The 106672-nt window shown below is 63.8% G+C and carries 90 protein-coding genes, 1 pseudogene and 3 riboswitches (1 of these 94 running past the window's edge); of the genes and pseudogenes, 58 read left to right on the forward strand and 33 right to left on the reverse strand.

Going from position 1 to position 106672, the window contains the following annotated elements:
• The 7 genes from ACSVIK_RS07085 to ACSVIK_RS07115 all read right to left on the reverse strand — a co-directional run.
• Positions 1-201, reverse strand: the 5' end (the start) of a protein-coding gene (locus tag ACSVIK_RS07085; protein ID WP_442443648.1) for a C40 family peptidase. 312 nt of this gene lie to the left of the window's left edge; the window shows 201 of its 513 coding nt (coding positions 1-201); it begins with the start codon at positions 199-201; the stop codon falls past the left edge of the window.
• Between the two features lie 177 nt (positions 202-378).
• On the reverse strand, positions 379-1632 hold the full coding sequence (locus tag ACSVIK_RS07090; protein ID WP_442443649.1) for a virulence factor family protein: 1254 nt from the start codon (positions 1630-1632) through the stop codon (positions 379-381).
• Between the two features lies 1 nt (position 1633).
• On the reverse strand, positions 1634-4270 hold the full coding sequence (gene mprF, locus ACSVIK_RS07095) for a bifunctional lysylphosphatidylglycerol flippase/synthetase MprF (RefSeq protein WP_442443650.1): 2637 nt from the start codon (positions 4268-4270) through the stop codon (positions 1634-1636).
• A gap of 119 nt (positions 4271-4389) precedes the next feature.
• The gene (locus tag ACSVIK_RS07100; protein WP_442443651.1) at positions 4390-4656 is read right to left on the reverse strand and encodes a PilZ domain-containing protein; all 267 of its coding nucleotides are present in this window, start codon (positions 4654-4656) and stop codon (positions 4390-4392) included.
• Between the two features lie 130 nt (positions 4657-4786).
• The gene (locus ACSVIK_RS07105) at positions 4787-5674 is read right to left on the reverse strand and encodes a lysophospholipid acyltransferase (RefSeq protein WP_442443652.1); all 888 of its coding nucleotides are present in this window, start codon (positions 5672-5674) and stop codon (positions 4787-4789) included.
• Between the two features lie 329 nt (positions 5675-6003).
• Complete coding sequence (locus tag ACSVIK_RS07110) at positions 6004-6612, reverse strand: pyridoxamine 5'-phosphate oxidase family protein (protein ID WP_442443653.1); 609 nt, start codon at positions 6610-6612, stop codon at positions 6004-6006.
• Positions 6609-7163, reverse strand: a complete 555-nt coding sequence (locus ACSVIK_RS07115) for a DNA-3-methyladenine glycosylase I (protein WP_442443654.1) — start codon at positions 7161-7163, stop codon at positions 6609-6611. The genes ACSVIK_RS07110 and ACSVIK_RS07115 overlap by 4 nt, the downstream gene beginning before the upstream one ends.
• Before the next feature lie 173 nt (positions 7164-7336).
• Between ACSVIK_RS07115 and glyQ the strand changes: the two genes are divergently transcribed.
• The 8 genes from glyQ (at position 7337) to ACSVIK_RS07155 (ending at position 16271) form a co-directional block, all read left to right on the forward strand.
• Positions 7337-8329 (forward strand): glycine--tRNA ligase subunit alpha, encoded by a 993-nt coding sequence (glyQ, locus tag ACSVIK_RS07120; protein ID WP_442443655.1) that lies wholly within the window; start codon positions 7337-7339, stop codon positions 8327-8329.
• The gene (gene glyS / locus ACSVIK_RS07125) at positions 8326-10380 is read left to right on the forward strand and encodes a glycine--tRNA ligase subunit beta (protein WP_442443656.1); all 2055 of its coding nucleotides are present in this window, start codon (positions 8326-8328) and stop codon (positions 10378-10380) included. Before glyQ ends, glyS begins: the two co-directional genes overlap by 4 nt.
• An 81-nt stretch (positions 10381-10461) precedes the next feature.
• Positions 10462-10992, forward strand: coding sequence for a D-glycero-beta-D-manno-heptose 1,7-bisphosphate 7-phosphatase (gmhB, locus tag ACSVIK_RS07130; protein ID WP_442443657.1), 531 nt, complete (start codon positions 10462-10464; stop codon positions 10990-10992).
• Positions 10993-11005: 13 nt separating this feature from the next.
• Entirely contained in the window at positions 11006-11773 is a 768-nt protein-coding gene (locus ACSVIK_RS07135; RefSeq protein WP_442443658.1) for a lysophospholipid acyltransferase family protein, read from the forward strand.
• 191 nt (positions 11774-11964) lie between these two features.
• Positions 11965-12570: a CDP-alcohol phosphatidyltransferase family protein gene (locus ACSVIK_RS07140; RefSeq protein WP_442443659.1), complete on the forward strand. Its 606-nt coding sequence runs from the start codon at positions 11965-11967 to the stop codon at positions 12568-12570.
• Positions 12571-12659: 89 nt separating this feature from the next.
• Positions 12660-13283, forward strand: a complete 624-nt coding sequence (locus ACSVIK_RS07145; RefSeq protein ID WP_442443660.1) for a lysophospholipid acyltransferase family protein — start codon at positions 12660-12662, stop codon at positions 13281-13283.
• 1 nt (position 13284) lies between these two features.
• Positions 13285-14217 (forward strand): phosphatidate cytidylyltransferase, encoded by a 933-nt coding sequence (locus ACSVIK_RS07150; RefSeq protein WP_442443661.1) that lies wholly within the window; start codon positions 13285-13287, stop codon positions 14215-14217.
• Between the two features lie 413 nt (positions 14218-14630).
• Positions 14631-16271 (forward strand): phosphoethanolamine transferase, encoded by a 1641-nt coding sequence (locus tag ACSVIK_RS07155; protein ID WP_442443662.1) that lies wholly within the window; start codon positions 14631-14633, stop codon positions 16269-16271.
• Positions 16272-16710: 439 nt separating this feature from the next.
• Here the strand turns inward: ACSVIK_RS07155 and ACSVIK_RS07160 are convergent, their stop codons facing one another.
• From ACSVIK_RS07160 to dnaA, 7 genes are all read right to left on the reverse strand, one after another.
• On the reverse strand, positions 16711-19098 hold the full coding sequence (locus ACSVIK_RS07160; protein WP_442443663.1) for a TOTE conflict system archaeo-eukaryotic primase domain-containing protein: 2388 nt from the start codon (positions 19096-19098) through the stop codon (positions 16711-16713).
• Between the two features lie 38 nt (positions 19099-19136).
• Positions 19137-19424, reverse strand: coding sequence for a type II toxin-antitoxin system RelE family toxin (locus tag ACSVIK_RS07165; protein WP_125897923.1), 288 nt, complete (start codon positions 19422-19424; stop codon positions 19137-19139).
• Positions 19414-19653, reverse strand: a complete 240-nt coding sequence (locus ACSVIK_RS07170; RefSeq protein ID WP_442443664.1) for a type II toxin-antitoxin system RelB/DinJ family antitoxin — start codon at positions 19651-19653, stop codon at positions 19414-19416. Before ACSVIK_RS07170 ends, ACSVIK_RS07165 begins: the two co-directional genes overlap by 11 nt.
• Positions 19654-19844: 191 nt before the next feature.
• On the reverse strand, positions 19845-22265 hold the full coding sequence (gyrB, locus tag ACSVIK_RS07175; RefSeq protein WP_442443665.1) for a DNA topoisomerase (ATP-hydrolyzing) subunit B: 2421 nt from the start codon (positions 22263-22265) through the stop codon (positions 19845-19847).
• A 4-nt stretch (positions 22266-22269) separates the two neighbouring features.
• Positions 22270-23373: a DNA replication/repair protein RecF gene (gene recF / locus ACSVIK_RS07180; RefSeq protein WP_442443666.1), complete on the reverse strand. Its 1104-nt coding sequence runs from the start codon at positions 23371-23373 to the stop codon at positions 22270-22272.
• Positions 23373-24476 carry a DNA polymerase III subunit beta gene (gene dnaN, locus ACSVIK_RS07185; RefSeq protein WP_442443667.1) on the reverse strand — a complete coding sequence of 368 codons (1104 nt, stop codon included), beginning with the start codon at positions 24474-24476 and terminating at the stop codon, positions 23373-23375. The genes recF and dnaN overlap by 1 nt, the downstream gene beginning before the upstream one ends.
• Positions 24477-24507: 31 nt before the next feature.
• Complete coding sequence (gene dnaA / locus ACSVIK_RS07190; protein ID WP_442443668.1) at positions 24508-25995, reverse strand: chromosomal replication initiator protein DnaA; 1488 nt, start codon at positions 25993-25995, stop codon at positions 24508-24510.
• 508 nt (positions 25996-26503) lie between these two features.
• Here dnaA and rpmH point away from each other — a divergent pair.
• The 23 genes from rpmH (at position 26504) to ACSVIK_RS07305 (ending at position 48192) form a co-directional block, all read left to right on the forward strand.
• Complete coding sequence (gene rpmH / locus ACSVIK_RS07195) at positions 26504-26638, forward strand: 50S ribosomal protein L34 (protein WP_003246698.1); 135 nt, start codon at positions 26504-26506, stop codon at positions 26636-26638.
• A 13-nt stretch (positions 26639-26651) separates the two neighbouring features.
• Complete coding sequence (gene rnpA / locus ACSVIK_RS07200) at positions 26652-27056, forward strand: ribonuclease P protein component (RefSeq protein WP_442443669.1); 405 nt, start codon at positions 26652-26654, stop codon at positions 27054-27056.
• The gene (gene yidD / locus ACSVIK_RS07205) at positions 27049-27294 is read left to right on the forward strand and encodes a membrane protein insertion efficiency factor YidD (protein WP_268180134.1); all 246 of its coding nucleotides are present in this window, start codon (positions 27049-27051) and stop codon (positions 27292-27294) included. Before rnpA ends, yidD begins: the two co-directional genes overlap by 8 nt.
• Before the next feature lie 2 nt (positions 27295-27296).
• The gene (gene yidC / locus ACSVIK_RS07210; protein WP_442443670.1) at positions 27297-29051 is read left to right on the forward strand and encodes a membrane protein insertase YidC; all 1755 of its coding nucleotides are present in this window, start codon (positions 27297-27299) and stop codon (positions 29049-29051) included.
• A gap of 157 nt (positions 29052-29208) precedes the next feature.
• Positions 29209-30576 carry a tRNA uridine-5-carboxymethylaminomethyl(34) synthesis GTPase MnmE gene (gene mnmE, locus ACSVIK_RS07215; RefSeq protein WP_442443671.1) on the forward strand — a complete coding sequence of 456 codons (1368 nt, stop codon included), beginning with the start codon at positions 29209-29211 and terminating at the stop codon, positions 30574-30576.
• 806 nt (positions 30577-31382) lie between these two features.
• Positions 31383-33275 carry a tRNA uridine-5-carboxymethylaminomethyl(34) synthesis enzyme MnmG gene (gene mnmG, locus ACSVIK_RS07220; RefSeq protein ID WP_442443672.1) on the forward strand — a complete coding sequence of 631 codons (1893 nt, stop codon included), beginning with the start codon at positions 31383-31385 and terminating at the stop codon, positions 33273-33275.
• On the forward strand, positions 33275-33919 hold the full coding sequence (gene rsmG, locus ACSVIK_RS07225) for a 16S rRNA (guanine(527)-N(7))-methyltransferase RsmG (protein ID WP_442443673.1): 645 nt from the start codon (positions 33275-33277) through the stop codon (positions 33917-33919). Before mnmG ends, rsmG begins: the two co-directional genes overlap by 1 nt.
• 11 nt (positions 33920-33930) lie before the next feature.
• Positions 33931-34719 carry a ParA family protein gene (locus ACSVIK_RS07230; RefSeq protein WP_442443674.1) on the forward strand — a complete coding sequence of 263 codons (789 nt, stop codon included), beginning with the start codon at positions 33931-33933 and terminating at the stop codon, positions 34717-34719.
• 11 nt (positions 34720-34730) lie between these two features.
• Entirely contained in the window at positions 34731-35600 is an 870-nt protein-coding gene (locus ACSVIK_RS07235; RefSeq protein ID WP_442443675.1) for a ParB/RepB/Spo0J family partition protein, read from the forward strand.
• A gap of 159 nt (positions 35601-35759) precedes the next feature.
• Positions 35760-36164, forward strand: coding sequence for a F0F1 ATP synthase subunit I (locus ACSVIK_RS07240; protein WP_442443676.1), 405 nt, complete (start codon positions 35760-35762; stop codon positions 36162-36164).
• A gap of 17 nt (positions 36165-36181) precedes the next feature.
• Complete coding sequence (gene atpB, locus ACSVIK_RS07245) at positions 36182-37048, forward strand: F0F1 ATP synthase subunit A (protein WP_442443677.1); 867 nt, start codon at positions 36182-36184, stop codon at positions 37046-37048.
• A 192-nt stretch (positions 37049-37240) separates the two neighbouring features.
• Positions 37241-37498 (forward strand): F0F1 ATP synthase subunit C, encoded by a 258-nt coding sequence (gene atpE, locus ACSVIK_RS07250; protein ID WP_003097235.1) that lies wholly within the window; start codon positions 37241-37243, stop codon positions 37496-37498.
• A gap of 56 nt (positions 37499-37554) precedes the next feature.
• Positions 37555-38025, forward strand: a complete 471-nt coding sequence (locus ACSVIK_RS07255; RefSeq protein ID WP_442443678.1) for a F0F1 ATP synthase subunit B — start codon at positions 37555-37557, stop codon at positions 38023-38025.
• A 14-nt stretch (positions 38026-38039) separates the two neighbouring features.
• A complete protein-coding gene (locus ACSVIK_RS07260) occupies positions 38040-38576 on the forward strand; it encodes a F0F1 ATP synthase subunit delta (protein ID WP_013717980.1) in 537 nt (178 codons plus the stop codon).
• 21 nt (positions 38577-38597) lie between these two features.
• On the forward strand, positions 38598-40142 hold the full coding sequence (gene atpA, locus ACSVIK_RS07265) for a F0F1 ATP synthase subunit alpha (RefSeq protein ID WP_442443679.1): 1545 nt from the start codon (positions 38598-38600) through the stop codon (positions 40140-40142).
• A 50-nt stretch (positions 40143-40192) separates the two neighbouring features.
• The gene (gene atpG, locus ACSVIK_RS07270) at positions 40193-41053 is read left to right on the forward strand and encodes a F0F1 ATP synthase subunit gamma (protein ID WP_268180116.1); all 861 of its coding nucleotides are present in this window, start codon (positions 40193-40195) and stop codon (positions 41051-41053) included.
• A 30-nt stretch (positions 41054-41083) separates the two neighbouring features.
• Positions 41084-42460 carry a F0F1 ATP synthase subunit beta gene (gene atpD / locus ACSVIK_RS07275; RefSeq protein ID WP_442443680.1) on the forward strand — a complete coding sequence of 459 codons (1377 nt, stop codon included), beginning with the start codon at positions 41084-41086 and terminating at the stop codon, positions 42458-42460.
• Positions 42461-42540: 80 nt separating this feature from the next.
• Positions 42541-42966: a F0F1 ATP synthase subunit epsilon gene (locus ACSVIK_RS07280; RefSeq protein WP_037000971.1), complete on the forward strand. Its 426-nt coding sequence runs from the start codon at positions 42541-42543 to the stop codon at positions 42964-42966.
• 118 nt (positions 42967-43084) lie between these two features.
• Entirely contained in the window at positions 43085-44461 is a 1377-nt protein-coding gene (glmU, locus tag ACSVIK_RS07285; RefSeq protein ID WP_442443681.1) for a bifunctional UDP-N-acetylglucosamine diphosphorylase/glucosamine-1-phosphate N-acetyltransferase GlmU, read from the forward strand.
• A gap of 92 nt (positions 44462-44553) precedes the next feature.
• On the forward strand, positions 44554-45165 hold the full coding sequence (locus tag ACSVIK_RS07290) for a LysE family transporter (RefSeq protein WP_442443682.1): 612 nt from the start codon (positions 44554-44556) through the stop codon (positions 45163-45165).
• 166 nt (positions 45166-45331) lie between these two features.
• Positions 45332-46102, forward strand: coding sequence for a DeoR/GlpR family DNA-binding transcription regulator (locus ACSVIK_RS07295; protein ID WP_442443683.1), 771 nt, complete (start codon positions 45332-45334; stop codon positions 46100-46102).
• A 12-nt stretch (positions 46103-46114) separates the two neighbouring features.
• Positions 46115-47965, forward strand: a complete 1851-nt coding sequence (gene glmS / locus ACSVIK_RS07300) for a glutamine--fructose-6-phosphate transaminase (isomerizing) (RefSeq protein WP_442443684.1) — start codon at positions 46115-46117, stop codon at positions 47963-47965.
• The gene (locus ACSVIK_RS07305; protein WP_442443685.1) at positions 47962-48192 is read left to right on the forward strand and encodes a hypothetical protein; all 231 of its coding nucleotides are present in this window, start codon (positions 47962-47964) and stop codon (positions 48190-48192) included. Before glmS ends, ACSVIK_RS07305 begins: the two co-directional genes overlap by 4 nt.
• Positions 48193-48415: 223 nt before the next feature.
• On the opposite strand, the gene cobM is transcribed toward ACSVIK_RS07305, so the two are convergent.
• Positions 48416-49171, reverse strand: a complete 756-nt coding sequence (gene cobM, locus ACSVIK_RS07310) for a precorrin-4 C(11)-methyltransferase (protein WP_442443686.1) — start codon at positions 49169-49171, stop codon at positions 48416-48418.
• Positions 49168-49605 carry a cobalamin biosynthesis protein gene (locus tag ACSVIK_RS07315; RefSeq protein ID WP_442443687.1) on the reverse strand — a complete coding sequence of 146 codons (438 nt, stop codon included), beginning with the start codon at positions 49603-49605 and terminating at the stop codon, positions 49168-49170. Before ACSVIK_RS07315 ends, cobM begins: the two co-directional genes overlap by 4 nt.
• An 86-nt stretch (positions 49606-49691) precedes the next feature.
• Positions 49692-49886: riboswitch (cobalamin riboswitch) on the forward strand.
• Between the two features lie 94 nt (positions 49887-49980).
• Here ACSVIK_RS07315 and cobW point away from each other — a divergent pair.
• The 6 genes from cobW (at position 49981) to cobF (ending at position 59415) form a co-directional block, all read left to right on the forward strand.
• A complete protein-coding gene (gene cobW, locus ACSVIK_RS07320) occupies positions 49981-51027 on the forward strand; it encodes a cobalamin biosynthesis protein CobW (RefSeq protein WP_442443688.1) in 1047 nt (348 codons plus the stop codon).
• Between the two features lie 101 nt (positions 51028-51128).
• The gene (gene cobN, locus ACSVIK_RS07325; protein WP_442443689.1) at positions 51129-54875 is read left to right on the forward strand and encodes a cobaltochelatase subunit CobN; all 3747 of its coding nucleotides are present in this window, start codon (positions 51129-51131) and stop codon (positions 54873-54875) included.
• Between the two features lie 416 nt (positions 54876-55291).
• A complete protein-coding gene (locus ACSVIK_RS07330; RefSeq protein ID WP_442443690.1) occupies positions 55292-56902 on the forward strand; it encodes an ATP-binding cassette domain-containing protein in 1611 nt (536 codons plus the stop codon).
• Positions 56903-56957: 55 nt separating this feature from the next.
• Positions 56958-57959 (forward strand): ATP-binding protein, encoded by a 1002-nt coding sequence (locus tag ACSVIK_RS07335; protein ID WP_442443691.1) that lies wholly within the window; start codon positions 56958-56960, stop codon positions 57957-57959.
• The gene (locus tag ACSVIK_RS07340) at positions 57884-58651 is read left to right on the forward strand and encodes a vWA domain-containing protein (RefSeq protein ID WP_442443692.1); all 768 of its coding nucleotides are present in this window, start codon (positions 57884-57886) and stop codon (positions 58649-58651) included. The genes ACSVIK_RS07335 and ACSVIK_RS07340 overlap by 76 nt, the downstream gene beginning before the upstream one ends.
• On the forward strand, positions 58648-59415 hold the full coding sequence (cobF, locus tag ACSVIK_RS07345; RefSeq protein WP_442443693.1) for a precorrin-6A synthase (deacetylating): 768 nt from the start codon (positions 58648-58650) through the stop codon (positions 59413-59415). The genes ACSVIK_RS07340 and cobF overlap by 4 nt, the downstream gene beginning before the upstream one ends.
• A 125-nt stretch (positions 59416-59540) precedes the next feature.
• Here the strand turns inward: cobF and ACSVIK_RS07350 are convergent, their stop codons facing one another.
• Positions 59541-59903, reverse strand: coding sequence for a UPF0158 family protein (locus ACSVIK_RS07350; RefSeq protein ID WP_442443694.1), 363 nt, complete (start codon positions 59901-59903; stop codon positions 59541-59543).
• A 172-nt stretch (positions 59904-60075) separates the two neighbouring features.
• On the opposite strand from ACSVIK_RS07350, the pseudogene ACSVIK_RS07355 reads away from it, so the two are divergent.
• Positions 60076-60401: pseudogene (locus ACSVIK_RS07355) on the forward strand (precorrin-6A synthase (deacetylating)); the annotation flags it as partial.
• Positions 60402-60444: 43 nt separating this feature from the next.
• On the opposite strand, the gene ACSVIK_RS07360 reads toward ACSVIK_RS07355, so the two are convergent.
• The 4 genes from ACSVIK_RS07360 to ACSVIK_RS07375 form a co-directional block, all read right to left on the reverse strand.
• The gene (locus tag ACSVIK_RS07360; protein ID WP_442443695.1) at positions 60445-61026 is read right to left on the reverse strand and encodes a hypothetical protein; all 582 of its coding nucleotides are present in this window, start codon (positions 61024-61026) and stop codon (positions 60445-60447) included.
• Positions 61027-61042: 16 nt separating this feature from the next.
• Positions 61043-63187 (reverse strand): TonB-dependent receptor family protein, encoded by a 2145-nt coding sequence (locus ACSVIK_RS07365; protein ID WP_442443696.1) that lies wholly within the window; start codon positions 63185-63187, stop codon positions 61043-61045.
• Positions 63188-63271: 84 nt separating this feature from the next.
• On the reverse strand, positions 63272-65047 hold the full coding sequence (locus ACSVIK_RS07370; protein WP_442443697.1) for a bifunctional diguanylate cyclase/phosphodiesterase: 1776 nt from the start codon (positions 65045-65047) through the stop codon (positions 63272-63274).
• Between the two features lie 243 nt (positions 65048-65290).
• Complete coding sequence (locus tag ACSVIK_RS07375; protein WP_442443698.1) at positions 65291-66532, reverse strand: MFS transporter; 1242 nt, start codon at positions 66530-66532, stop codon at positions 65291-65293.
• 69 nt (positions 66533-66601) lie between these two features.
• Here ACSVIK_RS07375 and ACSVIK_RS07380 point away from each other — a divergent pair, with 69 nt between their 5' ends.
• A complete protein-coding gene (locus ACSVIK_RS07380) occupies positions 66602-67042 on the forward strand; it encodes a helix-turn-helix domain-containing protein (RefSeq protein ID WP_442443699.1) in 441 nt (146 codons plus the stop codon).
• Positions 67043-67045: 3 nt separating this feature from the next.
• On the opposite strand, the gene ACSVIK_RS07385 is transcribed toward ACSVIK_RS07380, so the two are convergent.
• Positions 67046-68353 carry an MFS transporter gene (locus ACSVIK_RS07385; protein ID WP_442443700.1) on the reverse strand — a complete coding sequence of 436 codons (1308 nt, stop codon included), beginning with the start codon at positions 68351-68353 and terminating at the stop codon, positions 67046-67048.
• A 242-nt stretch (positions 68354-68595) separates the two neighbouring features.
• Between ACSVIK_RS07385 and ACSVIK_RS07390 the strand changes: the two genes are divergently transcribed.
• Complete coding sequence (locus ACSVIK_RS07390; protein WP_442443701.1) at positions 68596-68988, forward strand: VOC family protein; 393 nt, start codon at positions 68596-68598, stop codon at positions 68986-68988.
• Between the two features lie 12 nt (positions 68989-69000).
• On the opposite strand, the gene ACSVIK_RS07395 is transcribed toward ACSVIK_RS07390, so the two are convergent.
• A complete protein-coding gene (locus tag ACSVIK_RS07395) occupies positions 69001-70167 on the reverse strand; it encodes an MFS transporter (RefSeq protein WP_442443702.1) in 1167 nt (388 codons plus the stop codon).
• A gap of 10 nt (positions 70168-70177) precedes the next feature.
• Positions 70178-71035, reverse strand: a complete 858-nt coding sequence (locus ACSVIK_RS07400; protein WP_442443703.1) for an NmrA family NAD(P)-binding protein — start codon at positions 71033-71035, stop codon at positions 70178-70180.
• Between the two features lie 115 nt (positions 71036-71150).
• Between ACSVIK_RS07400 and ACSVIK_RS07405 the strand changes: the two genes are divergently transcribed.
• Entirely contained in the window at positions 71151-72053 is a 903-nt protein-coding gene (locus tag ACSVIK_RS07405; RefSeq protein WP_442443704.1) for a LysR substrate-binding domain-containing protein, read from the forward strand.
• Between the two features lie 28 nt (positions 72054-72081).
• Here the strand turns inward: ACSVIK_RS07405 and ACSVIK_RS07410 are convergent, their stop codons facing one another.
• From ACSVIK_RS07410 to cobG, 7 genes are all read right to left on the reverse strand, one after another.
• The gene (locus tag ACSVIK_RS07410; RefSeq protein WP_442443705.1) at positions 72082-72693 is read right to left on the reverse strand and encodes a LysE family translocator; all 612 of its coding nucleotides are present in this window, start codon (positions 72691-72693) and stop codon (positions 72082-72084) included.
• 67 nt (positions 72694-72760) lie between these two features.
• On the reverse strand, positions 72761-73360 hold the full coding sequence (locus ACSVIK_RS07415) for a LysE family translocator (RefSeq protein WP_442443706.1): 600 nt from the start codon (positions 73358-73360) through the stop codon (positions 72761-72763).
• A gap of 79 nt (positions 73361-73439) precedes the next feature.
• A complete protein-coding gene (locus ACSVIK_RS07420; RefSeq protein WP_442443707.1) occupies positions 73440-74279 on the reverse strand; it encodes an AraC family transcriptional regulator in 840 nt (279 codons plus the stop codon).
• 191 nt (positions 74280-74470) lie between these two features.
• Positions 74471-76126, reverse strand: coding sequence for a precorrin-3B C(17)-methyltransferase (cobJ, locus tag ACSVIK_RS07425; RefSeq protein ID WP_442443708.1), 1656 nt, complete (start codon positions 76124-76126; stop codon positions 74471-74473).
• Positions 76127-76364: 238 nt separating this feature from the next.
• On the reverse strand, positions 76365-77105 hold the full coding sequence (locus tag ACSVIK_RS07430; RefSeq protein WP_442443709.1) for a precorrin-2 C(20)-methyltransferase: 741 nt from the start codon (positions 77103-77105) through the stop codon (positions 76365-76367).
• The gene (locus tag ACSVIK_RS07435; protein WP_442443710.1) at positions 77105-77731 is read right to left on the reverse strand and encodes a precorrin-8X methylmutase; all 627 of its coding nucleotides are present in this window, start codon (positions 77729-77731) and stop codon (positions 77105-77107) included. Before ACSVIK_RS07435 ends, ACSVIK_RS07430 begins: the two co-directional genes overlap by 1 nt.
• Positions 77724-79037 carry a precorrin-3B synthase gene (gene cobG, locus ACSVIK_RS07440; protein ID WP_442443711.1) on the reverse strand — a complete coding sequence of 438 codons (1314 nt, stop codon included), beginning with the start codon at positions 79035-79037 and terminating at the stop codon, positions 77724-77726. The genes ACSVIK_RS07435 and cobG overlap by 8 nt, the downstream gene beginning before the upstream one ends.
• 309 nt (positions 79038-79346) lie before the next feature.
• A riboswitch (cobalamin riboswitch) is annotated at positions 79347-79541 on the reverse strand.
• A gap of 56 nt (positions 79542-79597) precedes the next feature.
• On the opposite strand from cobG, the gene cbiE reads away from it, so the two are divergent.
• The 15 genes from cbiE to ACSVIK_RS07515 all read left to right on the forward strand — a co-directional run bounded on the left by cbiE (position 79598) and on the right by ACSVIK_RS07515 (position 100290).
• Complete coding sequence (gene cbiE / locus ACSVIK_RS07445; RefSeq protein WP_442443712.1) at positions 79598-80800, forward strand: precorrin-6y C5,15-methyltransferase (decarboxylating) subunit CbiE; 1203 nt, start codon at positions 79598-79600, stop codon at positions 80798-80800.
• The gene (locus tag ACSVIK_RS07450) at positions 80797-81525 is read left to right on the forward strand and encodes a cobalt-precorrin-6A reductase (protein ID WP_442443713.1); all 729 of its coding nucleotides are present in this window, start codon (positions 80797-80799) and stop codon (positions 81523-81525) included. The genes cbiE and ACSVIK_RS07450 overlap by 4 nt, the downstream gene beginning before the upstream one ends.
• 98 nt (positions 81526-81623) lie before the next feature.
• The gene (locus tag ACSVIK_RS07455) at positions 81624-82322 is read left to right on the forward strand and encodes a (2Fe-2S) ferredoxin domain-containing protein (protein ID WP_442443714.1); all 699 of its coding nucleotides are present in this window, start codon (positions 81624-81626) and stop codon (positions 82320-82322) included.
• 92 nt (positions 82323-82414) lie between these two features.
• Positions 82415-82608, forward strand: a riboswitch (cobalamin riboswitch).
• A 263-nt stretch (positions 82609-82871) separates the two neighbouring features.
• Positions 82872-84971, forward strand: a complete 2100-nt coding sequence (locus tag ACSVIK_RS07460; protein ID WP_442443715.1) for a TonB-dependent receptor — start codon at positions 82872-82874, stop codon at positions 84969-84971.
• Positions 84972-85029: 58 nt separating this feature from the next.
• Positions 85030-85836, forward strand: coding sequence for an ABC transporter ATP-binding protein (locus tag ACSVIK_RS07465; RefSeq protein WP_442443731.1), 807 nt, complete (start codon positions 85030-85032; stop codon positions 85834-85836).
• Positions 85836-86864: an ABC transporter substrate-binding protein gene (locus ACSVIK_RS07470; protein WP_442443716.1), complete on the forward strand. Its 1029-nt coding sequence runs from the start codon at positions 85836-85838 to the stop codon at positions 86862-86864. Before ACSVIK_RS07465 ends, ACSVIK_RS07470 begins: the two co-directional genes overlap by 1 nt.
• Positions 86861-87868, forward strand: coding sequence for a FecCD family ABC transporter permease (locus ACSVIK_RS07475; protein WP_442443717.1), 1008 nt, complete (start codon positions 86861-86863; stop codon positions 87866-87868). Before ACSVIK_RS07470 ends, ACSVIK_RS07475 begins: the two co-directional genes overlap by 4 nt.
• Positions 87869-88089: 221 nt before the next feature.
• Positions 88090-89274, forward strand: coding sequence for a C17 cyclopropane fatty acid synthase CfaB (gene cfaB, locus ACSVIK_RS07480; RefSeq protein WP_442443718.1), 1185 nt, complete (start codon positions 88090-88092; stop codon positions 89272-89274).
• 41 nt (positions 89275-89315) lie between these two features.
• Positions 89316-91067, forward strand: coding sequence for a sensor histidine kinase (locus tag ACSVIK_RS07485; protein ID WP_442443719.1), 1752 nt, complete (start codon positions 89316-89318; stop codon positions 91065-91067).
• A gap of 188 nt (positions 91068-91255) precedes the next feature.
• Positions 91256-92596 carry a sigma-54-dependent transcriptional regulator gene (locus tag ACSVIK_RS07490; RefSeq protein ID WP_442443720.1) on the forward strand — a complete coding sequence of 447 codons (1341 nt, stop codon included), beginning with the start codon at positions 91256-91258 and terminating at the stop codon, positions 92594-92596.
• 481 nt (positions 92597-93077) lie between these two features.
• Positions 93078-94031: a TAXI family TRAP transporter solute-binding subunit gene (locus ACSVIK_RS07495; protein ID WP_442443721.1), complete on the forward strand. Its 954-nt coding sequence runs from the start codon at positions 93078-93080 to the stop codon at positions 94029-94031.
• Between the two features lie 184 nt (positions 94032-94215).
• Positions 94216-96243 (forward strand): TRAP transporter permease, encoded by a 2028-nt coding sequence (locus ACSVIK_RS07500; protein ID WP_442443722.1) that lies wholly within the window; start codon positions 94216-94218, stop codon positions 96241-96243.
• A complete protein-coding gene (locus ACSVIK_RS07505; RefSeq protein ID WP_442443723.1) occupies positions 96240-96647 on the forward strand; it encodes a DUF1850 domain-containing protein in 408 nt (135 codons plus the stop codon). Before ACSVIK_RS07500 ends, ACSVIK_RS07505 begins: the two co-directional genes overlap by 4 nt.
• A gap of 291 nt (positions 96648-96938) precedes the next feature.
• Complete coding sequence (locus ACSVIK_RS07510) at positions 96939-99029, forward strand: TonB-dependent siderophore receptor (protein WP_442443724.1); 2091 nt, start codon at positions 96939-96941, stop codon at positions 99027-99029.
• Positions 99030-99078: 49 nt separating this feature from the next.
• Positions 99079-100290: a PepSY-associated TM helix domain-containing protein gene (locus tag ACSVIK_RS07515; RefSeq protein ID WP_442443725.1), complete on the forward strand. Its 1212-nt coding sequence runs from the start codon at positions 99079-99081 to the stop codon at positions 100288-100290.
• A 6-nt stretch (positions 100291-100296) separates the two neighbouring features.
• Here ACSVIK_RS07515 and cls read toward each other — a convergent pair whose 3' ends face one another.
• Positions 100297-101742: a cardiolipin synthase gene (cls, locus tag ACSVIK_RS07520; protein WP_442443726.1), complete on the reverse strand. Its 1446-nt coding sequence runs from the start codon at positions 101740-101742 to the stop codon at positions 100297-100299.
• A 319-nt stretch (positions 101743-102061) separates the two neighbouring features.
• On the opposite strand from cls, the gene ACSVIK_RS07525 reads away from it, so the two are divergent.
• Complete coding sequence (locus ACSVIK_RS07525; protein ID WP_442443727.1) at positions 102062-103729, forward strand: BCCT family transporter; 1668 nt, start codon at positions 102062-102064, stop codon at positions 103727-103729.
• A gap of 210 nt (positions 103730-103939) precedes the next feature.
• Here the strand turns inward: ACSVIK_RS07525 and ACSVIK_RS07530 are convergent, their stop codons facing one another.
• Entirely contained in the window at positions 103940-104398 is a 459-nt protein-coding gene (locus tag ACSVIK_RS07530) for a hypothetical protein (protein WP_442443728.1), read from the reverse strand.
• 352 nt (positions 104399-104750) lie between these two features.
• Here ACSVIK_RS07530 and ACSVIK_RS07535 point away from each other — a divergent pair, with 352 nt between their 5' ends.
• Positions 104751-106406, forward strand: a complete 1656-nt coding sequence (locus tag ACSVIK_RS07535) for a BCCT family transporter (protein WP_442443729.1) — start codon at positions 104751-104753, stop codon at positions 106404-106406.
• Positions 106407-106672: the final 266 nt, after the last annotated feature.

Genomic DNA, 106672 nt, shown 5'->3' on the forward strand with positions numbered 1-106672 from the left:
GGGGCTGGCACCGCCCCAGCGGTAGGGCTTGCCCAGCACAGCGAGGGCACGGTCGAGCACCTCGCGCGTCGGGGTCGGCTCGACCTGCTTGCTGGCCGCAGAAGCGGGAATGACTTGAATGCGAAAGGTGGCGGAGGCTTCGGCACAAATCCCGAATAGAAGAGCGCCTCCAAGACAAAGTGACATGACGATCTTGTTCAAACCCAGTAACCCTGGTCAGCGGCCTATGTTTGGATTTCCTTCCAAATCATGGCGTTGCATCGAAAAAGGCATCCAGTCCATCCGGAGGACGGACTGTCGATGCCTGCTCAGGGTTCATTTTTGATCACAGCTAGCCGACGAACGGTCACCTGCGCGGGTGACCGCTCGTCGCTTCATTCAGAGCTGCTGGCGCGCCTTGATCGCCGCCAGCATCTTCTGCGCCAGCGCGGCGTAGTCTTCATCGAAGTGGTGACCGCCGGTGATTTCCAGGCGCTCGCCCACGGCGCCCGGTGCCGTGCAGCCGCTGTCTGGTGCCTCTTCGCTGCCGTAGATGCACAGCACCTTGGCCGGCGGCAGGCGCTGCATTTCCGGGCCGGTGGGGGCCTCCGCGCCGTCCTTGCCGAGCCAGCCGCTGACGGCGATCTCGAAGCTGCCGCTGCGGGCGAAGGCCAGCAGCAGGATGGCGTCCACCTGCTGTTGGTCGCTGGCCGGCAGGCGGTTATAGATGGCCGGTAGCACATCGGCGCCGAAGGAGTAGCCCGCCAGGACGAAGCGCTTGATGTGCCATTTTTCCCGATACTGCTGCATCAGCCGCGACAGGTCGGCAGCGCTCTGTTCCGGACTCTTGTGCTGCCAGTAGTAACGCAGGGTGTCGATGCCCACCACCGGGTAGCCAGCAGCGGCCATGTGCTCGGCCGAGGCGCGGTCGAGGTCGCGCCAGCCACCATCGCCGGAATAGAACAGGGTCAGGGTATCGGCCGGCTGCGCCGAAGGGTGTTCGATCACCGGCATCGCCGCGCCCTGACCGGCCAGCATGTGCTGCAACTGATCGGCCAGCAGGGCCGGCAAGGGCGCGCCCAGGCTGCCGATACGCGGCTCGCCGTTGGCCTGCTCGCGCAGGAAGCGGGCGTTGTCGTCACCCGGATTGTCGTTCCACAGGGCCACCCAGTGGCCGTGCGCCGCCTTTTGTGGCAGCGGCTCGGCGCAATCGGGCTTTGCCAGATCGAAGCCCACCGACAGCGCCTGAGCTCGGTCGTCATTTTGTGCGGCCAGCCAGCGCCAGGCCGTGGCCGCTGCCGGGCCGATGCCGGCCACCAGGGTCGGCGTGCCGCCGAGCATCTCGCTCGCCTGCTCGATCAGGTGTTGCTGAGCGGCGCAATCGCCACCCGAGAAAGGCAGTTGCAGCAAGCGCAGATCGCCTACCTCGGCGAGGCGGCGCAGCGTCGCGTCATCCAGTGTCTGATCCGCCGGCGCGATCAGCAGCACACGCTGCTGGGCCGAGCCCTGACTGACCAATTGGGCGGGTGTGCCTTGCACCTGTACCGTCTGCAGGTGCGGCACGGCATGCATCGACCACCACCAGATGAATGCCCCAGCAGCCAATGCCGCGATCAGCAACAGCCCGCCCAGCGTCCTTGTCGTCTTGCTCATGTCAACGCCTCACCAGTCCACCCAGGCCACCCGCGATCAAGGTCGCGGTATCGGCCAACGCCACCCAGGGATCGAGCCCGGCCGGTACGGCCAGGTAACGCGGTTCCCACTGCGGCAGGAACTTGTCCTTGAAGCGGCGCAGGCCCTGGAAGTTATAGAAGTTTTCGCCACGGTCGAACACCAAGGCACCCAGACGCAAGGGCAACGGCGCGCCCTTGCGCGTCTGCAGGCCGGCCAGCGGCACCATGCCCAGGCTGAAGCGCGCATAGCCCTCGCCCTGGAACTGCTGGATCAGGCCGAGCATGAGAAATTCCATGGTCGACTTCGGCGCATCCGGCAGCACCCGCATCAGATCGAGGCTGGCCACGGCGCGGGTCTGGCATTCCAGCAGGTTGGCAAAGGCTACCGCACGGCCCTCGAAGCGCACCACCACGACGCGGAAATGGGCCAGGTACTCGGGGCTGAAACGCCCCAGGGAGAAGCCTTTCTCGCGCACGCTCTTGCCTTGTAGCCAGGCATCGGAGATGGCTTGCAGCTCATCCATCGGCACCTCACCAGGGGCATGGAATTCCAGGCTCAGGCCATCGCGCTGGCCGCGGTTCCAGGTGTAGCGCAGGGCCTTCATCTCCTTGCCGTTGCTGGCCAGGTCGAAGGTCTTCAGATCCACCAGCGCCTCTTCGCCGAGCTTGAGCGCAGTGAGGCCGATATCGATATAGCCGGGCAGGTTCTCCGCACGCACTTGGTAGAACACCGGGCGAGCGTGGTGGCGGTCGCACAGGTCGCGGAACTGCCAGATCAGTTCGGCGCGCGCGGCTGCCGGGCCGATGGGGTCGAACAGCGCCACCAGGCTGCGCCCACGGCGCGCGTACATGAGGAAGGCGTCACCATCGGGGTGGAACAGCAGCGCCTTGTCGCCACTCAGCGCCAGGCCGCCTTCCGGCTGACGCGAGGCCTGAACGATGGTGCGGGCGCGCAGCAGCGCTTCGCTGTCCGGCAGGCTGATGCTCGGCGGTGTGGCGCGCAGCAGCCAGGTCAGGCCAACGGCCAGCAGCACCAGGGCGCTGCCTAGCGCTGCACGCAGGCCGCGCGGGGCATTGGCATCGAGCTCGAATTGCCACCAGAGCTGGTGGCTGTAGGCGACATCCTGATAAGCGAACAGCAACAACCAGACCGAGGCGGCGATCACGCCGATGGCCGCCGCCAGTCCCAGTCCGGAAGCCGGCACGTCCATCAGCCGGCTACGCCGGTAGAACTCGCGGCGAAACAGCGCCAGCAACCCGGCGACGGACGCCAGCGCCAGCGCTTCCAGCCAATCGAAGCCCTTGAGCAACGACAGCACCACGCCCAGACAGAGCAGCACCAGGGTCAATACCCAGGCAGCCGACAGGCGCCGCCGCAGGCCCTGGGCCAACAGCAGGCATAGCGTGCCGACCAGGCTGGCTGCCAGGTGCGAGGCCGCGATCATCTGTGGCGGCATGAGAAAGCCCAGAGCTTCCAGATGCTCATCCACGGCAGGCGTTACCCCGGAGAACAGCAGTACCGCGCCCGCGCAGAACACCAGCAAGGCCAGTAGCGGCACCGCCATGCCGCTGGCGACCCGCACCACCTGGCGCGGGAACCACAGGCGCCGGGCCTCGGCCGCCAGCAGCAGCAGGCCGGCCACCAGCAGCGGCAGCAGCACGTACAGCAGGCGGTAGAGCAGCATCGCCGCCACCAGCCCTGCCGAGTCGATGCTCGACGAGAACGCCGCCAGCAGCACGGCCTCGAATACCCCGACCCCACCCGGCACATGGCTGAGCACACCCGCCGCCAGTGCCAGCATGTACACCAGAATGAAACTGGAGAAAGAGGGTGCCTGCGGCAGCAGCAGGTAGAGCACGCTGCCGGCGATCAGCACGTCCAGGCTGCTGATCAGCAACTGGATCAGGCTCATACGCAAGCCCGGCAGACGCAGGCTGAAACGACCGAGATCCACCTGCCAGCAGCCAGGCGCAGGGCGCTCGGGCAGACGCTTGCGGTTGATCAGCAACACTGCGGCCAGCGCTGCCGCCAACACGGCCAACGCCAGTACCACCAGCACGGGTTGCGGCAAACGCAGCGCCGCCGAGGCGTCCTCGGGATCGAAGAGCACGGCCAAGGCCGCCAGGATCGGCAGGCTGGCGCCCAGCGACAGACTGGCGAACAGGCTCATCCGCGCGACATCGCCGGCACCCAGACCATTGCGCCCGTACAGGCGGTAACGCACCGAACCGCCGGACAAGGCCGACAACCCCACCGCATTACCGATGGCGAAGGCGCAGAAACCGCCCATCGCCAAAACCGACGGCGGCAGACGGACATTGGCGTAACGGCTGGCCGACCACTCATAGGCCAGCATCACCACAAAGCCCAGCACGGTCGCCAGCAGAGCGCCGAACACCGCCTGCGGCGGTACGGCAGCCAGCGAGTCGTGCACCTGATCGGGGTTGACGTCACGCACCAGGTGCCAGCAGGCCACCAGCGCCAGGCCGAACAACAGCAGCGACAGGCAAAGGCCGAGCAGGTGGCGGTTGCGTTGTAGCCAGCTAGGGGAAGAAGGGGGGAGAAGGTTGGGTGCTTGCACACCGTCCAGGGGAACTTCAGGTACCGCTCGACTCATGTCGAAACGCCTCGAATGGACGCAGCCTCGGATTGAGGTGTTGGTCAGAGTGCAAATGTAACCAAATGTTCCAGGGAACCGAAAATTTAGTCCATGCCACCCTGTAAAGCCTGTTCCCGTCAAGCTTCGCCGAGAAAGCGCAGCCCCGCACCTTCGCTATCCACTCGCATCACTTCCATTTTCAGCACAGGCGCGGGGAAGGGCAGATCCTGAACCTGGCCGGTGACTTCGGTGCCCACGGTGAGAACGCTCATGTCAGGGTGTTTGACGTAGACGCCACTGTCGGACAGGTCACGGGTCTGCGCCAGCAGCTCGCCGAAGCTCGGGTGGCTGATCTTGATCCGGCACTTCATCGGGGTTCGTACCTGCTGACGCTGATTCGACATGACGGCTCCAAGAGTGGGCGAGCGGTGACCTTGCCTTTAATAGCTCATTCGTATGGCAACGCCCAGTAGGTGGCGGAAAAAAGGCGCCATCGAGACGCCTTCCTTCATCATCGCGTGCCTTGGCAGTACGTCAGTACCACTTGGCCTCGCCATCCGGGCGCTTCTTGAAGCGCTTCATGCTCCACATGTACTGGCTCGGATAGGTGCGCACGTAGCGCGATACCACTTCGCTCATGGCCGCCACGCCTTCTTCCACGTTGTCGCTATACATACCCTCGGGCGCAGCTTCGAGAATCACCTTGTAGCCGCTGCCGTCCGGCAGGCGCAGTGCATGGAGGAATACGCCGAGCGCCTTGCCGCCAGCGAGCATGCCGGGCACGAACTTGCTGGTGAGCGCCGTGGTGCCGAGAAAAGGCACGAAAACACCGGAGGAACGGCTCGGCTCCGGGTCGGCCGGAATGCCCACGGCGCCGCCCTTGCGCACTTCCTTGATGACGCTGAGGATGCCTTCCTTGGTCGAGGGCGCGACGCGGTTGCCCATCTGCACGCGCTGCTTCTGCAGCAACTCGTCGACCGCCTTGAGCTTGGGCGGACGGTAGAAAATGATGGGTTTGCACTGGTTGCAGTAGAAGTGGTTGAGCACTTCCCAGTTGCCCAGGTGGCTGGTGATGCCGACCACGCCCTTGCCCGAAGCCAGCGCCTGTTGCAGCACCTCCAGGCCTTCCACCTCGCGCACCAGCCCGAGGGATTTGTGCGCCGGCCAGATCCAGGCACAGGCGCTTTCGGTCAATGTCTTGCCGATGTCCTTGAGGCTCTGCCCAACCAGCTTCTCGCGCTCGGCCTCGCTCAGCTCGGGGAAGCACTTGGCCAGGTTGATGCGCACCACCTCGCGCGAGCCGTTCGGCAGCTTCCACATCAACCAGCCGATGGCATTGCCCACGGCCTGCACGGCGCGCCAGGGCAGCAGCGCGAAGAGGCGCAGAAAGCCGACCACCAGGGCGCCCTTGAGTTTTTCCACGACAGACTCCAACCGCTCAGAAAAGCGTCAATTGTAACAGGCGCTTGGAAAACGTAGGCGAGGCAGGCAAGACAAAGCGCAACGACCAACGGGAGTAACAGCCAACGGCTGGCCCGAAGGGTGAGCGCTAGCGAATCAAACGAACGAAAAACGCTCGGAGTCGCGCTCGACTTTACGAAGTGTAAATGAGCATTTTGACCGGGCTCGCACGCGAGGGCGTTTTTAACGCAGTATTGCCAACGCACGACTGCATGGATGCAGGAGGTAGAGCGACGCAGGGAGCCAAAGCCGAGGTAGTTTTCCTAGGGCCTGTATGGGGGACAGTGCACTCAGTAAAGGCTAGTGCGAAGCCGCTGCTGGCGGTCGAGCTCGTAGGCCTCGACATCGAAGCTTTCATCGATGCAGCGGAAGATTTCCCCGGCGCTCGGCAGACTGCCCCGCTCGACCTGCTGGGCAGCGTCCCACAGGCCGGAACGCAGCGCCGCCTTGGAACACTGGAAGTAGCAACTGTCGATGTGGATGAGCAGGACGCTGCGCGGCAGCTTGCCCTGGGCCCGCCCCAGTTCCAGCAGCTCGGGATCGAGGGAGATTTCGGCGCGGCCATTGACCCGTAGGCTTTCGCCGATACCCGGAATCAGGAACAGCAGCCCCACCTGGGGGTTCTGCACGATGTTGCGCAGGCTGTCGATACGGTTGTTGCCGGGGCGATCCGGCAGCAGCAGGGTCTGCTCGTCGAGGATGTGTACGAAGCCCGGTGCATCGCCACGCGGCGAGCAGTCCAGGCCATCCGGGCCGGCACTGGCCAGTACCACGAAGGGCGAGGCCTGGATCAGCGCGCGATAGGGTTCGATCAGCCGCGGCAGTTCCTTGCGCCGCGAGCGCTCATGGCTTTCGCCGTACAGCGCCTGCAATTCATCCAGCGAGGTGATGGTGGTCATGAGCCCTTCAGTTGCGCATAACGGTCGCAGTCGGTGGTGTGATCCATCACCATACCCGTGGCCTGCATGAAGGCATAGCAGATGGTCGGCCCGACGAAGGTGAAGCCGGCCTTCTTCAGCGCCTTGCTCATGGCCTCGGCCTCGGGCGTCACTGCTGGCATCAGGCTACGGTCACTGAAGTGGTTGATCTTCGGCGCACCGCCGACGAACGACCAGAGCAGCGTCACCGGATCCTCCAGCTTCAACCAGGCCTGGGCGTTCTGCCGCACGGCCTTGAGCTTGAGGCGGTTGCGGATGATGCCCGGATCCTGCATCAGCGCCTCGATTTCCTCATCGCTGAGACGCGCCAGGCGCACGGGATCGAAGCCATGCAACACCTGCCGATAACGCTCGCGCTTCTTCAGCACGGTGATCCACGACAGCCCGGCCTGCGCCCCTTCGAGCAGCAGCATCTCGAACAGATGCTGGGCATCGCGCTGCGGCACGCCCCATTCCTCGTCGTGGTAGGCCTGGTACAGCGGATCGTCGGTACACCAGAAGCAGCGGGGCATGGTCGTGAGCCTCGGTCATGGATTGAAGCGCTGACTATAGCGGCAAAATAACTGGATATAAATACAGTCATCAAGAACGCTGGGTGATGCTGATATGCCGTACCCTGCGGCCTGCGTCGAGTTTCGATATACTCCCCGGCTTTCCCTCGCAAGCCTCCACAGGTGATTTTTTCGTGAGCCAGAACAAGCCTGCCGTGCGCACCTTCCAGGACCTGATCCTGGCCCTGCAGAACTACTGGGCCGAGCAGGGCTGCGTGGTGCTGCAACCCTACGACATGGAAGTGGGCGCCGGTACCTTCCACACCGCCACCTTCCTGCGCGCCGTCGGCCCGGAGACCTGGAACGCCGCCTACGTGCAGCCTTCGCGTCGCCCCACCGATGGCCGCTACGGCGAAAACCCCAACCGCCTGCAGCACTATTACCAGTTCCAGGTGGTTCTGAAGCCCAACCCGGAGAACTTCCAGGAGCTGTACCTCGGCTCGCTGAAAGCCATCGGCCTCGACCCGGAAGTGCATGACGTGCGCTTCGTCGAAGACAACTGGGAATCGCCCACACTCGGCGCCTGGGGCCTGGGCTGGGAAATCTGGCTCAACGGTATGGAAGTCACCCAGTTCACCTACTTCCAGCAGGCTGGTGGCATCGAGTGCTACCCGGTGACCGGCGAGATCACCTACGGTCTGGAGCGCCTGGCCATGTACCTGCAGGGCGTCGACTCGGTCTACGACCTGATCTGGACCGACGGCCCGTTCGGCACCGTGACCTATGGCGACGTGTTCCATCAGAACGAGGTGGAGCAGTCCACCTACAACTTCGAGCACGCCAACGTCGAGAAGCTGTTCGAGCTGTTCGATTTCTACGAGAGCGAGGCCAACCGCCTGATCGCCCTCGACCTGCCGCTGCCGACCTACGAAATGGTGCTCAAGGCCTCGCACACCTTCAACCTGCTCGACGCCCGCCGCGCCATCTCGGTGACCGCGCGTCAGCAGTACATCCTGCGTGTGCGCACGCTGGCCCGCGACGTGGCACAGAGCTACCTCAAGGCGCGTGCCCGCCTCGGCTTCCCGATGGCCACGCCCGAGCTGCGTGACGAAGTGCTGACCAAGCTCAAGGAGTCGGGTCTGCTGCAAGACGAAGGGCAAGGCAACAACGCGGAGGCGCAAGCATGAGTGCACAAGATTTCCTGGTCGAACTGGGCACCGAAGAGCTGCCACCGAAAGCGCTGAAAAGCCTCGGCGATGCCTTCCTCGCCGGGGTCGAGAAAGGCCTCAAGGCCGCTGGCCTGAACTATGCCAGCGCCCGCGCCTACGCCGCGCCGCGCCGCCTCGCGGTGCTGGTCGAACAGCTCGAAGCGCAACAGGCCGACCGCAGCATGAACCTCGACGGCCCGCCCATCCAGGCCGCCTTCGACGCCGACGGAAACCCGACCCAGGCCGCCCTGGGCTTCGCCCGCAAGTGCGGTGTGGATATCTCCGAGATCGACCGTAGCGGGCCGAAACTGCGCTTCGCTCAGCACATCCCTGGCCAGCCGGCAGTGAACCTGCTGCCGACCATCGTGGCCGACTCGCTGAACGACCTGCCGATTCCCAAGCGCATGCGCTGGGCCGCCCGTCGTGACGAATTCGTGCGCCCGACCCAGTGGCTGGTGATGCTGTTCGGCGACGACGTGGTCGACTGCGAGATTCTCACCCAGAAGGCCGGTCGCATCTCCCGTGGCCACCGCTTCCACGCCAACCGCGACGTGCGCATCAGCCGCCCAGCCAACTACGCCGAAGACCTGCGCAGCGCCTTCGTGCTGGCCGACTTCGCCGAGCGCCGCGAGCTGATCACCCGCCGTGTCGACGAGCTGGCCGCCGCCGAGCAGGGCACGGCCATCGTGCCGCCGGCGCTGCTGGACGAAGTGACCGCCCTGGTGGAATGGCCAGTGCCGCTGGTCTGCTCGTTCGAGGAGCGTTTCCTCGAGGTGCCGCAGGAAGCGCTGATCACCACCATGCAGGACAACCAGAAGTATTTCTGCCTGCTGGACGCGAACGGCAAGCTGCTGCCGCGCTTCATTACCGTGGCCAACATCGAGTCCAAGGATCCGGCGCAGATCGTCTCGGGTAACGAGAAAGTGGTGCGTCCGCGCCTGACCGACGCCGAGTTTTTCTTCAAGCAGGACAAGAAGCAGAAGCTCGAAGGCTTCAACCAGCGCCTGGCCAACGTGGTGTTCCAGGCCCAGCTCGGTTCGGTGTTCGACAAGGCCCAACGGGTATCGGCGCTCGCCGGTTTTATCGCCCGCGAAGTCGGTGGCGATGCCCAGCGCGCCGCCCGTGCCGGCCTGCTGAGCAAATGCGACCTGGCCACCGAGATGGTCGGCGAATTCCCCGAGATGCAGGGCATCGCCGGTTACTACTACGCGCTCAACGACGGTGAGCCGGAAGATGTCGCCCTGGCCCTGAACGAGCAGTACATGCCGCGCGGTGCCGGTGCCGAACTGCCGAGCACCCTGACCGGTGCAGCGGTGGCCGTGGCCGACAAGCTCGACACCCTGGTGGGTATCTTCGGCATCGGCATGCTGCCCACCGGCTCCAAGGATCCCTACGCCCTGCGTCGCGCCGCCCTCGGCGTGCTGCGCATCCTGATCGAGAAGGGCCTGGATCTGGATCTGGCCGCTGCGGTCGACTTCGCGGTCGCCCAGTACGCCGGCAAGGTCAAGGCCGCAGGCTTGTCCGCCCAGGTGCTGGAGTTCATCTTCGACCGCCTGCGTGCGCGCTACGAGGACGAAGGCATCGAGGTCGCGGTCTACCAGGCGGTGCGCTCGGTGAACCCGACCTCGCCGCTGGACTTCGACCAGCGCGTGCAGGCCGTGCAGGCCTTCCGCACGCTGCCGCAGGCCGCTGCTCTGGCTGCCGCGAACAAGCGCGTATCGAACCTGCTGAGCAAGGCCGAAGGCGGCGTCGCTGCCCAGGTCGAGGCGCACTACTTCGACAACCCCAGCGAGTTCGCCCTGCACGCCGCCATCCAGCAGGCCGACCAGGCGGTACAGCCGCTGGCAGCCGCCCGCCAGTACAACGAAGCCCTGGCCAAGCTGGCCAGCCTGCGTGAGCCGGTGGACGCCTTCTTCGAGGCGGTGCTGGTCAACGCCGAGGATGCCCGTGTACGCGCCAACCGTTACGCCCTGCTGGCCCGCCTGCGCGGGCTGTTCCTCGGCGTGGCGGATATTTCGGTGCTGGGCTAAAGCCAGCAGCGGCAAGCTACAAGCTTCAAGCGGCAAGCAGGCCGCTGTTGACTTGTAGCTTGCGGCTTGGAGCTTGCAGCTATGAAGTTACTCATCCTCGACCGCGACGGTGTCATCAACCAGGACTCCGACGCCTATATCAAGACGCTCGACGAGTGGATTCCGATTCCTTCGTCGATCACGGCCATCGCACGCCTGTCGCAAGCCGGCTGGACAGTGGCGGTGGCCACCAACCAGTCCGGTATCGCCCGTGGCTATTACGATCTGGCGACCCTGGAGTCGATGCACGCACGCCTGCGCCAGTTGGTGGCGGAGCAGGGCGGTGAAGTCGGGCTGATCGTCCATTGCCCACACGGGCCGGACGATGGCTGCGAGTGCCGCAAGCCTAAAGCCGGCATGCTCAGGCAGATCGCGGCGCACTACGCCACGGAACTGACCGGTGTCTGGTTCGTTGGCGACAGCAGCGGTGACCTGCAGGCGGCGCTGACCGTCGACTGTCAACCCGTGCTGGTGAAGACCGGCAAGGGCGAACGAACCCTGGCCAAGCCGCTGCCGCCAGGAACCCTGGTATTCGATGATCTGGCGGCTGTCGCCGATCAACTGCTTTCATAAGGTGCGAAGTTCAATGGCGATCCTGCAGGCCCTCAGAGTCACGCTTTTCTACCTGCTGCTGTCGTCCAGCTCGTTCTTCTGGTGCCTGATCAGCCTGGTGGTGGCACCCTTGTTGCCGTTCCGTCAGCGCTACCGTTTCGTCGTCCAGGCTTGGTGCAACTGCGCCGTGTGGCTGGCCAAGGTGATCGTCGGCATTCGCTACGAAGTGCATGGCATGGAGAACATTCCCCAGCGCCCCTGCGTGATCCTCGCCAACCACCAGAGCACCTGGGAAACCTTCTTCCTCTCCGGCTTGCTCGAACCGCTGTCGCAGGTGGTCAAGCGCGAGCTGCTGCGTGTGCCCTTCTTTGGCTGGGGCATGGCGCTGCTCAAGCCCATCGCCATCGACCGCAGCAACCCCAAGGCCGCGCTCAAGCAGATGGCCAAGCAGGGCGACGAGCGCCTCAAGCAGGGCGCCTGGGTGTTGGTATTCCCCGAAGGCACGCGCATTCCGCCGGGCCAGATCGGCAAGTTCTCCCGTGGCGGCGCGGCCCTGGCGGTCAATGCCGGCCTGCCGGTACTGCCCATCGCCCACAACGCCGGCGAGTTCTGGCCCAAGGCCGGCTGGGGCAAACGCTCCGGCACCGTCCAGGTGATCATCGGCGCGCCCATGCATGCCGAGGGCGAAGGGCCGCGCGCCATCGCCGAGCTCAACGAACGCGCCTTTCAGTGGGTACGCCAGCAGCAGGCTGAAATGCGCGGCGAAGAGCCGGCCATCAGCCGTCTGGGCGAGACCGCCTGAAGCTGTGGATAAGCTGTGCAGAAGATGAGGGTAAGAAACCGCCATTTTCTGCATGGCGCTGATAATCCTGGCGATTCGATGCCACTAGGAAAATCCTGGAACTGGGTATAACTTGCAGGAACGCCACTGGCGTTGCACGGGCACGCGGCGACCTCTGGGGGGTCGTCGGTCGCCATGACAAGGAATGCAGCATGCCCTCTATCTACCAGCTCAAACCCGCCTTCCAGAACCTGCTGCGCCCTGGCGTGCAACGCCTGCATGCACGAGGCACCACCGCCAATCAGGTGACCCTCTGCGCGGCCATCCTCTCGGTATTGCTCGGCGCCTTGCTCGCCGCCTTCAGTGGCGTCACCTGGCTGTTCGCCCTGCTTCCCTTGTGGATGCTGCTGCGCATGGCCTTGAACGCCGTCGACGGCATGCTCGCACGCGAGTTCGGCCAACAGTCGAAGCTTGGCGCCTACCTCAACGAACTCTGCGACGTGATCGCCGACAGCGCCCTGTATCTGCCTTTCGCCCTGCTGCCCGGCGTCTCGCCGCTGCTGGTGGTAGTCGTGGTGTTGCTGGCGGTGATCAGCGAATACGCCGGCGTGCTAGGCCCCATGATCGGTGCCTCTAGGCACTATGACGGGCCGATGGGCAAGAGCGACCGCGCCTTCTGCTTCGGCGTACTCGGCGCCGGCGTCGCCAGCGGCCTGCTCACGGCACCGTGGATCAACGCCCTGTTGCTGCTGATCCTGGCGCTGCTGCTCTACACCCTCTATAACCGCGTCCGCCATGGGCTGGCCGAGACGGCGTGACTAGCGCCTGGAATCCATGCATAGCCATCACGATTCAGGTTCCTCCGTTCCCCTTGCTGCCTCATCACCCCCTTGAGTAAGGAGTCGTCATGTTCGCCGCCTTTACCGCCTTCGCCATTACCTCGGCCGCGCGTCTGCTGACCGGGGCTCGCGCCCTCTGGCTAGGCAGCACGGCACAGGCCACGCAACGCCTGTACTACGCCAACCACAGCAGCCATGGTGACTTCGTATTGCTCTGGGCCTCGCTGCCGGCGCAGATGCGCAAGCGCACCCGGCCGGTGGCCGGTTCCGACTACTGGCAGAAGCCGGGCCTGCGCAGCTTCCTGATCAACCGCGTATTCAATGGTGTGCTGGTCGATCGCGAGCGCAAGGAGCAAGGCGTCAATCCCTTGCAGCCGATGCTCGATGCGCTGGACGGCGGCGATTCACTGATCATCTTCCCCGAGGGCACCCGCAACCTTGGCGACGAGCCACTGCTGCCGTTCAAGAGCGGCCTCTACCACCTGGCGCAGGCGCGCCCGGAGGTGGAACTGGTGCCGGTATGGATCGCCAACCTCAACCGGGTGATGCCCAAGGGCAGGGCGCTGCCGCTACCGCTGCTGTGCACCCTGAGCTTCGGCGCCGCACTGCAGCGCATCGAGGGGGAGGGCAAGGAAGCCTTCCTCGAACGGGCACGCAACGCCCTGCTGGCCCTGGCACCCAAGGAGGTCTGAGATGGATCGCAATACCCTGCTGCTGTTCGCTGGTATCGGTGCCCTGCTGCTGCTTGCCAGCCTGATCGGTTTCATCCTCAAGAAGCGCAGCGGCGATGCGCCCAGCCCGGTGGTCGACAACCTCAACGCGCGCATCAACGCCTGGTGGGTGATGGTGCTGGTCATCGGCATCGCCTTCCTGTTCGGCAACAACGGCGTGATCCTGCTGTTCTACTTCGTCTCCTTCTACGCCCTGCGCGAATTCATGACCCTGGCGCCGACCCGGCGCAGCGATTATCCCGCGCTGGTGGCGGCCTTCTACTTCGCCCTGCCGATGCAGTACCTGCTGATCGCATTCGGCTGGTACGGGCTGTTCGCCATCTTCATTCCGGTCTACCTGTTCCTGCTGCTACCGATCCTCGCCTCGCTGGGCGGCGATACCACGCGTTACCTGGAACGCGCGGCCAAGGTGCAGTGGGGGCTGATGATCGCCGTGTTCTGCATCTCTGCCGTGCCGGCGCTGCTGACCCTGGATATCCCAGGTTATGAAGGCCGCAACCTGCTGCTGATCGCCTGGCTGATCATCGTCGTGCAGATCTCCGACGTGCTGCAGTACGTCTGCGGCAAGCTGTTCGGCAAGCGCAAGATCGCCCCCAACCTGTCGCCCTCCAAGACCGTGGAGGGCTTTATCGGCGGCGTGGCGCTGGCCACACTGATCGGCGCGCTGCTGTGCTGGATCACCCCGTTCGCCTTCTGGCAGGCCGCACTGTTCGCCCTGCTGGTATGCCTGCTGGGCTTTGCCGGTGGCCTGGTGATGTCGGCGATCAAGCGCGACCGTGGGGTAAAGGACTGGGGCCACATGATCGAAGGCCATGGTGGCATGCTCGACCGCCTGGACTCGGTGTGTTTCGCCGCCCCGGTGTTCTTCCACCTGGTGCGTTACTGGTGGGCCTGATGGCCCACTTTTTCGCAGGCAACAAAAAATCGTCAGGAACGATTTTTGACATCGCTTGCGATGGCCCTAAGGGTTGCCGCCAGGGATGGCAGGCAACAAAAAACCCGCCGAAGCGGGTTTTTTAAGACCTTCCGACATCCTGTCGTTTGCCATCCTAGCGCGGTCTGTCTTCCTTGACCCGGGACATCCAATTCCCGGCAGGTGTGTGTAGATTAGCCAGGGTTCGCAGGCGAGGGCAGAGGCCCGTTGCGCTTCGCCGTGTAAGCCTTTTGCCATAGAGACAGTCATCGCGCTCGGCATCGATCTGATATTTCCCATCTGCGGCTTCACGCTTTTTCGACAAACGCCCAACTATTCTGCGCCTCATGACGGCACCTCTCCGTCGTCGATCAACCAGAAAAGGCAGAGCGCAGATGTCCGGCGTACGCAGTCGCATTCATCCCGAGTTTCTGGCACCCGTGGCAGCGGCCGTACTGGTGCTGTTCTACAACCAGCCGTTGTGGCGGCACCTGAGCGATATCCTCGGCGGGGGCAACGACGCCTGGCCACTGCGCTTAGGGTTCGGTGCCATGCTCTGGGCAATCTTCTCCCTGGTGCTGTTGCTCTTCTCCAGCCGCCATCTGCTCAAGCCGCTTCTGATCACGCTCTTCATCGGCAGCGCAGCGACCCTGTACTTCATGCAGCAGTACGGCGTCCTGCTCGACCGCGACATGCTGCGTAACGTGGCGCAAACCGATGCCAACGAAGTACGCGACCTAATGTCGTGGAAGCTCGTCGGCTATCTCCTGCTGCTAGGGGTTCTGCCTTCGTTCGTGCTTTACAAACTGCCTTTGGCACAGCGCAGCAGTGCCCTGCGCGGCCTGGTGAGCCGCGTCGCTATGGCTGTCGTGGCTACCAGCATGCTGCTCGGCGTGGCTCTGACGCAGTATCAGGGATTAGCCTCGCTACTACGCAACCACCATGAACTGCGCCTGCTGGCCGTGCCCAGCAACTACCTCGCGGCGGCTTACGGTTTTGCACGCGACAGCCTGGTAAGCGATACCAAGCCCTGGCAGACGATTGGCCAAGACGCCCACCGCAGCAGCGCCTGGCAGCAGCATCGGCGCCCATCGCTGACCGTACTGGTGATCGGCGAGAGCGCCCGTGCCGACCATTTTGGCGTGCTCGGCTACCCTCGTGACACCACACCAGAATTAGCCCGAGAGACCGGCCTGCTGAGCTTTCCTCAGGTGACCTCATGCGGCACCGAAACCGCCGTATCGGTGCCCTGCATGTTCTCGCGGATGAGCCGCAGCGATTACAAAGCGGCAGTCGCTGAACATCAGGACGGCCTGCTCGACCTCCTTCAGCGGAGCGGCCTGAAGGTCGCATGGCTGGACAACCAGTCCGGCTGCAAGGGCACCTGCGACCGCGTCGAGCATCACAGTCTGCGCGAAGCGGCAGACGCCCGCTTCTGCGCTGATGGCGAATGCCATGACGCCATTCTGGTCGATGGCCTACAGCAGTACCTGAACAACCTGCAGGGTGACAACGTCCTGATCCTGCACCAGATGGGCAGCCACGGCCCCGACTACTTCAAACGCTACCCGCAGGCATTCCAACGCTTCTCGCCGATCTGTGCCAGCAATGCTCTCAATGACTGCTCGCAACAGGACATCATCAACGCCTACGACAACACCATCGGCTATACCGACCATGTGCTGGCCAGTGCCATCGACAACCTGCGCGCCCAGTCGAAGCGGATCGACACCGGCCTCATCTACCTTTCCGACCATGGCGAGTCCCTGGGCGAGTACAACCTCTATCTGCACGGCACACCCTACGCCCTGGCCCCGCCAGCGCAAACCCACATACCGATGCTGATGTGGTTCTCCGATGGCTACCGGCAGGACTTCGCACTCGACCAGAACTGCCTGCGCAATGCCAGTGGCCAGGCCTACAGCCAGGACAATCTGTTCCACTCCATGCTCGGCCTGCTGCAAGTGGAAACCCGCGAATACCAACGCAACCTCGACCTGTTCGCGGGCTGCCGGAAAGGCCACGGTGTTGGCTAAAGGGTAGGGAAGTAGGGCATAACCTCAGATACGGTAAGCCACTTGGATTGCACCTCATAAGAGGCGCTAGCTATCGGTTAGGTAAAAAAACCTAGCGAAACGCTGGATTTACCCATTCTGGCGAACTGAATGTGCGCTTAGCGTGTCGACGGGCTATAAACGTGGCATTCACCGCCCTATAAAAATAAATGAGTTACGTTAAAAATGGGCACCATTATTGGCATGATTGAGCCACATAAAGTGGCATTTTCCGTCGAAATGACCGGAATAAATGGCATTTCCCGTACGCCCTGCCTTCCGGGCACTACAAGCCTGACAAACCGCTGCCACTAAGCCACGCGGGCACTGGGCTGAACGGATTGCCAATTCGTCAATTGAACGCAGCGTAGCGGGTTCCTGGCTTAGCGGAATCCCTATCCTTCGCAGGTTTCAAGGCCTTTCATTCCTGCGGCAGAAGCTCTATCGAGCTGGATGAATCAGCGAGCTCATAGCCCATTGCCTTGTAACCAGCCTGGCGCTTGCTCCACATACGCAGCAAGGCTGGATGTCCGAAGTCGATGAAATCGATGATGCGAACATCCGCCTTATCTGAATGCTCCCGATGCAGGCGACCTGCATACTGCTGAAGAGTGCCCTTCCAGGACACCGGCATCGCCAGTACCAGGGTATCCAGCGCAGGATGATCGAATCCCTCACCGACCAGTTTCCCCGTGGCCAGGATCACCCTGGGTGCATCGGGAGACAGCGCTTCCAGCTCGCCGATTAACGCAGCACGTTGCTTCTTGGACATCCGCCCATGCAGGGTAAACAGGTTTTCGACGCGCCTAACCAGCCTCTCCTCAATGGAACTGAGGTGATCCGTTCGCTCCGTCAGCAGCAGAATCTTTCTCCCCTCCCCCAAAGCGGCTTCGACCTCAGCCACAATCTTGTCTGTCCGCTCCACATCGCTGCACACCTGCAAGAAGACATCCTGAATACCAGAGCCTTCTGGCATAAGGATCGAACGGGGCAACCACCTAGGGATCACCATCAACTCAGCAGGAGCGCTCTCAGGTCTTGATGCGGTATGCCGAATCGGCCCGCACTGCATGAAAATAATCGGCTGTTGGCCGTCGCGCCGGATGGGCGTTGCGGTCAGCCCCAGCACGTATCTCGCAGGGGCAGCCTTGAGAAGGGCCTCAAACGAAAACGCCGAAAGGTGATGGCATTCATCCACGATGATTTGCCCGTAGTTCTTTACCTGTTCGCTGACCTCACCTTGCCGCGATAGCGACTGCATGACCGCCACATCGATTATGCCGGTCGGCTTGGCCTTACCTCCACCGATGCTGCCGACAGTCTTCTTGTCTGCCCCCAGAAATGCCTGTAACCGTTCCTTCCATTGCTGGAGCAATTCCGTGCGGTGAACCAGCATCAACGTGTTCACGCCACGCTGAGCAATGAGGGCAGCCGCAGTGACAGTTTTGCCGAATGCAGTCGGCGCGCAGAGGATGCCGGTGTCGTGCCCCAGCATACCCGCCAGTGCAGCCTCCTGATCCGAACGTAGCGTTCCCACAAAGCGGACATCGATGGGCTCTCCAGCGAAGCGCTCATCATGCAGCACCAGCCCTATCTTGTTTTCACCCAACAGTGCCCGGACGTCATCCAGGCATCCTCGCGGCAGGGAAATGTGCTGCGGATAGTTTTCGGCACAGCCGATGATCCGGGGCTTATTCCATACCGGCAGGCGCATGGCCTGAGCCTTATAGAATTCGGGATTCTGAAATGCCGCCAGCCGAATGAGCTTGTTGACCAATGGCTGGGGTAGTTCGGACTTGCTGAAATAGATCTGGTTGGCCAGGGTCACGCTCACCGACGTGGGCAATGGGCAGGTTAGTTTCTGAGTCTTTTCCGACGTGCGCTGCCAGGGCTTCCCGCTTTCATCATCTTTTAGATCAGCAACATCCAGCGGATGACGACCGCCACTGGCTCGCAGAGTTGTTGGCGCAATGTCCCTCATCTGCATGGGTTGAACACTGGCCAGAAATGCCCACTGATCGGGATAGGGCACGAGCGTCTCATCGACAAAAACACTGCCGCCCAGAGCGCGGGCTCGCTTCTGCAAGGGCAAAGCAATCAAGTTTCCGAAGCCACCCTTGGGCATGCTGTCTTGGTTTGGAAACAGCCGGTCGTAAGAGCCCAGCGTCAGCTGCCGGGTACGTTCACAGGTATGGCTGATGATCGCGGAACCAAGCAGACGTGCCTCAGACGCAGGAACGCTGTGCTCGAAGAATATCCAGGCATGGGCACCGTTGCCGGAGCGGGAAACCTCCACCGCAACTGGCACACCCAACTCACGACATGACTGGGCAAACGCCGTGACATCCTCACGCCAGTCGGCTTCATCAAAATCCACCGCCAGGAAGTAGCAGGTGTCATCCGGCAGCAGTGGGTAAACACCGACGACAATTTCTCCTGCCAAATGCTTGTAAAGCACCTGGTCGGTCAGAGGCAGCAACTGCCGGTACGAGCAATCGCCACATTTAATCTTGGGCTTCTCGCACACACCTGGGCGCCATTCATTCGCACATGCGGGTGAATAGCCGGACTTGCCGGCCTTGCTTTCCCAACGCAAAGAAAAGACATCAGCTCGCCCCCGGAACAGGCGCTTGAACAGCGCCAGCTTCTCATTGGTATCCAGAACCGGGACTAGCGGTGGCAGAGCCAAGGCATGCTCAGGCTTTGGCAGCTCAGCCGGTAGCCGCCACTCAATGCCATGCGTTTCCAGCAATGCGATCAGGCGAGCATTCTCAGCCCGCAGTTGCTCAACCAGATCGTCATCACTCATCGCATCGAAACCCAATTCTGTCTGACGCAGGCAGCGCGTTATTTGAGCCGCTCAGCGGCCTTGCGATAGGCCTGCTCGCGATCACGCCGATCCACGGCCACGACAAACACCACCACCTCATGGTCGATCACCTGGTACACCAGGCGATAACCGCTGCTGCGCAGTTTGATCTTGTAGCAGTCGGGAAGTGAGTGAAGGCGATTTGCCTCAACGCGCGGATTGACCAACACCTCCGCGAGCTTTTTCTTGAGCTGCTCGCGAACGGTGTCGCCCAGCTTGTGCCACTCCTTCAGTGCCCTCGCATCGAATTCGAGGCTATAGGTCATCCAGCGAGACCTTCACCCTCTGAGGTGTTTCGAGGCGTTCGCGAACGGTGGCGATCAAAGTCTCGTCCTCCTCGGTCAACAACACCGGACGAAAGGGCAACTGGCCGCGCTCGGCGACATATTGCAAGGTTTGGCGCATCAGCTCGGAAGGTGTGACACCGAGCTTTTCCAGTTCCCGGTAAGCTCGCTCTTTCAGTTCATCGTCGATGCGGATGTTGATAGAGGCCATTTGCTGATTCCTGTAAAGACATTCGTCTTTACGATGACAGCCCTAAAAGTCGTTGGCAATCGTTCATCGATATTTCGCTTGGTGGCGAGTAGCGACCCAATGCTGGTGAAGTCACTGAGTCGCCTGAGTGCAATAAAAACCCCGGCACTCAGGCCGGGGTTTGGTACTTCATCGATGCCGCGCGGAGCGCATCAGAAGTCCAGGTTCGACACCGCCAGGGCGTTGGACTCGATAAAGTCGCGGCGCGGCTCCACGGCATCGCCCATCAGGGTGTTGAAGATCTGGTCGGCGGCGATGGCGTCCTCGATGGTGACCTTGAGCATGCGTCGCACTTCCGGATCCATGGTGGTTTCCCAGAGTTGATCCGGGTTCATCTCGCCGAGACCTTTGTAGCGCTGCACGCTGTGACGCTTGGTGCTTTCGTGCATCAGCCAATCCAGGGCTTCCTTGAAGGTGCTGACCGGCTTCTTGCGCTCACCACGCTGCACGTAGGCGCCTTCTTCCAGCAGGTTGTTCAGTTGGTCGCCCAGAGCCGTGACGGTCTTGTAGTCGTTGCTGCCGAAGAAGTCGCGGTTGAAGGTGGTGTAGTTGGACAGGCCATGGGCCTTGAACTCCACCTCCGGCAGCCAGACGTGGCGCTCGCGGTCTTCACGCAGGCTGGCGGTGTAGGTCTGGCCAGACTTCTCAGTGGCCTTCAGGCGCGCGTTGAAGCGCTCCAGCCAGGCCTGCATGCCGGCGTGGTCGGCCAGTTGTTCGAGACCGATGCTCGGCAGGTAGACGAAGTGCTCGGTGATGTCCTTGGGGTAGACGCGCGACAGGCGATCCAGGGTCTTCATCACGCGGCGGTAGTCGCCGACCAGCTTTTCCAGCGCGCCGCCGGACAGGCCCGGGGCGTTCTCGTTGACGTGCAGGCTGGCGTCTTCCAGGGCCGACTGGGTCATGTATTCGTCCATGGCCTCGTCGTCCTTGATGTACTGCTCCTGCTTGCCGCGCTTGACCTTGTACAGCGGCGGCTGAGCGATGTAGACGTAGCCACGCTCGATCAGTTCCGGCAACTGACGGAAGAAGAAGGTCAGCAGCAGGGTACGGATGTGCGAACCGTCGACGTCAGCATCGGTCATGATGATGATGTTGTGGTAACGCAGCTTGTCGATGTTGTATTCCTCACGCCCGATACCACAGCCCAGCGCGGTGATCAGGGTGCCCACCTCCTGAGAAGAGAGCATCTTGTCGAAACGTGCCTTCTCGACGTTGAGGATCTTGCCCTTGAGCGGCAGGATGGCCTGGGTCTTGCGGTTACGGCCCTGCTTGGCAGAACCGCCCGCGGAGTCACCCTCCACTATGTAGAGTTCGGACAGAGCCGGGTCTTTTTCCTGGCAGTCGGCCAGTTTGCCGGGCAAGCCGGCGATGTCCAGGGCGCCCTTGCGACGGGTCATTTCCCGAGCCTTGCGCGCGGCCTCACGGGCGCGGGCGGCGTCGATCATCTTGCCGACCACGGCCTTGGCTTCGTTGGGGTTTTCCAGCAGGAAGTCGGCGAAGTACTTGCCCATTTCCTGCTCGACAGCGGTTTTCACCTCGCTGGAAACCAGCTTGTCCTTGGTCTGCGAGCTGAATTTAGGATCCGGAACCTTGACCGAAATGATTGCGGTGAGGCCTTCACGAGCATCGTCACCGGTGGTGCTGACCTTGAACTTCTTGGCCAGGCCTTCCTGCTCGATGTAGTTGTTCAGGTGGCGGGTGAGGGCAGAGCGGAAGCCTGCCAGGTGGGTACCACCGTCACGCTGCGGGATGTTGTTGGTGAAGCAGAGGATGTTTTCGTTGAAGCTGTCGTTCCACTGCAGGGCCACTTCCACACCCACGCCGTCTTCTTCGCGCTGGATGTTGAAGTGGAATACCTGGTTGACCACGGTCTTGTTGGTGTTGAGGAACTCGACGAAAGCCTTGAGGCCGCCCTCGTACTTGAACAGCTCTTCCTTGCCGCTGCGCTCGTCACGCAGCAGGATGCCCACACCGGAGTTGAGGAAGGACAGCTCGCGCAGGCGCTTGGCCAGGATGTCCCAGCTGAAATGGATGTTGGCGAAGGTCTCTTCGGACGGTTTGAAATGAATCTGCGTGCCGGTACCCTCGGTGTCGCCGACGGCGGTCAGAGGCGCTTGCGGTACTCCATGCACGTAGGTCTGTTCCCAGATCTTGCCGCTGCGGCGAATGGTCAGCACCAGCTCCTTGGAGAGCGCGTTGACCACCGACACACCCACGCCGTGCAGGCCGCCGGATACCTTATAGCTGTTGTCGTCGAACTTACCGCCGGCGTGCAGCACGGTCATGATGACCTCGGCTGCCGAAACGCCTTCTTCCTTGTGGATGTCCACCGGAATGCCGCGGCCGTTGTCACGCACGCTGATCGATTCATCCGGGTGGATGGTGATGGTGATTTCGCTGCAATATCCGGCCAGCGCCTCATCGATCGAGTTGTCGACCACCTCGAACACCATGTGGTGCAGACCACTGCCATCGTCAGTGTCACCGATGTACATCCCGGGACGTTTGCGTACGGCATCCAGTCCTTTCAGCACCTTGATGCTGGAGGAGTCGTACGTTTGGTTCTCGCTCATGCCTTCACTCCCGATGGTCTTGGGTCTGGGTGATACGGCCATGTTCCACGTGGAACATGGCAACCGGCGTATCCGTTTGCCAGCCTTCCCTCAACAATTCATGATCCACACAGGTGATGAACACCTGGCAGTGCAAATCTTCCAGCAACCGGCACAACGCCTGACGATGCTGTTCATCCAGTTCCGACGGTAGGTCGTCCACCAGATAGATACACTGGCCGCGCTTGGCTTCGTTGACCAAGTGGCCCTGGGCAATGCGCAACGCGCACACCACCAATTTCTGTTGTCCTCGCGACAGAATTTCTGCCGCGTTATGCCCCGCCAGACGCAGACGCAAATCGGCGCGCTGAGGTCCGGCCTGGGTGTGCCCGAGCTGTTGATCACGGAGCAGGGATGAAGCGAGCACATCGCTCAGCTCTCGTTCCTTGTCCCACCCGCGGTAGTAACTCAGCGTCAAACCATCCAACTGCAGCAGCTCGCCGAGGGTGCTCTCAAATACCGGTTTCAACGCCTGGATATAGGCTCTGCGGTAAGCGTCGATTTCCTCGCTCGCACTGCACAACTCGCGATCCCACGCGGCCTGCGAAGCACCGTCTAGTGTACCATGGCGCAGCCACGAGTTCCGCTGCCTGAGGGCTTTCTGCAAGCGCTGCCAGGCACCGAGAAAGCGATGTTCCACGTGGAACACACCCCAATCGAGAAACTGTCGACGAATCTTCGGCGCGCCCTCCAGCAAGCGAAAACTGTCCGGGTTGATCAACTGCATCGGTAACAGGTCGGCAAGCTGGGCAGCGCTGCGAGCGTTCTGCCCATCAATGCGAATTTGCAGTTCGCCCTGGCGATCACGAGAAATCCCCAGGTTGCTGGAGCCACCCCCAGCCAACTGCACCTGGCCGAAAACGGTACAGGCGGGTTGTTCGTAATGAATGACAGGCTGCAGGCGTGTGCTGCGGAAGGAGCGGGCGAGGCCAAGCAGATGAATAGCTTCCAAAAGGCTGGTCTTGCCGCTGCCGTTGGCGCCGTGAAGGATGTTGATGCGGGGGGAGGGGGAGAGGGTCACCGGGTGCAGATTACGCACCGCGGTGACCATGATGCGGCTGAGGGACATTAAAGACGCATCGGCATGACAACATAAGCGGAATCGTCGTTGTCGGCTTCCTGCAGCAGGGCGCTGCTGTTGGAGTCGGAGAGGATCAGGCGCACCTGCTCAGTACCCATCACGCCCAATACATCCAGCAGGTAGCTGACGTTGAAGCCGATCTCCAGGCCGCCGCCGTTGTAGTCGACAACGATTTCTTCCTCGGCTTCTTCCTGCTCCGGGTTGTTGGCCTGGATTTTCAGCAGACCGGCCGCCAGCATCAGACGAATACCGCGGTACTTCTCATTGGAGAGAATCGCCGTGCGGCTGAAGGCCTCACGCAGGCCCTGACGATCCGCCAGTACCAGCTTGTCACCACCACGCGGCAGTACGCGCTCGTAGTCGGGGAACTTGCCGTCGACCAGCTTGGAGGTGAAGGTGAACTCGCCAGTGTTGGCGCGAATGTGATGCTGGCCCAGCACGATGGCGACTTCGGCGTCCTGCTCGGTGAGCAGACGCGCCAGTTCGAGAATACCTTTGCGCGGTACGATGACCTGGTGCTTGCCGTCCTGCTGGATGGCCGCCTCCATGGAACACATGGCCAGGCGGTGACCGTCGGTGGCCACGGCGCGCAGCATGCCGCTCTGTACTTCCAACAGCATGCCATTGAGGTAGTAACGCACGTCCTGCTGCGCCATGGCGAAGCTGGTGCGCTCGATCAGACGACGCAGCTTGGCTTGCGGCAGGTTGAAGGTCAGCGAGCCCGGGCCTTCTTCCACGGTGGGGAAATCGTTGGCCGGCAGGGTCGACAGGGTGAAGCGGCTGCGACCCGCCTTGACCAACAGCTTCTGGTCATCGACGCGAATGTCGATCACTGCATCGCTCGGCAGGCTTTTGCAGATATCCATCAGCTTGCGTGCCGGTACGGTGATTTCGCCTGGTTCGGCGGCATCTTCCAGCATCACGCGCCCCACCAGCTCGACTTCCAGGTCGGTACCGGTAAGCGAAAGCTGCTGGCCTTCGACCACCAGCAGGACGTTGGACAGAACCGGCAGCGTCTGGCGTCGTTCCACGACACCGGCGACCAGTTGCAGGGGTTTCAACAGGGCTTCGCGTTGAATGGTGAAATGCATGGTCTAGTCCCTTGCCTCGTGGAGCTGCGAATCAGGTAGTCAGGGTACGCAGCAGGTTCTTGTAGTCCTCGCGGATATCCGCGTCGGATTCCCTAAGTTCAGCAATCTTACGGCATGCGTGCAATACCGTGGTGTGATCACGACCGCCGAACGCCACACCGATCTCCGGCAGGCTATGGTTGGTCAGTTCTTTCGACAACGCCATGGCCACCTGACGCGGCCGCGCGATGGAGCGCGAGCGGCGCTTGGACAGCAGATCGGAAATCTTGATCTTGTAGTACTCGGCCGTGGTGCGCTGAATGTTGTCGATGCTCACCAGCTTGTCCTGCAGAGCCAGCAGATCCTTCAGCGACTCGCGGATCAGCTCGATGGTGATGTCGCGGCCCATGAAGTGCGAGTGGGCGATCACCCGCTTCAGCGCGCCCTCCAGCTCACGCACGTTGGAGCGAATGCGCTGGGCGATGAAGAACGCGGCATCGTGCGGCAGATCCACCTTGGCCTGATCGGCCTTCTTCATCAGGATCGCTACGCGGGTTTCCAGCTCCGGCGGTTCCACAGCCACGGTCAGGCCCCAACCGAAGCGCGATTTCAGGCGCTCTTCCAGGCCCTCGATTTCCTTGGGGTAGCGGTCGCTGGTGAGAATCACCTGCTGGCCACCTTCGAGCAACGCATTGAAGGTGTGAAAGAACTCCTCCTGGGAGCGCTCCTTCTTGGCGAAGAACTGAATGTCATCGATCAGCAGCGCGTCCACCGAACGGTAGAAACGCTTAAATTCGTTGATGGCGTTGAGCTGCAGCGCTTTCACCATGTCGGCGACGAAACGCTCGGAGTGCAGGTACACCACCTTGGCATTGGGATTCTTCGCCAGCAGGTGATTGCCCACCGCGTGCATCAGGTGAGTCTTGCCCAGACCCACGCCACCATAAAGGAACAGCGGGTTGTAGCCGTGCTTGGGATTGTCCGCCACCTGCCAGGCAGCGGCGCGCGCCAACTGGTTCGACTTGCCCTCGACGAAGTTGTCGAAGGTAAAGGTGCGGTTGAGGTAGCTGGTGTGCTTGAGCCCCCCCTCAACCTGCACGGTACGTTCGGCGCGCGGCGCCACGGCGGGTGCTGGCGGTTGCGGCGCCGAACCGGCCATGGAATCGAAGCTGGCCCGCGACGGTTCCGCCTGCACGGGCGGAGGCACCGGCTTGCTGACGGCGGCGGCCTGAACCTGAGCGGCACGGGCTGCAGCAGGCAGAGGCGCGGTCGGCGCGACGCGCGCGGTGGCTGCCCGTTTGCTGCCGATCAACAGGGAAAGCGCAGGCACCAGGCCACCAGCACGCTCACCAAGGAGCTCCAGCAGACGGCTCAGATACTTCTCGTTGACCCAATCGAGGACGAAGCGATTCGGCGCATAAACGCGCAGCTCATCGCCTTCGGCTTCTACCTGCAGAGGACGGATCCAGGTGTTGAATTGCTGAGCGGGCAATTCGTCGCGCAGAAGCTCGACGCATTGCTGCCATAGTTCCACTGACACTGACTATCCCCTACCAGAGCGGCGATGCGAAACAAGCGCCCATTGTAGCCTCCAGTGATCGAGTTATCCACACCGCCCGGCGATAATGGCCAAGTAAAATCAAAGCCTTAACAGCGTTAGAGGATGTAGCTGAACCTTGTGGATAACAGCCCGACAAGTCTTGGGACAAGGCTGCGCAAAACCCTGGGCACAACCAGGCTGTGGGTAAAACCGCCTTTTATCCTCAAGCTTTGCGCAGCACCCACACAGCCAGACCACTGCTTGTGGACAGTCTTATCATCACGCACAGCCCAGGCCCGACAGGGGCTTGCCTGGCTTGTCCACAGATAGGCACCGAGCTAATCATCATAAGAACAGAAAAGGATCTTTAAAGATTTCTTCTCTTCTTCTTTATTAGTCGGACAAAAGGTTGGTTGGAAATTGACCTGACCCACGGCTTTCTCTACAATCGCCGGTCTCTTAAAACGGGGGCCATACCGGCCCTAGTCGATCACCCAGGTAACGCACCATGAAACGCACTTTCCAACCCAGCACCATCAAGCGCGCTCGCACCCACGGTTTCCGTGCCCGTATGGCCACCAAGAACGGCCGCGCCGTCCTGTCGCGTCGTCGCGCCAAGGGCCGTAAGCGCCTGACTGTCTAATTCATCCAGACAGGTGGTGAGTCGAGGCTTCGGCCGGGAAAAGCGCCTGCTGACCCCCCGGCAATTCAAGGCAGTCTTCGACTCCCCAAGCGGCAAAGCTCCGGGCAAAAGTGTCCTGCTGCTGGCGCGCGACAACGAGCTCGATCATCCCCGTCTTGGTCTGGTGATCGGCAAGAAGAGTGTCAAGCTCGCTGTCGAGCGCAACCGCATCAAGCGTCAAATCCGCGAGTCCTTTCGTCTCAATCAGGACAACCTGACCGGCTGGGACATCGTGGTGGTCGCGCGCAAAGGGCTAGGCGATCTGGACAATGGCGAACTCGCTCAGCAGTTCGGCAAACTCTGGAAACGCCTGGCTCGTAGCCGACCCAGTCGCGACGCACAAGCGCCCTCCGGGACAAGCGACCATCCTCATGCGTAAAGTGGCTCTCGCCTGCATTCAGGTCTACCGCTACGCCATCAGCCCTCTGATGGCCAGCCATTGCCGCTTCTACCCAAGCTGTTCCTGTTACGCCTACGAAGCCATCGAGCAACATGGCCTCGTCCGTGGCGGCTGGCTGGCTGCACGCCGGCTGGGCCGCTGCCATCCCTGGAATCCCGGCGGCTTTGATCCGGTTCCACCCGCGAAAACATCCCGTTCCCCTTCGATGGCCGAATAATCATGGATATCCAACGTTCGATCCTGATCGTCGCCCTGGCAGTCGTGTCCTACCTGATGGTCCTGCAATGGAACCAGGACTACGGCCAGGCCGCCCTGCCGGCGCAAACACAGGCGCAGACGCAGTCTTCCTCCGCTGCCACGCCTGACCTGCCGGATGCACCGAACAACGCAGCCGCTGGTAGCGACGACATCCCCACTGCCGTGGCAGAACCCAGCGCCGCCGCCGTTGCGCCGACCAAGGCCAGCAGTGACGAGCTGATTCACGTCAAGACCGACGTGCTCGAACTGGCCATCGACCCGCGTGGCGGCGATATCGTGCAACTGCGCCTGCCGCAGTATCCGCGCCGCCAGGATCGCCCGGACGTACCTTTCCAGTTGTTCGACAACGGCAGCGAGCGCACCTACCTGGCGCAGAGCGGCCTGATCGGCCAGGACGCGCCGGACAAGTCCAGCGGTCGCGCCCTGTGGTCCAGCGAGAAGCACAACTACCAACTGGCCGAAGGCCAGGACAAGCTGGTGGTGGATCTGACCTACAGCGAAGACGGTGTCCACTACATCAAGCGCTTCAGCTTCAAGCGTGGCCTCAACCCGCAGTGCTCGGCGCGTGAACAGCAGTTGAAGAAGCCGGGCTGTGTCGACCCGTCCTCCTATCAAGTCGACGTGCAGTACCTGATCGACAACCAGAGCGACCAGACCTGGAGCGGCAACCTGTTCGCCCAGCTCAAGCGTGACAACAGCAAAGACCCGTCCTCCACCACTGCAACTGGCACCGCCACCTACCTGGGCGCCGCCGTGTGGACGCCGGACGAGCCGTACAAGAAGCTGTCGATGAAAGACATCGACAAGCACAGCTTCAAGGAAACCGTGCAAGGAGGCTGGGTAGCCTGGCTGCAACACTATTTCGTCACCGCCTGGGTGCCATCGAAGGACAGCACCAACCTGATCCAGACCCGCAAGGACAGCCAAGGCAACTACATCGTCGGCTTCACTGGCCCTACCGTGCAGGTCGCCCCCGGCTCCAAGGGCGAAGTGGGCGCGGTGCTCTATGCTGGCCCGAAACTGCAGGAATACCTTGGCAGCCTGTCGCCGGGCCTGGAGCTGACCGTCGACTATGGCGTGCTGTGGTTCCTCGCTCAACCGATCTTCTGGCTGCTGGAAGTGATCCATGGCCTGGTGGGTAACTGGGGTTGGTCGATCATCTTCCTGACCATCATCATCAAGGCCATCTTCTTCCCGCTGTCGGCTGCCAGCTACCGTTCCATGGCGCGCATGCGCGCCGTATCGCCGAAGCTGCAGGCGCTCAAGGAACAGTACGGTGATGATCGCCAGAAGATGTCCCAGGCGATGATGGAGCTGTACAAGAAAGAGAAGATCAACCCGCTCGGCGGCTGCCTGCCGATCCTGGTGCAGATGCCGGTATTCCTCGCGCTGTACTGGGTACTGCTGGAATCCGTGGAGATGCGTCAGGCTCCGTGGCTGCTGTGGATCACCGACCTGTCGATCAAGGATCCGTTCTTCATCCTGCCGATCATCATGGGCGCCACCATGTTCATCCAGCAGCAGCTCAACCCGACGCCACCGGATCCCATGCAGGCGCGCGTGATGAAGCTGATGCCGATCATCTTCACCTTCTTCTTCCTGTGGTTCCCGGCGGGTCTGGTGCTGTACTGGGTGGTGAACAACTGCCTGTCCATCGCCCAGCAGTGGTACATTACCCGCAAGATCACTGCGGCCACCAAGGCAGCCAACGCCTGATTGGCCAATGCTTCCAAGCATCAAGCAAACGCCCCATGATTGGGGCGTTTTGCTATCCAGGCATTTGTCGTAGGAGCGAGCTCTGCTCGCGAATCTCTACCAGATTTACCAGGCGTCCCCTCGCGCCTACAGCCCCGTACAGATCGAGTAAAACGCCATGAATCACGCCCGAGACACCATCGCCGCCGTTGCCACCGCCCAGGGTCGCGGGGGCGTGGGCATCGTGCGCGTGTCCGGGCCGCTGGCCGGGCAACTGGCTCAGGCCATCTGCAAGCGTGAGCTGAAACCCCGCTTCGCCCATCACGGCCCCTTCCATGGCGAGCAGCAGCAACCCCTGGACGAAGGCCTGGCCATCTACTTCCCAGGCCCCCACTCCTTCACCGGCGAAGACGTGCTGGAACTGCAAGGTCATGGCGGCCCGGTGGTGCTCGACCTCTTGCTGCGCCGCTGCCTGGAACTGGGCGCGCGCCTGGCTCGCCCCGGCGAGTTCAGCGAACGCGCCTTCCTCAACGACAAGCTCGACCTCGCCCAGGCCGAAGCCATCGCCGACCTGATCGAGGCCAGCTCCGAACAGGCCGCACGCAATGCATTGCGCTCGCTGCAGGGCGAGTTCTCCAAACGCGTTCATGCGCTGACCGAATCGCTGATCCAGCTGCGCATCTATGTCGAAGCCGCCATCGACTTCCCCGAGGAAGAAATCGACTTCCTCGCCGATGGCCATGTGCTGAGCCAGCTCGACGGCGTGCGCGCCGACTTATCCACAGTCTTGCGCGAAGCCGGTCAGGGTGCCCTGCTCCGTGACGGCATGACCGTGGTCATCGCCGGCCGGCCCAATGCCGGCAAATCCAGCCTGCTCAACGCCCTGGCCGGGCGTGAAGCGGCCATCGTCACCGATATCGCCGGCACTACCCGTGACGTGCTGCGCGAACATATCCACATCGACGGCATGCCGCTGCACGTGGTCGACACCGCCGGGCTGCGCGATACCCAGGATCAGGTGGAAAGAATCGGCGTGGAGCGCGCGCTCAAGGCCATCGGCGAGGCCGATCGCGTGCTGCTGGTGGTGGACTCCACCGCACCGGAAGCCGCCGACCCCTTTGCCCTGTGGCCGGAGTTCCTCGAACAGCGCCCAGATCCGGCGCGGGTCACCCTGATACGCAACAAAGCTGATCTCTCCGGCGAGACGGTCGGATTGCAGACCAGCGCCGATGGCCACGTCACCCTCAGCCTATCGGCCAAGTCCGCCGAAGGCCTGGAACTGCTGCGTGAACACCTGAAAGCCTGCATGGGTTATCAACAGACCGCCGAAAGCGGTTTCAGCGCCCGCCGTCGTCACCTGGAGGCCTTGCACCAGGCCGAGCAGTTCCTCGAGCACGGCCGCAACCAGCTCACCCTGATGGGCGCCGGCGAACTACTGGCCGAAGACCTGCGCCTCGCCCAGCAGGCCCTGGGCGAGATCACCGGCGCCTTCAGCTCCGACGATCTGCTGGGGCGCATCTTCTCCAGCTTCTGCATCGGCAAATGAAGGCAGCAGGTTCAATACCACCTGCTACAACCCACTAGGCTGCGCTTATCCACAGCTTGGGTGCCGGTAGGAGCTACTTCATTGGCGATGTCTGCTGTCTAGAGTGCACAACTCTCTCGCGGATAAATCCGCTCCTAGCGCCCGTGGGGCGTACCAGGCCCCGTACCGTTCGCGAAGCAGTACGCCGGCCTGCCAACCGAGCTGACTTATCCATTTAGCCCCCTACAACGGCTCACCCCGCTAACCGGCGTAGCCACCAGATGAGTGTGGCGATTGCCTACTCATGCAAATCCGCAGGCTTTCCAAGCATGCCCCGAACTCAGGTCGATCAGTGCCCACCAGGAGTTTCGTCGAGTTATTCAGGCCAAAATAAACCCTGTGGAAAACCGCCCCTGAACCCTGCCCATAACCCTATGACAAAGCTGGGCGTAACCACCCCTGTGGGTAACCAGCACTTCCATCCACAGTGGTTCAGCAGCTTCCTCAGTGGAACCCAGCAGGAACGACACAGGCTTATCATTGGCTGTACACCAGCAATGGCAAGGCTTATAGATGTTTATCCACAGAAAAGGCTTGCTCTATACATAAACATAAAGAACAAGCTTTATAAAAATTCTCTCTTTCTATTCTTTATAAGCCTGAGCGCATTTTCCCAGGCACAAGGTGATCAGGTAACGGTGTTCAGGAGGGCGGGAATCACTGACCGATTGGCTATTTTTTGTGCAGAAGGCTTCATTCAGCAGGCTGAAGTCCCTATACTTGCCGCCTTTCTTTCAGACCCCTTCTCAACAGGCACGAGGTGCGTGGTGGATTTCCCTTCCCGTTTTGACGTGATCGTGATCGGCGGCGGTCATGCCGGCACCGAGGCAGCCCTGGCTGCAGCACGCATGGGCGTGAAGACCCTGCTGCTTACCCACAATGTCGAGACTCTCGGGCAGATGAGCTGCAACCCGGCCATCGGCGGTATCGGCAAGAGCCACCTGGTCAAGGAAATCGATGCCCTCGGCGGTGCCATGGCCACCGCTACCGACAAGGGCGGCATTCAGTTCCGCATTCTCAACAGCCGCAAAGGCCCGGCCGTGCGCGCCACTCGCGCCCAGGCTGACCGAGTGCTGTACAAGGCCGCAGTGCGTGAAATTCTGGAAAACCAGGCCAACCTGTGGATTTTTCAACAGGCAGCCGATGACCTGATTGTGGAAAACGCCGAAGTCAAAGGCGTGGTCACTCAGATGGGCCTCAGATTCCATGCGGATTCCGTGGTGTTGACCACAGGTACCTTCCTCGGTGGACTTATCCACATCGGCATGCAGAACTACTCCGGCGGCCGTGCCGGTGACCCACCCTCGATCGCTCTGGCCCATCGCCTGCGTGAGCTGCCGCTGCGTGTCGGCCGGCTGAAGACCGGCACCCCGCCGCGTATCGATGGCCGCTCCGTGGATTTCTCGGTGATGAGCGAGCAGCCGGGTGACACCCCGACGCCGCTGATGTCCTTCCTCGGCAAGCGTGAACATCAACCACGCCAGATCAGTTGCTGGATCACCCACACCAACGCCCGCACCCACGAGATCATCGCCGCCAACCTCGACCGGTCGCCGATGTACTCGGGGATGATCGAAGGCGTCGGCCCGCGTTACTGCCCGTCGATCGAGGACAAGATCCACCGCTTCGCCGACAAGGACAGCCACCAGGTGTTCATCGAGCCGGAAGGCCTGACCACCCACGAGCTGTACCCCAACGGGATTTCCACCTCGCTACCGTTCGACGTGCAACTGCAGGTGGTGCGTAGCATCCGTGGCATGGAGAACGCGCACATCATGCGCCCAGGCTACGCCATCGAGTACGACTACTTCGACCCGCGCGACCTCAAGTACAGCCTGGAAACCAAGGTCATCGGCGGGCTGTTCTTCGCCGGTCAGATCAACGGCACCACCGGCTACGAAGAAGCCGGCGCTCAGGGCCTGCTGGCTGGCTGCAACGCCGCGCTGCGTGCACAGGGCAAGGAGGCCTGGTGCCCACGTCGCGACGAGGCCTACATCGGCGTATTGGTGGACGACCTGATCACCCTGGGCACCCAAGAGCCGTACCGCATGTTCACTTCGCGCGCCGAATACCGGCTGATCCTACGCGAGGACAATGCCGATCTGCGCCTGACCGAGAAGGGCCGCGAACTGGGCCTGGTGGACGATGAGCGCTGGGCCGCTTTCGAGGCCAAGCGCGAAGGTATCGTGCAGGAAGAACAGCGCCTGAAGAGCACTTGGGTGCGTCCGGGCACGCCGCAGGGCGATGCCATCGCCGCGCGTTTCGGCACGCCGCTGACGCATGAATACAACCTGCTCAACCTGCTGGCTCGCCCGGAGATCGACTACGCCACCCTGGCCGAAGTGACCGAGGCGCCGCCTGTGGATAACCAGGTGGCCGAGCAGGTGGAGATCAAGACCAAGTACGCTGGCTACATCGACCGTCAGCAGGACGAGATCGCCAAACTGCGTGCCAGTGAGGACACCAAACTGCCCGAGGATCTGGACTACGCGGCGATTTCCGGCCTGTCCAAGGAAATCCAGTTCAAGCTGGGCAACACCCGCCCGGCCACCCTCGGCCAGGCCGGGCGCATCCCCGGCGTCACGCCGGCGGCGATTTCCCTGTTGCTGATTCATCTGAAGAAGCGCAGTGCCGGACAGAAGCTGGAGCAGAGCGCCTGATGTCGGTCAGCCAGCGTCACGCCGAAGAACTGCTGCAGGGTGCCCGTGAACTCGGTATCGAGCTCAGCGCCCAGCAGCAGGAACAACTGCTCGCCTACCTGGGCCTGCTGATCAAGTGGAACAAGGCCTACAACCTCACCGCTGTGCGTGACCCCGATGAAATGGTGTCGCGCCATCTGCTCGACAGTCTGTCGGTGGTGCCCTTCGTCGCCGAGCGTGGGGATAACTGGCTGGACGTCGGCAGCGGTGGCGGCATGCCTGGCGTGCCGCTGGCCATCATGTTCCCCGAGCGCCATTTCACCCTGCTCGACTCCAACGGCAAGAAGACCCGGTTTCTGGTGCAGGTGAAACTGGAGCTGAAACTGGCCAACCTCGAAGTGGTTCACAGCCGGGTCGAGGCCTATCGCCCCGAGCAGCCATTCGACGGCATCAGCTCACGCGCCTTCAGCAGCCTGGAGGATTTCAGCGACTGGACGCGTCACCTCGGCAATGCCGACACCCACTGGCTGGCGATGAAGGGCGTGCACCCGGATGACGAGCTGCAGGCGCTGCCAGCGGACTTCCGTCTCAGTGCCACGCACGTGTTGCGGGTTCCCGGTTGCCAAGGTCAGCGCCATCTGTTGATACTGCGTCGCTCGGTCTAGGGGGAAAGAAGATGGCCAAGGTATTCGCGATCGCCAACCAGAAAGGTGGCGTGGGCAAAACCACGACGTGCATCAACCTGGCTGCTTCACTGGTGGCGACCAAGCGCCGTGTGCTGCTGATCGACCTCGACCCGCAGGGCAACGCCACCATGGGCAGTGGTGTGGACAAGCACGGCCTGGAGCACTCGATCTACGACGTGCTGATCGGTGAGTGCGACCTGGGCCAGGCCATGCAGTTCTCCGAGCACGGTGGCTACCAGCTGTTGCCGGCCAACCGCGACCTCACCGCCGCCGAAGTCGCCCTGCTGGAAATGAAGATGAAGGAGAGCCGCCTGCGTTATGCCCTGGCGCCGATCCGCGAGAACTACGATTACATCCTCATCGACTGCCCACCGTCGCTGAGCATGCTGACCATCAACGCCCTGGTCGCCGCCGATGGCGTGATCATCCCCATGCAGTGCGAGTACTACGCGCTCGAGGGCTTGTCCGACCTGGTCAACAGCATTCAGCGTATCGCCCAGTTGCTCAATCCCAAGCTGCAGATCGAAGGTCTGCTGCGTACCATGTACGACCCGCGCATCAGCCTGACCAACGACGTCACGGCTCAGCTCAAGGAGCACTTCGGCGACAAGCTGTACGACGCCGTGATCCCGCGCAACGTGCGCCTCGCCGAAGCCCCGAGCTTCGGCATGCCGGCGCTGGTCTATGACAAACAATCCCGTGGAGCCATCGCCTACCTGGCCTTGGCCGGCGAGCTGGTGCGCCGTCAGCGTGCCGCCGCGAAAACCGCTACCGCTTAAGGAACATCCGCATGGCTGCGAAGAAACGAGGTCTGGGTCGAGGTCTGGACGCCCTGCTCGGTGGCAACACCGTCAGTGCGCTGCAGGAAGAGGCCGCCCAGGTCGACACCCGTGAGCTGCAATACGTGCCCCTGGAGCTGATCCAGCGCGGCAAGTACCAGCCGCGTCGCGACATGGATCAGACTGCCCTGGAAGAACTCGCTGCTTCCATCCGCGCCCAGGGCGTGATGCAGCCCATCGTGCTGCGCCCCATCGGTGAAGGGCGCTTCGAGATCGTCGCCGGTGAACGGCGCTGGCGCGCCAGCCAACTGGCCGGCCAGGACAAGATCCCGGCCATGGTGCGCGAGCTGCCCGACGAAGCCGCCATCGCCATGGCGCTGATCGAGAACATCCAGCGCGAAGACCTCAACCCCATCGAGGAAGCCATCGCCCTGCAGCGCCTGCAGCAGGAGTTCGAGCTGACTCAGCAGCAGGTCGCCGATGCCGTGGGCAAGTCCCGCGTCACCATCACCAACCTGCTGCGCCTGATCGCCCTGCCGGAAGAGATCAAGACCCTGCTCGCCCATGGCGATCTGGAGATGGGTCATGCTCGTGCCCTGCTCGGTTTACCCCCCGAACAGCAGGTCGAGGCTGCGCGACATGTTGTCGCACGCGGCCTCACCGTGCGCCAGACCGAAGCCCTGGTGCGCCAGTGGCTGAGTGCCAAACCGGCACCGACCAAGGCCAAGCCCGACCCGGACATCAGCCGCCTCGAAGAGCGCCTGGCAGAGCGTCTGGGCTCGCCAGTGCAGATAAAACACGGGGCCAAGGGCAAGGGCCAGTTGGTCATCCGCTACAACTCCCTCGACGAATTGCAGGGCGTTCTCGCTCATATCCGCTGAAACAATTCGCCACATCTGGTCTTGTAGCGCACGGTCGGAAAACACTACCCGACGGTTGAATGGGGGGGATAGGCCCCCTATACTCTGCGCGCAATTTTGTTGGCACTTTTTATGCCAATTCATTGAGTTAAAGCGGTCGATAGACGAGGACACCCGTTGATGGAACGCCGCATGCCAAAGCGCCTGCCCTTCCATCGTCTGCCGGTCTTTCCGGTGTTGGTGGCCCAACTCATCGTCCTGCTGCTGGCCGCTGCGGCGTGCTGGCAATGGCGTGGTAGCGTCGCCGGATATTCGGCGTTGCTGGGCGGACTGATCGCCTGGTTGCCGAATCTGTATTTCGCCCACAAGGCGTTCCGATTCAGTGGAGCGCGGGCAGCGCGGGAAATCGTCCGATCTTTTTATGCGGGCGAGGCAGGAAAACTGATTCTGACGTTCGTGCTCTTCGCACTGGCGTTTGCGGGTGTGAAACCGCTGGAGGCACCGATGTTGTTCGGTGTCTACCTGCTGACCCTGATGGTCAGCTGGTTCGCACCGCTGCTGATAACGAAATTTTCAAGACCTTAAAGCGTTCGGGGCAAATAATGGCAGCAGATACCGCTTCGGGTTACATCCAGCACCACCTGACGAACCTGACCTATGGTCAGCATCCGGTGAATGGCTGGAGTTTCGCCCACACCGCACAGGAAGCCAAAGAAATGGGCTTCTGGGCCTTCCACGTAGACACCCTGGCGGTGTCGGTGGTTCTCGGCCTGATCTTCATCCTTCTGTTCCGTCTGGCGGCGCGCAAAGCGACTTCCGACCAGCCGGGCGGTCTGCAGAACTTCGTCGAAGTGCTGGTCGAGTTCGTCGATGGCAGCGTCAAAGACACCTTCCACGGGCGTAACCCGCTGATCGCTCCGCTGGCCCTGACCATCTTCGTCTGGGTCTTCTTGATGAACTTCATGGACCTGCTGCCGGTTGACTGGCTGCCGATGCTGGCTGCCACTATCATGGGCGATCCGCACCTGTATTTCCGCGTGGTACCGACCACCGACCCGAACGCCACCCTGGGCCTGGCCCTGTCGGTGTTCGGCCTGATCCTGTTCTACAGCATCAAGGTCAAGGGTGTTGGCGGCTTCCTCGGCGAACTGACGCTACATCCGTTCAGCAGCAAGAACATTGCCGTGAAGATCCTGCTGGTTCCGGTGAACTTCCTGCTCGAGTTCGTCACTTTGATCGCCAAGCCGGTTTCCCTGGCACTGCGACTGTTCGGCAACCTGTATGCCGGCGAACTGATCTTCATCCTGATCGCCATCATGTACAGCGGCGGCATGCTGCTGGGTGGTCTGGGCGGTGTGCTGCAGCTGGCCTGGGCCATCTTCCACATCCTGATCATTGTGCTGCAGGCGTTCATCTTCATGATGCTGACCATCGTCTACCTGTCGATGGCGCATGAAGACAACCATTAAGAGCGCGTAGCGTATCTGATGACCCTCTCCCACTCGTGGGAGAGGGTGGGAGAGGGGGCCGGTTGATGCCATGGTTCTCTCCCCCAACCCCTCTCCCCCAACCGGGCGAGGGGAGCAAGATCCAGTAACAACGATTTCGCTTTACCGCTTCAACAAAAACCTAACCAATACGACTGTAAGTCGGGAGGAAAAATGGAAACTGTAGTTGGTTTGACCGCTATCGCCGTTGCACTGCTGATCGGCCTGGGTGCCCTGGGTACCGCCATCGGTTTCGGTCTGCTGGGTGGCAAGTTCCTGGAAGGCGCTGCGCGTCAACCGGAAATGGTTCCCATGCTGCAGGTCAAGATGTTCATCGTCGCCGGTCTGCTGGACGCCGTGACCATGATCGGTGTTGGTATCGCACTGTTCTTCACCTTCGCGAACCCCTTCGTTGGTCAAATCGCAGGCTGATTCACTCGTTTTCGAGTGAATTGGTGTGACGGACAACGAACGAGCGAGGTGTTGGCGTGAACATTAATGCAACCCTGATAGGCCAGTCCGTTGCCTTCTTCATCTTCGTGCTGTTCTGCATGAAGTACGTGTGGCCTCCGGTCATTACGGCTTTGCAGGAACGTCAGAAGAAGATCGCAGACGGCTTGGACGCTGCCAACCGCGCGGCTCGTGATCTGGAGCTGGCCCACGAGAAAGTGGCCCAGCAACTGCGCGAAGCCAAAGGGCAGGCTGCCGAAATCATCGAGCAAGCCAATAAGCGTGCTGCTCAGATCGTCGACGAAGCCCGTGATCAGGCCCGTGTCGAAGCTGACCGCGTGAAGGCTCAGGCTCAGGCCGAGATCGAACAGGAAATCAACGGCATCAAAGACGCCCTGCGTGCCCAAGTGGGTAGCCTGGCAGTCAGCGGTGCGGAGAAGATCCTGGGCGCATCCATCGACCAAAACGCGCATGCGGAGCTGGTTAACAAACTGGCAGCCGAAATTTAAGCGAGGGCGCGATCATGGCAGAACTGACCACGCTGGCCCGACCTTACGCTAAGGCTGCCTTCGAGCACGCCCAGGCCCACCAGCAACTGGCCAATTGGTCAGCCATGCTCGGCCTGGCTGCGGCGGTGTCGCTCGACGACACCATGCAGCGCGTGCTCAAGGCCCCGCGTCTGACGAGTACAGAAAAGGCCACCACCTTCAACGAGGTGTGTGGTGACAAGTTCGACGCCCAGGCACAGAACTTCATCCGCGTTATCGCCGAGAACGATCGTCTGGCTTTGCTGCCGGACATCTTCGCCCTGTTCGAGCTGTACAAGGCCGAGCAGGAGAAGTCGATCGACGTGGATGTCACCAGTGCCTTCGCATTGAGCGATGAACAGCAAGACAAACTCGCCAAGGTTCTCAGTGCACGGCTCGGCCGAGAAGTGCGTCTGCACGCCGCGGAAGATGCCACCCTGATCGGTGGTGTACTGATCCGCGCCGGCGACCTGGTAATCGATGGCTCTGTTCGCGGCAAGCTCGCGAAACTGGCCGAAGCATTGAAATCTTGAGTTTGAAGGGGCAGCAGAGCTATGCAGCAACTCAATCCTTCCGAAATTAGTGAAATCATCAAGGGGCGCATCGAGAAACTCGACGTCGCCTCCCAAGCCCGCAACGAAGGCACCATCGTCTCCGTTTCCGACGGCATCGTGCGCATCTACGGTCTGGCCGACGTCATGTACGGCGAAATGATCGAGTTCCCGGACGGCGTCTACGGTATGGCGCTGAACCTGGAGCAAGACTCCGTCGGTGCGGTCGTGCTGGGTGCTTACACCAGCCTGGCCGAAGGCATGAGCGCCAAGTGCACCGGCCGCATCCTGGAAGTTCCGGTTGGTCCGGAACTGCTGGGCCGCGTGGTCGATGCCCTGGGTAACCCGATCGACGGCAAAGGCCCGATCAACGCGCAGGCTACTGACGCCGTTGAGAAGGTTGCACCGGGCGTGATCTGGCGTAAGTCGGTCGACCAGCCGGTACAGACCGGTTACAAGTCGGTCGATGCCATGATCCCGGTAGGCCGTGGCCAGCGCGAGCTGATCATCGGTGACCGTCAGATCGGTAAGACCGCTCTGGCCGTCGACGCCATCATCAACCAGAAAGACAGCGGTATTCGCTGCGTCTACGTGGCTATCGGTCAGAAGCAATCGACCATCGCCAACGTCGTGCGCAAGCTGGAAGAGACCGGCGCGCTGGCCAACACCATCGTGGTCGCCGCTTCCGCTTCCGAATCCGCCGCACTGCAGTTCCTGGCTCCGTACGCCGGTTGCACCATGGGCGAATACTTCCGCGACCGCGGTGAAGACGCCCTGATCGTGTACGACGACCTGTCCAAGCAGGCCGTGGCTTACCGCCAGATCTCCCTGCTGCTGCGCCGTCCGCCAGGCCGTGAAGCCTACCCGGGCGACGTGTTCTATCTCCACAGCCGCCTGCTGGAGCGCGCTTCCCGCGTTTCCGAGGAATACGTCGAGAAGTTCACCAATGGCGCCGTGACTGGCAAGACCGGTTCGCTGACCGCTCTGCCGATCATCGAAACCCAGGCCGGTGACGTTTCCGCGTTCGTTCCGACCAACGTGATCTCCATCACCGACGGTCAGATCTTCCTGGAATCGGCCATGTTCAACTCGGGTATCCGTCCGGCCGTCAACGCCGGTATCTCGGTATCCCGCGTAGGTGGTGCGGCCCAGACCAAGATCATCAAGAAGCTCTCCGGTGGTATCCGTACCGCTCTGGCTCAGTACCGTGAACTGGCGGCTTTCGCCCAGTTCGCTTCTGACCTGGACGAAGCCACCCGCAAGCAGCTCGAGCACGGTCAACGTGTTACCGAACTGATGAAGCAGAAGCAGTACGCGCCCATGTCGATCGCCGACATGTCCGTGTCCCTGTACGCTGCCGAGCGCGGCTTCCTGACCGACGTGGAAGTGAACAAAGTTGGCGCCTTCGAAGCAGCCCTGCTGGGCTACTTCAACCGTGAGCTGGCCGATCTGATGGCCAAGATCAACGTGAAAGGTGACTTCAACGACGAAATCGACGCTGCCATCAAGGCCGGCATCGAGAAGTTCAAAGCCACCCAAACCTGGTAAGCCGCAGCGGGCGTCGCGAGACGCCCGCCTGCTAACCCGATAGGTGTGAAATGGCAGGCGCAAAAGAGATTCGCAGCAAGATTGCGAGCATCAAAAGCACGCAGAAGATCACCAGCGCCATGGAAAAAGTGGCGGTCAGCAAGATGCGCAAGGCTCAACAGCGCATGGCAGCTAGCCGTCCCTACGCGGAGCGTATCCGCCAGGTGATTGGTCATCTGGCCAACGCCAACCCGGAGTACCGCCATCCCTTCATGATCGAGCGCGAAGTCAAGCGTGCCGGTTATGTGGTGGTGAGCAGTGACCGTGGTCTGTGCGGTGGCTTGAACACCAACCTGTTCAAGGCCCTGGTCAAGGACATGGCGAAAGATCGCGAGCAAGGCGTGGAGATCGATCTCTGCGTGATTGGCTCCAAGGGTGCGGCATTCTTCCGCAACTTTGGTGGCAATGTCGTCGCTGCGATCAGCCACCTCGGTGAAGAGCCGTCGATCAACGACCTGATCGGTAGTGTCAAGGTCATGCTCGACGCTTACCTCGAGGGGCGTATCGACCGTCTGTCCGTGGTCTCGAACAAGTTCATCAATACCATGACGCAGAAGCCTACAGTGGAGCAGTTGGTTCCCCTGGTGGCCGATCCGGATCAAGACCTCAAGCATCACTGGGACTACCTGTACGAGCCCGATGCCAAGGAACTGCTCGATGGCCTGATGGTTCGCTACGTCGAATCCCAGGTGTACCAGGCAGTGGTCGAGAACAACGCGGCCGAGCAGGCTGCGCGGATGATCGCGATGAAGAACGCCACCGACAACGCTGGCCAGCTCATCAAAGACCTGCAGCTGATTTACAACAAGGCGCGTCAGGCAGCGATCACCCAAGAGATTTCGGAAATCGTCGGCGGCGCTGCCGCGGTTTAAGAACGGTTCAAATATTCTGAGGAACCAAAGATGAGTAGCGGACGTATCGTTCAAATCATCGGCGCCGTTATCGACGTGGAATTCCCGCGTGATCAGGTGCCAGCCGTATACGAGGCGCTGAAAGTAGTCGGCGCCGAAACCACCCTGGAAGTTCAGCAGCAGCTGGGCGACGGCGTGGTACGTACCATTGCGATGGGTTCGACCGAAGGCCTCAAGCGCGGTCTGAACATCACTCGTACCCACAAGGCCATCTCGGTACCGGTCGGTAAAGCGACCCTGGGCCGTATCATGGACGTGCTGGGCAACCCGATCGACGAAGCCGGCCCCATCGGTGAAGAAGAGCAGTGGGAAATCCACCGCGCTGCACCGAGCTATGCCGAGCAAGCCGGCGGTAACGACCTGCTGGAAACCGGTATCAAGGTAATCGACCTGGTCTGCCCGTTCGCCAAGGGCGGTAAGGTCGGTCTGTTCGGTGGCGCCGGTGTCGGCAAGACCGTGAACATGATGGAACTGATCCGTAACATCGCCATCGAGCACAGCGGTTATTCCGTGTTCGCCGGTGTGGGTGAGCGTACTCGTGAGGGTAACGACTTCTACCACGAGATGAAGGACTCCAACGTTCTGGACAAGGTAGCCCTGGTCTACGGTCAGATGAACGAGCCACCAGGCAACCGTCTGCGCGTCGCCCTGACCGGCCTGACCATGGCCGAGAAGTTCCGTGACGAAGGTCGTGACGTACTGTTGTTCGTCGACAACATCTACCGTTACACCCTGGCCGGTACCGAAGTATCCGCACTGCTCGGCCGTATGCCGTCGGCAGTAGGTTACCAGCCGACCCTGGCCGAAGAGATGGGCGTTCTGCAGGAGCGCATCACCTCCACCAAGAAAGGCTCGATCACCTCGATCCAGGCCGTATACGTGCCTGCGGACGACCTGACCGACCCGAGCCCGGCGACCACCTTCGCCCACTTGGACGCCACCGTCGTACTGAGCCGTGACATCGCTTCCCTGGGTATCTACCCGGCCGTTGACCCGCTGGACTCCACCAGCCGTCAGCTGGATCCGAACGTCATCGGCACCGAACACTACGAGACTGCTCGTGGCGTTCAGTACGTGCTGCAGCGTTACAAGGAACTGAAGGACATCATCGCCATTCTGGGTATGGACGAGCTGTCCGAAGCGGACAAGCAGCTGGTATCGCGCGCTCGTAAGATCCAGCGCTTCCTGTCCCAGCCGTTCTTTGTGGCCGAAGTCTTCACCGGCTCGCCAGGCAAGTACGTTTCCCTCAAGGACACCATCGCTGGCTTCAGCGGCATCCTCAAGGGCGACTACGACCACCTGCCGGAGCAGGCTTTCTACATGGTCGGCAGCATCGACGAAGCCATCGAGAAAGCGAAGAAACTGTAATCACCCATGCGCCTGGCAACGGGCGCATCAGGTTTGTGGATAACTGCGGTTGTCCACAGCCTGTAACCTGAGGCAAGCGTATGGCTATGACAGTCCATTGCGATATCGTCAGCGCGGAAGCGGAGATCTTCTCCGGCCTGGTGGAGATGGTGATTGCGCACGGCAACCTGGGTGATCTGGGTATCGCTCCGGGCCACGCGCCGCTGATCACCGACCTGAAACCGGGTCCGATCCGCCTGATCAAGCAGGGTGGCGAAGCCGAGGTGTTCTACATCTCCGGTGGTTTCCTCGAAGTGCAGCCGAACATGGTCAAGGTTCTCGCCGACACCGTGCAACGCGCCGCCGACATCGACGAAGCCGCTGCTCAGGAGGCCCTCAAGGCCGCCGAGAAAGCGCTGAGCGAGCAGGGTTCTGAGTTCAACTACAGTTCCGCCGCCGCTCACCTGGCCGAAGTCGCAGCCCAGCTGCGTACCGTCCAGCAACTGCGCAAGAAGTTCGGCGGCTAAGGCTGCCCGCTTCAACCGTGGTTCGAGAAAGGGTAGCCTTGGCTACCCTTTTTCTTTTTCTGCCGTTTTGATTCTGCTGGCACCCCGTGTGCCGGTGGTTGCCAAGGAATCCTCGTTCATGTCGCTCGATATCGTCATCCTCGCTGCCGGCCAAGGCACCCGCATGCGTTCCGCCCTGCCCAAGGTGCTACACCCGGTGGCCGACAAACCCATGCTCGGTCATGTCATCGACACCGCGCGCAGCCTGCAGCCCAGCAGCATCCAGGTGGTGATCGGGCATGGCGCCGACAAGGTGCGCGAGCGGCTGGCAGCCGATGATCTGAATTTCGTCATCCAGGCCGAACAGCTTGGTACTGGCCATGCTGTGGCCCAGGCACTGCCGAATCTGAGTGCCGAGCGCGTGCTGATCCTTTACGGCGACGTGCCGCTGATCGAAACCGCGACCCTTGAACGGCTGCTGGCACTGGTCAGTGACGATCAGCTTGGCCTGCTCACCGTCGAGCTGGCCGACCCAACTGGCTACGGTCGCATCGTGCGTGATGGCAGCGGTGTGGTGCAGGCCATCGTCGAGCACAAGGATGCCAGCGAAGCGCAGCGGCAGATTCGCGAGGGCAACACCGGCATCCTCGCCGTACCGGGCAAGCGTCTGGCTGACTGGCTGGGGCGCCTGTCCAACAGCAACGCCCAGGGCGAGTACTATCTGACCGACGTGATCGCCATGGCCGTGGCCGATGGCCTGATCGTGGCCACCGAGCGGGCTGCCGACGAGATGGAAGTGCTGGGCGCCAATGACCGCATCCAGCTCGCCCAACTCGAATGCCATTACCAGCAACGTATGGCCCGTCGCCTGATGGCCCAAGGCGTCACCCTGCGCGACCCGCAGCGCTTCGATGTACGTGGCGAGGTAACGGTTGGCCGCGACGTGACCATCGATATCAACGTGATCCTCGAAGGCAAGGTGGTGATCGAGGACGACGTGCAGATCGGCCCGAACTGCGTGATCAAGGACTCGGTGCTGCGCAAGGGCGCCATCGTCAAGGCCAACAGCCACCTGGAAGGCGCCGAGATGGGCGAGGGCGCCGACTGTGGCCCGTTCGCGCGTTTGCGCCCTGGCACCAAACTAGGCGCCAAGGCCCATGTGGGTAACTTCGTCGAGTTGAAGAACGCGGTGATGGGCGAGGGCGCCAAGGCTGGCCACCTGAGCTACCTGGGCGATGCCGAGATCGGTGCACGCACCAACATTGGCGCCGGCACCATCACCTGCAACTACGACGGCGCCAACAAATTCCGCACCGTGATGGGCGAGGACGTTTTCATCGGCTCCAACAGCGCGCTGGTGGCGCCGGTCAACCTCGGCGACCGCGTCACCACGGGCGCCGGCTCGGTGATCACTAGTGACGTGCCGGCGGACACCCTGGCCGTCGGTCGTGCCAAGCAACGCAATATCGAAGGCTGGAAGCGCCCGACCAAAGCAGCTACAAGCCGCAAGCCATAAGCTGCAAGAAGAAAGACACGGGTACGGTGGCTGTGATTGTAGTTAGGATGTATGGCCAAGCTCTGAGTGGCTTGTAGCTGGAGGCTCAACTCATGTTCGGTGTGACGGATTACGCCGCCTTCGTGGTGGCCTTCATCATCCTGCTGGCCATTCCCGGCCCGGGTAACCTGGCGCTGATCCTGTCCACCGGCAAGGGCGGCATTCGCGGAGGGCTGGCTTCGACCTTCGGCATCATCTTCGGTGACCAGGTGCTGCTGTGGTTGGCAGTGGCTGGAGTTGCCGCGCTGCTCAAGGCCTATCCTGCGGCCTTCCATCTGGTGCAATGGCTGGGCGCGGCCTATCTGGTCTACCTGGGCCTGCGCATGATCCTGGCCAAACCCGGTGCTGCGCCGACGCTGGAGATCAAGCCACGCCGTTACCTGTGGCAAACCCTGGTGATCACCGTTTTCAACCCCAAGGCCATCATCTTCTACATGGCCTTCTTCCCGCTGTTTATCGACCCCGAGCGTCATCAGGGGTTGATCACGTTCGGTTTCATGGCCGTGACCATCATGGCGCTGACCTTTCTCTATGGCCTGTTGATCGTGCTGCTGACGCACTTCCTCGCCGAGCGCATGCGCGCCAATCCGCGTATTGCCAGAGGTCTGGAGAAACTGGCAGGGCTTTGTCTGGTCGGTTTCGGGGTCAAACTGACATTGAACTGAAAAGTGCAGCTACAAGCTTCAAGCCACAAGCGGCAAGTAAGAGCTTGCCAAGCGATTGAGTTTCGCCCACGTTTTTGCAGCTTGCAGCTTGCAGCTTGCAGCTTGCAGCTTGCAGCCGCTTTATGTTTTGATTCGCGCCATTATCTTTCGGATCGAAACTTATAAGATGTCGAAGCGCAACACGCCGCAACGTCGCCACACCATCCTCGCCATGCTCGCCGAGCAGGGCGAAGTGAGCGTGGACGCCCTGGCGCAGCACTTCGCCACCAGCGAAGTGACCATCCGCAAGGACCTCGCCGCCTTGGAGAAGAACGGCTTGTTGCTGCGCCGCTATGGCGGCGCCGTGCCGGTGCCGCAGGAGCTGATCGGCGAGCCAACGCAGCCTGTTTCCCCGCATAAGCAGGCCATTGCCCGCGCTGGCGTGGCACGCATCCGCGAGCACGCGCGCATCATCATCGACAGCGGCACCACCACGGCGGCGATGATTCCGCAGCTCGGCTACAAGCCCGGTCTGGTGGTGATGACCAACTCGCTCAACGTGGCCAACGCGCTGCGTGAGCTGGAGCACGAGCCGGTGCTGCTGATGACCGGCGGCACCTGGGATCCGCACTCGGAATCCTTCCAGGGCCAGGTGGCCGAGCAGGTGCTGCGCTCCTACGACTTCGACCAACTGTTCATCGGCGCCGATGGCATCGACCTGGCGCGTGGCACCACCACCTTCAACGAGCTGCTGGGTTTATCGCGGGTGATGGCCGAGGTAGCCCGCGAAGTCATCGTCATGGTCGAGAGCGACAAGATCGGCCGCCGTATTCCCAATCTGGAACTGCCCTGGAGCAGCGTCCATACCCTGATCACCGACGAGCGCCTGGACGCCCAGGCTGCCGAACAGATACGCGCGCGCGGCATCCAGTTGATCCTCGCGCCGCTGGAAAACTAAAAGGAGAGCACCATGTGCGGAATCGTAGGCGCCATCGCCGAGCGCAATATCACCCCGGTACTGGTCGAAGGCCTCAAGCGCCTGGAATACCGCGGCTACGACAGTGCCGGCGTGGCGCTGCTGACCGAGCAGGGCATGCTCGACCGCCGCCGTCGCGTCGGCAAGGTCAGCGAGCTGCAGGCCGCCCTGCAGGCCGAGCCGCTGGCCGGGCGTCTGGGCATTGCCCACACGCGCTGGGCTACCCACGGCGCACCGAGCGAGCGTAACGCCCACCCACACTTCTCCGGGCAGGAACTGGCCGTAGTGCACAACGGCATCATCGAGAACCACGAAGAACTGCGCGAGCGCCTCAAGGGCCTGGGCTACGTCTTCAACTCCGATACCGACACCGAAACCATCGTCCACCTGCTCGAACACAAGCTGCAGCAACTCGGTGACCTCACCGCTGCGCTGAAGGCGGCCATTCCGGAACTTCACGGCGCCTACGGCCTGGCCGTGATCAGCGCCAAGCAGCCGGATCGCCTGCTCGCCGCGCGTAGCGGCAGCCCACTGGTGATCGGTCTGGGCCTGGGCGAGAACTTCCTCGCCTCCGACCAGTTGGCCCTGCGCCAGGTCACCGACCGTTTCGTTTACCTGGAAGAAGGCGATATCGCCCAAATCCGCCGCGATGGCCTGCAGATCTGGGATGCCAGCGGCCAATCGGTAGAACGCGAAGCCGTGCAGTACCATGAGGGCGCCGAAGCCGCCGACAAGGGTGAATACCGCCACTTCATGCTCAAGGAAATCCACGAGCAGCCCAAGGTGGTGCAACGCACCCTGGAAGGCCGCCTGGGCAGCGATCACGTACTGGTGCAGGCCTTTGGCCCGCAGGCCGCCGAGCTGTTCGCCAAGGTGAAGAATGTGCAGATCGTCGCCTGCGGCACCAGCTACCACGCCGGCATGGTCGCCCGTTACTGGCTGGAAGAGCTGGCCGGCATTCCCTGCCAGGTCGAAGTGGCCAGCGAATTCCGCTATCGCAAAGTCGTGGTGCAGCCGGACACCCTGTTCGTCAGCGTCTCGCAATCCGGCGAAACCGCCGACACCCTGGCTGCGCTGCGCAACGCCAAGGAGAAGGCGCCGGGGCAGGGCGGCTACCTGGCTAGCCTGGTGATCTGCAACGTCGGCACCAGCTCGCTGGTACGCGAATCCGACCTGTGCCTGCTGACTCAGGCTGGCCCGGAAATCGGCGTGGCCTCGACCAAGGCCTTCACCACCCAACTGGTCGGCCTGATGCTGCTGACCCTGGCCCTCGGCCAGGTGCACGGCACGCTGGACAAGGCTCTGAGCGCCGAGCTGGTGGAAGAACTGCGGCGCCTGCCGACCCGCCTGGGTGAAGCGCTGGCCATGGACAAGACCGTGGAGAAGATCTCCGAACTGTTCGCCGAGAAGCACCACAGCCTGTTCCTCGGCCGTGGCGCGCAGTACCCGGTGGCGATGGAAGGGGCACTCAAGCTCAAGGAGATTTCCTATATCCACGCCGAGGCCTACCAGGCCGGTGAGCTCAAGCACGGCCCGCTGGCCCTGGTGGATGCCGACATGCCGGTGGTCACCGTGGCGCCGAACAACGAGCTGCTGGAAAAGCTCAAATCCAACCTGCAGGAAGTGCGCGCCCGTGGCGGCGAACTGATCGTCTTTGCCGATCAGCAAGCTGGCATGAGCAATGGCGAGGGCACCCACGTAGTGGCCATGCCGCATATCCACGACCTGCTCGCGCCGATCCTCTACACCGTGCCGCTGCAGTTGCTGTCCTACTACGTCGCCGTGCTCAAGGGCACCGACGTCGACCAGCCGCGTAACCTGGCCAAGAGTGTGACTGTCGAGTGAAGCGCGAAGACGTAATCAAGCGGTTGGCCGATGGCGTGGTTTTCCACACCCAGGTCATGGTCAACCCGGCCAATACCAGCGAATGGATCGTGTTCTTCAACAAGGATGCGGGTCGCAGCTTCTTTCTGGTCGATGAGACCGAACAGGTAGAAACCTTTGCCAGCCTGGATGAGTTGATACCGGAGCTGCGAGATCTGGGTATCAAGCGGGTGGAGGTGCAGCTCTGAGCAGTTGCTCACAGTTGGCGTGGATCAAGCTGTGGATATCCTCGTGATACTTGGCTAAGCCCCTGATAAATAGGGGCTTATAGCGACTTGTACAGAAACTGTTCGCTTGCATGCCTACTATCCACAGAGTGCTTGGATAACAGGCTTTCTATCCTGTGGATAAAGCGATGAAGGCCTTACCTGGCGAGGTGTTCAGCGCTTTGTACGGTTTCTCGCCAGGCGTTCAGGCGCTGCCAGGGCGATAGAGGTGCTTGTGTCGGGCGTCGTACAGCGCCGACTCGGCGAAGGCGCCTGGATCGAGCACGCGCCCGACGAGGATCAGCGCCGTGCGGCGAAAGTCCTTGGCGGCAACCTTTTCCTCGATATCGGTCAGTGTGCCCAGCACCCAGTCCTGATCCGGCCAGCTCGCTCTGTGGATAACCGCGATGGGGCAGTCGGCGCCGTAGTGCGGCAGCAGCTCATCGACTATGGCAGGCAGATGGCGCACGCCGAGGTGGATGGCCATGGTCGCGCCGTGCCGGGCCAGGTCATGCAATTGCTCGCCCTCGGGCATTGGCGAAGTGGTGCCGTAGCGGGTGAGGATCACCGTCTGGGCAATGCCGGGCAGGGTCAGTTCGCTTTCCAGCAGCGCCGCGCAGGCAGCGGTGGCGGTGACGCCGGGGATGATCTCGAAGGGAATGCCCAGCGCACGCAGCTCGCGAATCTGTTCGCCAATGGCGCCGTATAGCGACGGGTCGCCCGAGTGCACGCGGGCCACGTCCTGGTCACGCTTATGGGCCTCATGCAGCAGTGTGATGATCTCGCCCAGGTTCAGCTCGGCGGTGTTGACCACTTGCTCGGCGCTATGGCCTTGTAGCACCGCTTCAGGCACCAGCGAGCCGGCGTAGAGGATTACCGGGCAGGAACGAATCAGACGCTGGCCCTTGACGGTGATCAGCTCGGGGTCGCCGGGGCCGGCACCGATAAAGTAGACGGTCATGCAGGTTCTCTATCGAAGGTGGCCAGCGCACAGGTGGCGCCAGCGCTGCGGTCTTTCTCGCCAAGTAGGCGGGCGGATGTTCCCATGCGCGCTGCCAAGGCCAATGCGCAAGGCTCGGCGACGGCGGGGCTGCCTGTGGCTGCTTGAGTCAATGCATTGCCGACTGTCATGGCCTGATAGGTGCTCAGTTGCTCTGGGGCGAAGAACACCAGCTCCAGACCCAGGTGCTCGGCCAGGCCATGCAGCCCGGCTTCGTCGCGCTTGTGGGCGATGCTGGCCAGGCCTGCCAGGTTGTCCACCGTCAGCGCATGTTGCACCAGGCTGTGGATAAGCAGCTCGAGCAGTTCGTCCAGGCTGCAACCACGGCGGCAACCCAGCCCGGCAACGACCTGTACCGATGAGGCAGAAGGATGATCGGAGGTGGTCGGCAACATGAGTGACATTCGGGCTGAGCGGTGGCGTAGCTCATCATGGCACCTGCCAACGGTCAACCGCGATTGACCGGTCGCTGCGGCCTGCGTAGCCTTCTCGTTTTCGAGGTTCTTCCCGGCCAGCGGTCGGGGAGCTAAGAGGGAACAGGGTCGATGCCCTGGCTGCCCCCGCAACTGTGAACGGTTATGCCCTTCGTTAGACCACTGCCAAACGGCGGGAAGGTGAAGGGATGCGCCCCGCGCAAGCCGTGAGCCAGGAGACCTGCCTCGACAACCAGCCATCTGCTCGGACGGGGTGATCCGACGCGGCCAGCATGCTCCTGCGTGCCTGTCTGCGCGTACCCGTCCGCCGAACTTACCGACGCCACGGGGCCCTTGATGAAAACCCTCGCCAAACTGCCTGTCACCATCGTCACCGGGTTCCTCGGTGCCGGCAAAACCACCCTGCTGCGCCATCTGCTGGCCAATGCCGGCGGTCGCCGTATTGCGGTAATCGTCAACGAGTTCGGCGAGCTGGGCATCGATGGCGAGATTCTCAAGCAGTGCTCCATCGGGTGTAGCGAGGAGGAGGCCAACGGCCGCGTCTTCGAGCTGGCCAACGGCTGCCTGTGCTGCACCGTGCAGGAAGAGTTCTTCCCGGTGATGCGCGAGCTGGTGGCGCGCCGTGGCGACCTCGATCACATCCTGATCGAGACCAGCGGCCTGGCCCTGCCCAAGCCGCTGGTGCAGGCCTTCAACTGGCCGGAAATCCGCAACGCCTGCACGGTCGATGCGGTGATCACCGTGGTCGACAGCCCGGCCGTTGCCGCTGGCACCTTCGCTGCCTTCCCCGATCAGGTGGACGAGCAGCGCAAGCTCGACCCCAACCTCGACCACGAGTCGCCGCTGCACGAACTGTTCGCCGACCAGTTGGCCAGCGCCGACTTGGTGATCCTCAACAAGGCCGACCTGATCGATGCCGAGGCCTTGGCAGCGGTGCGCGCCGAGGTGGCCGAGGAACTACCGTCAGCAGTCAAGGTGATCGAGGCCCATGGCGGTGATCTGCCGATCAGCGTGCTGCTGGGCCTGAACAGCGAAACTGAGCTGCATATCGACAGCCGCCGCACCCACCACGACGATGAAGACGAAGACCACGATCACGAGGAATTCGACTCGTTCCACGTGGAACTACCGGAAGCAGAGGAGGCGCGCCTGCTGTCTGCGCTGAAGGACGCAGTGGCGAAATACGGCATTCTGCGAGTGAAAGGCTTCGCAGCGATCCCCGGCAAACCCATGCGCCTGCTGGTGCAGGGCGTGGGCCAGCGCTTCGACCGCCACTTCGACCGCGCCTGGCAGGCCGACGAACCGCGCCTGAGCCGCCTGGTGGTGATCGGCCAGCAGCTCGACCGCGCGGCCATCGAGGCCGAGCTGAAGGCAGCACTTTGATGAAGCGACAAGCTGCAAGCTTCAAGCCGCAAGTAAGCGCTACTGCGTGCAGCGCTTGCTTCCACTTGCAGCTTGCAGCTTGCGGCTTACGGCTCGCTTAAATGCACCTGTTGCGCACCCAGCCCGGCGCTCAACTGCCGGCCGACAGCATTGCCGACCTTGGCCAGACGCCTGCCGAGCTGGTGATCCTGTGCACGGGTGATTCGCACCTGTCGCTGCTGGCTGAAGCAGCTCGACAACTACCGGACGATTACCCCAGCCTGCGCCTGGCCAGCCCGGCGCAACTGAGCAACAACGCCTCGGTGGACTACTACGTCGAGCAGGTGCTGCAGCACGCCAAGGTCATCCTGATCTCGGTGCATGGCGGGGTCAGCTACTGGCGCTATGGCGTCGAGCGCCTGGTGGAGCTGGGCGCGCGCGGCGCCACGGTGATCATGGTGCCGGGTGATGACAAGCCCGACCCGGAGTTGAATGCCCTTGGCAACGTCGCTGAGGAAGATAGCCAGCGCCTCTGGCAGTACCTGCGCCAGGGCGGCTTGGACAATGCCCGCCAGTTGTTCCGCTGCATCGGCAGCCGCTGGTTAGGGCGAGACGACACATGGCAGGAGCCGCAACCGCTGCCGCGCGTCGGTCTCTATCACCCACAACGCAGTCCTGCCCAGTTAGCCGATTGGCAGGCGCAGTGGCAACCCTGCGCGCCTGTGGTGGCGCTGCTGTTCTACCGCAACCATGTGCAATCGGCGAATACCGCCTTCGTCGATACCTTCTGCCAGCACCTGGTCGCTCAAGGCCTCAACCCGCTGCCGATTGCCGTGGCCAGCCTCAAGGAGCAGGCTTGCCTGGATCAGGTGCAAGCCTGGCTGGACGAGACGAGCGCCGCGCTGATCATCAACACCACCGGCTTCGCCCTGTCCAACCCCGAGGCGCCGCAGGCGCGGGTGTTCCGTCGTGATATTCCGGTACTGCAAGCGATCTGCTCGCTGGATAACCAGGCGCAATGGCAGGCCAGTGCCCAGGGCCTGGGCTCGCGTGACCTGGCCATGCATGTGGTGCTGCCCGAGCTGGATGGCCGCTTGATCGGCACTGCCATCAGCTTCAAAGGCCTGGCCTGGCGCAGCGAGCGCAGCCAGAGCGATGTAGTGTGCTACCAGGCGCATGAACCGGGCATGTCTCATGTCGCGGAACTGGCGCGTAACTGGTGCCAGTTGGCGATCAAAAGCAGCGATCAGAAGCGAATCGGCTTGATCCTGGCCAACTACCCGACTCGCGATGGTCGCATCGGCAACGGTGTGGGCCTGGATACACCGGCCGCCGCGCTGAATATCCTCCGCGCCCTGCAAGCGCAGGGCTACCCGGTGGATAACTTGCCGGGCAGCGGCACCGCACTTGTCCACAGCCTGCTCGGTGGCGTTACCAACGATCTTGATGGCCTGGATACGCGGCCCTGTGCGCAGAGCCTGGCGCTGGACGATTATCTGGGTTTTTTCCACAGCCTGCCGGCGGCCAACCAACAGGCGGTGCGTGAGCGCTGGGGCGAGCCGCAGGACGATCCTATGTTCCGCAGCGGGCGGATGATGGTCGCCGGTCTGCGTTTCGACCGGACCTTCGTCGGCATCCAGCCGGCGCGCGGTTATCAGCTCGACCCGGCGGCGGTTTACCACGACCCCGATCTGGTGCCGCCGCACGGCTATATTGCCTTCTACGCCTGGCTGCGCACGGCCTTTGCTGCCGATGCGCTGATCCACGTCGGCAAGCACGGCAACCTTGAGTGGCTGCCGGGCAAGAGCGTCGGCCTCTCCGAGGGATGCTGGCCGCAGGCGCTGATCGGCCCACTGCCGAATATCTATCCCTTTATCGTCAACGACCCGGGCGAGGGCGCGCAGGCCAAGCGCCGCACTCAGGCGGTGATCATCGACCACCTGATGCCGCCGCTGACCCGCGCCGAAAGCTACGGCCCGCTGCGTGACCTGGAACGCCTGGCCGATGAGTACTACGACGCCAGCCAGCTCGATCTGCGCCGCGCCGTCGAGCTGCGTGGTGAGATTCTGGCCAAGGTGCGCGAGGCCTGCCTCGACCGCGAGTTGGGCCTGCAACTGAATGACGACGGCGATAGTTGGCTGCCGCAGCTCGACGCCTACCTGTGCGACCTCAAGGAATCGCAGATTCGTGATGGTCTGCACGTATTTGGCGAGTCGCCCAGTGGACAACTGCGCCGCGACACCCTGTTGGCGCTGCTGCGCATCCCCCGTGGCGATGGCCAGGGCGCCAATGCCAGCCTGTTGCGCGCCCTGGCCCATGGCCTGGAGCTGGGCCTCGATCCGCTCGATTGCGATATGGGCCAGCCCTGGGAAGGGCTGCGTCCACAGGCGTTGCAGGCTGTGGATAACAGCCTGTGGCGCACCGTTGGCGATACCCGCGAGCGCCTGGAGCTGCTGGCGCTGCGGCTGATCGAACAGCGCCTGGCAGGGGAGCGCAGCGAAGCCTTTGGCGCCGAGGCAGCGCTGGTCCTTGATGGCCTGGCCGAGCATATCGCGCCGCTGCTGGATGCCTGTGGCGACGCCGAGATGGGCGGCCTGCTGGCGGCGCTTGAGGGGCGTTTCGTCCCGGCAGGGCCGAGCGGCGCGCCCAGTCGCGGTCGACTCGACGTGCTGCCCACCGGGCGTAATTTCTTCACCGTCGACGTGCGCCATCTGCCCACGCCGACTGCCTGGCGCCTCGGCGTGCAGGCGGCGGATCGCCTGCTGGAGCGCCACCTGCAAGACGAAGGCGACCATCTGCGCCAGCTCGGCCTGTCGGTGTGGGGTACGGCGACCATGCGCACCGGCGGCGATGATATCGCCCAGGCCCTGGCGCTGATGGGTGTGCGCCCGGTATGGCAGCCCGGCAGCCAGCGCGTCGAGCGCTTCGAGGTATTGCCGCTGGAGCAGCTTGGCCGTCCGCGAGTGGACGTTACCCTGCGCGTCTCGGGCTTCTTCCGCGATGCCTTCAGCAACCTGATTCGCCTGTTCGACGAGGCCGTGCAGGCGGTGATTGAACTGGACGAGCCGGAAGACATGAACCCGCTGTCGACGCGGGTCTGGCGCGAGTCGCTGGCGCTCAAGGACGGCGGCCTGGAGGAAGCCGAAGCGCGGCGCCAGGCCGGCTGGCGGGTGTTCGGTGCCAAGCCGGGTGCTTATGGCGCCGGGGTGCAGAACGCCATCGAGGAACGGCTGTGGCAGAGCCGCGCCGATCTGGCCGAGGTCTACCTCAACTGGGGCGGCTACGCCTACGGCAGCGGCGCCGAGGGCGCGCCGGCACGGCAGCGCTTCGTCGAACGCCTGGAGCAGATGCAGGCGGTGCTGCACAACCAGGACAACCGCGAGCACGACATCCTCGATTCCAACGACTACTACCAGTTCCAGGGCGGCATGCTGGCGGCGGTGGAAACCCTGCGCGGGCTCAAGGTGGCCAGCTACCATGGCGACAACAGCCAGCCGGACACGCCGCGCATTCGCAGCCTCAAGGAAGAACTCAATCGCGTGGTGCGTGCCCGCGCGGCCAATCCCAAGTGGATCGAGGGCATGAAGCGCCACGGCTACAAGGGTGCTTTCGAGCTGGCCGCGACCATCGACTACCTGTTCGCCTTCGACGCCACCAGCGAGCTGGTCGACGACCACCAATACGCGCTGCTCACCGATGCCTACCTGCTGGACAAGGACACTCGCGACTTTATCCAGCAGCACAACCCCGGCGCGCTCAACGACATCCTCGAACGCCTGCTGGAAGCCCAGCAGCGCGGCCTGTGGGAGAGTCCTGGCGAGTACCGAGAGGCGCTGGAGAATCTGCTACTGGATAGCGAGGAAAGCTGATGCGCACGCTTTTTCTCCCCTCTCCCATTTATGGGAGAGGGTTCAACCGGCACCGCCGAGCCCGTAGGGTGGGTTAGCCGCCTATCGCAATGTATTGGTTTCTCTCCGAAGCAGGGGCGGCGTAACCCACCATTGGCGCCACACGGAGCATCGCCTGGTGGGTTACGCGGCGCGCAACTTTCTTAATGGCTGCAATATCTGCGCTCTGCGCCGCTAACCCACCCTACGGTTTGCCCCTTCCACAGAACCGGGTGAGCCCAATGCACTTGTCTTCACCTTCCCTGGCTTTTACCCTGGCCGCTCATGTCTTTTCTGGAGTCTCGTCCAATGCGTCAGTAATGCCGTCGTGTTCGCACGACCTGTGATCGATCGCGGCCTTAGTCCGCGCGTATTCACGGCATTGCCTGGAGGCATGGATGACCTATTCCCCCCTTATCGCGCTCGAGCGCGTCTCTTTCCGCTTTGCCGACGGCGCCATGCTGTTCGAGGGGCTCAGCGAAGTTTTCGATAACCGCCACACCGGTCTGGTGGGGCGTAATGGTGTTGGTAAAAGCATCCTTGGTCGTTTGCTGGCCGGCGAGTTGCAGCCCAGCGAGGGGCATGTCTTACGCCAGGGGCGCATCGCCTATCTGCCGCAACGTATCGTGGCGGCGCCCGGCGCCAGGGTCGTCGACCTGATGGGATATGCGCCCTGGTTCGATGCCTTGCAGCGGGTCATGGCCGGTGAGCCGCGAGCCGATGACATCGAGTGCCTCGATGGCCAGTGGGATGTGATCGAGCGGCTGCAACGTGCTCTGCAGGAAGAAGGCCTTGGCCATCTCGAGCTGCAGACAGCTGCGACGCAGTTGAGCGGTGGCGAGTGCAGTCGCGTCGCCCTGCTCGGTGCCTTGCTGGCGCAGGCCGATCTGCTGATTCTCGACGAGCCTGGCAATCACCTCGATATGCCCAGCCGCAAGCGTCTTGTCCAGCGCCTGGCGAGCTGGCGCGGTGGCCTGGTGTTGATCAGCCATGACCGTGGACTGCTGGCCGGCATGCAGCGCATCGTCGAGCTTTCAACCGCCGGCTTGCGCAGTTACGGCGGTGGCTATGCCTTTTACCAGGCCAGCCGCGAGCATGAGCGCCAGACCGCGCGGCAGACGCTGGACAGCGCCCGTATCGAGCGCAAGCGTGGCGAGCGCGAACTGCGCCAACAGCAGGAACGCCAGCAGCAGCGCAGTGCCAATGGCCGTCGCCAGGGCAAGGACAGCAACCAGGCGAAAATCCTCCTCGATATGCAGAAGGGCCGCAGTGAAAGCAGCGCCGGGCGCACTGCCAAGCGCCTGGAGGCACGCCGCCAGCAGCTCGATAAGCATGTGCAGGAAGCCGCCGCAGCAGTGGTAGAGGAACCGCCAGTGATCCTGCATGGCCAGACCGAAGCCCTGCCATCAGGGCGCCGGGTGCTCTACTGGCGTGATCTGCATCTTCCGTTCGGTGCAGCGCCGTTGCCGGATTTCGAGCTGTTCGGCTCGCGCCGGGTTGCCGTGTTCGGGCCCAATGGCTGTGGCAAGTCCAGCCTGCTGGCGGTGCTTGCCGACCGCCTGGCGCCGCTGGCGGGAGAGTGCCGAGTCGAGGTGCCCTGGGCCATGCTCGACCAACATCTGCAGGGGCTGGATGCTCAGGCGTCGGCCCTGGAACATCTACAGCGGTTGGCACCAGGTAGCGCCGAGAGCCTGTTGCGTACACGCCTGGTGCACCTGGGTGTGGATGCCGAGGCGGCACTGCTGCCCAGTTCCAGGCTCAGCGGCGGTCAGCGCCTGAAAGTGGCGTTGGCGGGTGTGCTGGCGAGCGATCCGCCGCCGCAATTGTTGCTGTTGGACGAGCCGGACAACCATATCGACCTCGACTCGCGTCTTGAGCTGGAGCGTTTTCTGCGGGCGTATCGAGGGGCGTTGCTGGTGATTTCCCACGATGGTGCCTTTCTCGACATGCTGGCGTTGACCGACCGGCTGGTGTGGAAGGCCAGTGGCTGGTTGCACGAGGTGTTGTGAAACGCCCGAGGGCTCTGGTCTACAATGCCGGTCTTTGCCGCTCGTGAATGCCGACATGACCGAACATCACTTCCCTCTCGCCGCCGTGGTCGGTGCCGACTCGCTGAAGCTGGCGCTGTGCCTGGCCGCCATCGATCCGGCCATCGGCGGGGTGCTGATCGAAGGCCCGCGCGGCATGGCCAAGTCTACCCTGGCCCGTGGCCTGGCCGATCTGCTCGATGTCGGGCGCTTCGTCACCCTGCCGCTGGGGGCGAGCGAGGAGCGCATCGTCGGCACGCTGGATCTGGACGCCGCGCTGGGCGAAGGTCGCGCGCAGTTTTCCCCTGGCCTGCTGGCGCGTGCTGACGGCGGCGTGCTCTATGTCGATGAGGTCAACCTGCTGCCGGATCATCTGGTCGACCTGCTGCTCGATGCCGCCGCCAGCGGGGTCAACCATGTCGAGCGTGACGGCATTTCCCACCGGCATGCCGCGCGCTTCGTGCTGATCGGCACCATGAACGCCGAGGAAGGCGAGCTGCGCCCGCAACTGCTCGATCGTTTTGGCCTCAACCTGGCGCTGGACGGTCAGCCGCAACCGGCCGAGCGCGCCGAGATCGTGCGTCGCCGTTTGGCCTTCGATGCTGACCCCGCTGCCTTCCTGCAGCGCTGGCAAACCGAGCAGGCGGCTCTCGCTGCTCGTTGCCAGAATGCCCGCCAGCGCCTGGCCGATATCCCGTTGGATGATGCCGCCCTGGGCGAGATCAGCCAGCGTTGCTTTGCCGCTGGCGTCGATGGCCTGCGTGCCGATCTGGTCTGGCTGCGCGCCGCTCGCGCCCATGCCGCCTGGCGTGGCGCGGTGGCTATCGAGCCTGTGGATATCGACGCAGTGGAGGACTTCGTCCTGCGTCATCGCCGTCGTCAGCAACAGCCGCCTGCTGCCACGCCGCCCGAGCAGAGCCAGGCGCCGCAGCAGGCGCAGGAACAGAATCAGGCTGAAGGCCAATGGGGCGAGCTGCCGGCGCAGCCGCAGACCATGGGCGAACGGCGCGTGCCGCCGCGCTGGCCAAAAAAGCCCTGAGCATCCGCCCGCGCACAGCCACAGGCGCGGATGCCCGCAACCGGCCCGGACGACTCGGCGGCGGCCTGCGTGGCGCCGTGCGTGCCGGCGCGAACGGGCGTATCGATTGGCCGGCGACCCTGCGTAAGGGCCGACCGCAACGTCGCGAACAGTTGGTTATGCGCCCACGTAGCCAGCAGGCCGAGGAGCTGTGGCTGGTGCTGGTGGATGCTTCCGCCTCGACCCGCCGCCATGGTGCATTGAGCCTGGCCAAGGGCGTGCTTGCCGAGCTGTTCGACAGCGCCTACCGCCAGCGCGCACGGCTGGCAGTGCTGCAGGCTGGAGGCCGTGAGGCGCATTGGCTGTGGCAGGGGCGCAAGGCCAGTGCTGAGCTGCACCGCTGGCTGCAGGAGCTGGGCGCTGGTGGTGGTACGCCGCTGTTCGATGCACTGCAACAGGCCGGCGACTGGTTGCAGCGTCGGCAACGCCTGAAACCGAGCGAACGCCAGCGCTTGCTGATCCTCACCGATGGCCGCTTGCGCGACCTGCCAGCGCTGGCGCCACTGCCGTGCCCAACCCTGCTGCTCGACACCGAGCGCGCGCCCATCCGCCTGGGCCGCGCTCGCCAGTTGGCGCAGGCGCTGCAGGCCGACTACCACCATATCGACGACCTGGCGCCCAGCGTGCCAGGGCGCACCTGGAGAACCCCATGAAAACCCTGCTGCTGGTCGGCATCGGCGCCGGCGACCCGGACTACATCACCTATCAGGCGATCAAGGCGCTGCGCCGCAGCGATGTGATCTTCCTGATGGACAAGGGCGCGGCCAAGCACAAGCTCAACGCCTTGCGTCGCGAGATCTGCGCACGTTTCCTCGAAGACCACACACCGCGTTTCGCCGAAGGCCTGCAACCGGAGCGCGAGCGCGACGCCGCGGACTACCGCGCCAGCGTCGACGAACTCAACCGCGACAAACAGGCGGTGTTCGAGCAACTGATCGACGAGCAGATGGCCGATGGCGAAACGGCGGCATTCATGGTCTGGGGTGACCCGTCGCTGTACGACAGCAGCATCCGCATCATCGAAGCCATCGCCGCACGCCGTAGTGATTTCGCCTATGACGTGATTCCCGGCATCACCAGCCTGCAGGCGCTGACTGCGCGTCACCGCATCCCGCTCAACAGCATCGGCCGCGCCGTGGAAATCACCACCGGCCGCCTGCTCGCCGAAGGTTGGCCACAGGGCGTGGACAGCGTGGCGGTGATGCTCGACGCCAAGGACACCTACCGCCGTTTCGTCGGCCAGGGCCTGCATATCTATTGGGGCGCCTACGTCGGCACTGCCGACGAAATCCTTATCGCCGGCCCGCTGGACGATGTGGCCGAGCGTATCGCCATGACACGTGCCGAAGCGCGCGAGCGTAATGGCTGGATCATGGATAGTTATTTGCTGCGCAAGGAAGGTACGGCGCAGGGCTGAGGGCAGAAGCGGTGGACAGGCGGAGCGGGCTCAACGGTAAGTGACGATAAGGGTAACTTGGTGTTGAGTGTGCGCAATCATGCGAGATGCGATGAGTCCCTTGTGCGGTTCAACAGAGCTTACCTTCAGTCATCGTGGCGCACGATAATGCCGTTTTCCGACGCCCATTCTTCCAGAGCCTCTCGGGTGGCCTGGTTCTCGTATTCATACCAGCTATCGAGCAGGTCGTTGGCTAGCAGAAGCTCTTTGAAGCGCGAATAGGCGCCTTTGCGCCGGAAGATGTCATGAATGCGTTCTTCGAGATGTGGAGCGTTGCTGTAGGTGAAGCGCATGACCAGCGCTAGGCCCAGGTCGAGGTCATGCTTGCCGGGAACCAGGAGATACTTGGAGTCGTCCTCGATATCCTCTGGCAGTTCGTCCCACTCATCATCATCGCCGCGAAAGTAGGTCTTGCCGGTGGCAAGGCAGATGAAGGCTTCGGTTTGCATGCCAGTGCCTGATGAGGCCCAGAAAAGGGCGTTTTCCAAGTCGCTGTAGAGGATTGTCGTTGGCATTGCTGTTCCTCGGAAGAGATCTGAGGGCAATAGAGTAGCGAAGATCGGTCGCTCTATGAGCCGAGTCCTGGTCGGACAGTATCGAGGCAGGGTGGAACGGTTGGAGGTGAGCGCGCGCCACCCCATCCCGCTCAACAGCATTGGCCGCGCGGTGGAATCACCGCCGGCCGCCTGCTCGCCGAAGGCTGGCCGCAAGGCGTGGACAGCGTGGCGGTGATGCTTGACGCCAAGGACACCTACCGCCGCTTCGTCGGCCAGGGTCTGCATATCTACTGGGGCGCTTACGTCGGTACTGTCGATGAAATCCTGATCGCCGGGCCGCTGGACGATGTGGCCGAGCGTATCGCCATGACACGTGCCGAAGCGCGCGAGCGCAATGGGTGGATCATGGATAGTTATCTGCTGCGCAAGGAAGGGGCAGTGCAGGGCTGAGAACGGAAATGGTGGACAAGAAGAGCGTTGTCCACCCTACGCGCTACGGACGATAAGCCCCGAATCGAATGGGCGCTTCGCGTTTTGCGACTGTGACGTCGTGTACGTCGAGAACCAGCGCTTCGGCATCGGGATCCTGACTATCATTCAGAACCCAGTTCTCGAAGATTCGTTTGTGAAATACCCAGTCCTTCAATGCTGGGTCGTAGCGGAAGGTAAGGTAGTCCGTCCAGTGCTGACCGCAAGCAACACCGTTTTCGACGGTGAAGTAGCGATGTTTGATGGCTAGCCCTTGAGCATCGCCGTCAAATGGATCGCATTGGCCACCCTCATTGATCTTGAGCACCACATGGTCATTGCGAGCACGTAGCTCGTAAGTGCCATCCACTGTTTGGGTGAAGACCAGGAGAGGCCTGGGTGGTGCTTCCTGCTCTTTGGCCAATGTTGCTTCTTCGGGGTTATGCACAACGACGAGGTAATCGGTCAGCGTGTCGTCATCCAATTCACCAGACTCGTAAACCCACACCGAATAACCGGCAGGAATCTTTTCGATAATCCCTGCTGGCAGTTCGTTGCCAGCCGCAAAGGAAGAAAAAGCCAGTGCTGCATACAGGAGCTTCTTCATCGGTTTTCTCCCTGTCTTACAACCAACTCCAAGAAACCCCCGTATACACCCCAAACCCTTCCCCGGGTGTGGAGCGTGCCATATCCGCGCCGTTGTCGTTATAGCCCGGCGTCACGGTGGCGGCATAGCGTTTGTCGGTGAGGTTGCGCAGGTCGAGCCAGGCTTGCCAGTCGTCTTTCGGCGAGGTGTAGCCGAGGGTGGCGCCGAAGGTGGTGTAGGCATCGGCGTAGTAGCTGTTGGCGTAGTCCACCGCCACTTTCGAGGCGTACTGGCTGTTGAGGCCGGCGTAGAAGCCGCTCGGATGGTCGTAGCGCAGTTCGGCCTGGTAGTAGTGGCGCGGCAGGCCGGGCAGGCGGTTGTCGCCGAAGGTGTCGTCGTCGCGGTAGTGGAAGTCGCTGAAGGTATAGGCCTGGCGCAGGCTCAGGGCGCCGGCGGCGCCGCCTTGCCACAACGGGCTGGTCAGGCCGGCTTCGATGCCCTGGTGCACGGTGGGGCTGGCGTTGGATTCGGCGAAGATGTTGGGCTCGATCTCGACGGTAAGCAGTTCGTGGCGCACCTGCGAGTAGTAGTAGGTCAGCTCCCATTGGCCCAGCGCGGAATCGCCACGGCCGCCGACCTCGAAGGTGGTGGCGGTCTGGTTGTCCAGGCTGATGGCAGCGCGCTGGCGATTGCTCCAGGGCTGGTTGCTGGTGGGGAAGCGCAGTGGCGAGCTCCAGAGCATCGACCAGGCGTGCGGCGGTTCCACCGAGCGGCTGATATTGCCGAACAGTTGCACATCCGGGTTGAGCTGGTAGCGCAGGCCGAGGCGCGGGGCGTAGTCCCAGTTGTGTTGGCTGAGCTTGTCGTCGGTGGCCGGCCAGGTCACTTCGGCTTCGCGGCGGGTGTAGATCAGCGCCAGGCCGCTGGTCAGCCACAGGTCGGGGGCCAGCTCCGTGTCGTTGCTGAGGTGCAGTACGTTGTCCGAACCCTGGTGCTCGTAGTCGCGCATCAGGGTGCCGGCGGGATAAGTGGTGCCATTGACGTCGATGGGCAGCGCCGCCGTCTCTTTTGCTTTGCTGCTGGGCAGGTTGCTGGTGCTGCGCAGGCCGATGGTTGTCTCACTATTCAGCCCGAACAAAGTGTGCCGGAGGGTGTAGTTCAGGGTGCCGCTGACGTCGCTGTAGTCCACGCGGATGCGATAGGTGTTGCCGTTGGGCAAGCGGGTTTCGACGATATCCATGGGGTAATGGTGATAGGCCAGGCCGGCAACCAGGGTGGAGTCGTCGTCGATGCGCCAGGTGGTCTTGTTCGCCAGCCAGGTGCTGCCGGGTTGGTCGCGATGGGCGTCGATGCGCAGATTGTTGCTCGCTGCCGCACGCGGGTCATGTTCGATCTGCGCCTTGCTCAGGCGACCGGGCGTTTCGTGCTCGGTTTCGCGATAGCGCAGGTAGAAGCGCGTTTCCAGGTTCTCGTTGAGGCGATAGCCGAAGTTGGCGGCGATGCCTTTGCCCTTGGCCGATGAGTGATCCTGATAGCCATCGGTGTGGCTGTCGGTCAGCGCCAGGTAGTAGTCGAAATCGCCCAGCACCTGGCCGGAGGCGATGCTGCGTTTCTGGTAGCCATGACTGCCGGTTTCATAGCGCAGTTGCAGCTTGGGCGCGCTGTAGCCGGTGTGGGTGATGTAGTCGATGGCGCCGCCCAGGGCCAGCGAGCCACGGTCGAAGCCATTGGCGCCACGTAGCACTTCGGCGCGACTTATCCACAGCGGTTCCAGCAGTTCGTAGGGCGTGCCGCCAGAGCCGGTCAGCGGCAGGCCGTCGAGCAGGATATGGGTGCCGGAGGCGTGCGAGCCGGGGCCACGGTTGATGCCCGAGCCGCGCAGGCTGATCTTCACGCCTTCATTGCCAGGGGACTGCGCGTAGACGCCGGGCTGGTAGGCCAGTACATCGGCGACGCCAGCTACACGGCCCTGTTCGACCTTGGCCATGTCCACCAGGTTGCTGGCGCCGGGCACTTGCTCGAGCGCTTCGCGCGCGGCCTCGATCTCGCTCGTCTGCGCCCCGTTGATCTGCAGCGGGTCGAGCTGCACAGGCTCGGCGGCGAAGGTGACGCGGCTGGCCATGCAGGCCAATGCCAGAAGGCTGAGGCGGGCGGTTGCAGGAGTGGACGACAGAAGCGGCATGCGGGGATCCGTTGGGCTGGGGCGAATCTGTCTGATGACGGCGCCGGGCAATTCGTCACCCGCGCCGCGCCAGCCCGGCTACCTTCAGGCTGCGTCGACGGGCAGCCGTTGCTGCAGGTTGAGCCAGCCACTCAGCGCTTCGGCGCGCATGGGGCGGGCCAGGTGGAAGCCCTGTATCTCGTCACACCCCAGGTGTTGCAGCAAGTCCTGCATCTGCGCCGTTTCCACCCCTTCGGCGACGACGCGATAACCGAGCTTCTTCGCCAGTTGGGCGATCGATTGCACCACCCATTGTGCGCGTTCGTCGCACAGCAGGTCGAAGGTCAGCGAGCGGTCGAGTTTCAGGCAGGTGGCCGGCAGCTCGCGCAGGTAGGTCCAGTTGCTGTAGCCGGTGCCGAAGTCGTCGATGGCCAGGCCGATGCCCAGTGCGCGTAGGCGCCGCAGGTTGCGCTGGGCATCCTCGGGGCGGGTCATCAGCGCGCTTTCGGTGAACTCCAGTTCGATGGCTTCGGCGGGCAGGTCGCTGGCTTGGAGCAGGGCGATGAGCTGATCGACGAACTCGACGTCCTCCAGATCAGCGGCGCAGACGTTGAAGGAAACGCGCCAAGTCAGACCCTGCTGCCACCAGAGGGCGGTCTGTTCGATGACCTGGCGTGCCACCCACAGGCTCAAGGGGCCCATCAGGGCGGTCTTTTCCGCCAAGGGGATGAACTCCGCCGGGCTGATCGGCCCCAGCGTCGGGTGTACCCAGCGCAGCAGCGCTTCCACCCCGGTCACCTGGCCACTGGCAAGTGCTGCCTTGGGCTGGTACTCGAGGTGTAACTGGTCATCGCGCGTCGCCTGGCTCAGCGAGGTAAGCAGCAGCAGGGCGCGTTGCTGCGCCGCATCCTGCAGCGGGTCGTAGAGACTCCAGCGCGCATGGTTCTCGCGGGCATGGTCGGCGCTGCTGATCAGCAGGCGCAGCCAGTCTTCGTTGCGCTCGTCCGCGCGCAAGTGGAGTACGCCCAGGCCCGGGGAGATTTGAATGGGGATGCCTCGGCAGTCGATGGGGCGCTCGAACTGACGCGCCACGGATGCCGCCAGTCGTTCGATATCGGTGGTACCGGGGAGGATCAGGCCGAAGCGGGTCTGGCTGAGTTTGTACAGGGGCGACCCGTGCAATGCGTCCAGACGCTCCTTGATGCCCTCCATCAACTGGTTGGAGAAGGGATAACCCAGGGCCTTGACGATACGGTTGAGCAGGTTCGGTGCGATCACGTCGGCAGCGACCACCAGGGTATCGCTCTGAAATTGCCGGTGATTGTGCACGTCCTGCTCGAAGCGTTGACGATTGAACAGGCCGCTGGGCGCGTCGATGTAGTTGCTGCGGCGCAGCTCCTCGATGCGCGCCATCACCATGGCCGCCAGTTGCCGAAGCATGGCCCGTGCAGCCATGGACATCGGCGGCCTGGGTTGGGTGTCGATCACGCAGAAACTGCCGAGGGCCAGGCCGTTCTGGGCGATCAGCGGGCAGCCGGCGTAATAGCGGATGCCGGGCTCGCCAGTGACCAGCGGGTTGTCCTGGAAGCAGGGTTCGAGGGTGGCATCGCAGATCTCGAAGAGTTCTTCTCCGAGGATGGCGAAGGCGCAAAAGGAGTCGTCGCGTGGCGTCTGGCAGACTTCGAGCCCCTTTCTCGACCAGAACCACTGGCGGTTCTCGTCGATGATGGAGATCAGGGCGATGGGCAGGTCGAAATACTGCGCGGCCAATGAGGTGATGTGCTCGAAGACCGGATCTTCGATGCCCTCGAAGCAGCGTAAGTCATCGATCAGGGCCTGACGTTCCGGCTCGTTGCTCGGAGTGGGAAGCGAGATGCGCACGGCGAGGCCTGCTGGTGTGATGGCTATGTGTCATCATCCTAGACGACTGTGGATTCGACAAGCGCTCTGTCCGTAACATGGCGTGTTTGCGTTGCCAGAACCAAGCGCGGCGACGAACGGGATGTGCGTCGTTCGGCTTGGCATTCAGACGCGGCTGCTGGCGTTCGGTTCCGTGCCGCTTCGTCACCGCGATCCCACGGCTGTCGCCGGCCAGGCGAGCGTGGGTCGGATCTGGCCATGCCGTTACAGCGGGCGGGCGCTGGCCGCCGCCTGCTGACGTGCCGCAAGCCCTGCCGCTGCGAGCATCATCGCGCCCGCCAGCAGAAAGGTCTGCTGCATTCCCGTGGCGATGGCCGAGGGCGTGGCGAGCGTGAAGGCCTGCGTACCCACGGCGGCCGCGAACAGCGCCCCCATCACTGCTGCACCGGCGATCAGGCCAAGGTTGCGCGACAGGCCGAGCAGGCCGGAGACCGTGCCGCGTTGCGGCGGCGGAACCCGTGCGAGCGTGGCGGTATTGTTGGCCGCCTGAAACAGCTGGTAACCCGGTGTCAGCACCATGATCGCCAGGATATAGCCGACGACGCCGATGGCATTGGGCAGCAGCGCCAGCAGTAGCGAGCCCATGCTCAACAGGCCGATACCGATGGCGAGCACGCGGCGGCTGCCCCAGGCATCGACCAGATGGCCGCTGGGCACGCCACTGAAAATCGAGATCGATGGCCCGAGCGCCATGACCAAGCCTACCTGTGTCGGCGTCAGGCCGAGGCCGAAGCCAAGATAGAAGGGGCCGACCACCAGCGTCGTCATCATCACCGTGGCCACCAGCAGGTTGCTCAGCAGATTGGGCAGCAGCTCGCGGTTCAGCATCGACCAGAGGCTGGCCGGCGCGGCCATATTCTTTCGCGGGTCGTTCGGCAGCAGCGACACGGCCAGGATCAGGGCCAGCAGCGCCAGCGGCACCTGCATCCAGAACAGAGCGCGCCATCCCGCCAGGGGAATCAGCAGGCCGCCCAGTGCCGGCCCGAGCGCCGTGCCCAGGGCCGACGTGGTACCGAGCAGGCCCATGGCCCGGCCAACACGTGCCTCGCTGGTGGTTTGCCGCATCAGGGTCATGCTCAGGGTCATCAGAAAGGCCGCGCCAACGCCTTGCAGCCCTCTTGCGCTCACCAGCAGCCACAGGCTCGGGGCCAAGGCACAGAGCAGCGAGGCGCCGGCGAAGAGGGCGAGCCCCAGTACCAGCATGCGCTTCGCGCCGTGCCTGTCGGCCAGCCGGCCGGCGCTGACCACCGTTAGCGTCAGCGTCGCGAGATAGGCCACCACCACCGCCTGAATCTGCGCGAAGGGGGCCGGGAAGGCTTTGGCCAGTTGCGGTAGCGCGATGTTGGCGATGCTGGTACCGATCGATGCCAGCAACATCGACAGCGCCAGGGTTGCCGTGACGACGGTCTGCGGTTGCCTCGATAACCATGATTTCATCGTATTCATTGCCGTGCCCTCTTGCCGAAATCAGCGTTCGTGAGAAGCTTGCAACTTCAAGCCAGCTTGAGGTCAAGCATGAAATTTCTGGATATCGGAGAGGTGGCGTCACGTAGCGGATTCAAACCCTCGGCGCTGCGTTATTACGAAGACGCCGGGCTGATCAGGTCGGTAGGACGCCTGGGCTTGCGCCGCCAGTTCCCGGCCGAGGTGCTGCTGCAACTGAAGCTGATCGCCATGGGCAAGTCGGCAGGGTTCTCGTTGGATGAGATCGCCGCCATGTTCGGCGCCAACGGCGTGCCGGAGCTGCCGCGCGAGCGCATCCACGCCAGGGCCGATGCCATCGATCGGCAGATCCGCGAGCTGAGTGCGCTGCGCGACACGTTGCGGCATGTCGCCGATTGCCCGGCGCCCTCGCACCTGGAATGCCCCACCTTCCGGCGTCTGGTGGAGGTGGCTGGCAAGCGTGGGGCAAGGCGCGGGAGCCGCAAGCGTGAAATCGGGCCAGGCCCTGGCTGATGTTCAGCTTGCCCGGTAGTTCAGCGGCCGCTTCGACGACTCCGGCAGGGCCAGGCCGCCAGCCAGGGCGACCAGGGCCATGACGATCAGGTAATAGGCCGGCGCCATGCGGTCGCCAGTCTGCTCGATCAGCCAGGTGGCCACCAGCGGCGCGGTACCGCCGAAGATCGTGTAGGCGATGTTGTAGGTAAAGGCCGAAGCGGTGTAGCGCACCCTGGTGGGGAACTGCTCGGAGAGCAGCACCGCCGTCACCACACCGCAGATCACTGCACCGACGGCCAGCAGCATGGCGCCCAGCGCGGAGGGCAGCAGCGCGCCGGAGGTGGCCAGGGTAAAGGCCGGATACACGGCGAAGATCAGCGCCAGGCAGGCGGTGAGAATGGTGCGCCGCCGCCCGACCCAATCCGAATAACGCCCCACGAACGGACATAGCAGCCCGGCGAAGACCAGTGCCATCAGATTGGCCAGCAGCGCGGTGGAACGGCTGGCGCCGCCGACCACCTGCATGTAGGTGCTCAGGTAGGTGCTGAACATGTAGAACGACAAAGCCGTGGCCGAGATGAACGCGCTCAGGCAGACGATGGTGGCGCCATGGCTGCGCAGGGTTTCGCGCAGCGGCGAATGCTCGGGGGCCTGTTCGGCAGCCAGCGCCTGGAAAGCGGGCGACTCGTCCAGGCGCAGGCGCATGTACAGGCCCACCAGGCCCAGCGGCGCGGCGATCAGAAAGGGCAGGCGCCAGCCCCAGGCCTGCATCTGCTCGCTGCTGATCAACTGGTCGAGGCCGAGTACCAGGCCGGCCGCGGCGGCGAAGGCGAGGAAGGTCGACACCGGCACGAAGCTGCCATAACGGGCCTTCTGCTCGGTGGGCGCGTGTTCCATCACGAAGGCGCAGGCGCCGGCGTACTCGCCACCGGCGGAGAACCCTTGCAGGCAGCGCGCCAGCGCCAGCAGCAGCGGGGCGAGCAGGCCGATGCTGGTGTAGGTGGGCAGCAGGCCGATCAGCGTGGTACTGCCGGCCATCATCAGCACAGTGATCGACAGCACGCGCTTGCGCCCGATGCGGTCGCCGAGTATGCCGAAGAAGATGCCGCCCAGCGGGCGCAGGGCGAAGGACACGGCGAACACCGCGAAGGTCTGCAGCAGTGCCAGGGTCGGGTTGCCCGGCGGGAAGAACAGCGAAGCGATGGTCACGGCGAGAAAGCCGTAGACGGCGAAGTCGAACCACTCGACGAAGTTGCCGATGGCGGAGGCGGCGATCACCTTGTGCAAGGTGGCCGGGCTCACTTGCTGGCTGCTGTGGCTGGCATTCATACGACGCTCCTGATCCCTGAATTGGATGGCATCCTGCCAGGTTACGGAGCGAAACCAGCGCTGAACGCCACGCAGACGACGGTGACGTTGCCGTGAGCGACCTTGAACCTGGGGGGAACCGCGCTAGGCCGCAGAAGCAGGCGCGGCTGATACGTCATCGCCTTCTCCAGGCGCTTGCGATACCGGTCTGTACTGAACCAGGATGCAGGCGCTGTTTTCGTTTAATGGAGCAAGGGGGCCACATGTTTTCCCATATCTGCATCGGGGTGAGCGACTTTCCTCGCGCCCTGAGGTTCTACCAGCCGTTGATGGATTTGCTGGGCGTCGAGTTGCGTTTTCTCGACGCGGACAAGCCCTGGGCGGCCTGGCAGTCGAGCCCGGAGCCCCGGCCTCTGTTGCTGATCAGCACGCCTTACGATGGCGCCGCGCACCACCCCGGCAACGGGCAGATGGTGGCGCTGTTGGCGCAGACCCGCGCGCAGGTCGATCAGGCTCACCGGCTGGCGCTCGCCCAGGGTGGGTATTGCGAAGGCGCGCCGGGGCTGCGCGTGCACTATCACCCGGATTATTACGGCGCCTATTTCCTTGACCCCGATGGCAACAAGCTTTGCGTGGTCTGTCACCGGCCCGAGTGAGAGGGGCCTAGTTCAGTGGCTGCGTATCTGGCCAAGGGCGAACGCAATGAGGGCCAGCAGGGCAGCGATACCGGCAAACCAGTGCCCACCCAGTTGCAGCAACGGCATCGTCAGAGCTGATCCGAGGGCGCCGCCAAGGAAGAAACCGGCGATATACAGGCCGTTCAGTCGGCTACGGGCGCTGGTATCGAGTGTCAGCACCTGGCGTTGCGTGGCGACATGGCTGATCTGTACACCGGCATCGATCAGCAGGGCTGCCAGCAACCAGCAGCTCAGCGTTGGCAGGGCGACGCTCAGCAGAAAGCCGCTGGCCACCATCAGAGCACCCAAGCCCCGCAATGCGGTGGAATGGCCCCTGTCGGCAAGGCGGCCGGCCACCGGCGCGAGCAAAGCACCTGCTGCGCCTGCCAGGGCGAACAGAGCAATCCCCTGTGGCTGCAGACCGAAGCGTCCGGCCAGCAGCACTGGCGCACCGACCCAGAACATACTGAATGCTGCGAAAAGGCAGGCTTGTGCAGCACTGCGCTGGAGTAGTTCTGGATACCTGTAGAGAAGTTGTGCCAGGGAAGCGAGCAAGGCCGGATAGCTGAGCATCGAGCTGACTCGACGACGTGGTAAGCGCCGGGCTAGTAGGGCACCAAGCAGACTGACCAACAGCGCGTCCGTAACGAACAGGGCGCGCCAGCCAAATGCATCGGTGATCAGGCTGGCCAGGGGGCGGGCCAGCAAGATGCCCAAGAGCAAGCCGGCGGTGACGCTACCGACGGTACGCCCTCGATCGCTGTCGCTGCTCATGTGCGCTGCCAGTGGCACCAGCAATTGCACCGCGCAGGAGGCCAGGCCCGTACCCAGTGCCGCCACCAGCAGAATGCCAATGCTGCCGGCGCTGGCCATCAGCAGCAGTGTCAGTACCTGCAGGAACGCCAGGGTCAGAACCAGGCGGCGGTTTTCCAGCCGGTCGCCCAGCGGTACCACCAGCAACAGGCCGAGGCAGAAGCCCAACTGGCTGGCGCTCACGGCCAGCCCCGCCTGCCAGGGAGCAACGTCGAGATCAGCGGCGATAGTCGAGAATATCGGTTGGGCCAGATAGCTGCCTGCGGCGAAGGTGCCGCAGGCCAATGCCAGCAGCGCCGTCGATGAGCGGCTGCTACCGGTCAGCGCAAGGCTGCCCGTGCTCATGCGAACCTCCTCAGGCCTGCCGTTGGATCAGGTCGGTGAGTACCGTTTCCAATTCGGTGGTGCCACGTATCGGTGTACCTGCGAAGGCGATCCAGCCTTGATTGAAACCGTCGAGCATCTGCATGCGCGGCAAGGGGTTTTGCATGCCCTGGCTGCGGAAAAGCGCTTCCCAGGTATCGCGCGGTACGCTGCGCGCTTGCACGTCACGCCCTAACAGTCGCCCCAGGCTGGTGGCCAAGTGTTGGGGCGAAATACGCCGTGGCCCTTCCAGTTCGACGATGCGTACTCCTTGCCAGGACTCTTGCAGCAGCATGGCGGCGGTGCGTCCGACATCGGCGGTGGCGACCATCGGCACGGCTTTGTCCAGTGGCTGCAGAAAGCTGTGCAGCACTCCTTCGTCACGCGCCGGGGCGATGTCCCACAGGCTGTTTTCCATGAACCACCCGGCGCGCAGGAAGGTGACCGGCATCGGCAACTGACCGAGCTGTTGCTCCATGTAGCTGAGCTGGCTGAGCAGATTGGACTGGCTGGCCTGAGCGCCGATGGTCGATAGGCACACAACCTTGGCCGGTTGTGCAGCTTCCAGAGCTGAGTACAGGGTAGAGACGATATAGCGGGATTCGAGGAAATCCGGGCTTGGGTCGAAGTTTGGTGGCAGCAACACGAATACTGCTTCGGCGCCGCTAAAGGCGCGGGTCAGCGCGGCCGCGTCGCGCATATCGGCCAGGGCCAGCTCACAGCCCTGGCGTAGCCACTCGCTGCCTTTGCCGGCATCGCGTACCACGGCGCGCACGTTCTTGTCGGCAGCGAGCAGGGTACGGGCCAGGGTGCCGCCGACCTGGCCGGTGATTCCAGTGATCACATACATGGGGATAACTCCGATTGCGACCGGCGGTTGCCGGGTTCGCAGCTAGTCTCTCCTCAGGCAATTGATCAATCGATAACATGAGCGTCATTTCATTGATTACATAAAGGCATTAAAGATGAGTTTCGATGAGCGCACCTTGAGTGGCATGAGTGTGTTCGCCGCCATCGTTGACACTGGCAGTTTCGCGGGGGCAGGCGAGGTGCTGGACATGTCTCAACCCGGCGTCAGCCGCGCGTTGGCGCGGTTGGAAAAGCGCCTGGGGATTCGCCTGTTCGATCGCACCACGCGTTCGGTGACGTTGACCGATGACGGAAGGCGTCTGCATGAACAGGTACTGCCGTTGCTGACGGCACTGGAGGAGGCGGCCAGCTCGATCACCGCGGGTGCACGGGTGGTGCGTGGGCGCTTGCGGGTCAATGTCGACCCCTTCTTCGCCCGCTTGATCCTTGGCCCGCGGCTGGGGGCGTTTCTCGATGCCCATCCGCACTTGGAACTGGAGCTGATCACCCGCGACCGGCTGGGTGACATGGTCGCCGATGGCTTCGACCTGGCGCTGCGTTTCGGCGAGCCGCGTACTTCCAGCCTGGTCGCGCGCAAATTATTGGACACGCGCATCCTGACAGTCGCGGCGCCTTCCTATCTGAAGCGTCATGGTCGCCCCGAGCAGCCGCAGGATCTGAACGGGCATCGCTGCATCCAGTTTCGTGATCCCGAAACCGGGAGGCCATTCGACTGGGAGTTTCACCGTGGTGGCGAGCGTCAGGTGGTGGATACTCGTGGCCAGCTACTGGTCAATGATGTGGGCAGCCTGCACAGCACCTGCCTGGCGGGCTACGGCATCGCCCAGATCATGGCGTTGGGCAGTGACTTGCTGCTGGCGGATGGTCGGCTGGTGGAGTTATTCGCGGATTGGCCGGACGAGCGCTTCCCGCTTTATGCGCTGTATCCGTCCCGGCACAACCCGCCCGCCAAGGTGCGAGCCTTCCTCGATTTCGTGCTGGATCTGGTGGCGACCTGAGCAAGCGGTCGAAGCCGCTGTGGCCGCCTCAACGCGCCAACGGCAAGGCCACGCCGATCAGTACGAAGAGCGTGCCGCAACTGCGGTTGAAGGCGCGGCCGCCGCGTTGCAGCCAGGGCCGCACACGGAAGGCCAGCAGGGCCAGCAGCAGCTCGACTAGGAACTCGACCACGGCGAAGGTGGCTGCCATCACCACGAACTGCACGGCCAGGCCGCGCTGCGGGTCGACGAACTGCGGCAGGAAGGCGCCATAGAACAGGATCACCTTGGGGTTCGACAGCGCCGACAGCAGGCCCTGGCGAAACAGACGGGCGGCGCTGGGGCGCACACCGCTGTCGGCCAGCGTCAGGTTCATCGGCGGGGCGCGCCACAACTGCACGCCCAGCCAGATCAGGTAGGCGCCGCCTATCCACTTGAGCGCCATGAGCGCACTGGGCGCGGCCTTGAGCAGGGCGCCAAGGCCGAACATGGCCAGGGCGATCAACAGGCTGAAGCCGACCACGCCGCCGAGTATGGTGGCCAGCGTCATGCGCGCGCCGTACAGCCCACCGTGGGTCAGCGCCAGCAGGCTGTTGGGGCCGGGCGTCAGTGCCAGGCCGAGGGTGGCGACGAAGTAGACGAGCCAGAGTTCGAGGGCCATGCGGGTCTCCTGTGAGGGCGCGGCCAGTCTATTCGTCGCGGAGGCGCTAATGAAGGCGATCCTTTATCTAGCTCCGAAGCAGCAACGGCAGCCACACCGACACGAGCAGCAGTGCGGCCATGGTGCGGTTGAACAGCAGTAGCCGCGCCGGTTGCCGCAACAGGCGCGCACTGCCGACACCGAGCAGGCCCCAGACCATCAGGCAGGGCGTGGACACCAGCAGGAACAGCGTCGCATAGCCTGCCACGGTGACGAGCGAGGCATGGCCATCGAGGAAGATTGCCGTGACCGACACGGTCATCAGCCAGGTCTTGGGGTTGATCAGTTGCAGGCCGGCGCCCTGGACGAAGCCCTGGCGCCGGTCGACGCTGCGCTGATCCAGGTCGGCCGCATCACGGCGCATCAGCTTGCAGGCCATCCAACTGATCCAGGCGGCACCGGCCCAGGCCATCGCCATCTGCAACAGCGGTGTGCGGGCCAGCAGCTCACCCAGGCCCAGGCCGACCACCAGCAGCATCAGGCTGGCGCTCAGGCTGGCGCCGACCGCGATGGCCAGGGCGATGGCCAGGCCGAAACGGGCGGCGCTGCCGAGTATCAGCAGGTTGGTCGGGCCAGGGGTGATCGAAGCCACCGAGGCGAACAGAAGAAAGGGCAGCCACTGGTTCATGGCTGGGCTCGGGAGGCGGTGAACGGCATGAGGATTCGCTCCATATCGGGGGTATGGTGCGATTGTCCGGCTGCCGGGTTCAGCGGTCTTGAAGCTTTGTGCAGAGGTTGCGATAGGCACCCGGAGTGAGGCCGTTGGCGCGGCGAAACCAGCGGCCCAGGTGGCTCTGGTCGGCGAAACCCAGGTCGTTGGCGACATCCGCCGGCGACGTGCCGATAGCCAGCAGACGGCGGGCGCGCACCAGGCGCAGCTGGATCAGGTAGCCGTGTGGCGCGATGCCGAAGGCGGCCTTGAATGCGCGGCTGAGGCGAAAGCGATCGACGCCACAGACCTGCGCCAGCTCGTCGAGGCCTATGTTCTGGTGAAAGTGCGCATGCAGGTAGTCGCGGGCGCGCAGGGCGACGCTGGCGATCTGCGGGTTGCCTGGCAGGCGCTGGCGCCAGTGCAGGCTGCGCGAGATGCGTTCCAGCAGCGCATCCAGCGCGGCGTCACGCACCATGCGCGGCTCGCCGTCACTCAGTGCTTGCAGAGCATTGGCGATGCACGGCAGCAGGCCGGGGTCGTCCGGTTGGGTGCGCGGCACGCCGGGCAGGCAGTCGCCAGGGGCCTGCTCGAACAGCGCCGGCAGCGCGCGCTGCAGCCAGGCCGGTTCGAGATAGAGCGTGGAGTAGGTGAAGCCGCCCGGCGTTGGCGCATGGCCATCGTGGATGTCGCCGGGCTCGAGGAAGAAGGTCTGCCCCGGCACGCTGCTGAACAGCGCACGGCGGCAATGGAACTGCTGCACGCCCTGTTCGGTGAAGCCGATCAGGTAGCTGTCGTGCCAGTGCGGGTCGTAGGCGTGGCCCTCGAAATGCGCACGGATCACCTCGATGCCGGTATCGGCATCCTGCTTGAGGTCGACCCATGAGTGCGCGTTCATCGCCTGGCTCGCGGTGGAAAGTGGAACGCCTGAGCTTAACCCCTTTGCCGGGCGTGCCTAGAACATTTGTGCAGATGGCAGGGGCTGTGGATAAAACCAAGTGCCTGATCCGTAGGAGCGGCTTCAGCCGAGATATTCGCGGATAAATCCGCTCCTACAGACGCTTGGCAAGCCTGCTTGCGAGCGATGCTCTAGTCGGTCTGGGCGGGATACCAGCGCGGCGTATACACCCACTCGCCGCCATCGGCACGCGGGAAGCGACGGGTCTGGCTGGAGCCGATGATCACCAGGGTGCGCATGTCGACCATCTCCGGCGTCAGCTCGCCGAGGCTGAGGCTGCGCAAGGCTTCTGCCGGGCGGCCGATATCGCGGCCGAGCACTACCAGGGTTTCCGGTTCGCGGTGCTGGCGCAGCAAGTCGAGCGCGCGGCCGAGCTGCCAGGGGCGCGCCTTGGAGATCGGGTTGTAGAAGGCCATGGCCAGATCGGCGATGGCGGCGTGCTGCAGGCGCTTTTCGATCACCGCCCAGGGCTTGAGGTTGTCGGACAGGGAGATCAGGCAGAAGTCGTGGCCCAGTGGCGCGCCGGCCTTGGCGGCGGTGGCCAGGGCGGCGGACACGCCCGGCAGCACTTCCAGCTCGACGCCGTGCCAGGCGTCGTTTTGCGGGCTTTCCAGCGCCTCCATCACGGCGGCGGCCATGGCGAATACGCCGGGGTCGCCCGAGGAGATCATCACCACGCGGCGACCTGTAGCCGCCAGCTCGAAGGCGTGGGCGGCGCGCTGCAGCTCCTCGCGGTTGTCGCTGGGGTGCAGGCATTGATCGGCGCGCAGCGGGCCTGCCATCTTCACGTAGGTGTCGTAGCCGAGCAGGTCTTCGGCCTCATCCAGGGCGCGGCGCACGGCGGGGGTCATATGCTCGGCGGCGCCAGGGCCGAGGCCGACCACGCTCAGCTTGCCGCGACGCTGGCCTAGGCGCTCGATCTCCAGCGGGCGTTCGGCCAGCAGCAGACGCAGGCCTTCGCCGATATGGTGCTCGGGCGGCAGCTCGCTGGTGCTGTGGATAAAGCGCAGCGGCAGTTCCAACTCGGCTGCTGCGGCGTGCAGTTCGGTATTGGCCATCCAGCTTTTGTCCGCCAGCAGGCAGGCCAGCGCTTGCGGCGCCAGCTTGGCAGCGTTCAGCGCTTGTTGCAGGCGAGCGGGCAGGTCGGAGCCGGGGCGGTGGATCAGTGCGGCGGCGCAGCGCGGGTGGATCAGCAGTTCGTCAGGCTGGGCCGGACGTGCCTGTGCGGTGATGTGGATAACCCGGCTGGCGGCGTTATCCACAGGTAGTTGCGCGCTCTCCAGCCAGGGCGCCTGGCCTTCGATGCGTACCGTTTCGCCGCCGAGCAGATCGCTGACGAAGCGCTTGCCCTGTTGCAGGTCGGCCAGGGCGTAGCCGGCCGGCGGTTCCAGCAGGCAGGTGCCGAAGCGCAGTTCGCCACTGGTGGTGATGGCCGGCGCCACGCCCAGGTGTGCGGCGATCTCGCGGGCCAGGCGATTGACCCCGGCCAGGCCACCGAGCAGTGGCACCACGGCGCTGCCGTCCTCGGCCAGGGCCAGCACCGGCGGCTCGGCGCCCTTTTCTGCCAGCAGTGCGGCGAGGCTGCGAATGACGATGCCGGCGGCGCACAGCGCCACCAGCGGTTGGCCGGCGCGATACAGTGCACGTAGGTGCTCGCCGAACTCGTCGTAGTGGCGCTCGGCGCCATCGGCGCGCCCGCGCAGGCCATGGATCACGGCCTGTGGATAAAGCGTCTTGAGGCGTTGTGCGGTGGCCAGCGCGCTGGCGCCGAGGATGACGATGTTCATGCGGTATATCCTGTAGCCCGGATGCAATCCGGGGAATGGGTTTCCCGGATTGCATCCGGGCTACGTGCGATCTGCGGGGTGTGGAACCGCGTAGGGTGGATGACGCTTCACCCATCCACCGGCACGATGGCGGATGAAAAAAGCGTCATCCACCCTACGAAATCCAGGGGCGGCTGGGCCGCACTCCGCTTCAGTTGTGAACGCGCTTCGCGGCTGAAGCCCTCCCACAGGGAATCAATCACCCCCGCCATTTCTGCCCAGGCACCAGAATCATGGAAAAGTACGGCGAATCCATCGGCTCCACCTCGTCCAACGGCACGATTTTCTGATTGGCCATGGTGGCGCGCTCCACGTAATGGGCGCGGCCATCCAGACCCAGCTTGCGCAGCACGCGGCGCACCTTGTCGAAGTTGCGCCCCAGCTTCATCACCACGGCGGCTTCGGCGTCGCGCAGGCGCTGTTCCAGCTCCTCTTCCGGCAGTACGCCGGAGAGCACGCTCAAGCTCTGGTTGCGATACACCAGCGGCGTACCCAGCACCGAGGCGCAGCCGAGCATCGAGCACACGCCGGGCACCACCTCCACCTGGTAGCGGTCGGCCAGGCGGTCGTGCAGGTACATATAGGAGCCGTAGAAGAACGGGTCGCCCTCGCAGATCACCGCCACATCCTGGCCGGCATCCAGCAGCCGGGCGATCTGCTCGGCGCAGGTGTCGTAGAAGTCGGCGATCACATCCTCGTAGGACAGTGGTGGGGCGAGCTTCTCGGTGGTCACCGGGTAGACCAGCGGCAGACGCTGCTGGGTATCGCTCAGGTGCGCCTCGATGATGCCGAAGGCATTACCACCATGGCCGGCGTTGTGTTTGGCCTTGGCCACGAAGTAGGCCACCACTGGCGCCGATCTGAGCAGGCGCAGGGCCTTGAGGGTAAGCAGCTCGGGGTCACCGGGGCCGACGCCGAGGCCAAGCAGACGGCCAGCCATCACTCCACCTCCGAGGCGAGGGCGTTGACCGCCGCCACCGCCATGGCGCTGCCGCCACGCCGGCCCCGCACGATCACGTAGGGCACGCCACGGCTGTCGGCGGCCAGGGCGTCCTTGGATTCCGCCGCGCCGATAAAGCCCACCGGCATGCCGATGATCAGCGCCGGTTTCGGCGCACCGGTATCGAGCATTTCCAGCAGGTAGAACAGTGCAGTGGGGGCATTGCCGATCACCACCACACTGCCTTCGAGGTGTTCGCGCCAATGCTCCAGGGCCACCGCCGAGCGCGTATTGCCGACTTCGCGGGCCAATTCCGGTACGCCGGCATCGTGCAGGGTGCAGATCACCGGGTTGTTGGCCGGCAGGCGCGGGCGGGTGATGCCCTCGGCAACCATGCGCGCATCGCAGAGAATCGGCGCGCCGGCCAGCAGGGCGGCGCGGCCAGCGGCGCCAGCGCCGGGGGAGAAGCGCAGATCCTCCACCACGTCGACCATGCCGCAGGCGTGGATCACCCGCACGGCGAGTTTTTCCAGGTCGGCGGGGATGCCAGCCAGGTTGGCTTCGGCGCGGATGGTGGCGAAGGAGCGGCGGTAGATTTCCTGGCCGTCGCGGATGTAATCAAGCATCGGGGGTTCCTGCGGGGTGTTGGCGGGCGAACCAGGCGCCGGCCTCGTCGATGGTCAGGGCCGGCACCAGCAGACGGCCGAAACCGGGCGCCTCGGGCGTGCGTTGATAGAGTTGGTAATGGTCGGGCGTGCTGGCCAGCAGGGTGTAGGGCTGCACCCGGGCGCTGGCGCAACTGCGCGGGCAGGCGCTGAGGTGCACCTGCGGGCGCGTGCCGCTTGCGCGCAGCAGCTCGGCCAGGTGCAGGGCGTGGTGCTTGCTGTCGGCCAGGCCGCGCGCGCAGGCGGCCGAGCCCGTACAGGCAACCAGGCCGAGCAAGGGCTCGTCGGCCTGGGTGAGCAGGCCCAGTTCCGCCAGCGCCGTCAGCAGCTCGTGGGCCGCGGCCTCGGCCACATTGCCCAGCAGCAGGCCCTGCCAGGGCGTCAGGCGCAACTCGCCGTCGCCATATCGCTCGCTCAGTTCAGCCAGGGCAAACAGTTGTTCGGCATGCAGGCGACCGAGCTGGGCGCCGGCCGCGACCATGTACAGGCCACTTTGCACCTGTGGATAAATACCGGCTGGTGGGCGCATGAGCGTAGCGCTGGGCTGCCAACGGGGCGCTGCCGCTTGCAGGGGGAAATCCAGACGAGCCTGCAAGCGTTGCAACAGCTCGGCTGAGGGTATCTGCGTCAGTAACTGGCGCATGCGCGTCTGTTCGGGCGTGGCCAGTTCGAGAAACAGCAACAGGAGCTGGCGCACCAGTTCGACCGCCTGGCTCGCTTCGATTCGTGCCAGTGGCGCGTCAACCGGGCAGCCGGCCAGACCCAGCAGCAGATGCTGCTCGTCCTCGGCGGCCAGCCACAGGTCATGGGGGTGTTCGCGCATGGCCAGGGCTTCGCCGCCGTCCAGTTGCAGGGCGAACTTGGGCGACAGGGCATGCAGCGCTGGGGTGTCCTGCAGCAGGTCGAGCAACTGGCCGGCCAGCGGGCGCACGTCCATCCGCATGTGCGGGTCGAGGCCGGCGGCGGGGCTGAGCAGCAGGTTGCGCACATCATCGGCGGCCGCCACTCGCGGGCCGAGCCCGGCGCCGAGCAGGGCATCGATCAGCGCGCTTTCCTGGCCGGGCAGTACACCGCGAATCTGCAGGTTGCTGCGGTTGGTCAGCTCCAGCACGCCGCTGGCGCACTGCCGTGCCGCCTGGGCAATCGCGCGGGCCTGGGCACTGCGCAGCACGCCACCGGGCAGCTTGATGCGGCAGATGCCGCCATCCAGCGCGGGGACGATGCGCAGCAGGCCGGGGCAGGCGGAAGGGCGGACGGACGTGGGCAAAGGGTCACCTGTGGCTAACGACGCGGCGACCGAACCAGCGGAATCCACCCACGGGGGATTCCATGGCATCGGTACACCCCGCCCGATGTTGGCACTCGCGACCAGCGTTCGTCGGCAGGTCTCCTGGCTGACAGGTCTTGATCCGCTGCGCCTTCCCGGTTAACAGGCCGTTGAAAAACTACCTACGTTGGCAATACTGCGTTAAAAACGGCCTCGCGTGCGAGCCCAGTCAAAATGCTCATTTACAACACGTAAACTGCGCTTTTTCGGCCGTTTGATTCGCTAGCGCTCACCCTTCGGGCCAGCCGTTGGCTGTTACTCCCATTGGTCGTTGCGCCTTGTCTTGCCTGCCTCGCCTACGTTTTTCAACGGCCTGTTCCCAGTGGCCGATTGCATTGGACTCGCTGTTTACAGTTGCGGGGGCAGCTCGGTCGCGATCAGAGATCGCTCCGGATTCCCTCTTAGGCCCGTTTTATAAGGGGCACCGACGAAGGCTGTATTATGCCCGCTTTGCCCGGCGTCGCGACACGCGCCCTGTCGGCTACTTGCGAGGAAGGTGGATGAAACCCTGGTTGACCCTGGTGGGCATCGGCGAAGACGGCTATCCCGGTCTGGGCAAGGCCGCGCGCCGCGCCCTGCTGGCGGCCACGCGCATCGTCGGTGCGCCGCGGCAACTGGCCTTGCTGCCGCCGTGCATTGGCGGCGCACGGGAAACCTGGCCCAGCCCCTTCGACCTTGCGCCTCTGCTGGCGCGACGTGGCGAGGCGGTGTGTGTGCTGGCCAGTGGCGATCCGATGTTCTACGGCGTCGGCGCCAGCCTGGCGCGCCAGGTGCCTGCCGACGAACTGCGAGTATTGCCGGCGCCGTCCTCGGTGTCGCTGGCGGCGGCGCGTCTGGGTTGGCCGTTGCAGGAAGTGGAAGTGGTCTCCTTGGTCGGCCGGCCCCTGGCCACGCTCAACGGCAAACTCTTCCCCGGCATGCGCCTGCTGGTGCTGAGTGCCGATGGCGATACACCCGCGCAGGTCGCCGACGCCCTGCGCGCGCGTGGTTTCGGCGCCAGCCGCCTGACCCTGCTGGAGCATCTGGGTGGCCCTGAGGAACGCCGCCTCGATGGCCTGGCCGCAAGCTGGAACCTGCCGCGCGGCGCTGACCTCAACCTGCTGGCCATCGAATGCATGGCCGACGCCGGAGCTGTGCTGTTGCCACCGACCTGCGGCCTGCCGGACGACGCCTACCGCCACGACGGCCAACTGACCAAGCGTGATGTGCGCGCGGTTACCCTGGCGCGCCTGGCGCCGCTGCCCGGAGAGCTGCTGTGGGATGTCGGCGCCGGTTGTGGCTCCATCGGCATCGAGTGGATGCGCGCGCACCCGGCCTGCCGCGCCATCGCCATCGAGGCCAACGAGGGACGTCAGGCGCATATCCGCCATAACCGCGATGCCCTTGGCGTGCCCGGTTTGCAACTGGTGGCCGGGCATGCGCCCGAGGCGCTGGCCGGGCTGCCGGCGCCGGATGCCATCTTTATCGGCGGCGGCGTTACTGCATCAGGCGTGCTGGATGCCTGCTGGGCCGCGCTCAAGTCGGGAGGGCGCCTGCTGGCCAATGCCGTGACCATTCAGAGCGAGGCGGCGCTGGTGAATTTTCGTGGGCAGCACGGCGGCGAGCTGCTGCGCCTGGTGGTGGCGCAGGCGCAGCCCTTAGGCGGCTTTGACACCTGGCGCGCGGCGCTGCCGATCACCTTGCTGGCGGTGCGCAAGCCGTGAGTGCGCGCATCCTGCTGCTTGGCGGCACCACCGAGGCGCTGCGCCTGGCGCGCCGGCTGGGGCCGGACACGGTCTACAGCCTGGCCGGCCTGGGGCGGGTGCCGGATGACCTGGCCTGCCGCGTGCGCGTCGGCGGTTTCGGTGGCGCCGAAGGCCTGGCTGCCTTTGTCGCTGCTGAAGGCATTGAGCTGTTGCTGGATTTGACCCACCCCTACGCCGCGCAGATCAGCCATAACGCCGCGCGCGCCGCCGAACTGGCGGGTGTGCCCTGCTGGGCGCTGCGTCGTCCTGGCTGGCAGCCCGGTGCCGATGACCACTGGTGCGAGGTGGACGGCTGGGATGAACTGACCCAGGCACTCGCGCCGTTCTGCAGACCGTTCTTTACCTCCGGGCGTGAGCCGCTGGTGCATCTGCACGAGATCCCTGCGCATCAGCACTGGACGGTGCGCTGCCTGCAGGCCGAGCCGGCGCCGCCGCGCGCCGAGATCATCGGTGCACGCGGGCCGTTCTCGCTGGACGAGGAGCGCGCGCTGTTCGCCCGTATTCGATGCGACGTGCTGGTAAGCAAGAACAGCGGCAGCGCCTCCACTGAGCCCAAGCTGCAGGTGGCGCGTGAGTTGGGCCTGCCGGTGTTGCTGCTGCGCCGTCCCGAGTTGCCGGTGGTCACGCGCCAGTTCGCGGAACTGGATTCCCTGTGGGAGGCGCTAGCCGAATTAGCCGCGTAGGGTGGATCACGCTTTATCGATCCACCGCCTTGGTGGACGTGAAAAGCGACGTCCGCCCTACACGCGCTGTTAGACTGCCGGCCCTTTTGGAGACAGTCATGAGCCAAGCCCCCTACGCCCGCATCCTGTTTATCGGCCCCGGCCTGGGGCGTGGTGCCACCGCCGAGCGTCTGCAGCAGCGCATCGAAACGCTGCTGGGCGAGGCGCATCTGCATGACACGGAGCAGGACGGCTTCTGGCAAGCCATCATTGATGCGCCACGCCCACTGCTGGTGGTGGATCTGGAGCCGCGTGCCGATGCCGCGCACCGCGATTGGCTGCGCGAGCGCATCGCCGAACGCGGTAACGGGGCCGAGGTATTCGTGGTCTGCACGGCCATGGAAGATGCCTGGCTCGATGGCCTGGGCGCGCTGCTCGAACGCCGTGAAGCGCATATTCCCTGCAGCGATGTGCCGCCGGTGCCGGCGCACCATGCCTGGTCGCAGATTCCACCCCATGCGCAGCGCCTGCTGCTGTGCAACGGCCCACGCTGCACGCGCAAGGGCGCGCTGGGCCTGTGGAAAACCCTGCGTCAGCGGCTCAAGGCCGCCGGCAAGCTGGAATGCGCGGGCGGCGTGCATATCACCCGTAGCCAGTGCCAGTTCCCCTGCGACCTGGGGCCCACCGCGAGCCTTTATCCACAGGGTGAGTGGTATGGCATCCAGGATGAGGCAGCGGTGATCCGCCTGGTCGATGAGCGTCTGGTGGCGGGCAGGGCGCTGCCGGAATTGCGTATCGATGAGCTGGGCGGCAACTAGCCGCCATGGTGGACAAGCTGCGCGTTGTCCACCCTACGCCTGAGTCCAACCCACAATGGCCCCGCGCCTTGACTTGAACGGAGGCGGGTGGTCATATCCGCCCCGCTTCAGGTGTCTCACGCCGCCGCGCGTGAGGTGAAACGGGAAGTCGGTTGAAGTCCGACGCTGCCCCCGCAACGGTAAGCGAGCGACCGCATCGAAACGCCACTGTGCGCCACGCGCATGGGAAGGCGATGCGCTCATGACCCTCGCAAGCCCGGAGACCGGCCTGAAGTCGTTATGTCTGGCAACCCGCGGTGGGCGGGCGTTGACTCCAGTAGGGCGCCGCCGTGCCCCTGTCTGCTGTTGCGCATTTCCATCGGATTGCCGTGCCTTTTCCCTGACGATGGAACACTCATGGCGCGCCATTTCCGCTTCAAACAACCGATTCTGACCGTACCGGCCACGGCACCCGCATGCCTGCCTTTCAGGCTGCGAAGGTCGATAATGTTATGTTATAACAATTGCATTTCAGCCCTCGATTCACCGCGTAACAACGGAAGCTCAGCCGTGCGAAACCCCGCTCTTCATTGCGCCTGGTCACTGGCCCTGCTGTTCAGCAGCCTGGCTCTGGCCGACAAGGCTGTCGACTTGCCCGAACTCGATGTCCAGGCCAAGGCCGCCGAAGAGGGCGAGAGCGATCTGCGCACGCCCACCAGCAGTGGTTCGCGCCTTGAGCTCTCGGCCCTGGAAACCCCGGCCAGCACCAGCAGCCTGAGCGGCGCCGAGGTGCGCGGGCGCAACAACCGCAGCGTGCAGGACGCGGTCACCCGCACCCCCGGCATCACCTTTATCGGCACGCCCGGCAACGGCGGCACGGCGCTGTCGGCGCGTGGCTTCACGGGCCATGCGGCGACCATGCAACTCTACGACGGCACCCGCCAGTACGTCGGTGCCGGCACCGTGACCTTCCCGGTGGACACCTGGTCGGTGGCGCGCATCGACGTGCTGCGCGGCCCGGCCTCGGTGCTCTACGGCGAGGGTGCCACCGGCGCGGTGATCAACGTGGTGCCGAAAAAGCCCTTCGCCGGCCCGGTGGAGAATCACCTGCGCCTGGGTTATGGCAGCGATGACCGCCGCCAGGCCGCGCTGGATAGTGGCGGCTCGCTGAGCGATGCGCTGAGCTATCGCTTCACCCTCAACCAGCAGGCCAGCAACGGCTGGGTCGATCGCGGCGATTCCGACAGCCTGGCGCTGAGCGCCGCGTTGCGCTGGGAGGCCAGCGAAGACCTGAGCTTCACCCTGTCCCATGACCAGGGCGAGCAGCACCCGGAGCGCTACCTCGGCACGCCGCTGGTCGACGGCAAGCTTCGCGAGCGCATCCGCGAGCGCAACTACAACGTGGCCAACGCCGATATTCACTACAACGACCAGATCACCCGCCTGGTAACCGACTGGCGCATCAACGACGCGCTGACGGCCAACAACCAGCTCTACTACATCAAGACTCGGCGCTACTGGCGCAACAGCGAAGCCTACCGCTGGCAGCCGGGCGATACGGTCGAACGCGGCGACTTCTGGCGCATCAAGCACAACCAGGAGCAGCTTGGCGACCGCCAGAGCTTCAGCCTCGATCACGCCCTGTTCGGCCTCGACAGCCGCACGGTGGTTGGTGTGGATTACAACCATATCCGCTTCGCCCGCCACCACGACTTCGGCAATACCTTCACTGACAGCGTGCCACTGGGTCAGTCCGGCGGCGGCAGCTATCAGAGCACCGACAGCTATCGTCCACGCGAGCTGAATCTGGCTCGGCAGTTCTCGCTGTTCGCCGAGAACCGCACGCAACTGAGCGAGCGCCTGTCGCTGGTCACCGGCGTGCGCCGCGATCAGGTGCACCTCGAGCGCAGCAACCTGGTCGACGACAGCCGTGTCGACCGCAGCCTCACGGGCGACAACTGGCGTGCCGGGCTGGTCTTCGCCCTGACTCCGGAGCTGTCGCTGTATGGCCAGTACGCCACCAGCACCGAGGGAGTGAGCAATCTGCTGACCTTGAATCCGAGTCAGCAGCAGTTCGATCTGAGTGAAGCCAAGCAGACCGAGATCGGCCTCAAGCAGCTTTTCTGGGGCGGGCAGGGCGAATGGACGCTGGCGGCCTATCACATCGTCAAGGAGAAGCTGCTCAGCCGTGAAACCCCGACTTCGCCTACCGAGCAGATCGGCCGGCAATCCTCCGACGGCCTGGAAGCCTCGTTGGAACTGGCGCTGGGGCGTGGCTGGCAGGTGTCGGCCACCGCGGCTTTCGTGCGTGCCGAGTACGACGATTTCGTCGAAGGCGCTGGCGACCGCAGCGGCAATCGCCCGGTCGACGTGCCCAAGCGCAGCGCCAATCTGTGGCTGAACAAGGATCTCGGCAGCGGCGTGGAGGCCGGCATCGGCGCGCGCTACGTCGATGCGCGCTATGTCGATACGGCCAATACCGAGAAGGTGCCGGGTTACACGGTGGTCGATGCCAATATCGCCTGGCAGGTGCTGAGCGACGTGCGTCTGGGCCTGGAGTTGAATAACCTGTTCGACCGCCAGTACGCCACCAGTGCCAGCAGTGATGGTGAGCAATGGTATCTGGGTGCGCCGCGTTCGCTGTTCGTCACCGCTGACTACCGCTTTTGAAGTGCGCGGGGGGAGAGGTTCCGTGTCAGTGATTAGCACCTCCGGCTGGTCTTTCAGCCTGTTCTCGACGCCGCCGAGCCAGCGCACGGCGGCACCCGAGCCGCGCTTGCGCATCCGAGACCTGGCCTGGTCGCCGGACGGCCGGCGCGCCTTGCTCGAGGCCATCGACCTGGAGATCGGCGATGGCGAGCTGCTCGGCCTGATCGGCCCCAACGGCAGCGGCAAGACCAGCCTGCTGCGCTGCGCCTATCGCTTCCAGCGGCCTTGCAGCGGCAGCGTCGAGCTGGGCGGCGAGGCGCTGTGGCAACGCCCGCCGCGCTGGAGCGCGCAGCGCGTGGCGGTGGTGTTGCAGGAGTTCCCGCAGGACTTCGGCCTGCGCGTGCACGAGGTGGCGGCCATGGGCCGCACGCCGCACAAGGGGCTGTTCGACGGCGATGATGGCGAGGATCGACGCTTGGTGGATGAGGCGCTGGCGCGTGTGGGTCTGAGTGAGCGCGCGCAGCAGGATTTCGCCCGCCTGTCCGGCGGCGAGAAGCAGCGCGCCTTGCTCGCCCGCGCCCTGGTGCAGCAACCGCAACTGCTGATTCTCGACGAGCCGACCAACCACCTCGACCCGCGCTACCAGATCGAACTGCTACGGCAGATCAAATCGCTGGGCCTGGCGACCTTGGCCAGCTTTCATGACCTCAATCTGGCGGCGGCCTTCTGCGACCGCCTGTGCGTGATCGACCAGGGCCGCCTGGTGGCCGTCGGCACGCCCGCCGAGGTGCTTACCGCCGAGCTGCTGCAGCAGGTGTTCGGTGTGCGCGCGTTGGTCGACACCCATCCGCTGGCGGGTTATCCGCGTATTACCTGGATCCTTTGATGAAGCGCTCACCCACGGCTGAACCTGTAGGAGCGAGCTCTGCTCGCGAACTGTGGGAAAAGACAAAAGCTTCGCGAGCAAAGCTCGCTCCTACACTGGTCGGTGCAATCCTGTTGCCGCTGATCAACCCCGCCTGGGCCGTCACCGTCACCAGTTGCGACCGCCAGGTGAGCATCGACCAGCCGCCGCAACGCGCGGTCAGCCATGACGTCAATATGACCGCCATGCTCCTGGCTCTGGGCCTGAAAGAGCGCATGGCCGGCTATACCGGCATCAGCGGCTGGAAGACCCTCGATGCGAGCATGCGCACGCAGCTCGATGGCCTGCCCGAACTGGCCGCGCGTTATCCCTCGCTGGAAAACCTGCTGGGCGCTGGCACCGACTTCGTCTTCGCCGGCTGGAACTACGGCATGCGCATCGGCGGTGAGGTGACGCCGGCCAGCCTGGCGCGCTTCGGTATCCCGGTGTACGAGCTGAGCGAGTCCTGCGCCCATGTCATGCCGGGGCGCGTTGCCAGCCTCGACGATGTCTACACCGACTTGCGCAACCTGGGACGCATCTTCGCCGTCGAGGATCGCGCCGAGGCGCTGGTGCAGGGCATGCAGGCGCGGGTGGCGGCGGTGCAGGCACGCCTGGGTGAGCAGCCGATGCGACCACGGGTGTTCGTCTACGACAGCGGTGAAGACCTGCCTTTCAGCGCCGGGCGCCAGGGCATGCCGCAGCCGCTGATCGAGGCGGCCGGTGGGCGCAACGTGATGGACGGCGTGGCCGGTAGCTGGATCAAGGTGGGCTGGGAGGCGGTGGTCGAGCAAGACCCTGAGGTCATTCTGATCGTCGACTACGGCGAGCGCACGGCGGCGCAGAAGCGCGACTTCCTGTTGCAACACCCGGCGCTGCAGGGCGTCACGGCGATTCGTGAGCAACGCTTCGTGGTGCTGCCGTATCTGGCGGTGACGCCAAGCCTGGATAACGCCGCCGCCATCGAGACGCTGGCCGCCGCGCTGCACCCGGAGGCTTTCGCCCGGTGAGTCGCTATCGCCTGCTGTTGCTCGGGCTGGCCACGCTACTGGCGCTGTCCTGCGCCTGGTCGCTGGCCTTCGGCGCGGCGCGGGTGGAGCTGGATCAGGTGCTGGCGATTCTCGGCCAGCACCTGTTCGGCATGGCGCCCGAGGTGCCGGTCAGCAGCGGCCAGGACAGCATCGTCTGGCAACTGCGCGCGCCACGGGTGCTGCTTGGTGCGCTGGTGGGCGCCGGGCTGGCGCTGGTGGGTACGGTGCTGCAGGCGGTGACGCGCAACCCGTTGGCCGACCCGCACCTGCTTGGCGTCAGCTCTGGCGCGGCCTTCGGCGCGGTGATCGTGGTGCTCTACCTGGGCGAGTTCGCCGGGTTGCTCAGCCTGCCGCTGGCGGCCTTCGTCGGCGCGCTGGCGAGCATGCTGCTGGTGCTGGCCATCGCCAGCCGGGGCGGACGCCTGGAGAGCGACCGCCTGCTGCTGGCCGGGGTGGCGGTGTCGTTCGTGATGATGGCGGCGAGCAATCTGCTGCTGTACCTGGGCAACCCGCATGCGGCCAGTTCGGTGCTGTTCTGGATGCTCGGCGGCCTCGGCCTGGCGCGCTGGGAACTGCTCTGGCTGCCGGCGCTGTGTCTGGCCCTGGCAATGGCCGTGCTGCTGGGCCTGGGCCGCGCGCTGAATGCGCTGATGGCCGGCGAGCAGAGCGCGGTGAGCCTGGGCCTGGAGCCCCGGCGGGTGCGCCTGCTGGTGTTCGTGGTGGCCTCCCTGCTCACCGGGGTGCTGGTGTCGCTGTCCGGCGCCATCGGCTTCGTCGGCCTGATGCTGCCGCACGTGGCGCGCTTTCTGGTGGGCGCCGAGCACCGCCGTGTGCTGCCGGTGGCAGCGCTGCTGGGGGCGCTGTTCCTGGTCTGGGTCGATGTCGCGGCGCGCACCTGGCTGGCGCCGCAGGATCTGCCCATCGGCATCGTCACCGCCGCCATCGGCGGGGTGTTCTTCGTCGCCTTGTTGCGTCGCCGCTAGCAGGCTGTTGAATAACTACCTGCGTTGGCAATACTGCGTTAAAAACGACCTCAAAATGCTCATTTACAATACGTAAACTGCGCTTTCTCGGTCGTTTTTGCCTTGTCTTGCCTGCCTCGCCTACATTTTTCAACGGCCTGCTAGTCGCCGGGATCGAACCAGGCCGGACTTATTCGGTCATCTGCTTGAGGTTCCATCACAGCTGATCAGGAGGGACGACCATGCTCGCGCAACTGCCCACCGCACTTCGGGATCTGCAACTGCCGCTGCGTCTGAAACTGTGGGACGGCAAGCAGATGGATCTGGGGCCGAAGCCCCGGGTGACGCTGGTGGTCAAGGATCCCAGCCTGGTCAGTCAACTGGCTCACCCCAGCCTGGATGCCCTGGGCGCTGCCTATGTCGAAGGCCGGGTGGAGCTGGAAGGTCCCATCGATGCGGCCATCGAGGTGGGCGATGCGCTGAGCAGCGCGCTGCTGGGTGACGACAGCGCGCCGGTGGAGCTGCACACGGCCCACGACAAGCACAGCGACGCCGAGGCCATCAGCTACCACTACGACCTGTCCAACGAGTTCTACCGGCTGTGGCTGGATCGCGACATGGTCTACTCCTGCGCCTATTTCGAGAGCGGCGAGGAAAGCCTCGACCAGGCCCAGCAGGCGAAGATGCGCCATCTGTGCCGCAAGCTGCGCCTGCAACCAGGGGAAAAGCTGCTCGACGTGGGTTGCGGCTGGGGCGGCCTGGCGCGCTTCGCCGCACGCGAGTTCGAGACCGAGGTGTACGGCATCACCCTGAGCCAGGCGCAGCTGGAGCTGGGCCTGCAGCGCGTGGCCGAGGAGGGCCTGAGCGAGCGGGTGACCCTGGAGCTGCTGGACTACCGTGACCTGCCGCAGGATGGCCGCTTCGACAAGGTGGTCAGCGTTGGCATGTTCGAGCACGTCGGTCACGCCAATCTGCCGCTGTATTGCCAGCGTCTGTTCGGCGCGGTCAAGGCTGGCGGGTTGGTGATGAACCACGGCATCACCGCGCGTTTCACCGATGGCCGCCCGGTCGGTCGTGGTGCGGGTGAGTTCATCGACCGCTACGTGTTCCCCCAGGGCGAGCTGCCGCATCTGGTGACCATCGCCCAGGCGATCAGTGAGGCGGGGCTGGAGGTCGTCGATGTCGAGAGTCTGCGCATGCACTATGCGCGCACCTTGAAGTTGTGGAGCCAGGGGCTGGAGCAGCAACTGGACAAGGCCGCGCAGTGGGTGCCGGCCAAGGCCCTGCGCATCTGGCGCCTGTACCTGGCCGGCTGCGCCTACGGCTTTCAGCATGGCTGGATGAACCTGCACCAGATCCTCGCGGTGAAGCCGCAAGAGGATGGCAGCCATGATCTGCCCTGGACCCGCGCTGACCTTTACGTCTGATGCAGTAACATGCGGCTCGTGCCCACCTCACGAGCCGCCCCATGCACCTGCTGCAACGCCACCGCTATCGTGTCCCGTTGATCGTTCTGGCGATCCTCGTCGGCCTGCTGCTGAGCGCCTGGCTGGGCGGGCGCTATGCCGAGCGGCACATCTGGGCCGAGCGCAGCGTCGAGGCGCGTGGCCAGTTGCAACTCTACGCCCAGTCGATTCGCACCCTGGTCGAACGCTTCAGCTCGGTGCCGGAGTTGCTGTCGCTGGACAGCGACATCAAGGCCTTGCTGCGCACGCCCCATGACCGGCAGTTGCTCCAGGCCCTGAACCTGCGCCTGGAGCGGCTCAATGCGGCGGCCGGCTCCACCGTGCTGTACCTGCTCGACAAGCACGGCGACACCCTGGTGGCCAGCAACTGGCGCGACTGGAGTAGCTTCGTCGGCAACAACTACGCCTTTCGCCCCTACTTCCAGGATGCCCTGCGCAACGAAGGCGCGCGCTACTTCGCGGTGGGGGTGACCACCGGCATTCCCGGCTATTTCCTCTCCCATGTGGTGCGTGACGACGATGGCAGCCTGCTCGGCGTCCTCGCGGTCAAGCTGGAGTTGGAGGAGTTGCAGCGCGAATGGGTCGGCCAGCCTGGCGTGCTGCTGGTTGCCGACAGCTACCAGGTGGTGATTCTGAGCAATAGTCCGGCCTGGCGCTTCCGTGCCCTGCAGCCGCTGAACGAGGCCGCGCGGGCCGAGCTGGTGGAGGTGCGCAAGTATGCCGAACAGTCGCTGCAACCGCTGCCCCGCCTGTTGCATCGGCGCATCGCCGAGGATGCCGAGTGGGCGCGGGTCGATGGCCCCGACGGTAACAAGGACTATCTCGTGCAGCGACTGGCACTGCCTGAGGAAGGCTGGACCCTGTACCTGCTCAGCGAGCCGTCCGGCCTGGCCGACAGCGTGCGCAGCTATCGCCTGGCTGCTGCCGGGGTGTGGACGACCCTGGCCTTCCTCCTGCTGTTCCTGGCCCAGCGGCGCAAGAACCTGCGTTTGCAGGCTGACATCCGCGAGCGCCTGGAACGCGAGGTGGAGCTGCGCACCTCTGAGCTGCGCGAAGCCCAGGAGGGCCTGGTGCATGCCGCCAGGATGGCCGCGCTGGGGCAGATGTCGGCAGCCCTGGCCCACGAGATCAACCAACCGCTGACCGCCTTGCAGATGCAGCTCGGCAGCCTGCGCCTGCTACTCGACAGCGGCAAGGCGGAGGCGGTGCGCGAGGGCCTGCAGCGCGTCGACGGCCTGCTGCAACGCATGGCCGCGCTGACCGGCCACCTCAAGACTTTTGCGCGCAAGAGCCCGGCCGGCTTGAGCGAGCGCCTGCGCCTGGTCGACGTGCTGGAGCAGGCGCTGCAATTGCTGGCGCCACGCATGCGCAGCGAGCAGGTGGAGCTGCGCCGCGAAGTGGATGCCGGGGCGCAGGTGCTGGGCGACGCCATTCGCCTCGAACAGGTGATCCTCAACCTGCTGCACAACGCCCTCGATGCCATGGCCGAATGCGCGTCGCGGCGGCTGCTGGTGCGCATCGTCCGCGACGGCGATGAGTGCGTGCTGAGCGTCGAGGACAGTGGCGGTGGCATCGCCGAAGAGGCGCTGGGGCACGTCTTCGAGCCCTTCTTCACCACCAAGCCGGTGGGGCAGGGGCTGGGGCTCGGGTTGGCGGTGTCCTATGGCATCGTGCGCGATCTCGGCGGCACGCTGGAAGCGCACAATGGCGAGCTGGGCGCCGTATTCACCCTGCGCCTGCCCGCCGCGCCGTAGGGTGCGCCGTGCGCACCACAACCATCGATGCGCCATGGGTTATGCCTCTGCGCTATGACATTACCGCTGCGCGCAGCGCACCCTACGGTCTGTCGCCGTTGCGCCGAGGGTGACGCTCGTCACACCCAGGGTTGCTCCCCTGGATTTCATCCGGGCTACACTGCCTGCCATTCTCGAGAGGAGGTGGCATGAGCGGTCAGGTCATAGTGGTCGACGACGAGGCGGCGATTCGCGAGGCCGTGCAGCAATGGCTGGAGCTGTCCGGTTTCACCGTGCGTGCCTGCGCCAGCGCGGCCGAGGCCCTGGCAGCGGTGGATCGGGATTACCCCGGCATCGTCGTCAGCGATGTGCGCATGCCCGGCAGCGATGGCCTGCAACTGCTCGACAAGCTCCTGCAGATCGACCACGACCTGCCGGTGATCCTCATTACCGGCCATGGCGACGTGCCCATGGCCGTGCAGGCGCTGCGCAACGGCGCCTATGACTTCATCGAGAAACCCTTCGCCCCCGAGCGCCTGCTCGACAGTGTGCGCCGGGCGTTGGACAAGCGCCGGCTGGTCTGCGAGAACCGCCTGCTGCGTCAGCAGGTGGCCGACAAGAGCCGTATCGAAAGCCAGTTGATCGGCATTTCCCGGCCCATGGAAAATCTGCGCCGGCAGATCCTCGAACTGGCCGGCACCTCGGTCAACGTGCTGATCCGCGGTGAAACCGGCAGTGGCAAGGAACGCGTGGCGCGCTGCCTGCACGACTTCAGCCCGCGTGCCGACAAGGCTTTCGCCGCGCTCAACTGCGCGGCTATTCCCGAGAGCATCTTCGAGAGCGAGCTGTTCGGCCACGAGAGCGGTGCCTTCACCGGCGCCCAGGCGCGGCGCATCGGCCGTATCGAACATGCCGACGGCGGCACCCTGTTCCTCGACGAGGTGGAGAGCATGCCGCTGGCGCAGCAGGTCAAGCTGCTGCGCGTGCTGCAGGAGAAGACCCTGGAGCGTCTGGGCTCGAACAAGAGCATCAAGGTGGATCTGCGGGTGATCAGCGCGGCCAAGCCGGATCTGCTCGATGAAGTGAAGGCCGGGCGTTTCCGCGAAGACCTGGTGTATCGCCTCAACGTCGCCACCCTGCACATTCCGCCGCTGCGCGAACGCCGTGAGGACATCCCGCTGCTGTTCGAGCACTTCGCCCAGGAAGCGGCGCATCGTCATGGCCGCGAGGCGCCGCCGCTGGCGCCCAGCGAACTGGCCTACCTGCTCGGCCACGACTGGCCGGGTAACGTGCGTGAGCTGATCAACGCCGCTGAGCGCCATGCTCTGGGCCTGTCCAGCCCCTCGCCGGACGAGCGTTTTGCCGGTCAGGCGCTGGCCGAGCAGATGGAAGCCTTCGAGGCGCGTTGCCTGCACAACGCCCTGTTGCAGTGCCAGGGCAACATCGCCGCCGTAATGGAGATGCTGCAACTGCCGCGCCGTACCCTCAACGAAAAGATGCAGCGCCATGGCCTGTCACGCAGCGACTATCTGCCTGCCGGCGAGGAGTAGCGGGCGCACCCCAGGGGCTGGTGACCCGTCGTAGCCCGGATGCAATCCGGGGCTGGTTTCGCACCGATTTCCCGGATTGCATCCGGGCTACTCGATAGGCGGATTTTTGCCGACTCTGTCACGAATGTAAGCGGTTTCCCGCTTAGTGACCCCTTGGTCTTTCGATAAAACCCCCTCTATCTCGGGCGTTTCAGGCCCTGGCACGGCATCTGCTATAGCCAAGTCAGCCGCGCTGCATCCTGCCGACGTGGCGACCATAAGAACGACAAGAGGTCAGCCCATGCACTGCCATGCCCTTCGCACCATGCCGCCTGTATTGCCGAGCATGGGCCGCCATCCGAGCGCCTTCGCTGCGGTACTTGTCCGACGCTACACCCTGCGCCGCTGATCGCGCGGTGCGACGCTGCCCGCCGCGTGTCGCGATGGGCATCGTCTAGAGTGAACCTCTGCATAAAGCCATAACAACGACGGAGATACTTCCATGCGACTGACCAAGAAACTCGGCCTTTTCGCCGCTGCTGCGGCCCTCACTGCCAGCACTGCCGTGCTCGCTGCCCCGACCTTCATCAACATACTCACCGGCGGTACCAGCGGTGTGTACTACCCCATCGGTGTTGCGCTGTCGCAGATCTACAGCACCGGCATCGAAGGCTCCAAGACCTCGGTACAGGCCACCAAGGCCTCGGTGGAGAACCTCAATCTGCTCCAGGCCGGCCGTGGTGAGCTGGCGCTGGCCCTCGGCGACTCGGTAGCCGATGCCTGGAACGGCGTGGAAGACGCCGGCTTCAAGACTCCACTGAAGAAGCTGCGCGCCATCGCCGGTACCTACCCGAACTACATCCAGATCGTCGCCAACGCCGATTCCGGCATCAAGACCCTGGCTGACCTCAAGGGCAAGCGCATCTCCGTGGGCGCGCCGAAGTCCGGTACCGAGCTCAACGCGCGCGCCATCTTCAAGGCCGCCGGCCTGAGCTACAAGGACATGGGCACCGTGGAGTTCCTGCCCTACGCCGAGTCGGTGGAGCTGATCAAGAACCGCCAACTGGACGCCACCCTGCAGTCTTCCGGTCTGGGCATGGCGGCCATCCGCGACCTGGCCTCGACCATGAAGATCAACTTCGTTTCGATTCCGGCTGACGTCACCGCCAAGATCGGCAACGCCGCCTACCAGCCGGCGACCATCCCGGCCGGCACCTATGACGGCCAGGACGCCGACGTACCCACCGTGGCCATCACCAACATCCTGGTGAGCCATGAAGGCGTGTCCGACGAGGTGGCTTACCAGATGACCAAGCTGATGTTCGACAACCTCGACCGCCTGGGCAACGCCCACTCCGCGGCCAAGGACATCAAGCTGGAAAACGCCGCCAAGAACCTGCCGATCCCGCTGCACCCGGGTGCCGAGCGTTACTACAAGGAAGTCGGCGCGCTCTGATGCTTGCTTGCCGGTAGAGCGACGAGCTGCCCCCTCTCTCCTTTGGGGAGAGGGGAGTAAAAGCTCCCCGCCTGCCGGCTCTTCAGCTCGGCGCAGAATCGCGAATAAAACCGGCGTTCACAGGCGGTGGGTTTTGTTGGCGACTCTGTCTCCGCATCCTATGTAGTCATGAGGTTTGCACTCCATGAGTGATCAGAACAACGACCTGGCCGCCAGCCCTTCGGACTGGCCCAAGGCACTCTTTGCCGTTGCGCTGCTGTTTTCCATCTTCCAGATCATCACGGCCGCCTTCCACCCGGTATCGACCCAGGTGCTGCGTGCGGTGCACGTGGGCTTTTTGCTGCTGCTGGTGTTCATCAGCTACCCGGCGCTCGGCAAGGGCCGTCCCTGGCAGCCGCTGGCCTGGCTGCTGGGCCTGGCCGGCATGGCCACGGCTTTCTACCAGTGGTATTTCGAGGCGGATCTGATCCAGCGCTCGGGTGACATGACCAGTACCGACATGATCATCGGCCTGACCCTGATCGTGCTGGTGTTCGAGGCCGCGCGGCGGGTCATGGGCATCGCCCTGCCGATCATCTGCGCGCTGTTCCTCGCCTATGGCCTGCTCGGCCAGTACCTGCCGGGCGACCTGATGCACCGGGGTTATGGCCTCGACCAGATCGTCAACCAGCTCTCCTTCGGCACCGAAGGCCTGTACGGCACGCCGACCTATGTGTCGGCCACCTACATCTTCCTGTTCATCCTGTTCGGCGCCTTCCTCGAGCAGGCCGGGATGATCAAGCTGTTCACCGATTTCGCCATGGGTCTGTTCGGCCACAAGCTGGGCGGCCCGGCCAAGGTGTCGGTGGTGTCCTCGGCGCTGATGGGCACCATTACCGGCTCCGGCGTGGCCAACGTGGTCACCACCGGCCAGTTCACCATCCCGCTGATGAAGCGCTTCGGTTATCGCCCGGCCTTCGCCGGTGGCGTCGAGGCCACTTCGTCGATGGGCAGCCAGATCATGCCGCCGATCATGGGCGCCGTGGCCTTCATCATGGCCGAGACCATCAACGTGCCGTTCTTCGAGGTGGCCAAGGCGGCGCTGGTTCCGGCGTTGCTGTACTTCGGCTCGGTGTTCTGGATGGTGCATCTGGAGGCGCTGCGCGCCAACCTGCGCGGCCTGCCCAAGGACGAATGCCCGAACCCGTGGAAGGCCGTGCGCGAGCGCTGGTTCCTGCTGATCCCGCTGGTCATTCTGGTCTACCTGCTGTTTTCCGGGCGCACGCCGCTGTTCTCTGGCACCGTCGGCCTGGCGCTGACCGCCATGGTCATCCTCGGCTCGGCGATCATCCTGCAGGTGTCGTCCAAGGCCATGCGCTTCGCCTTCTGGATCGCCCTTGGCGTGCTCTGCGCCGGCTTCTTCCAGCTCGGCATCGGCGTGGTGTTCGGCGTCATCGCGGCGCTGGTGGCGGTGTGCTGGTTCGTCAAGGGCGGCCGCGACACCCTGACCCTGTGCCTGCACGCACTGGTCGAAGGTGCACGGCATGCGGTGCCGGTGGGTATCGCCTGCGCCCTGGTCGGGGTGATCATCGGCGTGGTGTCGCTGACCGGGGTGGCGTCCACCTTCGCTGGTTACATCCTCGCCATCGGCCAGGACAACCTGTTCCTGTCGCTGGTGCTGACCATGCTCACCTGCCTGGTGCTGGGCATGGGCATCCCGACCATCCCCAACTACATCATCACCAGCTCCATCGCCGCACCGGCGCTGCTGGATCTGGGCGTGCCGCTGATCGTCTCGCACATGTTCGTCTTCTACTTCGGCATCATGGCCGACCTCACGCCGCCGGTGGCGCTGGCCTGCTTCGCCGCCGCGCCGATCGCCAAGGAGCGTGGGCTGAAGATCAGTCTGTGGGCGGTGCGTATCGCCGTGGCCGGTTTCGTCGTGCCGTTCATGGCGGTCTACTCGCCGGCACTGATGCTGCAGGGCGACAGCCTGCTGGCGACGCTCTACGTCATCTTCAAGGCGGTATTGGCCATCGGTCTGCTCGGCGCGATTTTCACCGGCTATCTGCAGGCCAAGCTGAGCTGGTGGGAGCGCGTGCTGGGCTTCGCCGCCGGTGCCAGCCTGATCCTGGCCACACCGTCGAGTGACGAGATCGGCTTCGCCCTCAGCGCGCTGTTCATCGGCCAGCATCTGTGGCGCGCGCGGCGTGCCCAGGTGGCGACGGCGTGATCGGCCTGTGCCTGGGGATGGCCGGCGTGGTGTGGGCGTCGCTGCCCACGCCCGCGTTCACCCTGGCCTGGAACCACAGCATCGAGAAGATTCGCTGGGAAGAGGATTACCGCGTCACCGCCGAGGGCCTGGTGCTCGGTGAGGCGCGGGTCAAAGGCTCGGGCGCCGGGATGGAGATTCCCGACGGCGCCGAACTGCGCAATGGCAGCTGGCATTACCGCCGCCAGCTACCGCCCTTGCAACCCCTGCGCGTTGGGCGCACGCCCGAAGCAGGGGATTACCAACTCTGTATCGACCAGCGTTGTCGCCCGATGAGCGACTGGCTCGGCCCGCCAAAAGCGAGCCAGCCGGCGTTGGAACTGTGGAGCTGTGAGCTGGGCTCCCCCGCACCTGAGGCGGGCTAGGTTCGCAACACGAACCAGGCTCCCGGCGCCACAAGCGTCGGAGAAAAAAGAAGAGAACCCCCATGCGGCGTGAGCCTATGGGGGTTTTGTTCGTCAGGGCATTGGGCGCGGACGGTGATATCTGATAATGGCTCCAATATGTGAATAATTCTTATTGACTGGCAAAGAGTCTGCTGTAAGAATTTTGTCGATAAATATTAGCATTCGCGATAAGGCCAATGCCTGCCAGTGAGGCACTTGCTGCACAAGGGACTGCCAGCGGCTATCGACAGCGCATCAGGAGAAGTCCCCTTGTTCAGCACCAAGACCCAACTGGCCGTGGCGATCGCGGCTGCCTGCCATTTTCCCCTCGCTCTGGCCGACGATCAGGCGCCTCTGGAATTGGACGCGCAGAGCGTCATCGGCAGCGCCGAGGCGAGCGCTTCGGAGAGTTACAAAGGCAAGCGCAGCAGCGCCGCGACCAAGCTCGATCTGACCCCGCGGCAGACGCCGCAGGCGGTTTCCACCCTCACCGAGGCGCAGTTGCGCGACTTCCAGCTCACCAGCGTCAATGAGGCACTCAAGGCCGTGCCCGGCGTGCAGGTGCAGGAAGTCGAGACCGACCGCACCTACTACACCGCGCGTGGCTTCGACATCACCAACTTCCAGTACGACGGCATCTCCGTGCCCTTCGTCTACGGCAACGTCGAGGGTGATCTGGACACCGCCATGTACGAGCGGGTGGAGGTGGTTCGCGGTGCCAACGGCCTGATTTCCGGCACCGGCAACCCCTCGGCGACGGTCAATTTCGTGCGCAAGCGGCCCACGGCGATCCCCCAGGCGCGCGTCGATCTCACCGCCGGTTCCTGGGACAAACGGCGCATCGACACCGATGTGGCCGGCGCGCTCAATGACGCCGGCACCGTGCGCGGGCGCCTGGTGTACGCCAACGAAAACAAGAACTCCTACCTCGACCGCTACTCGCGCGAGAAGAACGTATTCCATGGCGTGCTGGACTTCGATCTGGACGCCGACACCGTCTTCACCCTCGGCCATACCCTGCAGACCAGCGATGCCAATTCGCCGATGTGGGGGGCGTTGCCGCTGAACTACAGCGACGGCTCCAAGACCCATTACTCGCGCTCCACCAGCACCTCGGCCGATTGGGCCTACTGGGACGTCAAGGAAAACCGCAGCTTCGCCGAGCTGGCCCACAGCTTCGCCAACGAATGGCAAGCCAAGGCCGTGCTGACGCGGGTGGAGAAGAAGGGCGATGGCTCGCTGTTCTACATGGCGGGCACGCCGAACAGGGAGACCGGCCTGGGGCTGACCAGCTATCCGTCCGAGTACAAGGACGAAAACAAGCAGCTGATCGTCGATCTGCAGGCCAGCGGCCCATTCAGCCTGGCGGGTCGTGAGCATCAAGCCAGCCTGGGTGCCAGTTGGTCGCGTTCGGAGATGAACGATATCTCCTACTACGATTCCACTACCGGCAGCGCGCTGCCGCCCTTGGAGCAATGGCACGGCCATATCGGCAGACCCTTGAACGATCGCCCGACGCGGGGCAGTGATTTCACCGACCGCATGAAGAGCGTCTACGGCGCTGCGCGCTGGAGCCTGACCGATGACCTGAGCCTGATCACCGGCACCCGGGTAGTGGATGTCAGCAGCAGTGGCGAAAGCTACGGTGCGGCCAAATCCTTGAAGAACAGCGGCAAGGTGGTGCCCTATGCCGGCGTCGTCTACGACCTCAACGAGCAGTATTCCGTCTACGCCAGCTACACCGAGATCTTCAGCCCGCAGACCAAGACCGATATCAGCGGCTCGCGCCTGGCGCCGCTGGAAGGGGTGAACTACGAGGTCGGCATCAAGGGTGAACTGTTCGACGACCAGGTCAATGTGGCCCTGGCGGTGTTTCGCACCGAACAGGACAACTTCGCCAACCAGGCGGGAACCATCGGCGGTCGCGCCTACTACAACGCCGTCGAAGGGCTGACCAGCGAAGGTTACGAGCTGGAGTTCTCCGGCGAGCCGGTAGAGGGCTTGCAGCTCAGCGCCGGTTACACCTTCGTCGACATCACCAATGCCGACGGCTCACATGGCGTGACCTATTCGCCCAAGCACATGGTCAAGGCAGCGGCTACCTACCGTGTGCCAGGGCTGGAAAAGCTCAAGGTGGGTGGCGCCATGCGTTGGCAGAGCGATATCCGCAACGGTATCGCCGAGCAGGATGCCTATGGCCTGGTCGACCTGATGGCCAGCTACGACATCGACCGCAACTGGAGCGTTTCGGCCAACCTCAACAACGTGACCAACGAAAAGTACCTGACCAGCCTGTACTGGACTCAGGCCTATTACGGCGCGCCGCGTAATGTCAGCGCCACCCTGACCTGGAAGTACTGAGCGAACGGGTCGCTGGTGCAGCGGCCCGCTCGTTCGACGAGAGATTGTCATGCGCCCGATTCTGGTACTGCTGCACCGCTGGTGCGGCCTGTTCATCGCCCTGTTCCTGTTCACCGCCGGCCTGACCGGCGCCGTCATCTCCTGGGATCACGAACTGGACGAATGGCTCAACCCGCAGCTGTTCGATGCGCAAAGCGCAGAGCCAGCGCAGGATCCGCTGCAACTGGCCGATGCCCTTGAGGCGCGCGACCCACGGCTGCAGGTGAGTTTCATGCCGCTGGCGCTGGAGCCTGGTCATGCGCTGAATCTGTTCATCGATCCACGCATCGATCCGGCCACCGGCAAGGCCTATGAGCTGGGCTTCAACCAGCTCGGCATCGACCCGGTCAGCGGCGATGTTCAGGGCCAGCGCGAATGGGGCGCCATTTCCCTGAGCCGGGAAAACCTGCTGCCGTTTCTCTACAAACTGCACTACAGCCTGCATATTCCGGATGGCTTCGGCATCGAGCTGGGCATGCTGGTTTTCGGTATCGTCGCCATCGTCTGGTGCCTGGACTGCTTCGTGGCGCTGTGGCTGTCGTTTCCCAATCTGCGCAGTTGGCGCAAGTCCTTGGCCTTTCGCTGGCGCCAAGGCGGCTACAAGCTCAACTTCGACCTGCACCGCTCCGGTGGCGTGTGGATCTGGTTGCTGCTGCTGATCCTGGCGGTGACCTCGGTGTCGATGAACCTCGAACGCCAGGTGGTGCGCCCGTTGGTGGAGCTGTTCTCGCCGCTGACGCCGAGCCCCTTCGCCAGCCGCACACCGGTCACCCTGGACGAGCAGATCGTGGCGCAGATCGACCGTCGCGAGGCCATCGCGATTGCCGCAGCCGAGGCCAAACGCCTGGGCTGGCAGGCGCCGCCCGGCGGGCTGTTCCATTCGGCCGAGTTCGGCGTCTATGGCGTCGGCTTCTACGCGCCGGGCGAGGATCACGGCGATGCCGGCCTGGGCAACCCGTGGATCTACGTCGACAGCCGCAGCGGCGAGCTGGCCGGCGCCCATGTGCCGGGCACGGGCAGCGCCGGGGATATCTTCCTGCAGGCGCAATTCCCGCTGCACTCGGGGCGCATCATCGGTCTGCCGGGGCGCATCCTGGTGTCGCTGCTGGGCCTGGCGGTGGCCGGCCTGTCGCTGACCGGGCTGGTGATCTGGGCGAAGAAGCGCCGTTCGCGCGTGCTTACCGAGCAGCGCAGCCGGACGGCAGCCCAGGCCACCATCTGAAGGCGTTCAGAGAATCGGCGAGATCAGCCGGGCCACGCGCATGCCCAGTTGCTGCAGGCGGTGCAGGTTGCGGCGATCCGCGTTGACCAGTTCCCGCGAGCGGCTGAAGTCCTCCTCCAGCATGGCGGCGACCTGGGCGTTGAAGTCTGTGCCGAAGGTCAGCAGGTTGGCCTCGAAGTTGAGGCGGAAGGAGCGGTTGTCCAGGTTGGCGCTGCCCAGCAGGCAGGCATCCTGGTCGATCAGCATGGCCTTCTGATGGAGGAAGCCCGGCTGGTAGCGGAAGATCCTCACCCCGGCACGTAACGCCTCGAAGGCGTACAGGCTGGAGGCGGCGTAGACCACATGGTGGTCGGGGCGCGACGGCAGCAGCAGGCGCACGTCCACGCCGCGCATCACCGCCAGGCGCAGGGCGGCGAACAGGGCCTCGTCGGGAACGAAATAGGGGCTGCTCAGCCACACCCGTTCGCGCGCGGCATGAATCGCTTCGACGAACAGCAGCGAGCAGGTTTCCTGGCGATCCGCCGGGCCGCTGGCGATCACCTGGCAGAGCAGGCCGGGCTCGTCCTGCTTGCTCGGCATCAGCAGCGGTGGCAGCTTCTGGCAGGCCCAGTACCAGTCTTCGGCAAAGGCTTCCTGCAGGCTCGCCACCACCGGCCCGCGCACTTCCACATGGGTATCGCGCCAGGGCGCCAGGGGCGGTTTCTGCCCGAGGTATTCGATGCCGACGTTGAGCCCGCCGAGAAAACCGATCTCGCCGTCGACCACGACGATCTTGCGGTGGTTGCGGAAATTCAGCTGGAAGCGGTTGAACAGCCCGGCACGGGTGGGGAAGGCATGCACCTCGACACCGCCGCGGCGCAGGTGGTCGATATAGGCACGCGGCAGCGAGTGGCTGCCGACGCCGTCGTACAGCACGAATACCTGCACGCCCGCCGCGGTCCGCTCCAGCAGCACGTCGCGCAGGCGCTGGCCGAGGGCGTCATCGCGGATGATGAAGAACTGCAGCAGGATCACCTGCTGCGCGCTGGCCAGGGCCTGGAAGATCGCCTCGAAGGTGGCTTCGCCATCGATCAGCAACTGCACCTGGTTGCCGGTCAGGCCGGGTAGGTGCGACAGACGTGGCAAGGCGCGCAGACGTTCGTAGGCCGGGGACAGGTGCGCGGCCTTGGCCTCCTCGACCCAGGGGCGCCAATCCTGTTTGGTCATGGCCAGGCGCATCTGCTCGTCGGCCCGGCGCCGCGCCTTGACGTAGGCGTCGAAGCGGCTGCGGCCGAACACCAGGTAGGGCAGCAGCGTCAGGTAGGGCATGAAGAACAGCGACAGGCCCCAGGCCAGAGCGCCCTGGGCGGTGCGCACGGTGAGCACGGCATGGATCGCCGCAAGCACGCCCAGGGAGTGAATGACGGCGATCAGGTAGGCGAACAGGTGGGGAATGCCGAAATCCGCGGGCATGCAGGCTCTTCCTTTGCACGGGTCATGGATAACAGACTACGGCGCTCGTGGCGCGTTCGCTGCTCATCCTGCCACGGTGTTTCACGACGTGGCAGCCAGAGGCAAATGGCCAGCCTCTGGGGAATTATTCGGCGTTTTCATGTGTCTGTGGGTCTGAGTGAACGGAATTCATGTGTTACCTTTCCGGTACGGCTCGCTTGGCTGGTCTCCGAAGACTCGGGTTCTTTGGGGCATCTGGGTGGGGCGTCACAATAAGAGGAGGGCATCCGTCCTGTTCACGCTCGTCTAGCGAGTCAACGCATCAAGGAGCACGCCAACCATGGGAAACGTCCCTTCGCATGAAACGACCCCGCCACCCGCAGCGGAAACCCACGAGGGCATCCCGGCACCGACCGGCGACGCCAATCTGATCGATACCGATTACGTCATCGGTCAGGACAATATCAAAGGGCAATTCGTCTTCGCCCTCGACATCCACGGCAAGGTCTTCACCATCTCCGCGCTGGTCGCGGTGATCTTCGTCATCCTCGCCCTGGCCCTGCAGAATCAGGTGGAACCGCTGTTCAGTGGTGTGCGCGACTGGCTCACCCACCATATGGCCTGGTTCTTCATCGGCGCCGCCAACATCTTCGTCCTGCTCAGCCTGGGGCTGATCGTCTCGCCGCTGGGCAAGGTGCGCATCGGTGGCAAGGAGGCCACCCCCGATTACACCTACATGGGCTGGTTCTCCATGCTGTTCGCCGCAGGCATGGGTATCGGTCTGATGTTCTATGGCGTTTCCGAACCCATGTCGCACTACAGCTCGGCGATGGGCGGGATCACCGTCGGCGCCGATGGTGTGCGCACCGACTGGGCACCACTCGATGGCGCTCAAGGCAACGCCGAGGAAGCCGTGCGCCTGGGCATGGCCGCGACCATCTTCCACTGGGGCCTGCACCCCTGGGCGATCTACGCCATCGTCGCCCTGGCGCTGGCGCTGTTCTCCTTCAACAAGGGCCTGCCGCTGTCGATCCGTTCGATCTTCTACCCGATTCTCGGTGAGCGCGTCTGGGGCTGGCCGGGGCATATCGTCGACATTCTCGCGGTGTTCGCCACCCTGTTCGGTCTGGTCACCTCGCTGGGCCTCGGTGCCGAGCAGGCGGCTGCCGGGGTGGAGTACCTGTTCGGCATTCCGGCCACGGACACCACCAAGGTGCTGCTGATCATCGCCATCACCATGATCGCCCTGGCCTCGGTAGTCGCCGGCCTGGACAAGGGGGTCAAACGTCTGTCGGAAATCAACATGGGCCTGGCCATGGCCCTGTTGCTGTTCGTCATCATCGCCGGGCCGACCCTGGTGATCTTCACCGACTTCTTCAAGAACCTCGGCGCCTACCTGCAGTACCTGCCGGCACTGGCCAACCCGGTGGGGCGTGAGGACGTCAACTTCAGCCAGGGCTGGACCGCCTTCTACTGGGCCTGGTGGATCAGCTGGTCGCCGTTCGTCGGCATGTTCATCGCGCGGGTCAGCCGTGGCCGTACCGTGCGTGAATTCCTCACCGCCGTGCTGCTGGTGCCGTCGCTGGTGTCGGTGCTGTGGATGACCGCCTTCGGCGGTACCGCCATCCACCAACTGCTGGTGGACGGCTTCACCGGTGCGCAGGAAGCCGGCCTGGAGCTGAAACTGTTCAGCATGCTCGGCGAGATGCCGCTGACCAGCATTACCTCGTTCATCGGTATCGTGCTGGTGGTGGTGTTCTTCATCACCTCGTCGGACTCCGGCTCGCTGGTGATCGACACCATCACCGCCGGCGGCAAGGTCAATGCGCCGGTGCCGCAGCGTGTGTTCTGGGCCAGTATCGAGGGCGTCATCGCCATCGCCCTGCTGCTCGGCGGTGGCCTGGTGGCATTGCAGGCCATGGCCGTGTCGACCGGCCTGCCGTTCACCATCGTCCTGCTGGTGGGCTGCATTTCCATCGTCAAGGGGCTGATGAGCGAACCGCGCTGAGGCATTCGCGGGTACGGCATCGAGCAAGAGCGCGCCTGCGGGCGCGCTCTTGCGTGAGGGAGGTTTCAACAGGCACGGAGCCGGCTGGAGCGCTGTCCATCATGGGCGTGGGGGCGCATCCAGGCTGATGCCGACAGGCGCTGAAGAGGTTTTATCCATCCTCTGCGCGCCGGTTACCCGAGCCACGTGCTGCGACCGTCACGTCAGCCTTCAGGCGATACCAAACTGGATTTCGATGCGGTTATCCGGGGACTGCGGGCTGGCCCAGTCGTGATAGATCTCCCTGCTCTCGCCTGTGACCTGCAACTTGGCCGCGATAATGTCACGGATAAGTGGCTGGTAACCCTCTATGAACAGCTGATCCAGATTGCCGCTATATTCGGCATAGGCGCAGGGAAAGCTGTCCAGCGTTCTGACGGTAAACCTGTCGCCCGCATAGGCTTCGGCATTGCTGATCGGCAAACAGAATTCGGCGGTATATCGCTGCTGGCCATTTTCGGGGAGGTTGTACGAGATGAATACCCAGGGCCCAGCGACCTGTAACCCGTACTGCCTGACTTCTTCCATCATTTGTGCGCCGTACTGTTCGGCGTAAATGCCGACCTGCGGGATGGTCAACTCTTGTCTCGCAGACAGCACCGTCATGGGCGCGGCGTTCTTCCTTCGCATATGAGCTCCTCAGGGTTCCATCAGGCGGTGGTGAGCTGATGGCTGCTGGGCATTGTGGGAATACAAGGCCCGCCTGACGAAGGACTTTAGCAGGGAAGTGGCCGTCTGACGGCTGGGGGGACGAATGCATGGGTAAACGACGTGCCACCTGAGCGCTTCAGCCGGTTCAAGGCGGTGGTTAGTGGTCTCTCGGCAGGTTCTTCAACGACCAAACCCCGTCTTGGTCGCTAATGGATAGCCCCACGCCGCTTGCGCCGCTCTTGCCTGTTTTTCCTTCTGTTAGCGTCAGGCACCGCGTGCGGCATCGCGCCGCTCGTGGCGTCCAACGCGCCATAACAAGAAGGAGCAGCCCATGAGCCAAGCCCCTGAGCCTAAAGGGCCCAGTTCAGCCAGCAATGACGGTATCCCCGCCCCGAGCGGAGCCGTCAATCTGATAGACACCGATTATGTAGTCGGCCAGGACAACATCCGTGGCCGTTATCTGGTCAACCTCGATATCCATGGTGTGGTATTTCTGGTATCGGCAATTACCGCAGTGATTTTCGTCACCTTGGCCTTGGCCATGCACGATCAGGTTGAACCCCTGTTCAAGTCCGTGCGTGACTGGCTGACCGTACACCTTTCCTGGTTCTTCATCGGTTCGGCCAATATCTTCGTGCTGTTGTGCCTGGGTCTGATCGTTTCGCCGTTGGGCAAGGTTCGTCTTGGCGGCACCCTGGCCCGCCCTGACTACTCCTACTTCTCCTGGTTCGCCATGTTGTTCGCGGCGGGCATGGGCATCGGCCTGATGTTCTACGGCGTCGCCGAGCCGATGTCGCATTACGGCACCGCCCTGGGCGGCACCACCGTGGATGCCAATGGCGTGCGCACCGACTGGGCACCGCTGGGCGGGGCTGCCGGCAACTCCGCCGAGGCGGCGCGTCTGAGCATGGCCACCACCATCTTCCACTGGGGTCTGCACCCCTGGGCGATCTACGCCATCGTCGCCCTGGCGCTGGGCCTGTTCGCCTTCAACAAGGGCCTGCCACTGTCGTTCCGCTCGATCTTCTTCCCGATCCTGGGTGAGCGCGTTTGGGGCTGGCCGGGCCATATCATCGACATCCTGGCGGTGTTCGCCACCCTGTTCGGTCTGGTGACCTCCCTGGGGCTGGGTGCCGAGCAGGCCACCGCCGGTCTGCATGCGCTGTTCGGCCTGCCGGCCGACACCACCACCAAGGTGCTGCTGATCACCGTGATTACCCTGATCGCGCTGTGCTCGGTGCTGACCGGCGTGGACAAGGGCGTGAAGATCCTCTCCGAAATCAACATGGGCCTGGCCTTCGCGCTGCTGGCGTTCGTGCTGCTGGCCGGCCCCACTGCGCTGCTGCTTACGGGTGTGCTGGATAACCTGGGCGCCTACCTGCAGTACCTGCCGGCCCTGTCCAACCCGGTTGGCCGTGAAGACGCCAACTTCAGCCAGGGCTGGACGGCCTTCTACTGGGCCTGGTGGATCAGCTGGTCGCCGTTCGTGGGCATGTTCATCGCGCGCGTCAGCCGTGGCCGTACCGTACGTGAATTCCTCACCGCCGTGCTGCTGGTGCCGTCCCTGGTGTCGGTGATCTGGATGAGCACCTTCGGTGGCACTGCGCTGCACCAGGCAATCGGTGGGCTGACCGAGCTGAGCCAGGCTGCGCTGGAGCTGAAGATGTTCGTCATGCTCGATCAATTGCCGATCAGCGCCATCAGCTCCTTCGCCGCCATCGTGCTGGTAGTGCTGTTCTTCATCACCTCGTCGGACTCCGGTTCGCTGGTGATCGACACCATCACCGCCGGCGGCAAGATCAACTCGCCGGTATCGCAGAAGGTGTTCTGGGTGATCATCGAAGGCGCGCTGGCCGTGGCCCTGTTGCTCGGCGGTGGCCTGGTGGCCCTGCAGGCCATGGCGGTTTCCACGGGTTTGCCGTTCACCATCGTGCTGTTGGTGGGTTGCGTGGCGATCATCAAAGGGCTGATGAGCGAACCGCGCTAAGCGGAGCGCCTTGCCGCCACCCGGCGGCCTTGGCTCGATACGACGCCTCTATCGCAGGATAGGGGCGTTGTCGTTTATGGGCGTTGAGCGGGGATGAACGTCACTGCTTGAGGCTGGAGTCGCGGTGTAGGACGTTGGATCGATTGAGACTGGATTGGCAAGTTTGTGTCATGGCTTGCTGATTGTTCGGGTGTCTGTTCCGGATTGCCGCGTTTTTGCTGATGTTTCTGGTTTCGCCCTCCCGGGCGAGTCACTTTTGCGGGCAA

The sequence above is a fragment of the Pseudomonas sp. NCHU5216 genome, from assembly GCF_052156495.1.
In the GTDB taxonomy this organism is placed as follows: Bacteria; Pseudomonadota; Gammaproteobacteria; order Pseudomonadales; family Pseudomonadaceae; genus Aquipseudomonas.

What these genes read in the sequence shown, in the direction of transcription:
- atpE (WP_003097235.1), top strand. Translation starts at nt 37,241, where the DNA reads ATGGAAACTGTAGTTGGTTTGACCGCTATCGCCGTTGCACTGCTGATC.
- glyS (WP_442443656.1), top strand. Translation starts at nt 8,326, where the DNA reads ATGAGTGCACAAGATTTCCTGGTCGAACTGGGCACCGAAGAGCTGCCA.
- ACSVIK_RS07140 (WP_442443659.1), top strand. Translation starts at nt 11,965, where the DNA reads ATGCCCTCTATCTACCAGCTCAAACCCGCCTTCCAGAACCTGCTGCGC.
- cfaB (WP_442443718.1), top strand. Translation starts at nt 88,090, where the DNA reads ATGCTCGCGCAACTGCCCACCGCACTTCGGGATCTGCAACTGCCGCTG.
- ACSVIK_RS07405 (WP_442443704.1), top strand. Translation starts at nt 71,151, where the DNA reads ATGAGTTTCGATGAGCGCACCTTGAGTGGCATGAGTGTGTTCGCCGCC.
- recF (WP_442443666.1), bottom strand. Translation starts at nt 23,373, where the DNA reads ATGTCCCTCAGCCGCATCATGGTCACCGCGGTGCGTAATCTGCACCCG.
- cbiE (WP_442443712.1), top strand. Translation starts at nt 79,598, where the DNA reads ATGAAACCCTGGTTGACCCTGGTGGGCATCGGCGAAGACGGCTATCCC.
- ACSVIK_RS07115 (WP_442443654.1), bottom strand. Translation starts at nt 7,163, where the DNA reads ATGCCCCGCTGCTTCTGGTGTACCGACGATCCGCTGTACCAGGCCTAC.
- ACSVIK_RS07350 (WP_442443694.1), bottom strand. Translation starts at nt 59,903, where the DNA reads ATGCAAACCGAAGCCTTCATCTGCCTTGCCACCGGCAAGACCTACTTT.
- atpD (WP_442443680.1), top strand. Translation starts at nt 41,084, where the DNA reads ATGAGTAGCGGACGTATCGTTCAAATCATCGGCGCCGTTATCGACGTG.
- ACSVIK_RS07110 (WP_442443653.1), bottom strand. Translation starts at nt 6,612, where the DNA reads ATGACCACCATCACCTCGCTGGATGAATTGCAGGCGCTGTACGGCGAA.
- cobF (WP_442443693.1), top strand. Translation starts at nt 58,648, where the DNA reads ATGAAAACCCTGCTGCTGGTCGGCATCGGCGCCGGCGACCCGGACTAC.
- mprF (WP_442443650.1), bottom strand. Translation starts at nt 4,270, where the DNA reads ATGAGTCGAGCGGTACCTGAAGTTCCCCTGGACGGTGTGCAAGCACCC.
- atpA (WP_442443679.1), top strand. Translation starts at nt 38,598, where the DNA reads ATGCAGCAACTCAATCCTTCCGAAATTAGTGAAATCATCAAGGGGCGC.
- cobM (WP_442443686.1), bottom strand. Translation starts at nt 49,171, where the DNA reads ATGACCGTCTACTTTATCGGTGCCGGCCCCGGCGACCCCGAGCTGATC.
- ACSVIK_RS07230 (WP_442443674.1), top strand. Translation starts at nt 33,931, where the DNA reads ATGGCCAAGGTATTCGCGATCGCCAACCAGAAAGGTGGCGTGGGCAAA.
- ACSVIK_RS07470 (WP_442443716.1), top strand. Translation starts at nt 85,836, where the DNA reads ATGAAGCGCTCACCCACGGCTGAACCTGTAGGAGCGAGCTCTGCTCGC.
- ACSVIK_RS07315 (WP_442443687.1), bottom strand. Translation starts at nt 49,605, where the DNA reads ATGTTGCCGACCACCTCCGATCATCCTTCTGCCTCATCGGTACAGGTC.
- ACSVIK_RS07430 (WP_442443709.1), bottom strand. Translation starts at nt 77,105, where the DNA reads ATGGCTGGCCGTCTGCTTGGCCTCGGCGTCGGCCCCGGTGACCCCGAG.
- cobW (WP_442443688.1), top strand. Translation starts at nt 49,981, where the DNA reads ATGAAAACCCTCGCCAAACTGCCTGTCACCATCGTCACCGGGTTCCTC.
- ACSVIK_RS07290 (WP_442443682.1), top strand. Translation starts at nt 44,554, where the DNA reads ATGTTCGGTGTGACGGATTACGCCGCCTTCGTGGTGGCCTTCATCATC.
- ACSVIK_RS07360 (WP_442443695.1), bottom strand. Translation starts at nt 61,026, where the DNA reads ATGAAGAAGCTCCTGTATGCAGCACTGGCTTTTTCTTCCTTTGCGGCT.
- gmhB (WP_442443657.1), top strand. Translation starts at nt 10,462, where the DNA reads ATGAAGTTACTCATCCTCGACCGCGACGGTGTCATCAACCAGGACTCC.
- ACSVIK_RS07170 (WP_442443664.1), bottom strand. Translation starts at nt 19,653, where the DNA reads ATGGCCTCTATCAACATCCGCATCGACGATGAACTGAAAGAGCGAGCT.
- ACSVIK_RS07260 (WP_013717980.1), top strand. Translation starts at nt 38,040, where the DNA reads ATGGCAGAACTGACCACGCTGGCCCGACCTTACGCTAAGGCTGCCTTC.
- ACSVIK_RS07240 (WP_442443676.1), top strand. Translation starts at nt 35,760, where the DNA reads ATGGAACGCCGCATGCCAAAGCGCCTGCCCTTCCATCGTCTGCCGGTC.
- cobN (WP_442443689.1), top strand. Translation starts at nt 51,129, where the DNA reads ATGCACCTGTTGCGCACCCAGCCCGGCGCTCAACTGCCGGCCGACAGC.
- ACSVIK_RS07340 (WP_442443692.1), top strand. Translation starts at nt 57,884, where the DNA reads ATGGGGCGAGCTGCCGGCGCAGCCGCAGACCATGGGCGAACGGCGCGT.
- ACSVIK_RS07490 (WP_442443720.1), top strand. Translation starts at nt 91,256, where the DNA reads ATGAGCGGTCAGGTCATAGTGGTCGACGACGAGGCGGCGATTCGCGAG.
- ACSVIK_RS07415 (WP_442443706.1), bottom strand. Translation starts at nt 73,360, where the DNA reads ATGAACCAGTGGCTGCCCTTTCTTCTGTTCGCCTCGGTGGCTTCGATC.
- ACSVIK_RS07295 (WP_442443683.1), top strand. Translation starts at nt 45,332, where the DNA reads ATGTCGAAGCGCAACACGCCGCAACGTCGCCACACCATCCTCGCCATG.
- ACSVIK_RS07420 (WP_442443707.1), bottom strand. Translation starts at nt 74,279, where the DNA reads ATGAACGCGCACTCATGGGTCGACCTCAAGCAGGATGCCGATACCGGC.
- ACSVIK_RS07165 (WP_125897923.1), bottom strand. Translation starts at nt 19,424, where the DNA reads ATGACCTATAGCCTCGAATTCGATGCGAGGGCACTGAAGGAGTGGCAC.
- ACSVIK_RS07160 (WP_442443663.1), bottom strand. Translation starts at nt 19,098, where the DNA reads ATGAGTGATGACGATCTGGTTGAGCAACTGCGGGCTGAGAATGCTCGC.
- cobJ (WP_442443708.1), bottom strand. Translation starts at nt 76,126, where the DNA reads ATGAACATCGTCATCCTCGGCGCCAGCGCGCTGGCCACCGCACAACGC.
- rsmG (WP_442443673.1), top strand. Translation starts at nt 33,275, where the DNA reads ATGTCGGTCAGCCAGCGTCACGCCGAAGAACTGCTGCAGGGTGCCCGT.
- ACSVIK_RS07145 (WP_442443660.1), top strand. Translation starts at nt 12,660, where the DNA reads ATGTTCGCCGCCTTTACCGCCTTCGCCATTACCTCGGCCGCGCGTCTG.
- gyrB (WP_442443665.1), bottom strand. Translation starts at nt 22,265, where the DNA reads ATGAGCGAGAACCAAACGTACGACTCCTCCAGCATCAAGGTGCTGAAA.
- ACSVIK_RS07380 (WP_442443699.1), top strand. Translation starts at nt 66,602, where the DNA reads ATGAAATTTCTGGATATCGGAGAGGTGGCGTCACGTAGCGGATTCAAA.
- atpG (WP_268180116.1), top strand. Translation starts at nt 40,193, where the DNA reads ATGGCAGGCGCAAAAGAGATTCGCAGCAAGATTGCGAGCATCAAAAGC.
- ACSVIK_RS07150 (WP_442443661.1), top strand. Translation starts at nt 13,285, where the DNA reads ATGGATCGCAATACCCTGCTGCTGTTCGCTGGTATCGGTGCCCTGCTG.
- cls (WP_442443726.1), bottom strand. Translation starts at nt 101,742, where the DNA reads ATGCCCGCGGATTTCGGCATTCCCCACCTGTTCGCCTACCTGATCGCC.
- ACSVIK_RS07390 (WP_442443701.1), top strand. Translation starts at nt 68,596, where the DNA reads ATGTTTTCCCATATCTGCATCGGGGTGAGCGACTTTCCTCGCGCCCTG.
- ACSVIK_RS07135 (WP_442443658.1), top strand. Translation starts at nt 11,006, where the DNA reads ATGGCGATCCTGCAGGCCCTCAGAGTCACGCTTTTCTACCTGCTGCTG.
- ACSVIK_RS07335 (WP_442443691.1), top strand. Translation starts at nt 56,958, where the DNA reads ATGACCGAACATCACTTCCCTCTCGCCGCCGTGGTCGGTGCCGACTCG.
- glmU (WP_442443681.1), top strand. Translation starts at nt 43,085, where the DNA reads ATGTCGCTCGATATCGTCATCCTCGCTGCCGGCCAAGGCACCCGCATG.
- mnmE (WP_442443671.1), top strand. Translation starts at nt 29,209, where the DNA reads ATGAATCACGCCCGAGACACCATCGCCGCCGTTGCCACCGCCCAGGGT.
- ACSVIK_RS07535 (WP_442443729.1), top strand. Translation starts at nt 104,751, where the DNA reads ATGAGCCAAGCCCCTGAGCCTAAAGGGCCCAGTTCAGCCAGCAATGAC.
- dnaN (WP_442443667.1), bottom strand. Translation starts at nt 24,476, where the DNA reads ATGCATTTCACCATTCAACGCGAAGCCCTGTTGAAACCCCTGCAACTG.
- ACSVIK_RS07100 (WP_442443651.1), bottom strand. Translation starts at nt 4,656, where the DNA reads ATGTCGAATCAGCGTCAGCAGGTACGAACCCCGATGAAGTGCCGGATC.
- ACSVIK_RS07530 (WP_442443728.1), bottom strand. Translation starts at nt 104,398, where the DNA reads ATGCGAAGGAAGAACGCCGCGCCCATGACGGTGCTGTCTGCGAGACAA.
- ACSVIK_RS07330 (WP_442443690.1), top strand. Translation starts at nt 55,292, where the DNA reads ATGACCTATTCCCCCCTTATCGCGCTCGAGCGCGTCTCTTTCCGCTTT.
- rpmH (WP_003246698.1), top strand. Translation starts at nt 26,504, where the DNA reads ATGAAACGCACTTTCCAACCCAGCACCATCAAGCGCGCTCGCACCCAC.
- ACSVIK_RS07400 (WP_442443703.1), bottom strand. Translation starts at nt 71,035, where the DNA reads ATGTATGTGATCACTGGAATCACCGGCCAGGTCGGCGGCACCCTGGCC.
- ACSVIK_RS07455 (WP_442443714.1), top strand. Translation starts at nt 81,624, where the DNA reads ATGAGCCAAGCCCCCTACGCCCGCATCCTGTTTATCGGCCCCGGCCTG.
- atpB (WP_442443677.1), top strand. Translation starts at nt 36,182, where the DNA reads ATGGCAGCAGATACCGCTTCGGGTTACATCCAGCACCACCTGACGAAC.
- ACSVIK_RS07235 (WP_442443675.1), top strand. Translation starts at nt 34,731, where the DNA reads ATGGCTGCGAAGAAACGAGGTCTGGGTCGAGGTCTGGACGCCCTGCTC.
- ACSVIK_RS07385 (WP_442443700.1), bottom strand. Translation starts at nt 68,353, where the DNA reads ATGAATGCCAGCCACAGCAGCCAGCAAGTGAGCCCGGCCACCTTGCAC.
- ACSVIK_RS07500 (WP_442443722.1), top strand. Translation starts at nt 94,216, where the DNA reads ATGAGTGATCAGAACAACGACCTGGCCGCCAGCCCTTCGGACTGGCCC.
- ACSVIK_RS07495 (WP_442443721.1), top strand. Translation starts at nt 93,078, where the DNA reads ATGCGACTGACCAAGAAACTCGGCCTTTTCGCCGCTGCTGCGGCCCTC.
- ACSVIK_RS07365 (WP_442443696.1), bottom strand. Translation starts at nt 63,187, where the DNA reads ATGCCGCTTCTGTCGTCCACTCCTGCAACCGCCCGCCTCAGCCTTCTG.
- ACSVIK_RS07155 (WP_442443662.1), top strand. Translation starts at nt 14,631, where the DNA reads ATGTCCGGCGTACGCAGTCGCATTCATCCCGAGTTTCTGGCACCCGTG.
- ACSVIK_RS07435 (WP_442443710.1), bottom strand. Translation starts at nt 77,731, where the DNA reads ATGCTTGATTACATCCGCGACGGCCAGGAAATCTACCGCCGCTCCTTC.
- ACSVIK_RS07375 (WP_442443698.1), bottom strand. Translation starts at nt 66,532, where the DNA reads ATGAATACGATGAAATCATGGTTATCGAGGCAACCGCAGACCGTCGTC.
- ACSVIK_RS07525 (WP_442443727.1), top strand. Translation starts at nt 102,062, where the DNA reads ATGGGAAACGTCCCTTCGCATGAAACGACCCCGCCACCCGCAGCGGAA.
- ACSVIK_RS07280 (WP_037000971.1), top strand. Translation starts at nt 42,541, where the DNA reads ATGGCTATGACAGTCCATTGCGATATCGTCAGCGCGGAAGCGGAGATC.
- ACSVIK_RS07485 (WP_442443719.1), top strand. Translation starts at nt 89,316, where the DNA reads ATGCACCTGCTGCAACGCCACCGCTATCGTGTCCCGTTGATCGTTCTG.
- ACSVIK_RS07410 (WP_442443705.1), bottom strand. Translation starts at nt 72,693, where the DNA reads ATGGCCCTCGAACTCTGGCTCGTCTACTTCGTCGCCACCCTCGGCCTG.
- ACSVIK_RS07090 (WP_442443649.1), bottom strand. Translation starts at nt 1,632, where the DNA reads ATGAGCAAGACGACAAGGACGCTGGGCGGGCTGTTGCTGATCGCGGCA.
- ACSVIK_RS07395 (WP_442443702.1), bottom strand. Translation starts at nt 70,167, where the DNA reads ATGAGCACGGGCAGCCTTGCGCTGACCGGTAGCAGCCGCTCATCGACG.
- ACSVIK_RS07515 (WP_442443725.1), top strand. Translation starts at nt 99,079, where the DNA reads ATGCGCCCGATTCTGGTACTGCTGCACCGCTGGTGCGGCCTGTTCATC.
- yidD (WP_268180134.1), top strand. Translation starts at nt 27,049, where the DNA reads ATGCGTAAAGTGGCTCTCGCCTGCATTCAGGTCTACCGCTACGCCATC.
- glmS (WP_442443684.1), top strand. Translation starts at nt 46,115, where the DNA reads ATGTGCGGAATCGTAGGCGCCATCGCCGAGCGCAATATCACCCCGGTA.
- yidC (WP_442443670.1), top strand. Translation starts at nt 27,297, where the DNA reads ATGGATATCCAACGTTCGATCCTGATCGTCGCCCTGGCAGTCGTGTCC.